This is a genomic window from Pseudalkalibacillus sp. JSM 102089, from assembly GCF_041366475.1.
Classification (GTDB): Bacteria; Bacillota; Bacilli; order Bacillales; family Guptibacillaceae; genus Guptibacillus; species Guptibacillus hwajinpoensis_B.
The window spans coordinates 1-115,343 of the sequence record NZ_JBEWYW010000005.1 but is presented as its reverse complement, the minus strand read 5'-3'; the positions used below and the strand labels follow the sequence as shown (position 1 = coordinate 115,343).

97 protein-coding genes and 1 pseudogene (1 of these 98 running past the window's edge) are annotated in these 115,343 nt (G+C 39.4%); 35 read left to right on the top strand and 63 right to left on the bottom strand.

Annotated features, from left to right (window positions below; genetic code table 11):
* The 3 genes from ABVF21_RS13025 to ABVF21_RS13015 form a co-directional block, all read left to right on the top strand.
* Window positions 1–1,909: the 3' portion of a UvrD-helicase domain-containing protein gene (locus ABVF21_RS13025; RefSeq protein ID WP_371018326.1), read on the top strand. Its footprint begins 269 nt before the window's first position; 1,909 of the gene's 2,178 nt are visible here — the last part of the coding sequence; the start codon falls outside the window, past its left edge; it ends in the stop codon at window positions 1,907–1,909.
* A gap of 123 nt (window positions 1,910–2,032) precedes the next feature.
* Window positions 2,033–2,221, top strand: coding sequence for a hypothetical protein (locus ABVF21_RS13020; protein ID WP_194219190.1), 189 nt, complete (start codon window positions 2,033–2,035; stop codon window positions 2,219–2,221).
* Window positions 2,222–3,128: 907 nt separating this feature from the next.
* A complete protein-coding gene (locus ABVF21_RS13015; protein WP_303535337.1) occupies window positions 3,129–3,425 on the top strand; it encodes a DUF3817 domain-containing protein in 297 nt (98 codons plus the stop codon).
* Window positions 3,426–3,481: 56 nt separating this feature from the next.
* Here ABVF21_RS13015 and menC read toward each other — a convergent pair whose 3' ends face one another.
* The 6 genes from menC to ABVF21_RS12985 form a co-directional block, all read right to left on the bottom strand.
* Window positions 3,482–4,582 carry an o-succinylbenzoate synthase gene (menC, locus tag ABVF21_RS13010; RefSeq protein ID WP_303535427.1) on the bottom strand — a complete coding sequence of 367 codons (1,101 nt, stop codon included), beginning with the start codon at window positions 4,580–4,582 and terminating at the stop codon, window positions 3,482–3,484.
* Window positions 4,582–6,051 carry an o-succinylbenzoate--CoA ligase gene (locus ABVF21_RS13005; RefSeq protein ID WP_303535339.1) on the bottom strand — a complete coding sequence of 490 codons (1,470 nt, stop codon included), beginning with the start codon at window positions 6,049–6,051 and terminating at the stop codon, window positions 4,582–4,584. The genes menC and ABVF21_RS13005 overlap by 1 nt, the downstream gene beginning before the upstream one ends.
* An 87-nt stretch (window positions 6,052–6,138) precedes the next feature.
* Window positions 6,139–6,954 (bottom strand): 1,4-dihydroxy-2-naphthoyl-CoA synthase, encoded by an 816-nt coding sequence (menB, locus tag ABVF21_RS13000; RefSeq protein ID WP_303535341.1) that lies wholly within the window; start codon window positions 6,952–6,954, stop codon window positions 6,139–6,141.
* A gap of 31 nt (window positions 6,955–6,985) precedes the next feature.
* Entirely contained in the window at window positions 6,986–7,810 is an 825-nt protein-coding gene (gene menH, locus ABVF21_RS12995; protein ID WP_303535342.1) for a 2-succinyl-6-hydroxy-2,4-cyclohexadiene-1-carboxylate synthase, read from the bottom strand.
* The gene (gene menD / locus ABVF21_RS12990; RefSeq protein WP_303535344.1) at window positions 7,807–9,558 is read right to left on the bottom strand and encodes a 2-succinyl-5-enolpyruvyl-6-hydroxy-3-cyclohexene-1-carboxylic-acid synthase; all 1,752 of its coding nucleotides are present in this window, start codon (window positions 9,556–9,558) and stop codon (window positions 7,807–7,809) included. The genes menH and menD overlap by 4 nt, the downstream gene beginning before the upstream one ends.
* Complete coding sequence (locus ABVF21_RS12985) at window positions 9,551–10,954, bottom strand: isochorismate synthase (protein ID WP_303535345.1); 1,404 nt, start codon at window positions 10,952–10,954, stop codon at window positions 9,551–9,553. Before ABVF21_RS12985 ends, menD begins: the two co-directional genes overlap by 8 nt.
* Before the next feature lie 272 nt (window positions 10,955–11,226).
* On the opposite strand from ABVF21_RS12985, the gene ABVF21_RS12980 reads away from it, so the two are divergent.
* From ABVF21_RS12980 to ABVF21_RS12965, 4 genes are all read left to right on the top strand, one after another.
* The gene (locus ABVF21_RS12980) at window positions 11,227–11,514 is read left to right on the top strand and encodes a hypothetical protein (RefSeq protein WP_226614867.1); all 288 of its coding nucleotides are present in this window, start codon (window positions 11,227–11,229) and stop codon (window positions 11,512–11,514) included.
* Between the two features lie 260 nt (window positions 11,515–11,774).
* Complete coding sequence (locus ABVF21_RS12975; RefSeq protein WP_303535428.1) at window positions 11,775–12,707, top strand: 1,4-dihydroxy-2-naphthoate polyprenyltransferase; 933 nt, start codon at window positions 11,775–11,777, stop codon at window positions 12,705–12,707.
* A gap of 225 nt (window positions 12,708–12,932) precedes the next feature.
* Window positions 12,933–13,313, top strand: coding sequence for a hotdog fold thioesterase (locus ABVF21_RS12970; protein WP_194219182.1), 381 nt, complete (start codon window positions 12,933–12,935; stop codon window positions 13,311–13,313).
* 416 nt (window positions 13,314–13,729) lie between these two features.
* Window positions 13,730–13,924, top strand: a complete 195-nt coding sequence (locus ABVF21_RS12965) for a thermonuclease family protein (RefSeq protein WP_371018325.1) — start codon at window positions 13,730–13,732, stop codon at window positions 13,922–13,924.
* Between the two features lie 41 nt (window positions 13,925–13,965).
* On the opposite strand, the gene ABVF21_RS12960 is transcribed toward ABVF21_RS12965, so the two are convergent.
* The 5 genes from ABVF21_RS12960 to ABVF21_RS12940 all read right to left on the bottom strand — a co-directional run bounded on the left by ABVF21_RS12960 (window position 13,966) and on the right by ABVF21_RS12940 (window position 21,704).
* Entirely contained in the window at window positions 13,966–15,990 is a 2,025-nt protein-coding gene (locus ABVF21_RS12960; RefSeq protein ID WP_371018324.1) for an ABC transporter ATP-binding protein, read from the bottom strand.
* On the bottom strand, window positions 15,991–17,742 hold the full coding sequence (locus tag ABVF21_RS12955; RefSeq protein WP_303535350.1) for an ABC transporter ATP-binding protein: 1,752 nt from the start codon (window positions 17,740–17,742) through the stop codon (window positions 15,991–15,993).
* A 352-nt stretch (window positions 17,743–18,094) separates the two neighbouring features.
* Entirely contained in the window at window positions 18,095–19,141 is a 1,047-nt protein-coding gene (locus ABVF21_RS12950) for a M20/M25/M40 family metallo-hydrolase (protein WP_306558521.1), read from the bottom strand.
* 126 nt (window positions 19,142–19,267) lie between these two features.
* The gene (locus tag ABVF21_RS12945) at window positions 19,268–20,224 is read right to left on the bottom strand and encodes an aminoimidazole riboside kinase (protein ID WP_303535351.1); all 957 of its coding nucleotides are present in this window, start codon (window positions 20,222–20,224) and stop codon (window positions 19,268–19,270) included.
* Between the two features lie 109 nt (window positions 20,225–20,333).
* Window positions 20,334–21,704 (bottom strand): aldehyde dehydrogenase, encoded by a 1,371-nt coding sequence (locus tag ABVF21_RS12940; protein ID WP_303535352.1) that lies wholly within the window; start codon window positions 21,702–21,704, stop codon window positions 20,334–20,336.
* A gap of 176 nt (window positions 21,705–21,880) precedes the next feature.
* On the opposite strand from ABVF21_RS12940, the gene speD reads away from it, so the two are divergent.
* Window positions 21,881–22,273 carry an adenosylmethionine decarboxylase gene (gene speD, locus ABVF21_RS12935; RefSeq protein WP_194219625.1) on the top strand — a complete coding sequence of 131 codons (393 nt, stop codon included), beginning with the start codon at window positions 21,881–21,883 and terminating at the stop codon, window positions 22,271–22,273.
* A 41-nt stretch (window positions 22,274–22,314) separates the two neighbouring features.
* On the opposite strand, the gene ABVF21_RS12930 is transcribed toward speD, so the two are convergent.
* On the bottom strand, window positions 22,315–24,132 hold the full coding sequence (locus ABVF21_RS12930; RefSeq protein WP_303535353.1) for a terpene cyclase/mutase family protein: 1,818 nt from the start codon (window positions 24,130–24,132) through the stop codon (window positions 22,315–22,317).
* Between the two features lie 131 nt (window positions 24,133–24,263).
* Here ABVF21_RS12930 and ABVF21_RS12925 point away from each other — a divergent pair, with 131 nt between their 5' ends.
* Complete coding sequence (locus ABVF21_RS12925; RefSeq protein WP_303535354.1) at window positions 24,264–25,766, top strand: hypothetical protein; 1,503 nt, start codon at window positions 24,264–24,266, stop codon at window positions 25,764–25,766.
* A gap of 41 nt (window positions 25,767–25,807) precedes the next feature.
* On the opposite strand, the gene proC is transcribed toward ABVF21_RS12925, so the two are convergent.
* From proC to ABVF21_RS12900, 5 genes are all read right to left on the bottom strand, one after another.
* Window positions 25,808–26,602: a pyrroline-5-carboxylate reductase gene (proC, locus tag ABVF21_RS12920; protein ID WP_283153827.1), complete on the bottom strand. Its 795-nt coding sequence runs from the start codon at window positions 26,600–26,602 to the stop codon at window positions 25,808–25,810.
* A gap of 81 nt (window positions 26,603–26,683) precedes the next feature.
* On the bottom strand, window positions 26,684–28,327 hold the full coding sequence (locus ABVF21_RS12915; RefSeq protein WP_303535355.1) for a b(o/a)3-type cytochrome-c oxidase subunit 1: 1,644 nt from the start codon (window positions 28,325–28,327) through the stop codon (window positions 26,684–26,686).
* Window positions 28,324–28,797: a cytochrome c oxidase subunit II gene (locus tag ABVF21_RS12910; protein WP_303535356.1), complete on the bottom strand. Its 474-nt coding sequence runs from the start codon at window positions 28,795–28,797 to the stop codon at window positions 28,324–28,326. Before ABVF21_RS12910 ends, ABVF21_RS12915 begins: the two co-directional genes overlap by 4 nt.
* Before the next feature lie 15 nt (window positions 28,798–28,812).
* Complete coding sequence (locus ABVF21_RS12905) at window positions 28,813–28,971, bottom strand: cytochrome c oxidase subunit 2A (protein ID WP_303535357.1); 159 nt, start codon at window positions 28,969–28,971, stop codon at window positions 28,813–28,815.
* A 187-nt stretch (window positions 28,972–29,158) separates the two neighbouring features.
* Complete coding sequence (locus ABVF21_RS12900; RefSeq protein WP_303535358.1) at window positions 29,159–29,884, bottom strand: Crp/Fnr family transcriptional regulator; 726 nt, start codon at window positions 29,882–29,884, stop codon at window positions 29,159–29,161.
* Window positions 29,885–30,061: 177 nt separating this feature from the next.
* On the opposite strand from ABVF21_RS12900, the gene ABVF21_RS12895 reads away from it, so the two are divergent.
* Window positions 30,062–30,610: an NTP transferase domain-containing protein gene (locus tag ABVF21_RS12895; RefSeq protein ID WP_303535359.1), complete on the top strand. Its 549-nt coding sequence runs from the start codon at window positions 30,062–30,064 to the stop codon at window positions 30,608–30,610.
* A gap of 126 nt (window positions 30,611–30,736) precedes the next feature.
* On the top strand, window positions 30,737–31,873 hold the full coding sequence (locus ABVF21_RS12890; RefSeq protein WP_303535360.1) for a CapA family protein: 1,137 nt from the start codon (window positions 30,737–30,739) through the stop codon (window positions 31,871–31,873).
* Window positions 31,874–31,924: 51 nt separating this feature from the next.
* Here the strand turns inward: ABVF21_RS12890 and ABVF21_RS12885 are convergent, their stop codons facing one another.
* The 4 genes and pseudogenes from ABVF21_RS12885 to ABVF21_RS12870 all read right to left on the bottom strand — a co-directional run bounded on the left by ABVF21_RS12885 (window position 31,925) and on the right by ABVF21_RS12870 (window position 33,567).
* Window positions 31,925–32,257 carry an SDR family NAD(P)-dependent oxidoreductase gene (locus ABVF21_RS12885; protein ID WP_303535361.1) on the bottom strand — a complete coding sequence of 111 codons (333 nt, stop codon included), beginning with the start codon at window positions 32,255–32,257 and terminating at the stop codon, window positions 31,925–31,927.
* Window positions 32,239–32,694, bottom strand: coding sequence for a peptidoglycan-binding domain-containing protein (locus ABVF21_RS12880; RefSeq protein WP_303535432.1), 456 nt, complete (start codon window positions 32,692–32,694; stop codon window positions 32,239–32,241). The genes ABVF21_RS12885 and ABVF21_RS12880 overlap by 19 nt, the downstream gene beginning before the upstream one ends.
* A gap of 21 nt (window positions 32,695–32,715) precedes the next feature.
* Window positions 32,716–33,252 (bottom strand): annotated as a pseudogene (locus ABVF21_RS12875) (peptidoglycan recognition protein family protein); the annotation flags it as partial.
* A 126-nt stretch (window positions 33,253–33,378) separates the two neighbouring features.
* The gene (locus ABVF21_RS12870) at window positions 33,379–33,567 is read right to left on the bottom strand and encodes a hypothetical protein (RefSeq protein ID WP_194219165.1); all 189 of its coding nucleotides are present in this window, start codon (window positions 33,565–33,567) and stop codon (window positions 33,379–33,381) included.
* 94 nt (window positions 33,568–33,661) lie between these two features.
* Here ABVF21_RS12870 and ABVF21_RS12865 point away from each other — a divergent pair, with 94 nt between their 5' ends.
* Window positions 33,662–34,117 carry a divergent PAP2 family protein gene (locus tag ABVF21_RS12865; protein ID WP_303535363.1) on the top strand — a complete coding sequence of 152 codons (456 nt, stop codon included), beginning with the start codon at window positions 33,662–33,664 and terminating at the stop codon, window positions 34,115–34,117.
* A gap of 377 nt (window positions 34,118–34,494) precedes the next feature.
* On the opposite strand, the gene ABVF21_RS12860 is transcribed toward ABVF21_RS12865, so the two are convergent.
* Complete coding sequence (locus tag ABVF21_RS12860) at window positions 34,495–34,743, bottom strand: hypothetical protein (protein ID WP_226614886.1); 249 nt, start codon at window positions 34,741–34,743, stop codon at window positions 34,495–34,497.
* A 297-nt stretch (window positions 34,744–35,040) separates the two neighbouring features.
* On the opposite strand from ABVF21_RS12860, the gene ABVF21_RS12855 reads away from it, so the two are divergent.
* The gene (locus tag ABVF21_RS12855; RefSeq protein WP_303535365.1) at window positions 35,041–36,171 is read left to right on the top strand and encodes a DEAD/DEAH box helicase; all 1,131 of its coding nucleotides are present in this window, start codon (window positions 35,041–35,043) and stop codon (window positions 36,169–36,171) included.
* Window positions 36,172–36,233: 62 nt separating this feature from the next.
* Here ABVF21_RS12855 and ABVF21_RS12850 read toward each other — a convergent pair whose 3' ends face one another.
* Both ABVF21_RS12850 and ABVF21_RS12845 read right to left on the bottom strand, forming a co-directional pair.
* The gene (locus tag ABVF21_RS12850) at window positions 36,234–37,025 is read right to left on the bottom strand and encodes a TIGR00266 family protein (protein WP_194219161.1); all 792 of its coding nucleotides are present in this window, start codon (window positions 37,023–37,025) and stop codon (window positions 36,234–36,236) included.
* Between the two features lie 111 nt (window positions 37,026–37,136).
* Window positions 37,137–37,523, bottom strand: coding sequence for a response regulator (locus ABVF21_RS12845; protein WP_194219160.1), 387 nt, complete (start codon window positions 37,521–37,523; stop codon window positions 37,137–37,139).
* A gap of 284 nt (window positions 37,524–37,807) precedes the next feature.
* On the opposite strand from ABVF21_RS12845, the gene ABVF21_RS12840 reads away from it, so the two are divergent.
* Complete coding sequence (locus ABVF21_RS12840; RefSeq protein WP_255622845.1) at window positions 37,808–37,936, top strand: hypothetical protein; 129 nt, start codon at window positions 37,808–37,810, stop codon at window positions 37,934–37,936.
* Window positions 37,937–38,043: 107 nt separating this feature from the next.
* Here the strand turns inward: ABVF21_RS12840 and ABVF21_RS12835 are convergent, their stop codons facing one another.
* From ABVF21_RS12835 to ABVF21_RS12820, 4 genes are all read right to left on the bottom strand, one after another.
* Window positions 38,044–38,679: a YtxH domain-containing protein gene (locus tag ABVF21_RS12835; RefSeq protein ID WP_371018323.1), complete on the bottom strand. Its 636-nt coding sequence runs from the start codon at window positions 38,677–38,679 to the stop codon at window positions 38,044–38,046.
* 2 nt (window positions 38,680–38,681) lie between these two features.
* Window positions 38,682–39,122 carry a DUF948 domain-containing protein gene (locus ABVF21_RS12830; RefSeq protein ID WP_303535367.1) on the bottom strand — a complete coding sequence of 147 codons (441 nt, stop codon included), beginning with the start codon at window positions 39,120–39,122 and terminating at the stop codon, window positions 38,682–38,684.
* Window positions 39,123–39,211: 89 nt separating this feature from the next.
* Window positions 39,212–39,766 carry an HD domain-containing protein gene (locus tag ABVF21_RS12825; protein WP_303535368.1) on the bottom strand — a complete coding sequence of 185 codons (555 nt, stop codon included), beginning with the start codon at window positions 39,764–39,766 and terminating at the stop codon, window positions 39,212–39,214.
* Window positions 39,753–40,943, bottom strand: a complete 1,191-nt coding sequence (locus tag ABVF21_RS12820; RefSeq protein ID WP_371018322.1) for a DUF418 domain-containing protein — start codon at window positions 40,941–40,943, stop codon at window positions 39,753–39,755. The genes ABVF21_RS12825 and ABVF21_RS12820 overlap by 14 nt, the downstream gene beginning before the upstream one ends.
* A gap of 285 nt (window positions 40,944–41,228) precedes the next feature.
* Between ABVF21_RS12820 and ABVF21_RS12815 the strand changes: the two genes are divergently transcribed.
* Together ABVF21_RS12815 and ABVF21_RS12810 are read left to right on the top strand one after the other, a co-directional pair.
* A complete protein-coding gene (locus tag ABVF21_RS12815) occupies window positions 41,229–41,759 on the top strand; it encodes a sigma-70 family RNA polymerase sigma factor (RefSeq protein WP_303535370.1) in 531 nt (176 codons plus the stop codon).
* Between the two features lie 11 nt (window positions 41,760–41,770).
* The gene (locus ABVF21_RS12810; protein ID WP_371018321.1) at window positions 41,771–42,376 is read left to right on the top strand and encodes a hypothetical protein; all 606 of its coding nucleotides are present in this window, start codon (window positions 41,771–41,773) and stop codon (window positions 42,374–42,376) included.
* Window positions 42,377–42,409: 33 nt separating this feature from the next.
* On the opposite strand, the gene ABVF21_RS12805 is transcribed toward ABVF21_RS12810, so the two are convergent.
* Both ABVF21_RS12805 and ABVF21_RS12800 read right to left on the bottom strand, forming a co-directional pair.
* Complete coding sequence (locus ABVF21_RS12805) at window positions 42,410–43,702, bottom strand: DUF2254 domain-containing protein (protein WP_371018320.1); 1,293 nt, start codon at window positions 43,700–43,702, stop codon at window positions 42,410–42,412.
* 180 nt (window positions 43,703–43,882) lie between these two features.
* Window positions 43,883–44,443 (bottom strand): methyltransferase family protein, encoded by a 561-nt coding sequence (locus ABVF21_RS12800; protein WP_371018319.1) that lies wholly within the window; start codon window positions 44,441–44,443, stop codon window positions 43,883–43,885.
* 415 nt (window positions 44,444–44,858) lie between these two features.
* On the opposite strand from ABVF21_RS12800, the gene proB reads away from it, so the two are divergent.
* The 4 genes from proB (at window position 44,859) to ABVF21_RS12780 (ending at window position 50,300) form a co-directional block, all read left to right on the top strand.
* Window positions 44,859–46,001 carry a glutamate 5-kinase gene (gene proB, locus ABVF21_RS12795; RefSeq protein ID WP_194219151.1) on the top strand — a complete coding sequence of 381 codons (1,143 nt, stop codon included), beginning with the start codon at window positions 44,859–44,861 and terminating at the stop codon, window positions 45,999–46,001.
* A 172-nt stretch (window positions 46,002–46,173) separates the two neighbouring features.
* A complete protein-coding gene (locus ABVF21_RS12790; RefSeq protein WP_371018318.1) occupies window positions 46,174–47,439 on the top strand; it encodes a glutamate-5-semialdehyde dehydrogenase in 1,266 nt (421 codons plus the stop codon).
* A gap of 153 nt (window positions 47,440–47,592) precedes the next feature.
* Window positions 47,593–48,702, top strand: coding sequence for an NADH:flavin oxidoreductase (locus ABVF21_RS12785; protein ID WP_371018317.1), 1,110 nt, complete (start codon window positions 47,593–47,595; stop codon window positions 48,700–48,702).
* A gap of 260 nt (window positions 48,703–48,962) precedes the next feature.
* On the top strand, window positions 48,963–50,300 hold the full coding sequence (locus ABVF21_RS12780) for a DUF2252 domain-containing protein (protein WP_303535376.1): 1,338 nt from the start codon (window positions 48,963–48,965) through the stop codon (window positions 50,298–50,300).
* 79 nt (window positions 50,301–50,379) lie between these two features.
* Here ABVF21_RS12780 and ABVF21_RS12775 read toward each other — a convergent pair whose 3' ends face one another.
* The 6 genes from ABVF21_RS12775 to ABVF21_RS12750 form a co-directional block, all read right to left on the bottom strand.
* Window positions 50,380–51,021: a YczE/YyaS/YitT family protein gene (locus tag ABVF21_RS12775; protein ID WP_303535377.1), complete on the bottom strand. Its 642-nt coding sequence runs from the start codon at window positions 51,019–51,021 to the stop codon at window positions 50,380–50,382.
* A 182-nt stretch (window positions 51,022–51,203) separates the two neighbouring features.
* On the bottom strand, window positions 51,204–52,127 hold the full coding sequence (locus ABVF21_RS12770; RefSeq protein WP_303535378.1) for a peptidoglycan-binding protein: 924 nt from the start codon (window positions 52,125–52,127) through the stop codon (window positions 51,204–51,206).
* Window positions 52,128–52,440: 313 nt separating this feature from the next.
* The gene (gene cydC / locus ABVF21_RS12765) at window positions 52,441–54,195 is read right to left on the bottom strand and encodes a thiol reductant ABC exporter subunit CydC (RefSeq protein ID WP_371018316.1); all 1,755 of its coding nucleotides are present in this window, start codon (window positions 54,193–54,195) and stop codon (window positions 52,441–52,443) included.
* On the bottom strand, window positions 54,195–55,910 hold the full coding sequence (cydD, locus tag ABVF21_RS12760; protein ID WP_371018315.1) for a thiol reductant ABC exporter subunit CydD: 1,716 nt from the start codon (window positions 55,908–55,910) through the stop codon (window positions 54,195–54,197). Before cydD ends, cydC begins: the two co-directional genes overlap by 1 nt.
* Complete coding sequence (gene cydB / locus ABVF21_RS12755) at window positions 55,910–56,923, bottom strand: cytochrome d ubiquinol oxidase subunit II (RefSeq protein ID WP_371018314.1); 1,014 nt, start codon at window positions 56,921–56,923, stop codon at window positions 55,910–55,912. The genes cydD and cydB overlap by 1 nt, the downstream gene beginning before the upstream one ends.
* Entirely contained in the window at window positions 56,920–58,314 is a 1,395-nt protein-coding gene (locus ABVF21_RS12750; protein WP_371018313.1) for a cytochrome ubiquinol oxidase subunit I, read from the bottom strand. Before ABVF21_RS12750 ends, cydB begins: the two co-directional genes overlap by 4 nt.
* 461 nt (window positions 58,315–58,775) lie before the next feature.
* On the opposite strand from ABVF21_RS12750, the gene ABVF21_RS12745 reads away from it, so the two are divergent.
* Window positions 58,776–59,678 carry an EamA family transporter gene (locus tag ABVF21_RS12745; protein ID WP_371018374.1) on the top strand — a complete coding sequence of 301 codons (903 nt, stop codon included), beginning with the start codon at window positions 58,776–58,778 and terminating at the stop codon, window positions 59,676–59,678.
* A 54-nt stretch (window positions 59,679–59,732) separates the two neighbouring features.
* Here the strand turns inward: ABVF21_RS12745 and ABVF21_RS12740 are convergent, their stop codons facing one another.
* Complete coding sequence (locus tag ABVF21_RS12740) at window positions 59,733–60,893, bottom strand: TerD family protein (protein ID WP_371018312.1); 1,161 nt, start codon at window positions 60,891–60,893, stop codon at window positions 59,733–59,735.
* A gap of 448 nt (window positions 60,894–61,341) precedes the next feature.
* On the opposite strand from ABVF21_RS12740, the gene ABVF21_RS12735 reads away from it, so the two are divergent.
* The 8 genes from ABVF21_RS12735 (at window position 61,342) to ABVF21_RS12700 (ending at window position 73,508) form a co-directional block, all read left to right on the top strand.
* Window positions 61,342–61,635 (top strand): WXG100 family type VII secretion target, encoded by a 294-nt coding sequence (locus ABVF21_RS12735; RefSeq protein ID WP_159784093.1) that lies wholly within the window; start codon window positions 61,342–61,344, stop codon window positions 61,633–61,635.
* 56 nt (window positions 61,636–61,691) lie between these two features.
* Window positions 61,692–61,934, top strand: a complete 243-nt coding sequence (locus ABVF21_RS12730) for an EsaB/YukD family protein (protein ID WP_303535384.1) — start codon at window positions 61,692–61,694, stop codon at window positions 61,932–61,934.
* 14 nt (window positions 61,935–61,948) lie between these two features.
* Window positions 61,949–63,190, top strand: a complete 1,242-nt coding sequence (gene essB, locus ABVF21_RS12725; RefSeq protein WP_371018311.1) for a type VII secretion protein EssB — start codon at window positions 61,949–61,951, stop codon at window positions 63,188–63,190.
* A gap of 15 nt (window positions 63,191–63,205) precedes the next feature.
* Window positions 63,206–67,660: a type VII secretion protein EssC gene (essC, locus tag ABVF21_RS12720; RefSeq protein WP_371018310.1), complete on the top strand. Its 4,455-nt coding sequence runs from the start codon at window positions 63,206–63,208 to the stop codon at window positions 67,658–67,660.
* The gene (gene esaA / locus ABVF21_RS12715; RefSeq protein WP_371018309.1) at window positions 67,657–70,704 is read left to right on the top strand and encodes a type VII secretion protein EsaA; all 3,048 of its coding nucleotides are present in this window, start codon (window positions 67,657–67,659) and stop codon (window positions 70,702–70,704) included. The genes essC and esaA overlap by 4 nt, the downstream gene beginning before the upstream one ends.
* Complete coding sequence (essA, locus tag ABVF21_RS12710; RefSeq protein ID WP_303535388.1) at window positions 70,694–71,173, top strand: type VII secretion protein EssA; 480 nt, start codon at window positions 70,694–70,696, stop codon at window positions 71,171–71,173. Before esaA ends, essA begins: the two co-directional genes overlap by 11 nt.
* Before the next feature lie 534 nt (window positions 71,174–71,707).
* A complete protein-coding gene (locus tag ABVF21_RS12705) occupies window positions 71,708–72,130 on the top strand; it encodes a hypothetical protein (protein WP_303535389.1) in 423 nt (140 codons plus the stop codon).
* Window positions 72,131–72,308: 178 nt separating this feature from the next.
* Window positions 72,309–73,508, top strand: a complete 1,200-nt coding sequence (locus tag ABVF21_RS12700; RefSeq protein ID WP_371018308.1) for a PLP-dependent aminotransferase family protein — start codon at window positions 72,309–72,311, stop codon at window positions 73,506–73,508.
* A gap of 227 nt (window positions 73,509–73,735) precedes the next feature.
* On the opposite strand, the gene ABVF21_RS12695 is transcribed toward ABVF21_RS12700, so the two are convergent.
* Entirely contained in the window at window positions 73,736–74,230 is a 495-nt protein-coding gene (locus tag ABVF21_RS12695; RefSeq protein ID WP_303535391.1) for a lactoylglutathione lyase family protein, read from the bottom strand.
* A 130-nt stretch (window positions 74,231–74,360) separates the two neighbouring features.
* Between ABVF21_RS12695 and ABVF21_RS12690 the strand changes: the two genes are divergently transcribed.
* Window positions 74,361–74,690: a winged helix-turn-helix transcriptional regulator gene (locus ABVF21_RS12690; protein ID WP_303535392.1), complete on the top strand. Its 330-nt coding sequence runs from the start codon at window positions 74,361–74,363 to the stop codon at window positions 74,688–74,690.
* A 60-nt stretch (window positions 74,691–74,750) separates the two neighbouring features.
* On the opposite strand, the gene rpiA is transcribed toward ABVF21_RS12690, so the two are convergent.
* A complete protein-coding gene (gene rpiA, locus ABVF21_RS12685; protein WP_303535393.1) occupies window positions 74,751–75,410 on the bottom strand; it encodes a ribose 5-phosphate isomerase A in 660 nt (219 codons plus the stop codon).
* Window positions 75,411–75,670: 260 nt separating this feature from the next.
* Between rpiA and ABVF21_RS12680 the strand changes: the two genes are divergently transcribed.
* On the top strand, window positions 75,671–76,087 hold the full coding sequence (locus ABVF21_RS12680) for a cytochrome-c oxidase (RefSeq protein WP_303535394.1): 417 nt from the start codon (window positions 75,671–75,673) through the stop codon (window positions 76,085–76,087).
* Window positions 76,088–76,162: 75 nt separating this feature from the next.
* Here ABVF21_RS12680 and ABVF21_RS12675 read toward each other — a convergent pair whose 3' ends face one another.
* A complete protein-coding gene (locus ABVF21_RS12675; RefSeq protein WP_371018307.1) occupies window positions 76,163–77,032 on the bottom strand; it encodes an alpha/beta fold hydrolase in 870 nt (289 codons plus the stop codon).
* 292 nt (window positions 77,033–77,324) lie between these two features.
* Between ABVF21_RS12675 and ABVF21_RS12670 the strand changes: the two genes are divergently transcribed.
* A complete protein-coding gene (locus ABVF21_RS12670; protein WP_371018306.1) occupies window positions 77,325–78,683 on the top strand; it encodes a trypsin-like peptidase domain-containing protein in 1,359 nt (452 codons plus the stop codon).
* Window positions 78,684–78,963: 280 nt separating this feature from the next.
* Here the strand turns inward: ABVF21_RS12670 and ABVF21_RS12665 are convergent, their stop codons facing one another.
* A complete protein-coding gene (locus ABVF21_RS12665; RefSeq protein ID WP_371018305.1) occupies window positions 78,964–79,557 on the bottom strand; it encodes a TetR/AcrR family transcriptional regulator in 594 nt (197 codons plus the stop codon).
* A gap of 738 nt (window positions 79,558–80,295) precedes the next feature.
* Between ABVF21_RS12665 and ABVF21_RS12660 the strand changes: the two genes are divergently transcribed.
* On the top strand, window positions 80,296–81,864 hold the full coding sequence (locus ABVF21_RS12660; protein WP_371018373.1) for a sodium:solute symporter family protein: 1,569 nt from the start codon (window positions 80,296–80,298) through the stop codon (window positions 81,862–81,864).
* A gap of 766 nt (window positions 81,865–82,630) precedes the next feature.
* Here ABVF21_RS12660 and betA read toward each other — a convergent pair.
* Together betA and betB are read right to left on the bottom strand one after the other, a co-directional pair.
* A complete protein-coding gene (gene betA / locus ABVF21_RS12655; RefSeq protein ID WP_371018304.1) occupies window positions 82,631–84,313 on the bottom strand; it encodes a choline dehydrogenase in 1,683 nt (560 codons plus the stop codon).
* Between the two features lie 171 nt (window positions 84,314–84,484).
* The gene (betB, locus tag ABVF21_RS12650; RefSeq protein WP_371018303.1) at window positions 84,485–85,957 is read right to left on the bottom strand and encodes a betaine-aldehyde dehydrogenase; all 1,473 of its coding nucleotides are present in this window, start codon (window positions 85,955–85,957) and stop codon (window positions 84,485–84,487) included.
* A gap of 286 nt (window positions 85,958–86,243) precedes the next feature.
* Here betB and cudC point away from each other — a divergent pair, with 286 nt between their 5' ends.
* Together cudC and ABVF21_RS12640 are read left to right on the top strand one after the other, a co-directional pair.
* Complete coding sequence (gene cudC / locus ABVF21_RS12645; protein ID WP_194219114.1) at window positions 86,244–86,795, top strand: choline uptake/conversion transcriptional regulator CudC; 552 nt, start codon at window positions 86,244–86,246, stop codon at window positions 86,793–86,795.
* Between the two features lie 178 nt (window positions 86,796–86,973).
* Complete coding sequence (locus tag ABVF21_RS12640) at window positions 86,974–87,852, top strand: glycine betaine ABC transporter substrate-binding protein (RefSeq protein WP_371018302.1); 879 nt, start codon at window positions 86,974–86,976, stop codon at window positions 87,850–87,852.
* Between the two features lie 825 nt (window positions 87,853–88,677).
* Here the strand turns inward: ABVF21_RS12640 and ABVF21_RS12635 are convergent.
* The 20 genes from ABVF21_RS12635 to ABVF21_RS12540 form a co-directional block, all read right to left on the bottom strand.
* Window positions 88,678–90,057, bottom strand: a complete 1,380-nt coding sequence (locus ABVF21_RS12635) for an MFS transporter (protein ID WP_371018301.1) — start codon at window positions 90,055–90,057, stop codon at window positions 88,678–88,680.
* Between the two features lie 125 nt (window positions 90,058–90,182).
* Window positions 90,183–90,938: an N-acyl homoserine lactonase family protein gene (locus ABVF21_RS12630; protein ID WP_371018300.1), complete on the bottom strand. Its 756-nt coding sequence runs from the start codon at window positions 90,936–90,938 to the stop codon at window positions 90,183–90,185.
* Between the two features lie 155 nt (window positions 90,939–91,093).
* Entirely contained in the window at window positions 91,094–92,248 is a 1,155-nt protein-coding gene (locus ABVF21_RS12625; protein WP_371018299.1) for a glycerate kinase, read from the bottom strand.
* 23 nt (window positions 92,249–92,271) lie between these two features.
* A complete protein-coding gene (locus tag ABVF21_RS12620) occupies window positions 92,272–93,840 on the bottom strand; it encodes a class I adenylate-forming enzyme family protein (RefSeq protein ID WP_371018298.1) in 1,569 nt (522 codons plus the stop codon).
* A 27-nt stretch (window positions 93,841–93,867) separates the two neighbouring features.
* Complete coding sequence (locus ABVF21_RS12615; protein WP_371018297.1) at window positions 93,868–95,136, bottom strand: TRAP transporter large permease; 1,269 nt, start codon at window positions 95,134–95,136, stop codon at window positions 93,868–93,870.
* A 2-nt stretch (window positions 95,137–95,138) separates the two neighbouring features.
* Window positions 95,139–95,636 carry a TRAP transporter small permease gene (locus ABVF21_RS12610; RefSeq protein ID WP_371018296.1) on the bottom strand — a complete coding sequence of 166 codons (498 nt, stop codon included), beginning with the start codon at window positions 95,634–95,636 and terminating at the stop codon, window positions 95,139–95,141.
* 62 nt (window positions 95,637–95,698) lie between these two features.
* The gene (locus ABVF21_RS12605; protein WP_371018295.1) at window positions 95,699–96,718 is read right to left on the bottom strand and encodes a TRAP transporter substrate-binding protein; all 1,020 of its coding nucleotides are present in this window, start codon (window positions 96,716–96,718) and stop codon (window positions 95,699–95,701) included.
* Between the two features lie 55 nt (window positions 96,719–96,773).
* Window positions 96,774–98,372 (bottom strand): acyl CoA:acetate/3-ketoacid CoA transferase, encoded by a 1,599-nt coding sequence (locus tag ABVF21_RS12600; protein WP_371018294.1) that lies wholly within the window; start codon window positions 98,370–98,372, stop codon window positions 96,774–96,776.
* Window positions 98,373–98,394: 22 nt separating this feature from the next.
* Entirely contained in the window at window positions 98,395–99,270 is an 876-nt protein-coding gene (locus ABVF21_RS12595) for a 3-hydroxyacyl-CoA dehydrogenase family protein (RefSeq protein ID WP_371018293.1), read from the bottom strand.
* A gap of 19 nt (window positions 99,271–99,289) precedes the next feature.
* Window positions 99,290–100,030, bottom strand: coding sequence for a 3-oxoacyl-ACP reductase FabG (gene fabG, locus ABVF21_RS12590; protein WP_371018292.1), 741 nt, complete (start codon window positions 100,028–100,030; stop codon window positions 99,290–99,292).
* A 14-nt stretch (window positions 100,031–100,044) separates the two neighbouring features.
* Window positions 100,045–101,226 carry a thiolase family protein gene (locus ABVF21_RS12585; RefSeq protein ID WP_371018291.1) on the bottom strand — a complete coding sequence of 394 codons (1,182 nt, stop codon included), beginning with the start codon at window positions 101,224–101,226 and terminating at the stop codon, window positions 100,045–100,047.
* Window positions 101,227–101,255: 29 nt separating this feature from the next.
* Window positions 101,256–102,263 (bottom strand): LacI family DNA-binding transcriptional regulator, encoded by a 1,008-nt coding sequence (locus ABVF21_RS12580; RefSeq protein ID WP_371018290.1) that lies wholly within the window; start codon window positions 102,261–102,263, stop codon window positions 101,256–101,258.
* Between the two features lie 610 nt (window positions 102,264–102,873).
* Entirely contained in the window at window positions 102,874–105,036 is a 2,163-nt protein-coding gene (locus tag ABVF21_RS12575; RefSeq protein WP_371018289.1) for a GDYXXLXY domain-containing protein, read from the bottom strand.
* Window positions 105,037–105,278: 242 nt separating this feature from the next.
* Window positions 105,279–105,785: a pyridoxamine 5'-phosphate oxidase family protein gene (locus tag ABVF21_RS12570; protein ID WP_303535398.1), complete on the bottom strand. Its 507-nt coding sequence runs from the start codon at window positions 105,783–105,785 to the stop codon at window positions 105,279–105,281.
* Window positions 105,786–106,030: 245 nt separating this feature from the next.
* Window positions 106,031–107,509: an argininosuccinate lyase gene (gene argH, locus ABVF21_RS12565; protein ID WP_371018288.1), complete on the bottom strand. Its 1,479-nt coding sequence runs from the start codon at window positions 107,507–107,509 to the stop codon at window positions 106,031–106,033.
* 217 nt (window positions 107,510–107,726) lie between these two features.
* Window positions 107,727–108,578 (bottom strand): DegV family protein, encoded by an 852-nt coding sequence (locus tag ABVF21_RS12560; protein WP_371018287.1) that lies wholly within the window; start codon window positions 108,576–108,578, stop codon window positions 107,727–107,729.
* Between the two features lie 185 nt (window positions 108,579–108,763).
* Window positions 108,764–109,510, bottom strand: coding sequence for an SDR family oxidoreductase (locus ABVF21_RS12555; protein WP_371018286.1), 747 nt, complete (start codon window positions 109,508–109,510; stop codon window positions 108,764–108,766).
* Window positions 109,511–109,733: 223 nt separating this feature from the next.
* Window positions 109,734–112,805: an efflux RND transporter permease subunit gene (locus tag ABVF21_RS12550; protein WP_371018285.1), complete on the bottom strand. Its 3,072-nt coding sequence runs from the start codon at window positions 112,803–112,805 to the stop codon at window positions 109,734–109,736.
* Between the two features lie 267 nt (window positions 112,806–113,072).
* Window positions 113,073–114,440, bottom strand: coding sequence for a sensor histidine kinase (locus tag ABVF21_RS12545; RefSeq protein WP_371018284.1), 1,368 nt, complete (start codon window positions 114,438–114,440; stop codon window positions 113,073–113,075).
* Complete coding sequence (locus ABVF21_RS12540; protein ID WP_371018283.1) at window positions 114,437–115,111, bottom strand: response regulator transcription factor; 675 nt, start codon at window positions 115,109–115,111, stop codon at window positions 114,437–114,439. Before ABVF21_RS12540 ends, ABVF21_RS12545 begins: the two co-directional genes overlap by 4 nt.
* Between the last annotated feature and the right edge of the window lie 232 nt (window positions 115,112–115,343).

Sequence of the window (115,343 nt, the reverse complement as noted above, 5' to 3'; positions counted from 1 at the left end):
AGATCCTTCTAGTATTCTACTCATTACTTTCACTCGAAAGGCATCTGAAGAAATGCGACAGCGTATCAGTCACTTACCAGGTGTCTCTTCTCAAGACTCCGGAAGATTAACAGCAGGAACATTTCATTCTATCTTCTTGAGATTATTAAGGAGTCTCGGTTATAACCAAAAAATATTGAATAGTGATCGTCACAAACAAATTATAATGAAGAATATTCTAAAAAAAATGAAGAGTCCTGAAGCATCTTTACCAGAGATTATGCTTTCATCAATATCTGCTTGCAAAGTTAAAATGATGGAGCCTGCAGATATCCCTGACAGTAAAGAAACAGAAGAATTAAAGAAAGCCTACTCTGAATATGAAGAGTGGAAAACGGCTAATGGCTATATTGACTTTGATGACATTCTTGTCTATATGTATCGAGAATTCAATCAAAATCCCGCTCTACTTAAAAAAATGCAAAATCGATTTCAATATATTTTAGTAGATGAATTCCAGGATACGAATCCAATTCAATACGAATTAATTAAACAAATTGCAGCTCCTCAAAACAACTTATTTGTAGTGGGTGACGATGATCAAGTTATCTATTCTTTTAATGGCGCAAATAGCTCAATCATTTTAGAGTTCGATCGTGCTTATCCGGATGCAGCCGTCGTTACGCTGGATACAAACTATAGATCAGCTCCTCCCATTGTTGGACTCGGAAACCATGTAATTAAGCACAATACTTACCGAAGAATGAAAACGATGAACGCTACAGACAAAGACGGAAAGCAACCATACTATCTTCGTCCTGCTACAACAGAAGACGAAGCAGGTTATGTCCTCCGTCATATTCGAGAAAAAAAGCGAGAGTGGAAAGACATTGCCATTCTTACAAGAACTTATACGAATGCTAGAGCCATTTTCGAGCAGTTGATTGAACAGGACATTCCTTTCAACGCACAGGGAATGAAACAGGTCTTTTACGAGCAGTCGATTATTAAAGGAATGATGGAACACCTTCGACTTGCATACGAGCACCAAAATCTTGATGCGACAGCCGCCATACTCCCATCCCTTTTTATTAATCAAGAATCAGGTATGCGTCACATTGAAATGGAAAATTTTGTTGATCCAGTTGAATTTCCTTTGTTACATTTAAAATCTTGGAAAACACTACGTGATTTTCAAAAAAAATCAATAGATCGACGTGTCCGTCTTGTTCAAGAAGCTAAACGTCATCGACCCCAGAAAGCCATTCAATTGTTACGAGATGACTATATGAAACATCTGGACAGCGCAAATGACGAGGCATTAACTGTTCATAAGACTACTCTTAAAGAAATGATGGACGAGCTCGAGTTCTCAAGCTCACGATTTGAAACCATCCCAGAGTTCCTTGCCTACGTCGATCGAATCATTCAACGATTCAATGAGCATAAACAAAAAGCAAGCGCCTCTAACGCACTTTCACTACTGTCCATTCATCAGGCAAAAGGGCTTGAATTCCCTGTTGTTTACGTCATTGGTGCTTCAGAAACGATTCTACCCCACGTTTCTGCGCTCAATACGATGAAAGACAAAGAAGCCTCTCATAAGCAGCTCTATATGAAAAATCCGACTGCTGACCTTGAGGAAGAACGTCGCCTTTGTTACGTTGCCATTACACGTGCAAAGGAAGAGCTCTATATTTGCTCCCCTGAAAAACACCTTGGTAAACAAACACCCGTTTCTCGTTTCTTAACGGATGCCTTCAAGAAGAAGATTCAACAAGAAGGTAAAACGGTGAAAGCATGGGTTTGCAGTAGTGAATTTTGCAAAGGATGGATGAAAATAGAGGATAAGAAACAACCTGATCAAAAGCAATGCCCCTTATGTGATAAGCCAATGATCATTTCGCAAAAGCCTGTTCAAAAAGACTGAACTATGTCACTGTGTTAAGCTTTGTTGCGCTTTGATTACAAATCATTTAAGAGAAGTTTAACTTCAATAATTCTTTCTCCAAACGTGCTATAGTAGAAAAAAATGCGCAACAGGAGGGCTCCGATGAGCAGCATTCGTTACGAAACCATCTTTCAGAAGCAGCTTGGAAACGGTACGATTATCGGTATTATGGATTACCTTGAAGGCAAGCTGATCAGACTGAACTTAAATGATGAGGAGCCGGACTTACTTAACCCGGAGCTAAAAGAATTTTTCCAGCAAGAGCGGATGAAGGTACATCCTAAACAATAGTTACCCATTCACAAAAAATGTTTAAATAAACGAAGAAGCCTCCAAATAAAGGAAGGCTTCTTTTTATTTTCCAAGCATAAAAACCCAGATAACTGGAACGCTATTCATAAATCGCTTTGTAACTTGAAGTATTTTCTTCTGCAAGTAGTCATTTATAACTATTTATTTCAAAAAAAGGTTTGATATAAAAAATGAATAGGGTATATCAATAGTAGCAAAGGACATTGCTATATTAGAGGAGGAAGTCATTATGTTAAAACAAGTTCTCGTTATTATCGGTATTGTTGTTGTAGTAGCATTTGTTGTCAGCGCATTATTCTAGAAGGCAGCAAAAATATAGTTATGTATGAACTAAATTGACTTTATCAAGGAGGAATAGCAATGGTACGTACAATTCTTATGATCATTGGCGCAGTTGCTGTGATTGCAGCTATCATTTCATTTATTTAATATTGTAAAATTGAGCAATTGAAATTTATTAATTTATCATAAATAAAACAGTCGAGCCACTACGGTTCGACTGTTTTTTTATCGTCTATTAATCATTCTTCTTCATGTTTTTTTTGGCTTCATCAACTTTGGACTTTGGAATGTATATAAAGATTGCCTTTTTGTTATTATTCATACAAATCTCCTTCAGAGTTGATTTATTGTTACCCTCATTCATTCTACTCGATAAAGGCACGTATAAGCAATCATCACTTACAAAACATTTGAAAACAATGCCTTAGTACTAAATTTTCTGTGAATAAAAAATTGATTATGAGTATTTGCATTCAAACTGTCAAGAAATCGATAAAACTTCAACTTCTATTGTAGGACTAGTATTGATATACTATTTGTAAACTACCTGTAACTGTTTATGTGAAACAGATCACATCAACTAATGATAAAGGAGTGAAATACATTGTTTAAGCAACCATTGAAACTATTCCGAGGCGTCGGCTTTGCAGAAGGAATATCATTTTTATTATTACTAGGAATTGCGATGCCTCTTAAATACATGATGGATATTCCTATGGCCGTAACGATTGTTGGAGCGTTACATGGCGGACTGTTTGTTCTCTATCTTGCCGTAATTCTATATGTCACAATCGTTAAGCGCTGGTCTTTCATTAAAGCCGCGCTCGCAATTGTCTCCTCCGTTATCCCATTCGGACCGTTTATATTCGATGCGCGAATCGCAAAAAATTCTGAAGTATAAAGACAAGGCAGGACCTTAAGAAGGTTCTGCCTTTTGCTATCTTTTCCCTAGCTTTGTTAATAAACTTCTTTAGAAACCGTCACTCTCTCAAGTTCTTTCCAGTTTATTTCGTATCCGATCCCATTCTCTTTAGAAACAGTAATCAAACCGTTCTCCACTTCCACTTCAGGTTCAATAATGTCTTTTTCCCAGTACCGTGCTGATGCAGAGACATCTCCCGGTATTGTGAAATTAGCCAAACTAGAAAGCGCGATATTATGCGCCCTTCCTATTCCGGACTCTAGCATGCCACCACACCAAACAGGTATCCCCCTTTCGCTACATAAATCATGGATCCTCTTACTAACGGATAACCCTCCAACACGTCCGGGTTTAATATTAATAATCTTACAGCTATTTAAATCGAGTGCTCGACGGGCATCATCATAAGAATGTATACTTTCATCCAAACAGACCGGTGTTTCAATCTCTTTTTGTAAAATCGCATGATCTACGATATCGTCAGCTGCTAGAGGTTGTTCAATCATCAGCAAATGAAATGGATCAAGTGCTTTTAAACGATCGATGTCTTGCAGAGAATAAGCTGAGTTCGCATCTGCCATTAGCGATAAGTTTGGATAAGAATGACGTATCGCTTCTAGAATCGATATATCCTGCGAAGGTTTGATCTTCACTTTAATTCGTTCATATCCCTCTTCAATTCTTCTATGAATTTCTTCTAGCATAACTGAGGGATCCGAAGCGCCTACGGCAACTCCTGCCTTAATCTTCTGTAAAGAACCACCTAATGCTCTTGAGAGGCTAATTCCTTCTCTTTTAGCATATAAGTCCCAGATCGCACCCTCAATCGCAGATTTAGCCATTGGATTTCTTCGAATGCCCGCTAGTATTCCTTCCACATCGGACGGATGAGCAATCTGTTGGTTTTTGAGTTTAGGAATGATGAAGTCTCTTAGCATATGCCAGGAAGTTTGAAGCGTCTCTTCTGTATACCAGGGCGACGTAAAGGCAACTCCTTCTCCAAAACCTACTTCCCCTTCAGAATCTCTTACTTCGACGATAATTAAATCTCGAGCAGTGACTGTTTCCAAACTGTTACTAAAAGGGGATTTTAGGTTCATTCGAATATGACGTAGAGTAACACTCTCCAGTTGCATCATATCGTATCACTCATATCTACTAATAAATTTCGCTGTAGCTTATTTGCCCCATTCCTAGGAAGGCTATCCACATAAGTAATCGTTCTAGGTAGCTTGTAACGCGCAAGACGTTCTGAAAGATAATCGAGCAGCTGCTGTTCCGTCAAAGAGCGATTCTTACTAACAACAAATGCTGCAGGTACTTCTCCCCATTGCTCATCTTTAACCCCAGTTACGCCTGCATCCTCCACATCTACATGCTCAAGGATCGCCGCTTCAATTTCTGCGGGATACACATTTTCACCACCAGATATAATGAGGTCTTTCCTTCGATCCAATACAAAGAGAAAGCCATCTTCATCCAGATAACCAATATCGCCTGTATGAAGCCACCCGTCTTCAAATGCAGCTCTTGTTGCATCATCCCTTCGCCAATACCCCTTTGTAATCGTAGGTCCTTTCACGAGAATCTCTCCATGCTCTAAAGCAGAAAGGGATTTATGATCAAGACTAATCATAATCTCTGATGGGAAAAGCGCCTTTCCAGCTGACCCCTGTTTATCTAGCATATATTCAGGTGAAAGCGTCACAATTTGAGAGGCAGTTTCCGTCATACCAAATGTCTGGAAGACAGGAATATGCTTCTCCTCGCAAGTAGAGAGAAGCGGGTATGGAGCTGGACCACCTCCAAGAAGCATGCAGCGAAATGTTTCGGGATAATGATCGGTTCCAAGGTCATCGAGCATTTTTTTCAGCATAGCGCTTACTACCGATACAATTGTAATTCGTTCTTTTTGAATCGATTGATTAACGACACGCGGTTCAAACCGTTGTTGAATAACCATTGTGATTCCGTAAATAACACTTCGCAATAGAATAGAAAGTCCACTCATATGAAACATTGGAACCGCACACAGCCAGCGATCATTCATATCTAAACCAAGATTAAGACTAGAACCGATCGCACTCCACCAATGATTACCATATGAAAGCATAACACCCTTAGGTTTTCCAGTTGTGCCAGAAGTGTACATAATCGTATGAAGCTGATGTAACTCAATAGTTGTTTGTAACTCTTCTAACTGATAAGCACCTGGGTGAACATCTTCCCAGATGATTATATTTACCGGACTTTGTATTGCATCACTAGCTTTCTTCTCAAGTAAATTGTCAGTGATCACATAGGAAATCTCAGCATCGTTCATTTGGAAAGATAGCTCTGGTCCTGTTAATCGATGATTCAATGGAACAATGACAGCCCCAATGTACATCAGAGTATGTAAACAAACGGCAGCCTCTAATCCATTCTCCATATAAAAACCAACATGCTTTCCTTTTTCGATTCCTTTTGCTTTTAGAGCATTTGCCATCTTAACTGCCTTTTCTTGTAACTGTTTATAAGTTAACTGTTTGCCATTATCGATAAGCGCCACTCGCTCAGGCGTCATAGAAGCACGTTTATGTAGCCAATTTGGCATCGTATCCATCTCTTTAACATCCTTTCTTTCATTACCATAGACTATTTGAAAAAAACAGCTTGATGGGAATCCATCAAGCTGTTTCTAACAATCGATTTAAGGAAAACGCGGGAACTGTTTAAAGTCAGGTTTGCGTTTTTCTTTAAATGAATCGCGTCCTTCTTTTGCTTCGTCAGTTGTGTAATAAAGAAGCGTTGCGTCTCCACCCATTTGCTGGAGTCCTGCAAGACCGTCTGTATCGGCGTTAAGAGAAGCTTTAAGGAAGCGTAGGGCTGTTGGTGACTTATCAAGCATTTCCTGTGCCCACTGTACTGTTTCAGCTTCAAGCTGATCAAGAGGAACAACCGTATTAACAAGTCCCATATCAAGTGCTTCTTGTGCATTGTATTGACGACACAGGTACCAGATTTCACGAGCTTTCTTATGACCTACGATACGAGCAAGGTATCCTGCACCGTATCCAGCATCAAAGCTACCAACTTTAGGGCCAGTCTGACCAAAAATAGCATTATCTGCAGCAATTGTCAGGTCACATACCACGTGAAGGACGTGTCCCCCTCCAATCGCATAACCCGATACCATTGCAACAACCGGCTTAGGGATAACACGAATGAGGCGTTGAAGATCCAAGACATTTAGACGTGGAACCTCATCCTCACCTACATAACCACCATGACCACGAACACTTTGGTCACCGCCAGAACAGAAAGCTTTGTCTCCAGCTCCTGCTAGAACAATAACTCCAATATCTGAATTGTCTCTCGCAAATGAAAAAGCGGTAATTAATTCGTTAACCGTTCTTGGCGTAAATGCATTGCGCACCTCTGGACGGTTGATTGTAATCTTAGCAATACCATCATACGTTTCGTAAAGAATATCTTCAAATTCTCGTTCAGTCTTCCATTGAATCATTTAGAAATTCTCCTTCCTTATGTAACAAAATTTACAGATTAGAATCTGCATGCTTTTTTAGAAAAGCTACTACCATTTTATCAAAGATTTCAGGTTCTTCTACATGAATTGTATGCCCTGCGCCAATAATTTGCACAAAATCAGCCTGAGGAAGCTTTTTTTCCATCTGTTTCCCAATTGAAATGAACTTCTGATCGTACTCCCCAACTATTAGAAGGACTGGAACGGTTATCTCTTCTAACACACTCCAATAAGAAGCTTGTGCCCCCGTTCCCATTCCAATTAGACTATTTGCAAGTCCTATTTCAGTATTGCTCAAACGCTGCTTTCTTATTTCGCTTTGAATACTTGGCGAAAGTTTCTTCTGCGAAGAAAATAACGGAAGAGATTCCCAGAAAGTTACGAAATCTTCAATACCTTCCTTCTGAATTCGCCTGGCAAGTGCATGGTCTTTCTGCACTCGCTCTCTTCTTTGATCTTCCGTAAAGAGCCCAGGTGAACTGCTTTCCAGAATAAGCGTTTTAATGAGCGAAGGGTACTGGACAGCAAATGACAAAGCAAAACGTCCACCCATGGAATAGCCAAGCAAATGGAGTTGATCGATCCCGAGTAAATTTAATAGTTGTTTCAAGTAACTGCCCATAGATTCCATAGTATATTGAGAAGCATCGTTCGGTTTCGCGCTTTCGCCGTGACCGATAAAATCGATTGCAATCACTTTATATAGCCTGGACCACCTTTTCATAAAAGAAGACCAGTTCTCACTCGATCCTGTGAATCCATGCAATAATAGAAGAGGTTCTCCTTCTCCCACGATTTCGACATAAAAAGGTTGTCCACCAACGGTATAAATCATGATTTAAGACTCTCCTGCAGGACTATTGCTGTTTCCTTCGAAACCTTCGCGAACATCTCTCGATGAAGCCTAAGATTGGCATCACGATCAGTTGGCACTTCAATAATGCTTAGCCCATGGTGATTCTGACTTTTCTCATACGCATAACTAAACTCTTCCCAATTCCATACTCGTTCAAAACTTGCCTCATATAATGCGGCAGTGTGTTCATAATTTAGTCCATGTGGTGTACCAAAGAGTTTCTCAAAGTGCTTCTCCTGCTCACGCTGAGGTAGAAATGAGAAAATCCCTCCGCCATCATTGTTAACCACAATAACCGTCATATTGATCTCATATAGCTTAGCTAGAAGCAGACCATTCATATCATGGTAGAAAGAAAGGTCACCAATCACCAGCACGCTAGAAGAATAGGCTGTACTTGCTCCAAGAGCTGTTGAAATAATACCATCAATACCATTCGCTCCTCGATTCCCCATTACAGTAGGTCGAGGATTCTCTGGCAAGAAAAAGTTCTCCATATCGCGAATAGGCATGCTATTCCCTACAAACAGGAGATCATTCGCACTCATCAGTTTCCCTAATTCTCTAAACACATGGCCCTCGAATAGCTCGTCAGTTCCTAAATCTTCATGAAGTAAGGTGAGAGTTCTTTGGTTAATGGCCTTCCATTTATGTAACCACCGCTTCTCAATAGAGTTGATGCTTCGCACAGCAGGAAGAAGACTATTCACAAACGATACAGAGGAAACTGTAAGCATGTCAGAACTATAAAGAGTAGGGTCTCTCCATCCTCTCTCATCCACAACTATATGAATAGGACTTGCTACTCTCTTCATAAAGAGCATATAAGCTTTAGAAACTGGCATCGCCCCAAATCTAATCACTACTTCAGGGTATAGCTCTGAATCCACCTCACCCCTAAGAAAGGCGTCATACCCTTCTACAAGATTAGGAGAATCAATATGCCGACATTTTGAAAGTGGATCTGCTAAAACTGGATAACCTAATTCCTCAGCAAGAGCAAATAGCGGTTCAGCTAATTCGTCATTATCCTGAGGTCCGACCACAATAATACCTTTCTTGTCAGCTAATTTGTTTGCATAATCAGTGACTGCATCTTCGTTTAAAACACTTATGTGATCTGCCGCATTTACCCACGGCTCATAATTCTCCCTACCATCTGAAAAAAGACCTGAATAGGATAGATCTGGTATCAGGGGATCTCTAAATGGGAAATTAAGATGCACAGGTCCAGCAGGGAGACCGGAAGAAACGGCTGTCGCTCTAGAAGCCGCAGTTCTGATATACCGATTTAAATCTGGAGAGGAAGAAGGCATCGCCATTTCCATAAACCACTTCACATAGTCCCCATATAGTTTGATTTGATCAATCGCCTGTGGAGCTCCATTATCACGAAGCTCATGCGGGCGATCGCCAGTCAAAACAATCAACGGTAAATTGGATTGAGCAGCCTCAATAACAGCAGGATAGTAATTAGCGCCAGCCGTACCTGAAGAACATAGAAGTGCGACAGGTTCCTTATGCGATTTGGCCATGCCAAGCGCAAAAAAACCAGCAGATCGCTCATCGATGTGCACCCAGACGTTTAGTAACGGGTGTTCAGCCATGACCATTGCGAGCGGAGTAGAACGCGATCCTGGACTAATAACAGCATGTTTAACACCTGAACGCACAAGCTCATCAACAAATGATCCTACGTAACTTGCTAGTATTTCCTGGTCAGTCATATTTCTTACCTCCAAGAGCTGTTAGCATTGGTTTAAACTTCATTTTGGTTTCGTCATATTCACTATCAGGGTCAGAATCTCCAACTATACCGCATCCAGCGTATAGCGTTGCTTCTTCTCCTTTAAGTAGACCAGAGCGTATAGCTACAGCAAATTCTCCATTTCCCTGATAATCAACCCAACCAACAGGTCCTGCATACCAACCTCGATCAAGCTTCTCTATTCGCTTAATTTCATTTACGGCTTCCTTTTGAGGATAACCGCCAAGCGCAGGGGTAGGATGAAGCCGTTCAACCATACGAAAAAGGCTTGTCTCTCTACCAGCCCTTGCTACAACAGGAGTAAATAAATGTTGAATATGAGGCGTTTTAAGAATTTCCGGCCTTGACGGTACCTGAACAAATTCACACTCCTCTTCCATAGCTGATCGAATCATTTGAACGACAAGGTCATGCTCAATTCGATTCTTTTGATCATGAAGAAGTGCTTGTCCAAGTTCATCATCCATTTCCTTCGATTCACCTCGTTGAATAGAGCCCGCAAGACAAGTCGAATACACTTGTTGTCCATCTCTTTTGACTAACCGTTCAGGTGAAGCTCCAAGAAAGCATTTGTCCCCATATTCGAACGCGAAAACATAGCTATCACTTTGTTGTTTTTTTAAATTTGTAAGTGTTTTTGTTGATGAAAAGTTTTGAGTCGATTTGAGCTTAATTTCTCTCGCTAAAACGACTTTATCAAGATGGCCATTTCTAATATTAGAAGCAGCACTTCTGACCGTTTCTTTCCATTCCTGAGGTCGTATTTCTTCTATTGAAATAGCATCGACATCTGCATAGGCATGAGACGTAAGCTTCTCAAAAAGACGATCATGCTTATCTAAAAGCGCTTCAGATATAACTTCCACATTATCTCCTGCGCTAACAATTGCGTTGAGTGTGAGCCAAGCATGGTTTCCAGCTGAAGTTAACATTAATTCTGGAAGAACCATCCCGCCTTTAGGAAAGGAATCCCATTCACCGCTATCTGGGGCAGTAGGATCGAAGGAAAACCCACCTAACAGGACCGGTCCAACACCTGGTCTTGATGGAGCCCCCTCTATGATCGCTTGTTCTAAAAAAGTTTGCCAATCACTTTCAATTGAACGAAAACGATCGATTTGAGCCTCAAATTGTTTCACACAACCCTGGCCCACTATTGTCGTGTCATTCTCAGGGTCGGACCAGAATGTTCGATCATTCTCGTTAGTAACCGAACCTGCAGCATAAAAGGAGAGGGGATCGACAGCAGCTACTGATAGCACCTGACTAACAAGCACGGACGCTCCCCGCTTTTCTGCCTTACTTACACCTTGATGAAGCAGGCTAAATAATTCTTGATGTTGTATTGTAGACACCGTCTTCTCCCCCCAACTTTCTGTCCATGCAAAAGCAGACCGAGTTAGCCTCGGCCACAGTTAATTAAAGGATACACCTGTCTGGCTAAGACTGTCAACGAAGCTGTTTAACCGTATGAATGCTTCTTATGTATAGATTCCCCATCTCATAGAAAAAAACCATTTTAATGTTCCGCAAGTGCCCTTAGCAAAAATAATAATGAGCATACACTGATAAAAGTAGACGCTGCTTTGCAGTCGTTTATAAACTAATGCATAAGGGAGGGTCTATATTGTCCAGACACTATTACCATGGGGTTTGTCGTCAACACATAGGACAATGTGTTGAAATCAAGTGTCATGACGGTCAATTGCATAGAGGTTACGTTGAAGAAGTTGATAATGAATTTGTTTATATCCGCCCTTTAAATCGCAATTGTGACGGACCGCAACATCCCGAAGGACCAGGCATGTTTTTCTTCGGAGCACTTGCAGGAGGTTTTCTTGGCGGTCTTTTAGGAGTAGGACTAGGAAGTATTGCGTTCTTCAGACCATACCCATATCCTTACCCATATTATTAATCATTCAAAAACGATCCTTCAAACGAAGGATCGTTTTTGAATGGAAGAATAACTACTTTTATCCACCTCAAACATAGAATAAACTTCATTTCTCTTTCGTTTGAAGGGAAATTCGCTATTTTTCTCTATTGACAGAGACTTCTTGATATTGACAAAAGGATTGACACCCCTTATCCATTTTTTTAAACTATAATGGTTACAAGGGGAATTTATAAGAAGTTTACTACTAAAGGGAGAGACACAATTATATGGAAGAGCGTATGAATAACAGCAACGATAAGCTGAACAAAGTCACGCCTTCAAAACCAACATGGCAGGTATGGTGGCGTTTACTCAGGCCGCATACATTAACCGCTTCCTTCGTCCCGGTTTTTCTGGGCACAATGCTTGCCCTTCAAAGTCATACATTACATTTTGGATTGTTTATGGCGATGATGATCGCATCTATTCTTATTCAATCTGCAACAAACATGTTTAATGAATACTATGATTTCAAAAGGGGGCTCGATCACGCTGGGAGTGTAGGAATTGGGGGCGCTATCGTACGAGATGGTGTTAGTGCAAGAACAGTATTAAACCTTGCTTTTATTTTCTTCGGCATTGCGATTCTTTTAGGTGTTTATATCTGTATCCTTACAACATGGTGGATTGCGGTTATTGGAACAATCTGTATGGCAGCAGGGTACTTTTACACTGGCGGTCCGTATCCAATCGCCTACACACCATTTGGTGAAATTGCTGCTGGTGTATTTATGGGACTAATACTTGTATTACTTTCTTTCTTTATTCAAACAGGTGTCATTACGTTTGAAAGCATTCTCGTTTCAATTCCTATATCCATTCTAGTTGGCGGCATCCTCATGGCGAATAATATTCGTGACTTAGAAGGCGACAAGGAAAAAGGACGCAAAACACTTGCGATTCTTCTCGGACATGATAAGGCTGTAACATTTTTAGAAGGTATGTTTATCGTATCCTACCTCTGGGTGGTTGGACTTATTATTACAATTGATTCATCTTTATGGCTTTTGTTGATAATATTGAGCATCCCTAAAGCATTTAAAGCCATCCGCTTATTTGAAGGAAAAACAAAAGCAGCTCACATGATGCCTGCTATGCAAGCAACTGCTCAAATGCATACACAATTCGGACTGTTAATGGCCATTGGTTTATTATTAGCCTATTTCATTTAACACGGTGAAAAAGTCAGAGATCCATTTGATCTCTGACTTTTTTATATTTATGAACCACTCCCTCACTTTTACATAAATTCATGAAAATACTCCTCTATTCTCGGAATGAAAGAGTAAAGGAGTTTATTTAGAAATGCTACAGCCTATCGATCGCTAACTTTTCTCTTTTTCTCACGTTAGCCTCGTGTATACTGTAAATAAGTACATAAAAATGGGGGTAATACGATGGAATTTGCAAATACAATGTTAGAGGCACTCGGCATTAAAGCCATTACATTAACACCTGAAAAAGTTGTTCTCGAAATGCCAGTTGGACCAAGCACTCATCAACCACTAGGCTTTCTTCACGGTGGCGCATCAGTAGCCCTAGCAGAATCAGCAGCCAGCATAGGCGGCACGCTTAATCTAGATTCAGAAAACGAAGCAACTTTTGGGATGGAGATCAACGCTAATCACCTCCGAAGCAAAAAAGACGGCGTCGTCCGAGCCATCGCCGAACCAATCCACATCGGCAGAAGAACAATGGTCTGGGAAATCAACATCGTAGACGAACAAGAAGAACTAATCTGCATATCCCGCTGCACCCTAGCCGTTAAAAGGTATTAAGAAAAGCGAAGACGAGCGTTTAGAAACGGAGATATTGGAACGCTTGAACAAAAAAACACTCAAAGAAAAGCCCGTCATTAATGACGGGCTTTCTGTTCTATTTTTCTTTCACCAATTTCTCTATAATCTTCATGATAGGTGTCTGATATTGCATAATGACATTCATCGCAAACCAACCTTCGTCTTTCCCACGGGAAGAGCAATTCTTTCTCACAGTAAATACATCCGTGATTCAATTGGATCACCCCCCTTTTAGATTATGCCTAATATGGGCGTCTAAGACCTAAATGGAACGGAAAGGAGAGTAACAAATGATATGAATAAGACTGCCTTTTCTTTTTATCATCGTATTCTTATCTGCATGCGCTACACTCACATCTGATACAGAAATAAAAGAAAACACAATTCCGGCAACAGTGGATCGAGTTGTTGATGGCGATACATTGAAAGTAACTCTTGAAGATCGAGAAGAAACAATTAGACTCCTTCTCGTGGACACTCCGGAAACTAAGCATCCGAGTAAACCTGTACAACCCTATGGACCTGACGCCTCCCAGTTTGCAAAGGATCAACTAGAATGGGATTTTCCTCCTCCAACATCAAAGCCGTAGCTAAAGCTACGGCTTTGATTCATTTCATCTACTGATATCTACTAAACTGCCTGGTCAACCTTTTTCCCTTGTTGAAGCTGATACATTTGGAAGTACCTTCCCTTTTGCTTCATTAATTGATCATGATCGCCTCGTTCAACGATTTCACCTTGGTGAAGAACAAGGATTTGGTCAGCCTCCCGAATTGTTGAGAGTCTGTGAGCAATGATAAATGTGGTTCGACCCTTTTTTAAAATATCCAGCGCATTTTGAATAATCATTTCTGTTTCGGTATCAACATTCGAAGTCGCCTCATCAAGAATTAAGACAGCAGGGTCAAACGCTAGTGCCCTTGCAAAAGAGATCAGCTGTCTTTGCCCCGAAGAAAGCGTGCTTCCTTTTTCGATCACTGCCTCATCATACCCGTTTGGAAGAGACCGAAGCAGCTGCTCTGCTCCCACATCTTTTAAAGCCTTTTCAACTTTTTCTCTTGAGATCGAGGAGTCATTAAGACTTACATTCGAAGCAATCGTTCCAGTGAACAAGAATGGATCTTGGAGCACGATCGCCATATGCTGTCTTAACTGCTGCTTTGGAACATCTTGAATATTTTGACCATCGATAGAGATCGTTCCTTTTTGGTTATCGTAAAATCGGAATAATAAATTCATAATTGAACTTTTCCCTGAACCAGTATGCCCCACTAGGGCAACCGTCTGACCTTTTTTCGCTTCAAATGATAGTTCCTTTAACACATATTCTTCTGCTTTATATGCGAACGAAACATGATCAAAAGTGACATTCCCATCATAACGAGGGAATTCACCATCTGATACATCTTCCCCCTTTTCATCAAGAAGCTCAAAAACTCTGTCCGCCGCTACTAAAGCCTGTTCTAAATTAGCTAGCTGGTTCACCATATTTGTAACCGGTTGAAATAAGCGATTCAAATAATCCACAAAAGCATAAAGAACACCGAGACTCACAATAGACCCAGCCGTTAATGAAGCTCCCCCAAAGTACCAAATCAATACTACAAATGAAATATTCCGTAGAATGTTTACAAGGTTATGTGACATTAAGGAATTCAAATTCAATAGCTTATTTTGATAAGTAAAATGGCTGTCATTCAGCTCTTCAAATTCCGCTTCAGTCTTCTCTTGACGTTTGAAAGCTCTTATTATCGACATGCCCTGAATGGATTCATTGATCATTCCGTTAATATCACTAATCCTTGTTCGAATGACCTTATTGAATTTCGACGCATTTTTACGATAAACGAAAATCCAAATCAGAAGGAGTGGCACAATCGTTAATGTAATTAACGCAAGCTTTACATCAAGCAAGAATAAGGCAATAAATATCCCTGTCATATAAAAGATGCTTGTGAAGAACGTTGCGAGCACCGTCACATAAAGCTCTCTTATTGCCTCCGTATCATTCGTAATTCTTGCCACAACTTTACCGGCTGGTAAATTATCAAAATAGTTGATATGCAAACGCTGAATCTGGGAGTAAACATCCGTTCTCATTTTTTGAATAATACGGTTAGCAGAGGTTTGCAATAGAAGTCCCTGCCCATATTCAAAAAAGGATGCAAACAATAGAAGCCCAAAGTAAAGGGCTATTAACCAGACCATTGGTTCTATCTGCGGTTGATAAAAGGCAAGCAGTTCTTCATTGCTTATTTCTTTAGCTTGATAGGATTGTTGTTTCCCGTCCTTTCGAATCGTAATAAGGTCGTCGTCAACCGACCGTTCTCCATCGAATGCAATTGCTTCATCAACGAAATAGTAGTCGCGACCTACCTGAAGAATCCTTACTTCCTCTCCTTTAAATTCATCGTTCCCAAAATGATCACTTCGTTTATACCAGTCCCCATCATATTTAACAGCGTCTTCTCCCTGATCTGCTTCATACCAGGGGTACTCAATCCCCATAATATGGACATCAATCATACGTTTCGCAATGAAAGGGCCAGAGAGCTCTGCTGTAACAGCTACCATTAATAAGAGTAAAGCAATAAGAATATTTTTCTTAAAACCCAGTGCATACTTAACTAATCGCTTTCCTACCTGTCGATTCATTTACAGCACCTCCTTTAATGAATCCTCAAGCTGCTGTCTGTCAAATTGGTCACGATACCATCCCTTTTTAGAAAGAAGCTCTTTATGAGTTCCTTCCTCAATCACCTTGCCTTCATCAAGAACGATAATCCAATCAGCATGCTGAACACCCGACAAACGATGCGTGGCTATAAACGTCGTTTTCCCAGAACGTTCATTGCGAATATTGGATATAATTTGTGCTTCAGTTTTTCCATCAACGGCAGACATTGCATCGTCTAAAATTAATATTTCAGGATCAATCATTAGAGCTCGCGCAATGGATACCCTTTGTTTCTGTCCACCTGATAAAGCGACGCCTTTTTCTCCAACAAGCGTCTCAAGTCCTTCAGGGAGCACATGTATATCTTTTTTAAAGTCGGATAGCCGCAGCACTCGATCAATGTCTTGATCTGTTCCATTATTTTTACCAAACAGAAGATTTTCTCTCACCGACCTTGAGAAAAGCATCTGATCCTGAGGAACATAACCAATCCAGCTTTGCAGAGTTTCGAGAGAAATTTCTTCGATCGGCACATCAGAAATTTTGATTTTCCCTTTACCGACCGGATATTCTCTTAAAAGTTGCTTCAGTAATGTCGTTTTCCCACTACCTGTTCTCCCTACAACGCCTAATGTTTGGCCTTTCTTCAGAGTAAATGAAACATTTTGTAAATTCGTAACAGATGAAGAGGGATACGTAAAAGTAACAGCTTCAAAAACGATCGTACCAGGTGTATCCAGATATTGAGGAGAATGGTGTTCTTTCACATCCTCTTCATGAGACAGCGTCTCTAAGACACGGTTCAACGATGCATTTCCTCGCTGCATGACGTTGATCAACTCTCCAACCGCTATCATCGGCCATATGAGCATCCCCAGGTACACATTGAATGACACCAGTTCTCCGAGTGTTAGGACTTTATGAAAAACGAGATACGCTCCATACCCTAACCCAATTAAATAGCTAATCCCGACAAGAACTTTAATAGTTGGCTCAAATAAAACATCTACTTTTGCTACTTCAATGTTTTTCTTATATACATCTTCCGTTAAGTTCTGAAATTTCTGCTGATCTGCCCTTTCTTGTACATAAGCACGCGTTACCCGAACTCCTGCAATCGATTCTAGTACTTGATCATTCATATCTCCGAATGAATCTTGGGCAGCTGTAAAGCGCTTATGAATGATTTTTCCGTAACGGTTCATGGCAAGAGCCATAAGGGGTAGAGGAAGAATAGCCGCAAGCGTTAATTTCCAGCTAATAAGAACGCCCATTGTAATCAAAATAAGAAACATAAAGATCGTTGAATCTACTAATGTTAAAATACCAAATCCTGCGGTAAGGGAGACAGCTTTTAGATCATTTGTGGCCCTTGCCATCAGGTCTCCAGTTCGGTTTTTCTCGTAAAAGGATGGCGTCATTTTAAGGAGGTGCTTCATCAATTTAGATCTGAGCGCCCTCTCAACTAGAAAGGCACCACCAAATAATTGGTACATCCAAATATATGTGACGATATAGACGACGAGCAATAACCCTCCATAAAAAAATAAATAATTTCGTAAGCTTTCCCAGGTTAAGCTTCCTACGTTTATTTCATCAATGGCCATTCCGATTAATTTTGGTGGAATGACCTCGAGAATACCCCCAAAAATCAATAAAGCAATAGCAATGCTATACCGTTTCCAATGCTGTTTAAAAAACCAGCTCAATTTCCGTAAAATAGAGAACAACTTAATCCCTCCTAACTTTTTCCTACAGTTATTCTTTCTGATTGACTATTTCACCATCCTCCATGGATCACTTCATTTCCCCACTGTCACTTTTCTCAGAAACCAAAAAAGACATAACCGCATGCGGTTATGTCTAATGACTTCTTAAGACATAGAAAAGGGCACACGTCTAAGACGCGTGCCGATTCCTTTACTGTGACAAAGGGGTTACATCCCTGGCAAAGTGCGTCTATGAGTACATGAAGTTAGTTGTTGGATATCTTTCAAAATATGTCTCATCACACACACTCTCCTTTACCGTTATTTTTCACTCTGTTATCTTAGCACTATTGTCACAATTTTGTCAATATTATTATTTAATTAGTGGATTCACACTTTCTTCGCCTGTTAAATCCGCTATCATTTCCACGAGCAAATCAATTTCTTCCTGCATATCTTTTAAACTTACTGTTTCTACCGGCGCATGCATATAGCGAAGCGGAAGGGAAACAAGTGATACAGGAACACCGTATCCTGTTAAACGAAGCTTATCTGCATCCGTCCCTGTCATTCTTGGTGTTAACTCATACTGAAGTTTCAAATCAAGCTTTTTAGCAGCCTTTTCAAGGAGCTGATTGATTTTTATATTGATTGGAGCGCCTTTCGCAAGAACAGGTCCACCTCCAAGATCAACCTCTGTGTGCTTTCTTGCATCAATTCCAGGGTAGTCTGAAGAAAATGTAACATCACAAGCAATGGCCATTGTTGGTTGAATTCCTGCACCAGCGAAATAAGCACCACCCATGTTTGTTTCTTCATTCACTGTGCTAACAGCATAAACACCTACTTTAGGGTTACGCTTGGCTACTTCACGAAGAACTTCTGCTACGATAAATGCACCAGTCCGGTTGTCTAAGCCTCTTCCACTAATTCGGTCATTTAAGAGATGCTCAACTTCTCTTTTATAGACTGCGAGGTCCCCAATTTGGACGTACTTTTCGATCTCTTCTTTTGTAGTTGCACCACAGTCGATATAGAGGTCTTCGAAATGAAACTCTTTCGCCCCTCCGTGATGTTCTGCATTGACACCAAATACACCTGTTAACTTTCCATGTGTGCCTAGAATTGTTACTTTCATGCCAATAGCAGGCTTATGACTAATTCCACCTAATTTCTCTACGCGAATAAATCCATTTTGATCAATTTGCTTCACCATAAATCCAATTTCGTCACAGTGTCCTGCAAGAAGCACTTTAAATTCTGCTTCTGGATTAAGAATTCCGATCGCATTACCTGCGTTATCCGTTTTAATGTCATCTGCAAACTCTCTTACATAGTCCATCCATTTATGCTGGATTTCCATTTCAGCTCCTGATGGAGAAGCGGTTGATAACAATTCTAATAAAAAATCACGGTTCATACGATGCACCTCCGAATAGTTTATAAGTTCCTTTTTCATTGTATCTTACAGCAAGACTTCATTCTAGTTTTGTGTAATGGCGATCTTGTACACAAAAACACCCCGCACATTAGCGGGGGTGCTTCATTATTTCGACTCTTTTAATAAGATTTCATCCACTTCTGTTTTCGTTGGAAGAGCGGTCATTGCGCCCTTCGTTGCAGCTGCTAAAGCACCAGACACGCTAGCAAATTGCGTCATACGTTCAAGCTTCTCACGCGATAGATCACTAAGAGAGCCTTCATATTCATTGAAGCCGTGTAAAATGCCCGAAACAAATGCATCTCCTGCGCCTGTTGTATCAACGGCTTTAACTTTCATAGCAGGTACTCTAAGTGAGTAGTCTGGTGTGTAAACGAGACTACCTTCACCACCCATAGTAATAAAGATCACTGGAATACGATAATGAGCGAGCTTCTTAATTCCATCTTCGATCGCTTCTTCACCTGTAATGAATGTGAGCTCTTCTTCAGAAAGTTTTAGTATATCTGCCTCTGATAACATTGAGACGATCGTTTCTTTAGCTCTTTCTTCACTTTCCCAAAGGCCTAGTCGTAAGTTCGGGTCATAAGAAATGAGTAATCCATTTTCTTTTGCTTTTTCAACCGCTACCTTAGTTGCACTTCTAGAAGGTTCACTAATCATTGAAATTGATCCAAAATGAAGGATACGATGACGCTCGAATAATTCGTCACTTATTTCTTCTGCATGCAAAAAGCGATCGGCACTTGGGTTTATGTAAAAGTCAAAACTACGCTCTCCGTTTTCTGCATTTGTAACAAAGACAACTCCGGTTCGGGCTGACTCAGTTAAGATCATCGTTGATACATCAACACCATAATTCTTTAGCGTTTCTTGGAGAAATCGTCCGAGGACATCATCCCCAACTTTCCCTAGAAACGTGGAGTTAACACCGAGACGTGCAAGTCCAACGGATACGTTCGCAGGAGCACCACCAGGACTTTTTTGATACGTGAGATTGTCCTTGTCGAGAGGAATAAAGTCAATTAATGCTTCACCAAGACTAATAACACCTTTACTCATATCTACTTCCCCCTAAGTTAATCGAGAATAGAGCAGTGCTCAGAATCATTCAAGTACTGCTTTTCGTAATCATATCACGACACGGTAGATCACTAAAGAAAAAAACTTGTTATCCCATGATCCTTTTTATCATTTTTAGTCCGTTTTTAGCAGAGGGATAACGAAATGCAAAATCGAATTTCGTTGTTTGTTTCACAATGCTTTTCTGATGAGAAAATGCTTCAAAGCTCGCTTGACCATGATAGCTTCCAGTACCGCTTGAACCAACACCACCAAATGGTAGATAAGGTGAGACGATATGCATTAACGTGTCGTTCATACATCCGCCTCCAAAAGAAATAGAAGAAGTGATCAAATCTTGCATTTTTTCAGATTCTGAGAAAAAATAAAGAGCAAGTGGCTTTGGACGTCTGCGTACATCATCAATAACAGTATAAATATCTGTGAATTCAAGAACAGGAAGGATCGGACCAAAGATTTCTTCTTGCATGACAGGATCTTCCCAAGACACATTATCCATAATTGTTGGAGCAATGACACGGTCCTTTTCTTTATGTTGCCCACCTATTAATACGTCACCATCATTTAGGAATTCTTTTAATCTTTGGAAATGACGATCACTTACGATGTGACCGTATTTCTCATCAGACAATGGATCTTCTCCGTAGAATTCAACCAAAACTTGAGCCATTTGTTCTAACAATGCTTTCTTTACATCACGATGAACGTATAAATAGTCTGGAGCGATACACGTTTGTCCAGCATTTGTGAATTTACCCCACATGATTCGTTTAGCAGCCAAGTTTAAATTAGCATCTTTATTTACTATGGCCGGACTCTTTCCGCCAAGTTCAAGCGTTACCGGTATAAGTTGTTTAGCCGCAGCCTCCATCACAACTTTTCCGACTGGAACACTTCCTGTGAAGAAAATATGATCAAACGATTGCTTTAATAACTCCGTACTCGTATCTACGCCACCTTCAACGACAGCAATATACTTTCGCGGAAAGACTTCTCGAATCATTTTGGCAATCACAGCAGACACTGCGGGGGTTAGTTCCGATGGCTTTAAAACGGCACAGTTACCCGCTGCAATGGCACCAACAAGAGGGGCAATCTGCAGCTGGAATGGATAATTCCAAGGAGCAATAATTAATGTAACGCCATACGGCTCTCGATGAACATAACTTTTAGAACCAAGATGAGTGACAGGCGACTTCGCTCTCTCAGGACTCATCCACTCCTTTAAATGCTTTAGCGTAAACTTTATTTCTTCAAGCAGAAAACCAATTTCAGTTGTATAAGCTTCCCACTCTGATTTATGAAGATCTTCCTTAAGTGCTTTTAATACTTCAGGTTCATATTCTTTAATGACTTTTCTTAATGTCTCTAGCTTTTGTTTTCTGAAAGCATACGATTTCGTTTCCCCATTATAATAATACTCTCTTTGTGTTCTTACTATTTCTTCTATCACTTCCATCGTATCATCTCCTCAGGCAAGTCGCTTTATTGTTCTTAAGTTTAAACTTTTGAACATAAGGTGTCAAATCAAGACACTCCTAATGTTTAAATATCTCATTCATAGGGGAGAAAACTGTATAAAACGATTTACTAAAATCAAAACTATAGGATGCAACCAATAAGGAGGCTATTACCATCGAAACATTAGGTCACCATATTATCGCTGAAATGTGGAACTGTAACAAAGAGAAATTAAACGATTTAGTCTATATAGAAGAAACCTTTGCTAGTGCAGCACTTGAAGCTGGAGCCGAAATTAGAGACGTAGTCTTCCACCCGTTCGAGCCCCAGGGAATTAGTGGCGCCGTTATTATTGCTGAATCTCACCTTACCATTCATAGTTTTCCTGAACACGGATATGCTTCAGTAGATGTCTATACTTGCGGGGACAAAATTGACCCTTCAGACGCAACCAATGCTATTGCAAGAGCACTTGAAGCGAAGAAGATACACACAGTAAAAATTCCTCGTGGAACTGGAGAAATCACTGTGAATGAAGTTGAAAAAAGCGGCGTTGAAGCAAAGTAGAACGATCAAAGCGGATGCATATCGTGCATCCGCTCTGTCTTTCACTCCTGATTCAACAATTGTCTGTAATGGGCAAGGGCAAGGAGCGGCCAGATCATTTTATAACTGTGATAGTGAACGTAAAAGCCACCTGGTAATCCTGCTCCTGTTGGATAAGTGAGTTCTTTATTTTCAAAAGCACCTTTCGTAAGATACTCTACTCCTTTATGAAGTGCATCACATTTATCTCCACAAATTGTTAAAGCATCAACTGCCCAAGCGGTTTGGGAAGGTGTACTATAGCTAAGAGAAATATACTTTTTTTGTTCATCACTTTTACATGATTCTCCCCATCCACCATCTTCCTGCTGAATCTTTTTAAGAAATTCTAAACCCTTACTGATTGCAGGAAAAGACGAACTATACCCCGCTGCCTTCAGTCCAGTTACAGCTGCCCATGTACCGTAAACATAGCAAATCCCCCACCTTCCGCACCATGAACCATCACTCTCCTGGTTGCTAACAAGCCACTTTACTCCTCTTACTACTGATGGATGATTATGTTGTAACCCAGCGAAGTTACATAGAAATTCGACAGTTCTTCCGGTAAGATCAGCTGACGAATCATCAGGAAAAGAAGATTGCGCTCCATCGATCGGTAGCTCTTTCAATAGAAGAGCTTTACGGTCTGTTTCAAATGCGGGCCATCCCCCATCCTTATTTTGCATCGCAAGTATCCAGTTCACTCCTCGCTGCCAGCTGTATGAGGAAGAAGCATGTTTCATTGCTCTCAGGGCAGCTGTCGTATCATCTACATCTGGATGAATACTGTTTCCTTCACTAAATCCCCATCCCCCAGGTATAATATTCTGTTTTGCCATCGCCCAGTCTCCAAACTTTGTGTGTTGATTTCTTCCTAAATATTCACTTGCCTTCATAATGATAGGATCAACACTTGAAAGTCCTGCTTCTTGGAGCGTATGCGTTATTAGAGCAGTATCCCAAATCGTAGAGGGAGAGTTTTGAATATGATTCTCTGACAAACACAACATCCCCTTCAAACCATCTATAGCACGTAGAATAACCGGAGACTGTTTTTCATAACCAAGGGCGAGCATGGCATAAATCATGAAAAATGTGGCAGTAGCATAATTTAATAACGTTCCATCACTTTCAATTCGCTGTAACATATATTGTTCAGCTCTCTTTCTTGCTTTGAACAACTGATTATCTGGAAATTGAACTATGGAATCCCAAAATGATTTGATAGCGTCTGAAAAAACGCGTTCTTCATTTAATAAATGAGCGAGATCAGGTGTCCAGCTCGTCTTAATCGAATAGCGTAGATCCTGACATAAGATGATCGGCGCAAAATGAAGGCGGGCATAGGAGCTTAAATCAAAGAAAGAAACCGGGAAGGAACCAGGTATAAGCATAAATAACATCGGAAAATGGAAAAGCTGTGGCCATTCCAGATGACCATTTAATGCTAGAAAAACTTTAGTCATTGAATCCGTTTTCTCTATCCCTCCCCACTTTCGGATATACAACTCAGCTTTCTTCATCTGAGTATGCTCCCGCTCTATTTTCCCCGAATAAAGGAGGCTATGATACGCCTGAACTGTAGCCGAAAGATTCCCTTCATCATCTTCAAATAACTTCCAATACCCGCCCCTTGACTGATTCATCAGCAAACGATGAACAAGTTGATCCACTAATGTTTCTTCTTTCAATCCAAGTGTTCTTATGAGCACAATCATAACTGCATCAGTTAGAAGGCTATTCTCAAAACAGTAATGAAATGAGCCATTCTTCTCCTGGTGACTTACTGCTTCTTTTACTAATTCATCTATTCTCTCATTCACCCTCTTCATATCCATAACGGTACCTCCTGAATTTAGCTACCGTATTGTATTCACGAAATCTTTTGGCGATTCAAACCAAAAACTATTGTAAATTTTTTGAAACTTGTGTAAAATTCAAACGTATGTAAGGAATAAGGAGTGATTGAATGAAAAAATTTGGGCTTCCCATACTAACTGGCCTCGTTATTTTGTTATTAATTTTTCTCCATCAGCTGTCAATTCTTCAAGAAAAACCCGACGAAGAATGGAGTAGAACAATTGATTTAGACGTAGCGGCTGAGGATAGTGAAATGTTTGTGGAACATGAAGAAGAAAAAAGTACGTTATATTTCAGCGGCGATCCTGTGCGAAAAATCGTCGTTAACGAACAGCTTGAAACATCCTCAGAAAATCTCGAGTATGCTATTCCTGAAGGGTACTCTTTCTATGTTGATGATAAACAAGCCATTTACAAAAAAAAGGATAAAATTATCTATGCTCGAAATGGAGAAGAGCAATCCATCCTGAATAAGATTGAAGGTATAAATGCATCAAATGATGGGGTTATAGCCTGGTCACGCCACACGGTTTACTCCATTTCTCCAGAAGGAACAATTGATTCAGAAACGGAGTTACCTCAATACATAAAAGGTGGAACCTTTGCAGAAAATGGGCAGTTATTTCTTTATGTTCAATCAGAAGATACAAATCAATTTTTAACACTTGATCCAGGCAAAGAACCAGTTATTATTCACGAAACCCCTCTCTCGTCCGGAGAATTATACAGCAATCTCCAGATGATCCAAGTAGATGAAACCGTGACGTTTACATATACAGTTAGTGCAACAAGACAGGGAACAAGAGTGATTAACACTTACTTCGGCGAAAGTATTGGTGGAGAAGAGGCTACAGTTAACCTATTGAAAATCACTAATGTTGAAACAGGAGATAGCTTCCCAAGGCCTAACTATTTCTCATTAACTAAAGTAGATGGAAAACCTCATCTGTTGTTTAGTGCTGAGGGCGAAATATCTCCGAAGCGTTCAGTTATAAGTATTTATGAAGCATCGCGCCAAGATGGAGAATGGTTGGCTTCTAGAAGAAGTACAAGTGAGGAACTTTCAATACGGCCTGTTTCGATTACAGATCAATCACTAGTTTGGATGGACCAAGAAGACAATGGCCTGGTTTTACATGGGGCATCTACTGATTCAACCGTAATTGAGAGCAGTATTGAAACGTCAAAAGATGATCTGAAATTCGCTCTTTATTATACATTCACAGCAATTGTAGGTATGTTCGCAATGCTAGCTTTTTCCTTTGGTTTTCTGATTCTACCGGCAGTTGCTTTAATGTACTTATATTTTGCAAATACAACTGCAGTTGAGCAGGATAAGAGCTGGGTAGAATGGACAATTGTCCTACTTTGCGTTGGGTCCCAGATGATTTTCTTACCTTCGATTCTTGACGGCCCCTTTCAAAACCTTGCCCCTACCTATCTTACGTTTGAAGGAGCTCCATACGTCTGGCCAGTGATTATCTTCCTTGTCTCTTTCATCATCAGTCGAATAGGACAGGACCAAGAATGGACCATTCTTCAACGTACTTCTTATCAGCTAGGATTAAATCTTGGAATTCTCATTTTTTTGTTAGGACCTTATATTTTATAATAATCAAAAAGAGGATGCCCGCTATAATGGGCATCCTCTTTTTATTTCGCCTGTTCAGCCGCTTTGTCGTTTACAGCGAGAATCGCCTCATGCAGAAGCTGACTGAAATCTCCCTTCCTCAGAACATCTAGTCCTGCAGCAGTAGCCCCACCTGGTGTTGTCACTTGATCACGCAATTCTCCTGCGTCTCGCCCATCTTTAAGCATTGAAGCAGATCCATAGATCATTTGCACAACAAGCTTCCTAGCTACATCAGCAGTTAATCCATAAGACGCAGCCGTTTTTTCAAGTGACTCTGCTAAGTGATAAACAAATGCTGGGGCACTTCCCGTAATTGCAGTAAGATCATGAATTTGCTTCTCAGACAACTCTTCAGACTCTCCGATAGCATCCAGAATGACCTGAAGTGCTTCACGATGATCCTCTGTAACGTGATTTCCACACGTGAATAATGAAATAGACTCACCGATATCAGCCGCTGTATTCGGCATGATCCAGGCTGTTGGACGTCCTGGAAGTGATGCTTCTAAAATAGAAGGACCAATGCCTGCAGCAACTGTAATGATAAATTGATTTGTTACTCGATCAGCTAGCTCTTTAAGAACAGTTGGATGTGCTGCTGGGGGCATTGCTAGAATGACAATATCATGCTCGGAAATGACATCCTGCCATACTCCTGTTTCAACCTCATACGTTTTTCTCAAATCATCCAATTTCTTCTGATCAGATTGATTCGTTACCGTAATTGTCCCCATATTTCCAGACTGTTTAAGTCCTGAGAAAATAGCCTCAGCCATGCGCCCAGCACCAATAAACAAGATATTAGACTTTTTCAATGATACCCCTCCTCTTTTCCAACTTAACTATACCAAACTGATGTACAATAGAAAAACGCCGGATTATAACCGGCGCTTTGATTACCAAAATTTAAACCCAGGAGACCCGGGTGGTGCATGTTCAATCATATGAACGACTGGGACTGTATAAGCCACAAGTATGAGTATTATCGCAACGCTAAGCCATAGTCGCCAGTTTTCCAAAATAGCAGGCGTTTTCTCTGCATCTTCTGCCACTTCTCCAATCGGAAAATCTTCTTTTCCTTTTGGTGCCAAAAACGTGAGGTTCACAATAATGTAAACTAACAGCAATATGGCAAGAAACAGGATTGATCCACCAACGGCCATCGTCACTTCATATGGAATCCACCCTAATGCATCAGGATTATCCTGATAAGTCGTATAAGCTGTTCTCCTCGGTGCACCAAGTAAACCCACTGTATGCATGGCTCCTGACATAAAAAACATGCCAATTGCCCATAAAATTGTTTGGAAATTCGCAATGCTGTGCATTTTCCCCGTCAATACTCTTCCAGTAAGATGAGGAATTAGCCAGTAAGCAATGCCAAAGAAAGTAAGAGCCACACTTGAGGCAACGGTAAGGTGGAAATGCCCAGTTACCCAAAGCGTGTTATGCACAATCTGGTTCATTTGGTTACTTGCATTAATGATCCCACCAGCACCAGCTGGAATGAAAATCAACATTCCGACCATGGGCGCAAAGAACCGCGCATCTCTCCATGGTAAGACTCTGAACCATCCAAAGAGGCCCTTTGCCCCTTTGCGACGACCAGCGATTTCAAAAGAAGCGAATAGTGAGAAGGCCGTCATGAGTGAAGGAACAATAACCATAAACGTTAACACAACCTGTAGAAATTTCCAAAAAGGAGAAATGCCAGATTCGAGTAACTGATGATGAAATCCTACCGGTATCGAAAATAGCAAGAAAAGGACGAAAGACAAACGTGCTAAAGAATCACTGAAAATTTTACCACCTATAATTTCGGGTATAATAACGTACCAACAGACGTAGGCAGGTAATAACCAAAAATAAACGAGCGGATGACCAAAATACCAGAAAAGCGTACGACTTAGAAGAATATTTATTTCATCCACCCAACCGAATGACCAGGGAATAAACTGAAAGATAACTGAAACAGCAACACCAATCGTAGCGACAAACCACAGCACCATCGTCATCACAGCCATGAAGCTAAATAATGGAGATAGCTTCTCATGAGAAACTTTTTTCCAAATGTAGTACTGATGACACATCGCACCGCCCGCTAACCATGTTCCGATAATAAACAACGTTAATCCAATATAAAACCATGGAGACGCTTTTAACGGGGCATAGAAAGTATACAGAACCGTTCCCTCATTTAATAAAACCATAACAGTTGTAAGAACCGTTCCAATCGTCATTATGATATATCCCAGCCACGCCATACGGTATGGTTGGTCATAGAACTTCCCCATTGTTCTGCTCATGCCGGCATAAAAGAACCCAATAATAAAATATGTTGTAAAAATAAGTGCGAGTAAGATCCCGTGTGCAGTTAAAAGCTGATAATATCCTATTCCTGCTGGTAACTGAATTGTTCCACTTCTTACTAACGTTTGTAGTAATCCTGCAATACCACCTAATAAAACAGCTACAAAGGCAATTAACAAATGAGCCATACTGAGTTTTGCATCATTTCGATCTACTATAGAATGACTCATTTTGTCACCTCCAGAGGTACACCCATTGCCTGATGTCCTACACCGCAATATTCATTACATAAAATCAGGAATTGTCCTGCCTCATCAAATGTATGTGTAATGGTATTCACGTGCCCAGGTGTAATCATCATATTCACATTCGTCTTTGGGATTTGAAATCCATGAACAACGTCTTTACTAGTAACTTTAAAATGAACGGTAGCCCCTTCAGGTATTTTCAGCTCATCATTTGATTGAAAAGTGAAGGCTTGAGCAACTAAAACCGCTTCATATTCATTCTCACCTATTTTCTTTAAACCAGGTTGATCAAAGGGCGCGGTTACATCTACTTTTGTTGGATCAAGAATATCGTCTTCACTCGGTGGCGTATGCCCCATTGCGAAAGCGTTCACACCAATGACTAAAAGAAAAAGAATAAGTGTCCCGCTTCCAATCATAAGCCAAAGCCTTTCTAATTTGTGCATGTGCATCTCTTTTCCCCCTTTCTAAAGACGAATCATATATAGCCAGTAAACCCCAATCCAGGATAATAGAATAAAGCCACCAAGTAACATTACTGCGACCATCGTCCCTTTCAGGTTTGGTCCTCCCTTATTAATTACAACTTTTCTCGCTGTTTCTTTCTTCTCCTCAAGAGCCCTCATCACTCATCCCCCTTTATCCTTCACTATAGGTTTATTGTATGAGAATACAGATCCCTAATCTGTGACTAAACTCACTAAATGAGAGAACATTCACCAGTTAGCCAATATCCTCTTCCCTAATCTCCGCACGCCATCACGATCAAGTCAAAAAAAGAGTCCAGGATTAAACCCCCTGAACTCTCACGCCTTATAACCTGCATATGTTTTTTGGACAGCCTTCGCAATGACAAATGGCTTTCAATTTATCGAGATCTTCAATCAGGATTGCTCCCCCATCATAGGCTATAATCTCATCCTTCTTTAGCTGGTTGAGCATTCGATTAACCGTTTCTCGAGTTGCTCCAATCAAGTCTGCAAGCTCCGTATTTGTAAACTTCGTAGTCATACGAATACTTGGTCCTTCTTCAACCCCATAAGTATTGGCGATTCTAATCAAAGTTGAAGCGAGTGCTCCATGCTTTCCAAAAAACATCAAATCGCGTAATTTTGTTTGGGTAAAACGCTGCATATAGCCCATCCATTTCATAAATTCAATGGCAAGATCCCCATTTTGCCATAAAATTGTTTCAAGATCTTTCTGCTGAATGATACCTAGACTACAATCCGTCATGGCTTCTGCACTAAAGCTATTCTGCGCATGACTATCATCATAGAATTCTCCAAACAGATCTCCTGCTTGAAAATGATAAAGTACAAGATCTTTACCCTCATCAGAACTCTTCGTAAGTTTCACTGCTCCGCTTTTCAAGTAGTATATATGATTCGATTCATTGCCTTCCCAATAAATCGTTTCGCCACGCTTAACTTGCTGGTCATACATTAATTCCTCTAATTTAATAAAATTATCCTTTGAAAATGACTGTGTATTGTATCCCCCTTTATTCATAGTGGAGATGGGACAAGTAACTTTCATGATTTTCGCCTCCTATAATGTTTCTCTTAACATCATTATAAGAGTTACACTCCCTTCTAAGTGTGATATACATCACACCTTAATCATTTTTCTCTTAAAAATGTGACATTGTTTACAGCCTTATTTTCCTAAACCATATTACATTTAAGTTAACAAAAAAATTGGAAGGTGATGAGCATGCTAACAGGAATCATTTTAGCCGGAGGACCTAATGATTATGTAAAAGGTCATCATAGATCCCTTCTACTACATCATAATGAGCTAAGGATCTTATGTCAGATCAAAAAAATGAGTCAAATTGCAGATGAGATCATTATCGTTACAAATAATCCTAGAGAGTTACTACCACACGTGCCAACAAATATTCGCATCATTACGGACTTTTATCCAAATAGGGGACCTATAGGAGGATTGCATGCCGGACTATCTCTCGCTAGAACAGAAATAGCGTGGGTTATTGAAGTAGACACACTTTCCATTTCAGCATCTATGACAAGTAAACTAATTAAAAACGTATTGCGCTATCATGTAGATGGCGCAATTCCATTTGTGGATGGGACACTTAAACCTCTACAGGGCGTCTATAGGACAAGTACAAAAGCAACCTTAACGAAGTTACTTCAACAAGAAGATACCACTCTGTCTACTTTTCTAGAAAACATTCAGACCGTTTCAGTGAGCTCTAATTCAGACTATAAAATCCGATCACATCATACGCCCCAATAGACATGGTGAATTCACCATGTCTATCCTTTTGATAGGAACATGCTTTTCTCATCAAAAGGTGATAATATAACGGTGATGCAAACTAATGTCATATTAATCATATACATATGGATATGGGTGAACTTAATGAAAAAAACATCCGTTATTGTTGGAATACTTTTCTTTATTGTGGCTGGTCTCATAGTTGTGCTTTCTACACAAAATGAAACTGAACCTCAGCAGCCGTCTGAGCTGCTCACGACCTATCGGAACATCTCTCAACAAACTGAGGAGAATACAGCTATTAAGAATGCTTCCTTAACGCTTTCGGCGGTGGGAGATATACTCATTCACGACCGAGTTTATGAAAAGGCAGTAGTAGGCAATGGATTTAACTTTAATCCAATGCTTGAAGATGTTCAAAACCAATTAAAGAAATCTGATATTACGATCGCCAATCAAGAAACCGTCATCGGCGGGACATCAATCGGCCTTTCATCTTATCCTTCTTTTAATAGTCCAACAGAAGTTGGGGACACACTTAAAAATTCCGGAGTAGATATTGTATCGATGGCGAACAACCATACTTTAGACCGAGGAGAAAAAGCCATCCAAAATGCGATTAAACATTGGAACAAAATCGAAGTTCTTTATACAGGAAGTTATGTTTCAAAAAAAGATCGCACTATCATTAGAACGATTGAACATAATGGGATAACGCTGGCTTTTCTCTCCTATACTTACGGAACCAATGGCCTCCGCCCTCCTGGAAATAAACCTTATCTCGTGAACTATATTGATAAACAACTCATAACTCAAGATATTCAAAAAGCCAAAAAGGTAGCGGATGGGGTAGTTGTAAGCTTACACTTTGGAAATGAATATGAACGCTATCCAAACAATAACCAGCTAGAACTTAGTTCTTATGTAGCTGAAGCGGGAGCAAACCTGATTTTAGGTCATCACCCCCACGTTCTCCAGCCGTTAGAATGGATTGAAACAAAGGACAAACGCAATGTATTGGTTGCCTATTCACTAGGTAATTTTTGGTCAGGTCAAAAAGGGGATTACAAAGATATCGGAGGCATTCTTGAGGTTCAATTCATCAAAAAGAATTTCCGAGGAAACTCTATGCTCTCAATCACTTCCCCAGCATTTACACCAACTTATGTAGATAATGAGTATAAAGTCCACCTGCTAAGTGAAGTGAAACCTGATTTATTAAATGAAATGAATCTTCATATGAAGCAGTGGATGCCAGATTTACAGGTTCCAAAACCATAAGAAAAAAGCCCGTTGTCAACGATAACGGGCTTTTTTCTACGATAGGGTATATCAACCATCAACAACAAGATTATGACCATTAATATAACTTGCGTCCTCACTTGATAGAAAGTAAACCACTTTTGCGATTTCAAGAGGCGTTCCAAATGACCCTCTAGGATGTTGTTTATAGGCTTTCTGAAACCCATCCTCTGTGCCATATAACTTCCGAGCAAGAGGGGTATCAATTGGTCCTGGCGAAATAACGTTCACACGTATTTTCCGCTTCGCATAACGACTTGCCAATGATTTCGATAGTGAGACGATACCTGCCTCTGTTGCATTGTAAGCTGGAAGAGCTGCGATGGAGGTTCTCAATGCGTTACTTAAAAAAGCATATTCCATGTATCTGGACCAACAATCCCATCTACTGATAATCCTTTTCTTTTCTGATAAGCCCTTACAGCCTTTTCAGTTGCGGGTCCAAAGATACCATCTGGGTTCACATTAACCGCTCGTTGAACGGCTTCTACATCTTTGCCACGATCGCCATTCATCACATATCGACCAGGGTAAGGTCTTACTGGAGCATTCATAGAGAACCCACCTTTTGGAGCTCGCTTCAACGCACCAAGTGTTTTGGGACCAACAATCCCATCTTCCACTAGACCTGTTAATCGCTGAAACTTCTCAACTGCTTCCTGTGTTTCTCTTCCAAAAATACCGTCCGCCCCAAATTCACGCAGGTCCATTCCTACACGAATGAGAAGGTCTTGAATTCTCTCAACTTCTTTCCCACGATCACCTGCACTAACAATAAGTGTGCTAGTAGTAGATTTCACCTTCCCAGGGCTACTTATTTCTTTAAAGTTTTTCCAAACGCCTGTTACATCTTCAATAAAAGTCGACCATGTAATTCCATAGCGATTTAATGCATTCTCAGGGTCTGTTCTACGTGTTGGATCAAGTGTTGAGTGGGCAACTATATCTGATTCAGGATCGAGTTTATATTTATCACATAAATAAGCATGGTACCAAACATAGCGGTCATAGGCCTCTATAAAGGATATACCTCCTCCCCAACAAAGTTCCACACCGATCGCCTTATCGTTCGCATCTCCATTGTAAAGAAGATTGTCCTTTTCCGTTACATAACGTACATGCCATGCTTTTTCAGTTAATGGAATGATTTCAAGAATAATCGAATCATCAATAAACGTATGAGCAGACGCTGAGATAATATTTTTAGCAAAATAGGCTCGATTTACGTATGCCGTTGAACCTGGATTACCTGTATCATGAGCGACAATAAAGCTAATTCCATCATTTTTTTCTTTTGGTCTGGACTTGCCTTTATCGATATAGTCTCTAGTAATTGTATATTTTGAATTACTTGCCATTATTTCACTCTCCCTTTCTTTTCTTCCCCCCTCCTCTCTAATATCCATCATATGTAAACAAATCTTATCTGGCTCGCTTCTTTGTGTCTTATCAAATAAAATTAGTCAGGTGCTGAGTAGCCCTGACTAATTTATTGATTCTTCGTTATCAATTAGACGATCATTCATAAACCCTTCCCAATCACTAAATTGATAAAGAGTCGGAGTGAGCACCAATTTTTCTAATATCCCTGCATATGTTTCTTTGTTGTTATCATCAATTAACGTTGATAGAGCTGTTCGAATCATTTCTGCTTCTCTACGCGTTATGTTCATATGAAGTCCTCCTTTCCCCTTTTTACATAATTTCTCCGATAGACGTCATAATCATGTGCTTTTTTTGCCAGAATAACGATGAGGTGAACACAAAATGAATCAGGGAATGAATACAGCTTTATCAGCGATCCTGCTAGCACAAGGGTTAAAAATAGTAACACATAAAGCGAAATCGGGACATTGGGATTGGCACCCTTTCTTTCAAACGGGAGGAATGCCAAGTTCTCATTCTGCAGGTGTTTCTGCTTTAGCTACTTACACAGCATTAAAAACAGGAAAAAGCTCTGTCGAAACAGCACTGGCTGTCGTATTTGGAGTGATCGTCATGTATGATGCACAGGGTATTCGACGACATACGGGCGAGATCGCTCGATTGGTCAATGACCTAGATGAAGACTTCGAACTATTATCGGGGCACTATCCTGATTTATTTCACGCGAGACGAGATGTTGAACTCAATGAACTTCTAGGTCATCAGCCTGCTGAAGTGGCCGGTGGTGCTTTGCTAGGGATTGGCCTTGGGTTAATAGGTTATTTCTCGAGGAAATAATTAACAAATAAAAAGTTGACAATACTTCTCAAGCGTGTATAATGTGTAGTTGGGGTAACAAAAACCCGATATTAACAACTAGCTCCTTTAAAATAAGGAGAACTAAAATTCATAACTGGAAAGGTATGAACAGCATGATTCTAATTGGCTTGTATCAAGTTAATGGCCATACTACAATTGCTGTTGATCCTCCTCACTCACACTGGCGCGGCTTCGGAGCCGTAAGGATGGAAGAGAGGTAGGGCTTTCGTTGTTTGAGAGATCAACAGATCTCTATGGTATGTTTACCGCGGCAATGAAGGAGTTACTGTTAATAAATAACGATCGTTATATAAAACGTAGAAAGAGCGCATCTAAGCGATGCGCTCTTTATCAATTTATAGAGAGTTGCCTTCATCTTTTCTAACAATGATGTCGGCAATCACGCCTCCAGTATAGAGGATGGATGAAATAATTCCACTAACACCAAATGCACCTAATGCAATAATCCAGCGCATTGGATAAGGTTCTTCAATAGTTGAATAATTTGGTAAGTTTTCTCCAAGGGTAATACCAATGAATATAGCGGCCACAATACCTGCTAGTAATGTGTATACTGACATTTTTCTAAGTAAATATCCGTTCACGTTCATTACCTCCTTCTCTCCTAATCATTCCCTCTAAATAAGCAACAAAACATGAAAGGAATCTGATCAATAGTGAAATATTGCACTGGTCATTATTTATTCCCCGGTGTTTATTGTGGTAAAACCATAGAGCTAGGTAAAGAGAGAAAGTATTGAACTACGGCTACTATGTTAAAATAAGATGAAACACTACAAAAGTGCACCAATCATGATAGTGTTAACGACATAAAGTACTGATACGACATTTAACAGAAGCCCCCTGTGGCCAACTATATACGATAATAAAGGAGTAACGATATGACAATGTTTGATCAACACCCTTTTCTTTCTGAAAACTGGCAAGCTGCCGGCTTTAGTAATTTCTCAATGGTTCAAGAACAAGCCATCCCTCGGATTTTGAACGGAGAAGACTTACTAGTTGAAGCTCCAACCGGCACTGGAAAAACACTTGCTTATCTTTTACCGATAATGCAAATGCTTGATCCAGATAAAAAAAATACACAGGCTATTATTCTTGCTCCTACGCGAGAACTCGCCATGCAGGTTTTTGAAGTTTCTCAACAATTCCTAAAGGGCAGTAACATGACAGCTGCTTCAATGATTGGGGGAGCTGCTATTAAACGACAGTTAGACAAACTTAAGAAGCACCCCCAGCTCATTGTTGGTACACCCAATAGGATTGCTGAGCTAATTGATATGAAGAAATTGAAAATGAACGAAGTAAGAACCCTTGTAGCCGATGAAGCTGATCAAGTGCTACATCCGTCTACCTTTGAAGATGTCTCCTATATTTGTCAATCTGCACTTAGAGATTGTCAGCTCCTTTTCTTCTCTGCCACGCTCAGTGATAAAGTGCTATTGCAGGCAAAGAAACTATCTGATAATCCATCCGTCTTAAGCATCAAGGCTACAGCAGAAGACAAAAAAGCGATTGACCACAGTTACTATGTGACAAATCGACGAGAGAAGCCAGAATTACTGCGGAAGCTAGCTCGTAAAGACGGTGTAAAAGCGCTAGCCTTTGTTAACAACAGTAACTACCTCTCTCGATTGAAAGACATTCTTGCAACTAAGAAAATTTCATTCGATGTATTAGATAGTTCGACAAATAAAACGGAAAGAAAGAATGTATTAAATCGTTTCCGTAATGACCAAATCCAATTGCTTATAACAACTGACCTTGCTGCAAGAGGACTAGACATCGATAATATTACTCATGTTTTCCACTATGATTTATCTGAAGATGCAAGAACATACCTGCATCGCTCAGGACGAACAGGACGCATGGGGAAAGAGGGTTCAGTTGTCACGCTATTGCTCCCTGGTGAAGAAAAGTATCTTGAGAAAATTACCCAAAAGCTAGATCTTGAACTCACTAGAAAGAACGTGCCAAGACCATCTACTACTAAATCTCGTAAGCGTCATTAAGTAAAATACAAAAAGCGGTCTTTCATCGATAATTATCGATGAAAGACCGCTTTTTGGTTCTATTAATCCCCATTAAACATATCGAAAAGACCTCGTGCCATGCTTCCCTCGCCCTTACTTCCACCTGGCGTTTGAGGCATAGCTGCAAATACTCTGCTTGCAAGACGACTAAACGGAAGTGACTGCACCCATACGGTTCCAGGCCCTTTAAGCGTTACAAAAAACAGCCCTTCTCCTCCAAATAAAGCTGTCTTTACTCCTTTAACAAACTCGATATTGTAATCCACCTCTCCAGTCATCGCCACTAAACAACCCGTATCAAGACGAAGCGTTTCCCCCATTTGAAGCTCCTTTTTGTGGATCGTTCCTCCAGCATGGACAAAAGCCATACCATCTCCCTCTAGCTTCTGCATGATGAACCCTTCTCCTCCAAAGAAACCAGTGCCTAATTTCTTCTGAAGCTCGATACCTACTGATACGCCTTTTGCTGCAGCTAGAAAAGCATCCTTTTGACAAATAATCTTCTTATCCCATTCACTTAAATCCATGGGGATAATTTTCCCAGGATAAGGTGAAGCAAAAGATACATGCTTCTTCTCTTTTCCTTCATTTGTAAAAGCTGTCATAAACAAACTCTCGCCAGTTAAAACCCGCTTACCTGCACTAAATAATTTCCCCATTATCCCGCTTTGTTGACCACTTCCATCGCCAAAAATAGTCTCCATTTCAATATGATCTTCCATCATCATAAGGCTCCCTGCTTCAGCAATAACGGTTTCCCCTGGATCAAGTTCAACTTCTACAAACTGCATATCATCCCCATATAGTTTAAAATCTATTTCGTGGTTGTTCATTCACAGCTCTCCCTTTTATTATAGTGATAGCTATACGTTCTAACATAATGAAAGGTTTCGAATTCCTTACAGTAAAAAACCTGCTCCACAGGGAGACAGGCTTTTCACTCTTTACTTTGTACGGGCCATTTCTTTTTCATCCAGCGGGGATACGCGTTTTACTGTTCGGCAAACTTCTTCTATATCAAATGGTTTAGCAAAATGAGTAATTGCTCCTAGTTTCATAAATTCTTGCACGAGCTGTAATTCACCATATGCAGTCATAAAAATAACCTGAACTTTTTCATCAAACTTCTTTAACGCTTTAAAGACTTCTAATCCATCCATACCGGGCATTTTCAAATCGAGGATTACGAGATCAGGACATTCCTGCTTAAAAAGCTCAATTGCCGTCAAACCGTTCGCAGCTTGAAGTGTTTGATACCCTTCTTTCTTAAATAGTTCACCCAATAACACTCGAATGCCATACTGGTCGTCCACAATTAATATCTTCTTCATCGTATGCCCACCTTTTTTGCGATATAGTCTCAGATCATGTGACTTCCTATCATTATTGTGCATCATCTAAAGCCGATTGAAAATAACTTCGTCGAAACTAGTCACGAGATTACAAATCTCGCACATTTTCGCCCTATCAAACGTTCATTATCAAGAAATGTAAGCGCATTATAGAAGACAGACGTTCTTTTTTACCATTTTACAACTTTTTACTGATTTTTCGTTTTATTTTATGAGACAGGGGAAGAGTTTACTAGAACAAATTGAGGAGGGTATATCTAACCATGACTGGTCCTACAATCCAGACGATTAAAGAAATTGAGAACAAAGCTATGAAAGATCATCGAGAGGCATCAGAAGCAAGAAATGTTGTAAGAGAAGCTACAAAAGTGAATTCAATCCATCCCTCATAGACCATAATTTAACTATAAAGCTAGAAAAGCAGATAGGCGCATATGCGCCTATCTGCTTTTCTACATCAATGAAACAACCGCCGTTTGGCGGTTGTTCATTATTTATTTTATTTACGCTTGCGATAAGTTCTCTTCAGTTCCATTTCAGCTGCTTCGTCTAACGTTTCGGGATTGTCTGGATCTCTTTCAAGAGTTCTTTCTACATCACGTTCAATCACATCATCAAACGTTTCAGTACCTTCTGTTTCGACGATTATCTTTTCGATATCGCGATTAACGACTGTAGACATTGGAACTTCCGACTCGTCTAACTCTGCTGCTCGCTTGATTGAATAACCGCTTACTAATGCTTCTTCCTCTGCAGCAGGTGTTTCTTTCTCACCTTTGCGATTCTTCACTTTGTCCACAATGTCATTTGATTTAGTTTTGACGGATTGAGCAAAAGCGCTCGATTTATTTTTCATGTTACCTGATACTTCTACACTTTTATCTTTTGCCTTTGTCACACTATCACTAATATCATTTCTAAGCTCTTTTCCAGCCTTTGGTGCAAGCAGAACACCAGCTGCTGCTCCTACCATACTACCTGCTATGGCAGCTATTGCCGGACCTTTAAACTGACTTTCTGACTTCACTGGATCTGTTCGATCAATACGAATCACTTCTCTAGTTGAGGATGAATATCCTTCTGGTGCTGGCTCGCGTTCAACCTTCACCTCATGGTTTGATTTTGAATCTTTCATCGTTATCCTTCCTCCTTAACAGATTGAATGTTTGATTTCTTAAATCGATACTTTTCCCACATTGCCAGAGCAGTACTTCCCCAATTCGCCGCCTCTGCAGCTTTTCCCTGCTTCGACTCAACACCTTTTTCAACAGAGTGGCTTAGCTTAGAAAAAGAGCGTGATAAATTTTGAAGAGAATCTCCTGTTTCTTTAACTGACTCAAACACTGGTGAGAATTGACCGACCTTTGATTGAACTTCATCAGCAAGTACATTTGTTTTATGCAACATCATTGTGGTTTCTTTCGATAATCCATTGATCTGCCCTTGTAAAGAATCGATCATTTCTGCTGTGTTAGAAAGAGTTTTTTCAGTAGATTTCAACACTTTAATTAAAAATACGCTTAATACTGCGAACACGATTGCGATAATAGCTACCGCTACATAAAGAATAATTTCCATTACGATGCCTCCTACTTCTATTTGAATATAATTACCAATACCCTAGAGCAGGAAATATAATCATAAAATTAACGAGCCGTAAAATAACTTTATACTAAAAACACTTCTTCAATAGTTGTTTTCAGCCTACTAAATAAAGGAAATTGAGCCTCTTGAGGTGAGAGGCCTTCTAGTAAACTATTGTAAATCGACTCATAATACCACTTTTGCTTTTCTCGACCACGGTTAAACCTCTGCCAAATTTGTTCTCCTACTTGATCATAATCTTGTTTGATTGTCGTTAAGTTGTGAAGTTTATCAGCACAAGTGATTTGTTTTACTGAAAATGGCGCTTTCTTCATCTTTTCAATCGTATGTTCCTTTCTTTTTTCCCATTCTAATTGCTTATCAGTTTCAGAACACGCCGCTACTAAATTCGCCACAACTTGACCAAACTCTTCATTCAACATTTCATACGTCATTGACGTATCCTCTATCACATCGTGAAGAATTCCTGCTGCAATCGTTTCTTCACAAGCTCCTGATTCCATTAAATAGAATCCAACTGTTATTGGGTGGGAAAGATAAGGGAGTGTTGATACTTTCCTATATTGGCCATCATGAGCCAATGCTGCTATTTCGACTGCTTTCTCAATGATTTTCATATACAATTCCTTCTTTCTGATCACGTTTTAACGGGAATCGCCTTTGATAAGTCACCATTCTCCAAATCCATTCGATTGGTCCATACTTAAATTTAGATAGCCAGACTCTACTGAAGCCGATTTGTATAAGAAAAATACAAATTAATATAAGAACCCCCGTGCTTACTTCTGTTTCTCCATAAAAACCTAATCCATAATTGTAGAAAATAAGCGTACTAACAATAGATTGCATTAAATAATTCGTAAGAGCCATTTTCCCTACCCATTCAAGCGGTTTAAGACTTCTTCCTGAATAATAAATTAGGGAGATTGCCGCCATATAAAAGAGTGAAACAAGTGGTCCACCGAGACTATCCTGAAGATGCGTAAAGGCGTAAGATTCAAAAACAAAAGGCGTTAACTTCACCAAGAATCCTAGTGAGCCGATAACGAGTAACTTTTTCACTAATAATAACTGAATGCGATTCCCATTGAACCATCCTTCTTTCGCAAAAGCTGCCCCTATTAAAAAATAAGGAAAAATAGAAAATAGAAGAAAAACGCCACTTACTCCTCCATTTACGTAATACCAATCACTAACTCGTTCATTTAAAATCTCAATATAGCTTCCCGAACCATACACCAAAATCGAATTTCTTATCGCTTCCGAGTCATGCGATGTTAAGTCAGCCATATTAAACGGTAGCAACAAGAGAAAGAATATGACGGCATAAAACAACCATAATCCCAGACCTATTTGCAATAGTCGTTTCCCTTCCATTCGAATAAAGAAGAGTAGCAACAAGCCACATAGACTATACGTAAATAGAATATCTCCATGCCAAATGGCAACAAAATGAAAGATTCCAATGATAAATAGGAATAGCAAGCGTCTTAGCATTATAGGAAGAAATCTAGAGCCACGTGATGTTACTCGATTTTGTAGAATAATAAAACCATACCCAAACAAGAAAGAAAATAACGGGTAGAAACTGCCTTGTGCAAAAAAATCAATAAGGTTCATGACAAGCTGATTCCATTGATCACCCCAGTAGTTTATTTTATCAACGTACATCCATGGAGAATGAAAATCGACCATGTTAACAAAAAAAATACCAAGCAAAGCAAAACCACGCATGGCATCAATAGATTTAATTCGATCACTTGTACTTGTAGGATTTAGGGCTGCATTCTTCATTTCATTCATCCTTTACTTGAGTTCTTTTCCTTTCAGAAATCGTTCCACATCATCACAGCGTTCTCCTTCTTTTGACTCTTCTTATCAGATATTAGAAGGATGACCAGCATGAATTTCTATTCTCAAATAAGACATTTTGAATATATTTCAAGGAAAATCTACCCAGTTTACATCAAACTATTCTATAATAAACACACACACAAATTATGGAAACATTACTATATGAAACCCTTCGCGCATGCAGATCGTCTTTTGTTTGAAGGGCCGAAGGAGGAAGGCGCAACCTTGGGGAACAAAGAACCAACAGAATATCTTGACCTTACCAATAAGGAAGCGGTCCTTGAAATGATAATGGATGAATACGGTGAAAGTGTTGTTTGGCTTGCTTTCAGTTATTTAAAAGACAAAGAAAAAGCGGAAGATGTTGCACAAGAAGTCTTTATTGCTTGCTATACAAAATTAGATACTTTTAATATGGAAGCCTCACTCAAATCCTGGGTATTAACTATAACTGCGAATAAATGTAAAGACGTACTCAAAAGCTGGTCTTATCGAAATATTGTGTTTGCTCAATCCTTATTAAATACATTTAAACATAGCAGCTCTGAACCTGACATGGCCTTAATTGGGTCAGAAGAAAATAAAGAACTTACTACAAATGTTCTTAAACTTCCAGCCAAATATCGAGAAGTCATTTTTCTTCATTACTTTGAGGATTTAAAGGTTCAAGAAATCAGTGATTTGTTATCAATTAAAGAAAACTCGGTTAAAACAAGATTACGGCGTGCCAGGATGCTACTTAAAGAAATGTACTAAGGAGGGTGACAATGGACAAACGATTGAAAGACCTTCGTTCGCGAATGATCGATACAAAAGCTGTCACCTTCGATCATACTCATAAAGATCATATTCGAAGAAGAATTAAGGATACAACCATTTCTAGATTCAATCTGATAAAATCTCTACAAAACTTTTTTCCTATTGCACTAACTTACCTTACTCTTCTTTTCCTAGTAGTTAGCACTGGACTATTTGCAGCATCTGAAGTTGGCCTTTTACCTAAGAATAGTTCTGTTAGCGTTAGTGAACATTCTCTTACAAAAGAAATGTTATATGAAAATGTCCTTGCCTCTACAGAAATGATTGATATACAGAAGGATCAGGAAAAAGTTCGCTCTATTGCCCATTCGTACTTAGAAAATCAGCGTAACTGGAAGATCACCAATCATAGCGCTACCTATGGAACTCATTCCACTGTTCTTGTTCAAGGTAAAATCACAGAAGGATATTTTGACAAGATGACTTTCAGTATCTGGATTGAACCAGAAACCGGTCTTCCATTAAACTTTGTAATTCGCAATCAAGAAAGTAGTGTCCTTGAACAATTTAAACTACCTGACGAAACACTCGCCCATGTTGAGCGGCAAAATTAAAGGCTCCCGTTTTGAAACGGGAGCCTTTATTAACTATTTGCATGTGTCATCTAATACTCGGGAAGTATTTAATAGAAACTCCCGATCAAGATCAGGAAGTTCATCGAGATCAATACTTGTTAGTAAGTATTGATGGAATCTCTGAACATCTGCTTTAATTTCTTTGCGTTGACCATCCGCGGTTAAAATAAGTGCATCCAGTATACCATTTAACATGGATACATCGTCTTTACCGTAGTGTCTAATCTGATAAAAGGCCTTATAAAGATATTGAAAGAAAGGCTTAGGCGTAGTTAATACACGTAAATTTCTCTTCTCATCAAAAAACGCTTCCTTAGGTTCATACGTATGGCCAATTTTGGCGAGAATTGTACCAATTCGATTCGTGCAGTTCACAGCTGTGTGAGGATCATTAACAGAGGGAGAAATAGCCCTAAGAGCAATATCAACTAGTTTTTGAATTGAAAATTCTAAGTCTTGGTCATTTATTCTCTCTGTTCCAATTGCAATGATATTTAATATGTCACTTGATGAAACCGAAGAAGCATCTTTGGCCCAAATCGTGGCAATCCTAGACCCGTTTTGTACATAGTTTCCTACATCTGCATCTAGTCTTAGTACACTTTCATATTTAGTAGCCAAGTTAACTAGTTTAGCGTAAGGTATTCGCTGAATGTAGCCCATTTTCTTACTGTATATCGGTATACCAGCCTCTTCTTTTAGCTCTTCTTCTTCCCATCTATCCCACTTTTCAAAAGTTTCGCCTTCATGTAATTCATTTTTACTTTCTACAAGGTATAGCGATCTGCGCGTGATTTTTTCAATCAGATTGTTGACCTGAACGAAAGTAGCCGAATGATGAATAAACAATACAAAGAACAATAAACACGCAATCGCAAGGATCACTGTTAAGAGAGGTGATAAGATAATTCGACCTTCCTTACCAGTTAATAGAAGCATGTTCACAAGGGCAAAGATAAATCCTGCCACAAAAACACCTAGCACGTGCTGTGTAAAGCGGTCAGAAATAAAATCTTGTAACACCCTCGGTGAGAACTGTGAAGAATAGGTTGTCAGCACAACCATAATAGATGAAAATGAAATGGTTGTCATCGTTAATATAGCCGTAATTAACGGTGCATATAGTGCCTGAGCGATTTTCTCGGTAGCTAGAAATAGTTTTGGAATTGTTCCATCCAGTTGCGAAATGTACATAATGTCAATCCAAGTACTAAGAGCGACAACTACGATAGATATGATGCCATATACGACTGGAAGGAACCAGAAGCTGTTGCGTAAATTAATCGATGTCTTAGAAAAATTCATGTGCAAAATCCTCTTTCACTATTGTGTCATCTCTTTCTTGTTCCCTCATTCATTTGAGCTAATCCCAATATTTAATGATGGATTAATATCCCATGTGAGTAGCCGTGCTTTGTAATATACCTCATGCTCTTCTGATGATCCGAATGGTGGCAAAATGAACGCAAACCATGAACATAACTTTTAATAAATGAACGGTAGAATCCTATATCTATCTTTCCCCCATTCGTGATAAGTTTCCCCAACTGACATATAGAGCATTCTTTCTTCAATCCGGATACGGTATAAGAGAGCCGGGACAATGAGTAGAATGGATAGTAAAATGCCGCCCCACGTGCCTATGTATAATGGAAATCCTATCATGATCAATAGAAGTCCAGTATATAGTGGATGGCGTAATAAACGATAGGGACCAGAACTAACAAGATCTACTTTGCTTTCTACCACTACGTTTCTAGAAAAAAAGCGTCCTAGTTCTTGAATACCCCAATATCTTAATACAATCCCACTTCCATAAAGAAAGAGCCCAAAAACTTGATTAAATATGTTGTTTTGAAATGTGAATAGACCAACCCCACTAACATAGAGCGTTCCTATAATCACACCAGAGATCGCTAACAAAATAAAAACAAAGGACCGCTTCTCAGAAGAAGAGGTTTCTGTGTTTTTCTTTCCTCGTTTCATGATAAATTCACTCACCCATAAAACCGAAAGCAGAATGAATAATACATCAATTACACTCATGGCGCTCCCCCTTTATTATACCTTAATCAGCAGTATACCAGACTTCAATCCTTACTGTCTGACATAGATAGGGGCTTTGTATAAAACAGTCACTTTATACAATCCCACAAATGAAAACCCTTACATTAAGCAAAAGTTCTCCACTATACTTATACAACTTCGCGAATAAAATGGATATTATTGTAAACAATTCATGTTTTTCACTTCTTATATGGAGTGGTGAGCAAGCCTCTCATCTTCTAAGCGTATGTTAAACGAGTTTAGAGCAAACATCGTCCATATTCTTAGTTATTCTCCACTTATTCGGACTATTTGGGCAAGTCTTGTTGTCAGCACATAAGCGTTTGTTATACTCATAGAGTCAATTGATTAAAGCAATCACACATTTAACGGCAAGTTATATAGGAGTGAAATAATGAATCTAAACGACGAAAAGAAACGAATCGTAATTAAAATCGGAAGCAGCTCTTTAACGAGCAGACTCGGAGACATTAGCCGAAGAAAACTTGAACGACTAGTAGATGACATTGTAATGCTTAAAGATGAAGGACATGAAGTACTTCTTGTATCTTCTGGCGCAGTAGCTGCTGGATATCGCAGACTAGGATGCTTAGAACGTCCAACATCACTTTCAGAAAAACAGGCCGCTGCATCAATCGGTCAGGGACTGTTAATGGAAGCTTACTCAGAACGTTTCATATCTCACGGCTACACTGCTTCACAAATTCTGATTACGCGCAGTGACTTTTCTGATCGGAAAAGATACAACAACGCAAGAAACACTATTAATGTACTTTTAGAACGTGGAATCGTTCCAATTGTTAATGAGAATGATACTGTAACAGTTGAACGTCTAAAATTCGGAGATAATGATACCCTTTCAGCTAAAGTCGCTGCACTTGTGAGTGCCGATCAGCTTATTATTCTTTCTGATATAGATGGACTGTATAGTGAAGATCCGAGAAAGAACCCAGATGCTAAACTGTTAGAGCACGTAACTGAAATTACTCCAGAAATCGAAGAATCTGCCGGAGAACCTGGTAGCTCTGTCGGTACTGGTGGCATGAGATCGAAAATTGATGCAGTTAAGATTGCTATGGCATCAGGTACACCTTCTTTCCTTGGAAACGCAACAACTAAAGGAATTATTTATAATGCTGTGCATCAAACAGCAACTGGAACTTACTTTACCCCAGAAGGTCAAACCGAGCTTGATAACAAGAAACAATGGATAGCCTTCAATTCAGGTCCTGAAGGTGAAGTCATCGTGACTGATAAAGCAAGCTCTGAGATTTCTGAACATGAACGCAGTCTTCAACCTGTAGGCGTTCATTATGTACACGGGCACTTTAAGCCAGGGGCAGTTGTGAAACTGACGGACATGGATGGTGAAGAAATAGGTCTTGGTGTTACAAACTATTCTTCCAAGCATTTGAAAATGATTAAAGGACTTCCAACTGAAGAAATATCTGAGCTTATCGATATTTCAGTGAAAGAAGCCGTTCATATTAATGATTTTGTTTATCACGATCAGTTAGCTATTCCACTCGGTTCATAATAAAAAGAACGATGATTGTAAGGGGTTTTTCCCCCTTCATCGATCTTCATTAAAGCTTTAGGGTCAGTTAATTCTAATCTTGTCATTTAGATGAACCTATATTTTAAGATTAGCGTTTTACTGCCCAATACGTATGAGATAAAATAGAAGAAAAAAATATAGGAGGCGTTTGATGACTACTCTAGATCCGATTAAAGTAAATGTAAAAGAACAAGCAAAGCAAGCACAGGTGGCTTCCAAAGCCCTCTCCTTGCTTACAACTGAGGAAAAAAATCAGGCACTATTGATTATTGCTGATGAGCTCGAAAAAGAAACAGATTATATCCTAAATGAAAACAAGAAAGACCTTGAGCGCGGTAAAGATAAAGGATTTACAGAAGCGTTTATGGATCGTTTAAGCTTATCTAAAGAACGCGTAGCAGACTTTGCTAATGGTCTTCGCGAAGTGGCCGAGCTAGAAGATCCGGTTGGAGAAGTCATTTCTGATTGGTCACTTGATAACGGCATGCAAGTCGAACAAGTCCGCGTCCCGCTCGGCGTTATTGGTATGATTTATGAAGCACGTCCAAATGTAACCGTCGATGCGACGGGTCTTGCACTTAAATCAGGAAACGCTATCGTCCTCAAAGGTGGTTCTAACGCTCTTAATTCCAACAAAGGAATTGTTCGCGTGATTCATGAAGCACTTCCAAAAACAAAAATCCCTGTAGACGCGGTTCAACTAATCGCTACAACTGATCGCGAAGCAACGAGTCAACTCTTTACGATGAAAGAACACATTGATGTTCTAATTCCCCGTGGAGGCGGCGCCCTAATTAATACAGTCGTGAACAATGCAACTGTCCCAGTACTAGAGACAGGCGTAGGTAACTGTCATATTTATTTTGATCAGTCAGCTGAAGCTGAGAAGGCAATAAACATCTTGATTAATGCCAAAACAGATCGGCCAGCTGTATGTAATGCAGTTGAAACACTAATCGTTCACAAGAAATGGCTTGAAGAAAATCTGAACGTTCTTGAAAAATCACTAGCTGATCATAACATTAAAGTTCATGGTGATGAGCATATCGTAAATACGTTTAAAGATGCTGTACTTGCTGATGAAGATGACTGGAGTAACGAATACCTTGGTCTCGAAATTGCAATCAAAACAGTCGAAAACACTGAAGAGGCAATTGATCATATTGAAAAGTATGGCACGAAGCATTCTGAAGCGATTATTACAGAAGATGCCAAATCTGCATCCCTATTCCGCAGTCTTGTAGATGCAGCAGCAGTTTATCACAATGCATCTACTCGCTTTACAGACGGCTCTGCTCTAGGCTTTGGTGCGGAAATCGGTATTTCCACCCAAAAGCTACATGCCAGAGGACCTATGGGTCTCCCTGCTTTAACAACGATTAAATATTGCATGACAGGTACTGGACAAATCAGATAAACGTACTCTAGACCACCCTTTAAAGAAAAGGGTGGTTTTTTCTATGAAGTAGTAGCCATTGAAGATTCTACTATACTGAGCATAACTTTCGTGTAATCTTAAGCTTCCCCTTATAATAGCTCCATACACACGATAGAAGAGAGGATGATAATCATGACATATGAAAACTTATATACTTCAGAAATGCTAGGAAAGATTTCATTAAAAAATCGCTTTATCGTCGCTCCAATGACAAGAATAACGGCAACAAATGACGGAAGCGCAACAACAACAATGCGGGATTATTATAAGCGTTTTGCAAAAGGAGGTTTTGGTGCTATCATCACTGAAGGCATCTATACGGATGAAAGATATAGCCAGGGATATGTTAACCAGCCTGGGTTAACAAATAAAAACCACATTGAGACGTGGAGAAATATCACTTCTGCCGTTCACGAGTTCGGGACTCCAATTATTGCCCAACTGATGCATGCAGGTGGACAAAGTCAAGGGAATGAATATTATGATGTAACTGTTGCTCCTTCTAATATTCCTCCCAAAGGAGAACAGCTTGGCTTTTATGGAGGATCAGGTCACTTTGATACACCAACACCTCTTTCGATCGACGATATTAAGGAAGTGAGACACTCCTTTATCAGTGCTGCCCGTCATGCAAAAGAAGCTGGATTTGATGGTGTTGAAATTCACGGAGCCAACGGATATCTTCTTGACCAATTCTTAACAGACTATTTAAACCATCGAAACGATGAATATGGTGGATCACTTAAAAACAGGCTGAAACTTCTAGTTGAAGTGATTGAAGATGTTCGAAATGAAGTAGGAGAAGTCTTTACAGTTGGCATTCGTTTATCTCAAATCAAAGTTGCTGACCCGGCTTATAAATGGCCTGAAGGCGAAAAATCTGCCAAAACCATTTTCTCCATTCTAGAAAAAGAGCTTGATTACATCCACGTCACAGAACCTGATGCAACTCTATCTGCATTTGGAGAGGGAACGAAAACGTTAGCTGCGGCAGCGAAAGCCTTCAGTTCCATTCCAGTGATCGCAAATGGACAATTAGGTGATCCAGATAAAGCAAGTAACCTTATCGGAAGCAAAGAAGGTGATTTTGTTAGCCTTGGTACTAGCGCTCTCGCAAACCCTGACTATCCAAACCGTCTTTCAACCGGAAAAGAGTTAAAACCATTCGATTTCGAAAGTACTCTTCTTCCGCTTGCTTATATTAAAGAACATGAATTGAAAGAAGAGATCATCAGAAATTAACTCTATAGTCCTCCCTCTCCAAATTGGTGGAGAGGGATTTTTTTCATTTTTCCATTAATACCTCTCAGACTATCGATACCAACCATATTATATAAATCATTGAAATCATTTTTTTGCCTTTGATTCTCCATTTCATAGTCTTTGTCATTCAAAGTTCTTTCTTAACTAAACTAACTGGTCCCTACTATAATACCTTTTATTTTGCTCGTATCTTTTCTTCAAGTACACTGGGCATATAACAAAACTAAGGAGGAAGCAGCATGTCATCCATTTCTACAGAGCACATTAAAAACACAAGAAGCTACCTTCGGAAACAAACATTGCAAATGATTATTGAGCAATTTGATTCAACATTGATGAACCTTACAAAAGGAGAGCGCAAAACGAAATATCAAAAAATGAGCGAAAATCCTTTTAGTTTCTTTCGTGGCAGCGCCTATTTGTACTACTATGATGTAACACAAATTCCATTTCATTATCACACCCCAAGTGATAAACCTACCTGGTTAATGGGAGATCTTCATTTCGATAACTTTAGTGCTTTTCGAAATGAAGATGGTGAAAACGTCTTTGATGTAGATGATTTTGATGAAGGATACCTAGGTTCTTATTTGTACGATTTACTCAGAATGGCTGTAAGTATACGTTTGTATGCTGAAGATCTGGGTTATTCAGAAGAAGATCAAGATAATTTGGTTAGTGTCTATATAGAAAATTACGTAAAGCAACTTCAACAGTTCGAAGAAGCAAACGTAAATCCAGTTGAACTTCAATTTACCCAGCAAAATACAGAAGGTCCGATCAAGGGCACATTAGTAGAATTAGAAACCCACTCCTCTACTGATGCACTTGAGAAACAAACATTTATTAATAACGATGGAAATCGTCAATTTATCCGTAAGAAGGATAAAGTAAATGAACTTGAAGATTCGGAGAAAAATTTAATCATAACAGCATGGAGCTCCTATACCACCACTTTAAAAGATGAAGTGGACAATAATCTGAGACATTATGAAATAAAAGATATGGTAGAGATTGTTGGAGCAGGAGTGGGCTCTACTGGACTTAAACGTTATCTTATTCTGGTACAAGGTGTTAACACGGAAGATCATATGACTGACCTTATCCTTGAAGCAAAAGAAGCTCGTACTCCTATTCCTGCTTATTTCTTTCCATACGATCAAGCATTCTGGGATACAAATAAACATGAAGGGTTACGCGTAATTAAGACCCAAAAAGCGATGCATCATAAGCAAGATCCGCACCTTGGTTATATCACGATAAACGATAAAGAATTCTATGTACGAGAAAAATCACCTTACTCAGCTGAAATTGAACCAGATCATATTCGAAACTATCCTGAATTTAAACAAACTGTTACAACGATGGCAAAGATTTCTGCCAAAATTCATGCACGTGCTGATTCTGATATCGATCACCACTACTTAACATATCATAGCGAAACAGAAATCCTTAATGTTATCGATACTTGGGAAAATCTTCGTAATGAAGTGAACCACTGGGCCTCTTTTTATCAGAATCGCGTAAAAAAAGATTTTACTATTTTCAAAGAATGGCTTAAAGAGAAAAATGAATAGAAAAAAGCCTACCAAATATTATTGGTAGGCTTTTTTGTTATGATTATTGTTCTTTGATCTTTTTGAATCATTGATCAGCTCAATAAGAGGATTCATTAGATGACACAGGATGTTGATAATGCAATATGGCTGTTAGTAACGCTTTACACTGAGGTAGCGCAAATTGAATGATCTTACCAAGCATAAAAGCAATGATAATACTGCCAATACCAACTGGTCCTCCCAGCATCCAACCGAGGAGTAACACAGTAATTTCGATACCATTTCTAACCCAATCAATGCGCCAACCTGTCTTTTCAACAATGAGTAACATAATACCATCGCGGGGTCCAGCACCGAGACCAGACGTTACATATAAACCAATACCGTAACCTAGCACAACAACACCGACAATGAATATGACGGCTTGTGCCAGCAATGTTTCAGGATCTGGTAAAACATATAAGAAGAAATCAATAAATAATCCCAGTAACAGCATATTTAGAAAGGCTCCCACTTTCGGAAGTGACCTTGTATAAAGTGAAGTGAAGCTTAGTATAATAAAGCCAGTTAGGATAGACCAGCTTCCGATCGTTAATCCAAACTGCTTAAATAATCCATAGTGAAAAACATCCCAGGGACCAATTCCAAATGTTTTCCCCTTAATGGTCATTGCAATCCCTAGACCAAGAACAGCGAGACCTACGAAAAAGAAACTCCACCGAATGATTTTATTTCGCATTGAAAAGCCCCTCTCAAACAATACAATTTCAAACCTTTGAAACTATATCATAAGAAAGAAAACATAAAAACCACTCGGGAAACTAGGTTATAAAGTTGAAGATCATCTTCTATTTTATGTATCTTTCATTAAGGATAAAAAAACTGCCTGATTTTTTAACCAGGCAGTCATCTTTTATTTAATTAGTCCATTACCGTTACAGTAACTGTTTTACGACCAAAGTCTAGTGCATCTTGTTGGTCGGCCATGAATAGATCAACTCGATTACCTTGGATTGCGCCGCCAGTATCACCAGCAACTGCTTCTCCGTAACCTTCTACATATACTTTAGAACCTAGTGGGATTACATCAGGGTCAACAGCGATCACTTTTTGATTTGGATTAGCTCTCAAATCAATACCAGTTGCTGTTACACCAGAGCATCCTGTACAGAAAGCAGTGTAAGCTGTTGCTTCCATCTGAATTTCTTGTCCACTTGCCTGTGAAGACTTACTTTCAGTGTTTGATTCTTTTGCAGGCGTGGAATTAGAAGTAGTAGATGTTTGTACTGCTTCTTTATTAGCTGTTTCTTTCGGTGCTGGAGCACTACCACCGTTTAGTACAGACCACGTGTTCTTACCTGCAATACCATCTACTGATAGACCATTGTCAGCTTGGAACGCACGAACTGCTTGTTCAGTGATAGGACCATAAATTCCGTCTACTGTATAGTTATAATAACCGCCAAGCTCTTCTTGTAGTGCTTGTACCTGGTGACCGTGATCACCTTGAACGAGCGTACGCATAGCTTGTCCATTATTTACGCTTTGCATTGCTGAAAATGTATTTGGACCTGCGATACCATCAACTGAAAGACCGTGCTCTTTTTGGAATTGCTTTACAGCACCTTCAGTAATAGATCCGTAGTATCCTGTAGATTCATCATAGTTGAAATACCCCTTGGCAGACAGTACATCCTGTAACTCGACAACGTCGCCGTGTTTTTCACCATAAGAAAGTGTTTGATCTCCTAGTGCCGCTTCTGAAACTACTGGACTAGCAAACATCATTCCAGCTAGTGCTGTGGATGTAACCACGTTTCTTACAATGTTTTTACGAGCTACCATGTATACATTCCTCCTGAGAGTTTTTAATATTGGTGTTGGTTTGTTTATCTCTCAATCACCCATGTTCCACATGATAACAGGCAAATATAACACAGTGATTTTAGTCCAATAACAAGTCAGTTACATAAATATGACAGATTAATACGGTTTTTATAAACTTTGCACAATATAGTACTTAATACCTATTTACGTTATGTGATTATGACAATTATGTCAACAAACTAGTAAAAACCCCTTTTTTAGGTTCTTCAAAAAGAACAAAATTAAATGAATTCTTTTCAAATATGCTATTGCATTCCCTTCACAAGGTCTTTTATCCTATTATTTTCATTTCATTATTAACTTTCTTTACTTGAAATGGCGTATCTAATTCATAAAGCCTTCTGTAGCGGTCACTCGACACGAGCAGCTCATCATGCTTTCCTTCCATTACAATTTCACCTTCATCCATGAACAGAATTTGGTCCATTCTTTTCATTCCAACAAGGTGGTGTGTAACCCAAACAACGGTTTTTCCCTCAAGAACTTGAAAAATAGTAGAGAGTAATTCCTGTTCCGTTCGAGGATCAAGAGCAACAGTAGGTTCATCCAGGAGGACGATCGGTGCTTCTTGCAACAAAATACGAGCTAGCGCAATTCTTTGACGCTCTCCTCCCGAGAATCTCGTTCCCGCTTCTTCCATAGAAGTTTGATAACCTTCAGGTAATGCAACAATAAAATCATGAAGTTGGACGCTTTTCGCCGCTTCATATACCTCTTCATCTGTAGCAGATGGCTTCCCGAGTCGAAGATTATTCAATACCGATGTATCAAAAAGATAAGGCTGTTGATTAAGTACACTTAACTGTTGTTTATTCCCATTAGACAGAGCTGTCTCTAAACCGTTTATAGACACACTACCTTCAGAAGGAGAATAGATTCCTTTCATAAGCTTAAGAAGACTCGTTTTACCAGAACCACTCGGACCAAGAATAGCAAGCTTTGTTCCCTGAGGTATTTCTAGATTGATATTTTTAAGTATCAATTGCCCTTCTTTCGTTTGATAACTAACCTTATCAAAGTTAAGATGACTGTTCTTCCAAACGCTCATATCATCATATTCTTCCTCAGAAGACTTCTCCAATGACAATCCTTTCAATCGATTAATCGAATCTTCATATCCTGGAAGTTCACTCACAGCATCAGAGAGTGGAAGAAAGGCCTCTGTTAATGGAAAGAGAATAAGAACAAATGCGGCAATTAGCGTATGGGAAATCTGTCCATCCATACTCTGATTACCTGTCCAAACAAGCATAGATAAAACAATGATTGCAACCACACACTGAGCAGCAAAATTTCGATAAGAAACAAAAGCAGACCGCCGTCTCTCTTCCCTATAAATCTCCGCATCATCCTTTTCCACATTTTCAATAAACGTTTTCTGGTGACCGCTAAAGACCCAGTCTCCAATTCCAACCACACCATCTGTTAGCGTGCTGTATTGAGAGCTACGACGACTTTTTAGCATTGCTACATTTTTACGGGTAACTAATAAGGACACTAAAGGAAAGAGAAAGACGAGAATAAAGCCATAGATGGCCATTAATCCCGCAAATACCCAGGAGAAAGTCCCAAGCATTCCTATCGCGACTGCATATAAAAAGATAGCGATCACAGAAGGGAAGATCGTCTTTACGTAAGCATCTTGTAAATATTCAATGTCCTCGGCCATCACACCAAGGAGATCTCCTGTTTTTATACTGCCTCCTTCTTTTAAAACTCTCGGCTCAATGGTTTCGTATAATCGAGAGCGCATATGTGAAAGAATCTTTAGAATAATATGGTGACCTAGCAACTTCTCACTATACCTTGAAACAGCACGCAATATACCAAATGTCCTTACCGCAACAATTGGCACATAGATTAATAGAAGGTTTTCCGGTCTAGTGGCAGCTTTAGAAATGAGAAATCCGGATGTAAACATAAGAAAGGCTGCTGAGATAGCTGTGACTAAACCAAGCAGAATGACAAGCGAGAAGAGCTTTGCATTCTCTTTTAAATAGGGAAGGATCCATCCTTTTTTCTCCATTATGAGACCCCCTCTATTTGCAAACACACCATTTGATAGTAGCTACCTCTTCTAGACATGAGATCTTCATGAGTACCAAACTCAACCACTTTACCCTTTTCAAGCATAAGAATCAGATCCATCTCTCTCATCCAATGCAGACGGTGCGTGGCCATGAAAACAAGTTTATCTTCTAATAAGGGAAGGATCTTTTTCTTTATCTCGTATTCTGTTTCAACATCAAGCTGGGCTGTTGGCTCATCTAGAAGTAGAATGGAGCGATCTTCAAGAAATGCGCGAGCTAACGCAATTCTCTGAGCCTGACCACCACTTAATTCTCTTCCGCCCTCCCCGATCTTTTCGTTTAAACCATTAGGAAGATGATCAAGGACTTTCCTCAAACCAGCTGCCTCTGCTGCGCGTTCGACCGCTTCTAATGAAGCATTTTGATTATAGAAACGGATATTATTTGCTAAAGTATCATGAAAAAGATGAGGGTGCTGCGGGATATAGAATAACTGCTTCTGCCATTCATCATGCTTTAGATGGTTCAATTCCTCCCCATTTATCTCAATAGACCCCTCACTTCCTTCAAGAAATCCTCCCAATATGTCAATCAAGGTCGATTTACCAGAACCACTTTCTCCAATGATCCCTATTTTCTGCTTTCCTTTTACTGAAAAAGAGACGTTTTGAATAGCATTTCTTTCATTTCCATAATCTACGGAAAGATTTTGAATCGTTAAAAGATCTTTATCAGACCAATAAGGAATCGCTCCATTCTCTTCTTTAAAACCTGGTGTTTGCATCAAATCCAATAACCTTCTTCCTGCTTCTTGTCCATCCAACGTTGCATGATAATCATTTCCTAGTTCACGAACTGGAAGAAAAAATTCAGGAGAAAGAATTGAAATCGTAAGAGCGGGCATTAAAGATATCTCTCCTTCTACAAGGCGCAATCCAAGAAATACAGCTACTGTAGCGATTCCTAACATTGTAAAAAAGTCGAGAGCAAACGAAGAGAGAAAAGCTACTCGCAGCGTACTCATCGTCGATTTTCGATACTTCTCACTCACTTCTTGAATGCTTCTGGCGTGTTTTCCACTTAATCCAAGATACTTCAACGTTTCAAGTCCACGAAGGGAATCAACAAAATGATTGGATAAAATACGATGTGTGCTCCACTGCTTATCCGCCTTCTTCTTCGCAGCTAATCCAAGTAAGATCAGAAAGCCAATCAATATTGGTAGAGTGAGACTTAAAGTAATAGCTGATGTCACATCAAGAGTCCAAATATAGATAAGAACAAGCGGAGCGACAATAAGCATGGCCGTTAATTTAGGAATAAATAACTCTAAATAAAGACGGAATTGTTTTGCCCCGTCAATTAATAACGTAACAAGGTTGCCAGTTCCCCATTTCGCTGCATAGCGTGGACCTAACGCAAACAATTTTGCAATGGCATCTTTCTTTAAAGAAGCAGCCGTTTGAGCAGCATAACGATCGATTACTTTGGTCATAATCACCTTAACAAGATGCCTGATGATAAAAGCAGCGAGAAAGAGCGACACAACGAATAAAATTCGTTGCAGTGCTTCTCCATCAAAGAGACTTGTAACTGCTTTTGCAAGCCATTTCGCCTGCAGGATAATCATGGTCCCTTGAATAACGGTTAATAGTGTTAGGATAAACAACACCTTTTTGATGTTATTTAATTGAAATAGAATTTTCCCCATTAGTAAACCATATCCTTACCATCTACACGCTTCCTGAAAACATAATAGCTCCAGATTTGATAACCAAGGACAAATGGAAGTAGCGTGAGCGCCACGATGGTCATCACCTTTAATGAATAGTTTCCAGAAGAAGCATTATAAACGGTTAAATTATAAGCGGCATCGATTGAGCTAATCATTACGCGTGGGAATAACGCTGTAAATATGGTGGAAATCGTTAATGCGATCCCTGCGCCAGTCATTCCAAATGCCCACCCATCACGCTGCTTTTTCAAAAATACGATCGCCAAAAAATAACTGAGTACTATCAGTGCAATAAGCGTTACACTTACAACACCGCGATTGCTGAATAAATCTGTTTCGAAATAAGAAAGTCCAACAAAAGCAACTAATGAAGCCAGTACACCATAAATCACTTTGCTCGCTAATTCTCGCGCACGCTTCTGAAGATCCCCAATAGTTTTCAGAGTGAGAAAGACAAGTCCATGTAAGAAACAAAGCATGGTCACTGTTATCCCACCCAATACCGTGTATACATTGACATAATCACTGAAACCCGCATGGATATTCATTTGTTCATCAATTGGCATTCCCCTTAAAATACTTGTAAAAAGAACCCCAAACAGAAATGGCGGCATGATACTTCCAACGAATACAACCCAGTCCCATGACTTGATCCACTTAGGGGTATCCACCTTTCCACGAAATTCAAAGGCAACTCCACGGCCGATAAGCGCAAGAAGGACAAACACAAACGGTATATAATAACCGCTGAACATCGTTGCATACCAATGTGGAAACGCCGCAAAGATGGCGCCTCCTCCTGTTAATAACCATACTTCATTCGCATCCCAGAATGGTCCAATCGTGTTCACCATTATTCGCCGCTCTAGCTCATTTCTTCCGAGGAAACGACTGGCCATACCCACACCGAAGTCAAACCCTTCGAGAAAGAAAAACCCAACAAACAAAACAGCAACGAGTATAAACCACAGTTCATTAAGTGCGATCATAAATAGGCCCCCTGATCAAACGGATCAACTGCCACTTCTTTGTCCTCATGAGCAGTATGTTCTGATCCCTTTTTAATTTCACGAACGAATAAGTAAACGAGTAAGATAGCGAGAATCGTATAAATCGCAGTAAACGATAGGAATGAGAAAAGCAATGACGCCTTTGATACGTTTGGAGAGACAGACGCAGAAGTCGTCATCAACCCAAATACCGTCCACGGTTGACGTCCGATTTCCGTCATAATCCATCCAGCTGAGTTCGCAATAAATGGAAACGAAATGAGCCATACCATTCCTTTTAAGTAAAATTGGCTACCCTCAAGCTTTTTGTAGAAATTTAGTAACAACCCGAGGAATGAAGTGAAAATCATTAGCATTCCAGCACCCACCATAATGCGAAAGCTCCAGAAAGTCGTTTTAACTGGAGGAATATAATTCCCCTCTCCGTATTTTTCTTCATATTCTTTTTGCAAGGTCTTCATACCCGGTACTTCACCACTAAATTCTTCATAAGCAAGGTAACTGAGTGCATAAGGTATGTTGATTTCAAATGAATTTTCTTGATTTTTGGAGTCAACCAACGCGAAAGCCGTCCAGGCTGCTGGATCTCCACTGTCTTCCCATAGCGCTTCACTAGCCGCCATCTTCATTGGCTGTGATTCCATTAAATGCTTCGCCTGTGCATGGCCACTAAACGCAACACCCATACCTGAAACAAATGCGACAATCATGGCAATGTTAAATGACTTTCTAAAAAATTCGACTTCCTGTTTACGGAGAATTTTATACGCACTCACGCCTCCAATAAAAAAAGAACCGGTTGCAAGTGCACCAAAGATTACGTGTGGAAATTCGACGAATAGCTGGGGGTTCGTAAGGAGTGCGAAGAAATCATTCATCTCTGCTCTTCCGTTTCGAATCACAAAACCTACTGGTTCCTGCATAAATGAATTCGCTGCTAAAATCCACAACGCTGACATCAACGTTCCGAGTGAGACGAGCCAAATACACATTAAATGAAGTTTCTTCGATAACCGCTCCCATCCAAAAATCCATAAACCAATAAACGTTGATTCCATAAAGAAGGCCAGCAACGCTTCAATCGCAAGGGGAGCTCCAAACACATCTCCAACAAATCGAGAATACTCAGACCAGTTCATCCCAAACTGAAATTCCTGGATAATCCCCGTCACTACCCCAACAGCAAAGTTAATGAGAAACAAGTGTCCCCAAAACTTTGCCATCCGTTTATACACTTCTTCTCCTTTCACAACGTATAACGTCTCCATGACCGCCACTAGAAAGACAAGCCCAATAGACAACGGAACAAACAAAAAGTGAAAAATCGTTGTTGATCCGAATTGTAGTCTTGCTAAAAATAGTTCACTCATACTAAATTCCCCTCAATCCTCTCTAATGACTATTCACACATGCACAAAGTAACAAATACATAAATAATCATTATTTAGATAAATTCTCCTATGACCAAAGTCTCTTTTAACTTCTTCCTTAGATTACCTCAGACGCTAAAATGAGTGAGCAGATGAATTTGAACGGTTTTTGTCTGTCCTGTGTGCGAATTTCGACAGTTGAATCAGAAAGAAGAAGAAAAGTGAGGGATATCACAGACTGAAGAGAAAAGAGTTTACATTCGACAAAAAAGAACATTATTCGGGTGGTGACAGGCACTTTTCCTCAATTAACCATTGCTTTAAGCATCGCAAATACGATATATTTGATTTTGTGTTTTTAAAATCAAAAGCGCTTTCATAGATCACTTAAAGAAGTGAGATCCACGCCACGGTGGATACGATGAAGCTAGAGTTTAACTGGAGGCAAATGTTCAATGAAAATGTACTTATATCCATTGCTTGTCATTATCGGTGCAAGCAGTTACGGAGTTGTTTCAACTATTATTAAATTAGCGATGGGAAGCGGATTTACAGCATCTGAAGCCGTTACGAGCCAATTCTTTATCGGCTTTGTAATTGCAGTACTCATCTTTCTCATCACAAACCGACAAAAACTAAGTTTCGCTGGAATTAAAATTCTAATTTTCGCAGGGGTTTTTACAGGCTTAACTAATATTCTCTATGGGCAATCATTAAATTATTTACCAGCCTCTCTGGCTGTCGTACTGCTCTTTCAATTCACATGGATCGGCATGCTGATTTCAAGCATTACGAAACGTCAGCTTCCAACAAGGATGGAAATGCTATCACTTGTTATTTTAATCGGTGGAACGATACCGGCTGCGGGACTTATTGATGCAGATTTATCTAACATCCCTTTTCAAGGCTGGTTATGGGGACTTGGAGCTGCACTTTGTTATTCACTCTTCCTTTATTTTAATGGGAAAGCGAACGCCAAAATGAATACGTCAAATCGATTAGTCATTGTCTCGTTTTTTGCATTCCTGATGTCAGCAGTTTTTCAATCTCCAGAAATCGTTTGGAACGGTACACTTTTCGCAGAAGGACTATGGCTATACGGAATCGCACTAGGCTTATTTGGAATGATCATCCCGGTGTTCCTATTTTCGATCGCCATTCCCAAGGTGGGCTTAGGTAAGTCCTCGATTCTTAGTGCAATTGAACTGCCAATCGCTGTCATGGTTTCCGTCATCTTATTAAGTGAAACAGTATCTGTCCTGCAAATAACGGGTATTGTGATCATTATCATCGGAATGACGCTGCCCACTCTATTCAGCGAAAATATAAATCTTACTCGCAGAAAAATAGTCGAACAACAATAGCAAAAACACCTCGTCCAAAAAGGATGAGGTGTTTTCGTATAGTAGCTTAGTAATCTATTTAAACTCCATTGGTCCAACATTCATTTCAAACGAACCATTTTGGTACAAAAGCGGTGATCGCTCCGTACCGCTTTTCGAATATTTCTCAACATGACTAACGCTCATATCAAGCGGATCAGTAAAATCAATCTTAGCAATAGCCACCCAATAAGCAAAGTTATTCTTTTCAAATAGAGGAGAGGTCACTGTTTGCCCCATTTGATTATCAACAACTGCCTTTGCCTTCATAGACTTAAAACTTCCAATGCCATTTGATATCGCACTATACGCTGAAAACAGCACGTATTTTAGCTCAGACGGTTTATGTACAACCACCGTTTCCTTCCCTGCTCCCTGTGCATCACCATCTAACGTAATATACGGTTCTTTATGAGCATGCCCTGGTGTTCGATAATATACTTTTCCTTCTGTTCCGTCTTTAAGGACGTAAAAACAGTAAAGATCCAGATCTTTTTTACTTTTCCATTCTAGCGTAGCGACTACTTTCTCGGACTTACGAATGGAGATCGCTTCTTTTTTCTTCAAAGTGACTGTTAGAGGGACAACCGCTTCTTGTGAAGACTGAACGGGCTGGCTTTGAATAGGATCTGGCTGCTTATGGTTATCTTTGTTACTTTCAACCTCAATGCCAAAATTCTCACACAGCGCTGCGAGTCCGCCGAAGAAACCACTACCTACCGCATTAAACTTCCAATCTCCGTTATGTAAATATAACTCGCCTACAACGATGGCTGTCTCTTTCGTTAATTCTTCACCAAATGTAAATGAAACGAGGTTCTCTCCTGTAGATTTGTCTGCAATACGAAGTGATAATGAGGAAACTTGACCAAAATTCTGGGCTCGTTCTTCCCCCTCGTGGATCGTGAGTGTAAAAGCAACTTTCTGAATGTCAGACGACACCTTCTGTAAAGAGATGTGTGTTTCATTCTGATTATCCCCCTGTTTGAACTGCTTCACACTTTGGTCAATACTTACCGGCTGCCCATAAAATATGAAACTCTCATCGCCACTACATTTGCCTGTTTCATTTAATAGGAATGCAGCGGCGTCTACTTCAATTGATTGATGTTCGTTTTGCCATTCTATCATTATATTAAGATCCGATACGCTTCTCCCTTTTGTAATAGGTACTTTTTGACCTCTACTTATGTTCATTCATTCTCCCCCTGCTTGATTAACTGTTTAGTTACATCAATTTAAAATCTTTTTCATAATAAATGTCTAACTCTAAATACAACTTACCATTTACCGGTTCAATTTAATTCCAATCTGCTAATTTATACAAAAATGAGTATTTAGTCTGTATAGCAACTTGTGAAAGTCATAGCAATCAGGGGTTACAACACCTCCCTACATTTTTAAATTCATAGGATACACACTCAAAAATTCCATATCTTATATTATTCATCCATATTTTACATTTTAATGTTTATTAACTGGAAATTTAGGGGTATTATGTCATAGTATATAAGTTACATTTTTTGACGATGTGTGTATTAAACCTATCAAGTTATTACAAATTATGCTAATTATATATAAGAAAGACTGATGCAGTTCTGTAGGAATAATGCACACATTACTAATTTAAGAGGAGTGATTTTGAATGGCAGGTCAAATTCGCGTAACACCGGAAGAACTTATTACGATGTCTCAACGCTATCAAACAGAAGAAAGTAAAGTAGAAGAACAAATTGGTAATTTAGACAAAATGATTGCTGAGTTAGAAGGTATGTGGGAAGGTGCTGCAAGCCAAGCTTTTAGTGATCAATATCAGTCTCTACGTCCATCGTTCGTAGACATGCAGCGTCTCCTCGCTGATATTTCAACACAACTAGCAAGCACAGCTAGATCTCTTGAAGATGCTGACGCACAAATTGCTAATCAAATTCGCGGATAAGCGATAAAGAATTGATCGGGAGCGCTTAGGCGCTCCTTCCTTATGAGGTGAACTATATGTACATTGAAGTAACGGTCGATCTCCATCGTTACAAAAAAGGTCGCTTTATTGACCTCAGACTATCAAACTATCATTCAGTCAAGAAACTCATTGAAATAGTGTGCCAAACGGAACAAATCCAAACTCCTCCAGATCAAACGGGGTGGGTTAGGCTAGTGAATAAGCATAAGGTAGTAGCCGCTAATGAGAGATTAATTGATGCTGGGATTATGACTGGAGATCGAATTGAAATACTTTGAAGGAGATCACAACCATGTCGAATCAAGTGAAACCCTATCTTGAAACACAAATAGATGCAAAGATTATTAGCGAAAAAGATGTCATTATCTTTCTGTTTCAGAAAGAGAAAATCAAATTCGATGAATTGTCAGAAGTTCATTTCCTAAGCGATATCCATACCGGAATCCCGAAAACAATTGATATGAATGAGGATGAGGTAAGCATCCAGCACAAACTTTCACCTTCCATTATCGCTCTTCCAGCGAAGCTTAAGGAAATGACTGAAAGCGATCGCCTCACAAGTGCCTATCAACTGGTGCAAAAAGTAAAGGACCACCGCTACAAGCGTCTTAACTTAATTATTTGTCCAGATAATCTTGTGCTGGATCAGGGATTGACGCCACATTTTTTACATTTCGGCGTAAAGGAAAGTCTTCCCCCTTATGAGGAAGATCCTGAACGTATTCTTGATGAAACACGAGCAACAGTTGCAGCTATGATGAATCCAGAGCAATCATTTGAACAATACCTACATTATTCTGACACGCTCACACTGTCATCTGAACTAAAACAAGTGCTTCAAGCCAAAACACTTCATGAGCTTCAGCCAATCATTCATTCACAAATTGAACAAATACATAAGAAAGAATCTGAATTCATTAAAGTGAATAAAAAGAAGTGGAAAACAAGTCGTTATTTCCTTCTTGGCGTATCTATTTGCTTACTACCAGCTTTACTCTACTCTCTTTACTCTTTATTTCTTCTCCAACCAAAGCAGGAGAATATCGTCCAGGCACAGGAGAACTTTTTAACGAATGAGTATAGTGAGGTTGTGAACTCACTTCAATCTTATGACATTGACGACATTCCAAAAGTGACGCAATATCAGCTAGCCCTCTCCTATATCATCAATGAATCTCTAACAGATGAACAAAAAGAAAGTGTGCGTAATACGATCTCCCTTCAATCTGACCCAAGGTATTATGAGTATTGGATTCATATTGGACGCGGAGAAGCGGAACAAGCACTTGAAATCGCACGTTATTTAGAAGATCGCGACTTATTAATGTATGGCATATTGAAGCGCAAGGAACAGGTTAAAGCTGATTCAGATCTGGAGAGCGAGAAGAAGCAGCGGATGATCAATGAGTTAGAGCAAGAATTTGAAGAATACGAAAAAGAAATAGAAGAGCAGCAGCAAGAAGAGGAAGAAGCCCAGCAGGAAACAACAAATGAAGAGAATCAACAAGATGACCAGAAAAAAGAAGAGAAATAGATCGGAGGTGAAATAATGGAGCAATTATGGGTATTCTTTCGTGGTACGTATCAAATGATTGAACTTGATAAGCAGTCAAACAACCCTATCACAATTGGCACTAGTATCAATCACACTTTTACTATACCCTCGTCCAATTCAGACGAGCATGTCTACTCGGTACAGCTTCATAACGAGAACTTTCATTTGCAAAAAGATGATGAAGAGAGTATTCCATTGTCTCTCAATAAGCGCTCTACTTTTGAATTAGGTTCTGAAGAAGTTGCCATCATGATAACTCCTAAAGCGAAGAAGCACGTTTACTACATTGATGATCAGCAGGAAGTAACCATTTCGAGGTCCTCATCAGAGATTCAAATGAGGGCTCTTCCTGAAAAAGTTAGCCTTGTTTTAACCCGTGAGAAGAAACATTGGACAATTACAGCTACTAGTCAAACAACCGTTTATCATAATGGTTCGCTCTTACATAGTAAATCACCACTTCAAATCGGTGACATGGTTTTCCTGCCGATGATGACATTGACACTAATAGCTGAGGATATGCTTGAGGTAACAAGTCCAGAGACGTTTGAAACCTCTCTCCCAGAGGCCACGATTCCGTCATCTGAAATGAAGAAGAAATACCCAAACTATCGTCGTACGCCGAGGATGATGTATGAATTACCTGAGGATAAGATTGATCTATCCTTCCCTACTCAAGAATCTGATCGGAATAATCGAAGCCTTTGGATTATTATCCTTCCTCCATTAATGATGCTTATCGTTATGGGGTTAGTAGCGATTCTTATTCCAAGAGGCATTTTTATTCTTATTTCTGTTGTTATGTTTACGACAACACTCGTTACATCGACAGTGCAATATTTTAAAGATAAAAGTCATCAAAAGAAATCAAAAGCACGTAAGAAACGGATATATAAAAGATACCTTGAGGATAAGCGACACGAACTTCATGAATTGGCTCAAAAGCAGAGAAAAGTTCTTACGTTCCACTACCCTAGCTTTGAGCGAATGAAATACTTAACCGAGCAGGTTTCTGACCGTTTATGGGAACGTAGCCTAGAGAGTCCTGACTTCCTTCAATTTCGCTTAGGAACGGGAACGGTACCAGCAAGCTATAAAATATCCGTTAATTCAGCTGACATGTCGACACGAGAAATGGATGAACTATTAGAAGAATCCCAGAACCTGAAGCGAGTATACAATGAACTGCACTCCCTTCCTATTACCGCAGACTTATTCCAGGGAGCAATTGGCCTTATCGGAAAAGAAGCAGTTGTTAAAAATGAACTGCATCAAATCATTGGACAGCTGGCCTTCTTCCATAGCTATCATGACATCCGATTTGTCTTCATCTTTAATGAAGAGGAATACGCCGAATGGGAATGGATGAAATGGTTACCGCACTTGCAAATGCCGGGATCATTTGCAAAAGGGTTTATTTATAATGAGCAAACGCGAGATCAGCTCCTCTCTTCGATCTATGAAATGATTCGAGAACGGGATCTAGAAGAAGATAAAGAAAAGCTACGATTCGCACCACATTATGTGTTTATTATTTCGAATCACAACTTAATCTCGGACCATGTCATTTTGGAGTACTTAGAAAGTGAACATACACATCTTGGTCTTTCAACTATTTTCGTTGCAGAGGCTAAAGAGAGCCTATCAGACAATATCCATACGCTGGTTCGCTATATTAACAAGAGTGAAGGCGATATTCTCATTCAAGAGAAAAAAGCAGCCGAAATTTCATTCGAACTTGATCAGCACAAGCAAAGTGATAATGAACAGTTTTCCCGAATGCTCCGCACGCTGAATCACCAGCGCGGCATAACAAATTCCATTCCTGAGAAAGTATCCTTCCTGCAAATGTTGAATATGGAAGATATTGATGAATTACCAGTTTCACATAATTGGGTGACGAATCAATCATCGAAATCACTTGCAGCACCAGTGGGACTTAAAGGGCGCCAGGATGTTGTGGAATTAAATCTTCATGAGAAAGCTCATGGTCCCCACGGATTACTTGCTGGTACAACTGGATCCGGAAAGAGTGAATTTTTACAAACATATATTCTTTCGCTAGCCGTCCACTACCATCCACATGAAGTGGCATTTCTGTTAATTGACTATAAAGGTGGAGGTATGGCACAGCCATTTAAACAAATCCCTCACTTGTTAGGGACAATTACAAATATAGAAGGTAGCGAAAATTTCAGTACGCGAGCACTCGCTTCCATAAAAAGTGAGTTAAAGAAACGACAAACCATCTTTGATCAGTATGAAGTGAGTCATATTAATGACTATACGGTGCTTTATAAAAATGGCGTAGCGGCTGAACCTATGCCTCATCTCTTTTTAATTTCTGATGAATTTGCTGAGTTAAAAACAGAAGAGCCAGAATTTATTAAAGAGCTTGTCAGTGCTGCACGAATTGGTCGAAGTCTAGGTGTGCATCTCATTCTTGCCACGCAAAAACCTGGTGGCGTAATTGATAATCAGATCTGGAGTAACGCTCGTTTCCGCGTCGCTCTAAAAGTACAAAACGTAGAGGATAGTCGCGAAATTTTAAAGAACGGTGATGCTGCATCACTAACCGTGACAGGTCGGGCATACTTACAGGTTGGGAATAATGAGGTGTACGATTTATTTCAATCGGCCTATAGCCGAGCGACATATATGGAAGACACTTCCGATATGGAAGATGAGGTTGCCTTAGTTACTGATCTTGGTCTCGTTCCTCTGTCAGAGCTATCATCATCAAAAGAAAGTAAGAAAAAGAAGCAAAGTGAAATCGAAGTAATTGTAGATAAAATCGTAGATGTCCAGCAGGAACTTGGACTCAGTAGATTGCCGAGTCCATGGCTTCCACCACTCGAAAAGCGATTGTATCGTCATGATTTTGAATCAGATAAGAAGAAAATCGCCTTTGCCCTGCTGGATGAACCTGAAAAACAAGCACAATCTCCATACGATTATGAATTAATTAAGGATGGCAATGTTGGCATATTTGGCTCATCAGGTTTTGGGAAGACGCAAACCATCTTAACGTTACTTATGAGCATCGCATCAACAAACACGCCGGAAGAAGCGCAATTTTATATACTTGATTTCGGTAACGGTGGTTTATTATCCATTAAGAACTTGCCTCATACAGGAGATTATTTCTTAATAGATGAGGAACGCAAACTAAACAAATTGTTGAAGTTCATTCAGGAAGAATTTACGAAGCGTAAACGACTCTTTCAGCGTGAAGAAGTGAGCTCCATTACGATGTACAATCGTCTAAATGACAAACCTCTTCCTCTTCTCTTTATTACGATCGATAACTATGATCTCGTAAAAGAAGAACTGATGGACCTTGATCCGATCTTCACTCAGTTTGCGCGAGACGGACAGTCGCTCGGTATTTATATGATCTTGAGCGCTACGCGTTTGAACTCAGTTCGTCAGGCACTGATGAATAACCTTAAAACAAAAATTGTCCATTATTTATTAGATAACTCAGAAGCTTACACCGTTCTTGGAAGAATCCCCTTTGCTCCCGAAGCAGTACCGGGTAGAGCCATTATGAAGAAGGAGAAAACACACTTCGGTCAAATAGTGCTACCAACTAGAGGGGAAGATGACTATGAACAGCTAGCTTCATTGAAAGGAGAAGTCCAAATGCTACAAGACAAATACCGTGATGTGAGCAAGCCTGAAGCTATTCCAATGCTACCGACTGATCTTACGTTAAAGACGTTCCATACGTACATTCCAGCTTCGGAATCAAAGAACACTTATCCTATTGGATTGCATGAAGAAACAGTTAAGCCTGTTTCCCTTTCCTTTGCGCAGACTTCCCATTGTCTTGTACTTGGACAGGCCCAGAAAGGTAAAACCAATATCATGCGTCTTCTTACGCAGCAAGCGTTACAGCAAGAAGGTGATCATATTGCCATATTTGATTCAATCGATCGCGGACTTTTTCATCTAAAAGAAGAGGAAAACACGACTTATTTAGAAACAAAAGAACAAATCGAAGAATGGATTGAACAAGTGACAACTGAATTCAAGTCACGTGCAATCACCTATCATGAGAGTATGAATAATGGCCAAACGCTTCCTGAATTCTCAAGAGTTTTCCTCTTTATTGATGGATATGGACGATTTTCCCAAACTCTCGGAAACCTCCTTCAGGATCGAATGACCGCATTAATGAAAAACTATAGCCACCTCGGCTTAAGTATTATCGCATCTGGCAGTAGCAATGAACTAACGAAAGGATACGATCCACTTACGGTCGAATTAAAGCAAATTCGTCAAATTATACTATTAATGAAGAAATCCGATCAAACGCTCATTAATCTACCTTTTGACCGGAAAGAACCCGATATTAAAGCCGGATTTGCTTATTATGTTCAAAGCGAAAAAGCGCAAAAAATCCAGGTTCCACTTGTCCAAATAGAAAGGAAGGTACATGCGTGAAAGAGAAGAAAAGCATCCTTAAACTCATTCTCGTAACAGCGATCATTTTAGTTCTTCCACTCATATACTTTACTTCCATTGGAGAAAATCCAATGAAGAAGAAAGAGAGCGCAACGAAAACCATCGCTGTTATTAATGAAGATACGGGAACAGAAGAAGACGAGGAAGTCGTGAAATTCGGAAATGACGTCCCTCCTATTCTTAAATCAGAATCACAATACAATTGGGAAGTCGTTGGACGTAGTGCCGGAGAAAATGGACTAAACAATCAAAAGTATGATGCCATAGTGTACATCCCGTCAACATTCTCTGAGAAGATTCTAACTTATGATGAAAACCAACCTGAACAAACAAAACTAGAATACACGGTTCAGAATCAACTAAATGCCATCAATAAAGAGAAAGTGTTGCTTGAACTTGAGCAAGCAACAAATCGCGTTAATACGAAGATGTCTTCTCTTTATTGGAACTATGTTTCAAACGATCTCGTCAACATCCAACAAGAGTTTGATCAAATTGTAGAGAAAGAGAAAGCATTCCAGCAAACAATGCTCTCCTTCTATACACCAAGCTCCAAAGACCTTGCTGAGCAAATGGAGCAGCAAGTGTCGATGCTTGCCAATCTTCAATCAACGTCAGAAAATGCTGAGGAACGAGCAGCAGATCAAACAAATACGATGGAAGATTTTCAAGAAAATCTAGCAAACTTTGTTACTTATACGAATGACTATCGTGAGTATCAGCAGAAACAACAAGAAGTTCTTGAACAAATTCAAGCTGATTCAGTCGATTCGATTTCACAGGCAACTGAAATGCCTCAACCGATGTTTATGAACAACAAAGAATTGTTCGAAGGTAAATCTGAGAGCGTTCTTGAAAACATGTCTCAGGTAGAAAATCAGATGATGCAGCAGCAAGAAATGTTTGCTGGTTTAAAAGAACTTCGGTATGACCAGGTTGAGCGCCAGGTTAACGATTTCTATACGCTACAAGAGCGAATTCTTAATTACTATCAGCAGCTAAAAGACTCCATGGTTTTAAATGAACTAGAAGGAGATATCGCCACGCTTAGTAATAAGCTCGGTGATGGAGATGAGATTGTCATTCCCGATGACCCTGAACTACCTGAGGTCCCTGAAGATCCAGAAGAACCCGTTGATCCGGAAGAGCCAGGTGAAGAAGAAGATCCAATGGAAGACCTTACGAAACTTCTAAAGAGCTTACAGGATGAAGAGCCTCCTGTGATCGATGAAGATGGAGAAACAAATGGTCCAACTCCAGTTGATTTAAGTGCAGAACGCAATGAGTTGTTAGCCATCGCACAGGAAATTGTGACGCTACAGGAAACGTTGATTGCGCTCGAGGAACCAAAAGTAGAAGATCTTCAAACCGCATCGACAAAGTTATTAACGCTCAACGATCGGATAAAGCAAACCGAGCAGCAACTTCTAGCCAAAGAAGGCGGCGACAACCCACTTGACGGCGAATTGGAAGAGCTAAAGAAGCTTATCGATACGCTAACTGAAGAGAATAAAAGTTTACTTGTACAAATTGAAGAGTTAACAAAGAAAGTTGAAAAGCTAACAAAAGAAAACGAAACGCTCTCTTCTCAAAAAGAAACGTTAATGGAACAGGTTGATGTATTAAAAGAATCAAATACCGAGTTAAAAGACTTGCTAGTAATGGTATCTGATAAGATTTATCGTATTTCATCCGGCATTCATGAAAAAGAAAATGCGATTCTAGCATCACCTGCTCTATCACAAGCTAGAAAAGATACGCTTTCCGTCTATTTCCAACGTCCGATTAAAGGGGCGAATTTGACGGATGTTCTTCAGTACTATGCATCCCTGGATCGATATGAAGCAACGCTAAGTAGTATGCTTTCTAAAAACAACGTGAAAGACACCGTTCTACAAGACAATGACCTTCGTGAAGAAGTAAATAGCATGTTAGAACTAACCAACAAAGAAGAAGGCCAATGGGACGCGGTTGGAACTCAAGTACCGAAAACGAGCGACGCCCTGACGACGTTACAAGATGATTTCACTGTCTTTTTAGCGGACTACAAAAACGTTCTCGACACACAGCAAGCGAAGTTACTCGAAAGCTTGAATGGGATTGAAGAAGAAGCAGATAACGTTCTAAACCAGATGCAACAAGCTCAGCAACAAACCCCTGATGAAACTACGCAGGGTACGCAAGTCATAAGTAAACATGATCAAGTTAAAAGTCAGATGGGTTCTCTGTATGATTGGGTGGATTCAATTGAAGATAGTCAATCCGAAATTCTTACCTACACAGATGAACTCCAGTCTCGAGTGGCTGAAGTGCAAACAGACGCGAACACACTGAATAATAAGTGGGAGACGAATGTCGCTTCAACCCTTATGATTCGTGATGATGTCTTTAACGTCATGGGGAATGCCTTTGTAGATGGTCGATCAAATGATTACGTCTATGATTTCCTTGCTACCCCAATTGACGTCACCGGTAGCGTCTTTACAGATAAGAAAGATACGAATCTTCCACCTGTTGTGATTTTATTCATTATTCTCTTAAGCAGCTTGTTGATTGGTTATGCAAGCTACTACTTCCAACATGGTCCGTGGTGGTTACAAAGTATCTTATTCTTAATGCTGACAAGTATCGTTGGTCTCGTTATAAGTCTCTACAGCTTATCGATTTACCCTTTAGGAAACGATCGTTCAATGGAATGGACAATCTTTACGATCTTACTTTTATTAAGCTGTGCAGCGTTAATTCGCGTTGCCTTTATGGGACATCATTTATTAGGATGGCTAGTCACAGTTGGCCTCGTTGCCCTGTTTGTGACACCTTTACTTGCACTTTCGACACCGAACTTTAGCTTTACTGATCCAATGTCTCGCGTGTATATGTCTATACAGAACAGTACACAAACGCTCTTTACAGAAGGTGCGATGATTTTAACCGCTATTTTAATTGTCCTGATTAGTATTCAATATGCTTTAAACAAACGGTCATGGACACAAACTAAAGAGGATGAGGCTCATGAAGCCTAAAATTTTCTGTCTTATTACAATGATCTTTCTCTGCTGTCACCTTGTTCCAGTTGCAGTAGAAGCAAATACGGACATAAACGAGTTATTACCGAATGAATATCAAAAAAACAAGTTCAAGAAAAACACTGACTTGATCCATGATTCTTCAAACTCGAAGGAAATGGAAGAGATTTCTGAAGATCAGAAGACGATTTCATTTAACGGGAAAAAAGTTTTTAACCCTGAGAATACCCTAAGTGAATTATTTCTTTCTATGAGTAAAGAAAATAGTACGATTAAAGATAAAGCGGAGAATTTAAACCTTTTCTCTGAGACGGAGACAGCAGCTTTTAAATCGATTAACGAAGAAGATACAGAAACAACGTCATCCTCTTTTCAACTACTGATTGGTATTTTAATTGGTGTGTGCCTCATCGTTCTAATCATGGTGTTAGTGATCTATAATCGATTGTCGTCTTCGAAAAGCTAATCGCTCATCAAAAAAGCTACGGTCTATTTTCTGGACCGTAGCTTTTTAATTTCAAGTATCTACTAGATGTAACCTCTCTTCAATTTCTTTCATCACATAAAATGCTCCATTACTATGGTTAGATCTAACCGCCATGTTATATCCACTCTCTGGGTAATAGGTTGAGTGGAAACTCATTCCCAGATCATGTCCCATTACATGGTATTTTACGATACAGCAGCTCCGAGCGTTTATCCAAACGCCATAACCATAACTTACCCCGTCTTTCAACTCTACATGAGGGCTTAGCGATTGTACGAAATTTTTTATAGTAACAAGGGATTGTGTTTGCCAGAATAATTTCAATAACTAGTACTCAATAAGTGAACTATTATAATAATAAGTTCCTTAACACAACTCATTAGAATAAGTTAGAGTTTGTGAAGTAACTAGTACTTATGAAATAATTTAATAGATAAGCATGTAAAAAGTAATCATGGAACCTCGTTCGTTATTCGTTAGGAATTGAAAACGACACTTAGGAGACTTACACTTATGACCATTATCTTTAGGATTTTATCATCCTTTCTTTCAGCCTTTACTGTGTCACTTATCATAAACACTTTATTGTATCTATTTGACAATACTAGTGCGAGTGCATTCCATTTCTCAGATGCGATGCTTAATGCCTATCTAATGCTTCCATTTTTCCTTTTGATTGGTGTACCGATCTCTATCTTTATTGATTGGTATTTAACTAGAAAGGAACGGAGCCTTTATCGGTATCATTTTCTCGCTTATACACTCGCAGGAATAGTACTTTCTTCTATTTTGCCTATTATTTTCGATAGTGGCAGAGTAGTTGAGTGGCTTGCTACCTTTAGTATTCTCATTGGATGTTCCCTGATTTATTTTCATTACCTGTTACTACTAAAGAAATGGCTTAAGTTCTATAAGAGTATACCGCTCAAATCCTAACTCAATTTCTGAAGTCAGAACTTGAGTTTTTTATTTTAATTTAATTTGGTATTTCACCTTTGTTTTATTGAATCTAACCATATTGCTAGCATTAAACAAAACACACTAGCCTTTCAACGCATTAAAATGCTATAATGACAATATTTTAAATATTAAAACAAAGGAAGGCGTTTTGGTCATGAGGTACGGATTTGCTAAGAGAGTGCAGCATCTTCAATCATCTGCAGTGCGCGATATTTTAAAAATCACGAATAAAGGAGATGTCATTTCGTTTGCGGGAGGTTTACCAGACGACGAACTTTTTCCTGTAGAGGCAGTACAAGATGCATTTTCGAAAACATTTCAATCAGGAGGAAAGGCTTTTCAATACGATGCCACAGAGGGATATGCTCTACTTCGAGAGGTACTTGTTGATCGCATGGACAAGAAAAGCATCGCTTCACGCGTGGATGATATTATGCTTACCACTGGTTCACAACAAGCAATCGACTTATTTGCGCGGGTAATGTTTAACCCCGGAGATATTGTTCTAACAGAAAACCCAACTTATCTTGCAGCAGTACAGGTTTTTCAATCGTATGAAGTGAAAATTATCCCTGTTGATTCGGATGAGCATGGAATGGTACCAGAGGATCTTGATTATAAAATGAAAAAGTATATGCCGAAGTGCGTGTACGTTGTCCCAACCTTCTCAAATCCGATGGGAAAAGTTTGGTCACTTGAACGACGACAACACCTACTTGATACAGCAATAAAAAAGAAAGTGATTATTTTTGAAGATGATCCGTATGGAGAAATCAAGTTCGATGGAACAAAAACATATACTCCTATATCTGCGTTAGACGATGGATCGCACACAGTCTATACGAGTACCTTTTCTAAAACCGTTGTTCCTGCGTTACGAACAGGTTGGATCAAAGGACCTCATCAAATCATCCGCATTATGGCACAAGCAAAGCAAGCGGCTGATTTGCATTCAAACTCTCTTGCTCACCAAGCACTCTATCACCTTTGCACCGACTTTGATTTGAACGGTCACATTCAAAACCTCAGGAGTACATATTTTGAACGAATGAAAGTCATGCAACGATTGCTTGATCAAGCTGATCTACCTGGACTTTCTTATACGGTTCCTAAAGGCGGCATGTTCTTTTGGGTAGAACTACCAGAAGGCATTGATACGACGCTTTTATTAAATACGGCTGTAAAAAAAGGTGCGGCTTATGTACCAGGAGCTCCTTTCTATGTTTCAGATCCGAAGAAAAATACAATGCGTCTCAATTTCACTCATTCCACTCAGGATAAAATAGAGAAAGGAATGGAAATTCTAGTAGACGTCTTTCAAGAGGCTACTCCTATAGAGTACGAAAATATTTAGGGTTAATTCATATGCTAAACGATTGATGAACTCTTTAAATAGTTGAAAACAAGCCTTACCCGAAAACAGTTAAGCGGAAAATCTCCTTTATATTTGAAGTATGTGAAAGGAAATTTATTTCTAAGTTGAAGGTATATAGTATTCACCTCATCTCTAACTACATAAATAATCCAAAAAGAAGTGAACCTGGAGTCTCCCTTCCAGTTCACTTCTTTTTGGCCTAATCATTAATAAGCACCATCAGAATAAGTCAGTTCATAGCTATGAGAATAGATCTCGAAAATATTGCCGAATGGATCTTCCACATAGACCATGCGGTATGGTTTTTCGCCAGGATAGTACTCGCGGATCGGCATACGTTGCTTCCCACCGTGCTCTACGATTTTTTCAACCATTCCTTCGACATCAGGATCCTGAATACAGAAATGGAAAATGCCTGTCTTCCAGTATTCAAAGTTGTTTTCGGGCTTTTCATTTTCTGGAAACTCAAACATTTCAACTCCAATTTTATCTCCTGTTGAGAGATGAGCAATTCGGAACGTATCCCAATTATCTCCAAAGACGTCACGGCACATTTGTCCGATCGGAGAATCATCATTGTGCACATCAGATGGCTCCATCAAAATATACCATCCGAATACTTCCTTATAAAATTTAATAGCTTCTTCAAGATTTGGAACAGATAGTCCGATATGAGAAAAACTTCTTGGATATGGTAACATAGTTTTGAACTCCTCCTTAGTGATTATGTTCTGTCAACACACGTTTATTATACTGAGAACAAAATGATCATGTAAGAACGCACTTTTTTGTGCGATACTAACCAAAAGGTAAGAAAGGAGTCGATCCAACATGACTTCTCCAGTGGATGAAAACGGAAAACTAAAATGCTCGATTGAATACACGTTAAAGAAAATCGGCGGTAAATGGAAAACGGTGATTTTGTGGCACCTTTGTGTGGATGGGAGTTTTCGCTACAATGAATTACGCCAGTTACTACCAGGCGTCACACATAAAGTAATGAGTCAGCAGTTAAAAGAGCTAGAAGAAGAAGGCTTCATCAATCGTAAGCAAGAAAATACCGTTCCACCAAAAGTGGAATATTCGATTACGGAAAAAGGCAAAACGTTGATGCCGATTTTAGAGCAGATGCACTTGTGGGGGACTGAGAATCAAAAATAAAGAGTGCCTGTCACTCCTTACTAACTAGTAAGGAGTGACAGGCACTAGCAATAGATCACCTTATTTTGAAATCTCGTAAATACCTTCTCCACTTGCCACTAATGCTTTTGTAACAACACTCGCAAAAAGGGAGACGTCAATTACACCAGGTATTTCTTTCAGGCGTTTTTCAAGTTGAACACTCTCCTGCCCTTTCTCAAACCAAACATCAATTAAAAAGTTTCCATAATCGGTAACTGTATATCCATCCTTCGCAGAACTTGAACGCACTTCTGCCTTTCCATCCATCTCTCCTACTTTCTTTAGTACAAATGCAAGTGAATCTTGCAAAACCTCCAGTACGACTGGATGCTGATAACTTAATTCCGGAACAACTTTAGAATCATCAACAAGCAAGATATAGTCCTTCGCCATTTGAGCAATGAGCTTTTCGTGCGTGTGAATACCACCGCCGCTCTTTAGTGCATGTAACTTTTCATCAACCTCATCACAACCATCAAATGCAACATCTACTTCCTCAACGGTAATTGTTGGTAGCACTTCCAGGCCCTGATTTACGCATAGATGCTTTGTTTTTAGAGATGGGGTTACGACTTTTACATTTAACTTTTCTTCCTTAATAAAGTCAATTAAATATCCAATTGTACTTCCGCCACCAAGACCGGTGATGGTTTCATCTGTTATGTATTCTAGAGCTGCTTTGGCACATTTCTGTTTCATGTTCATTTTGACACCTTACCTTTTTAGCAGAGTTTAAGCAAAATATAAGCAAGCTTCCTTCGGTTGATTTTATTTTAACAAAGATAAGAAGTGAAAAGTTTAGAAGGACAAGGAAAATAGGAATAATTGACGGGGAACGTCTTTACTCATTCTAATTGCTAGACTAGTTTTTTAACAAAACCCTTATACTCGTCATAATTTTCTTCATAGCGTTATATACTTAAACGGTTTATATAACATTTGAGGAGAGAGGTACTGCAATGAGAATGGGATTATTGTTTCTTAAGTTGGCGGCTCTTTACTTTCTAATCGGAGTTAGTATGGGATTAATTATGGAGATTATAGAGGATCACAGTTTGGCAGGCGCCCACGCTCATATTAATCTGTTAGGTTGGGCTTCCATGGGCTTATTCGGTTTTATCTATATTCTATTCCCCAAAGCTAGTGAAACGCTCTTAGCAAAACTGCATTTCTGGCTTTATAATGTATCACTTCCCTTATTCATGCTTGGACTATCTTTCTTCCTTGTAGGGAATACTTCCCTAACCGTCCTTCTAATGATATTCCCTAACATGCTAGTATTAAGTGTCATCCTGTTTGTTATCAACTTATTTTTGAATGTAAAAGTAGAAGATGTTACTCACCATCTTAAGAAAAGCGAAAATAAAACATTCTAAATTAACATAGCCTTTTTCACACGTCTATGAAAGAAAGCAAAGAAGGCTGCCCCTTATCAGGGACAGCCTTCTTCATCATTTCGTGCTTTTTAAAAAGTCGCGCATATAGTGGTTAACCACTTCCGGTTTCTCGTGATGCGGGGCATGGCTTACGCCTTCCATTCGATGAATTGTAAGATCACTAACATACTCTTCTAACCCGTCCAGATTACTGTTTTCAAAAGCGGGATCTGCATCGCCCCAAATGATTAACGTTGGGGAGTCAAACATTTGATACGGAAGTTCCACTGGCTTTTGTACGTGCTCTTCGAACGGATAAAAAGAAATAGCACGGTAATAATTAAGCATGGACTTCATTGCATCCGGCTGCGTCCACGCCTCTATGTATTTCTCCTCATCCTCTTCGGTTAAATAACCTTTTTTCTTTCCAGGAATCGTCATCATCTTTCTTAATCGCTCTGCATTATTTTCAACCAGCGCTTCATGAGAATCAGGCCGCTGGAAAAATGCCATATAACTACTATCTTCTCTCTGCCCTGGGTTCTCTGCTAGCTCTCGTCTAAATGTATACGGGTGAGGCGCATCGAACATGATTAGTTTGTTCACATATTCAGGTGAGGTATAAGCTAACGTCCAAGCTACCGCTCCGCCCCAGTCATGGGCGACTAAAACGCAGTCCTTCTCCCCAAACGCTTCAATCAACTGTTTTACATCCTCGACTAAAATGGACATATCATATGAAGAAACCCCTTCAGGTTTGTCAGATACGTTGTACCCTCTCATATCAACAGCTACGACGCGATAATCCTTCGAAAACTCTTCCATTTGATGATGCCAGTTGTACCAGAAATAAGGGAAACCATGGAGAAACAGCATCAGTTCGCCTTCTCCTTCTGTTACGTAATGAAGGTTGACATCATTCACTTTCACAAAGCCATCTTTCATCATTTCATCCACCCTTTCTTATAAAGACTTCTAACATCGAGACACTTTACTCCTCTTCTATTTGATGCGCAATTAGGATGTCTCGTTTTCTGGATAAATAGGAAATATAACCTAATAAGAGTGGGATAAAAGTGTGATGAAATTCCTACTAAACAGAGGGAGTACAAATTCAAGGGATCATCGGTCTCTTTCGCTATAACTACCTTACTTCCTAAATATTCTATTTTTGACCCCTCTCATACTTTTAATTGAGGTATAATATTCAACAAAGAATATGAAGGAGGAGATGATTATGTTTTGTCCAAAGTGCGGGACGAAAAACATAGAGAATGCTCGGTTTTGCAGCCAGTGTGGCCACTCTTATACGAGATATCAGCAGAGAAACCGATGGTGGTTGACCGGAATCATCCTTACCTTTTTATTAATGAGCGGTATCTTTATTTATGCTTTCGTTCTTGATAAAGAACAAACGAAAGAAACGATTCAAACCCCAGTCGAAAAAATCGCTGAGTCTACGAAACTAGAAGATGAAAAAGAAGCAAGCGCAACTACCTCACCAAACGTTACTCAGAAAAAAAGTACGACAGAACAGAAAGTTCCTTCCCCTCAAACATCCACAGAAAAAGATAAGAAAGAAATCATACGTGAAACACAAACAAAAGTGTATACCATTTTAACGGAGGATAGTCTCGGGTCTGGCTTCTTGTTTCAGGATAATGGAGCAGTTGTAACCAATGCCCATGTGGTGGCAGGCTATATTGATGTCATCTTGCGCGATCAGGATGGACGAGAAATGAATGGCAAGGTGATTGGCATCTCTAATCAGTATGATGTCGCTCTAATTGAAGTACAGAATTTAAAAGGTACTTCTCCTTTGGAAATGGAAATGAAAGAATCAGAAGTTGGAACAGAAGTAATCGCACTTGGAAGCCCCCAAGGGTTAGAAAACACAGCATCAATCGGATATCTCACCGGGCTTGACCGTTCATTTGAATCCGAATTTCAATACGAAAACGTCTATCAAATCGATGCCCAAGTTTCACCCGGAAGCAGCGGAGGTCCATTGTTAGATGGAAAGACAGGAAAAGTGATCGGCATTAACTCCGCCCTGTTAACGAGCGATGAATCCATCGCCTTCTCAATCCCAATATACACAATGACGGATCTCTTAACGAACTGGTCGCAATCGCCAATGGATGAAAATGAAGTCGCCAGCACCTTTAACTACTACAATGAGGCTTCAGTGTATGATGAATATGCAGAAGAGGAAGAAGACACGTACGATGTTCCATATGATGAAGCAAGCCTCGCTAACTTCATCATCAATTTTAGAGGGAACTATGAAACGGCATTGCGAGATGAAGACTTTGGTTATATTGAAGACCAGCTTTTGTATGACAGTCAGGCATATTATGAAATGGCTAACTACCTTGACGAGATAAGCGGTCAGGGAATGGTCTTTAAATTCACGTTAAATGATGTAACCCATATTGACATGCAGACTGATCAAGCGATCGTGAGCACCTATGAAGTTTTTGATTTTATGAATGCGGCTGGGGAATGGAGCATGTATGAACGAATCAAGGACTATTATGTTGTGACAGATGAATATGGGGATTATAAAATTAAGCATATTGAGATATATCAATGAATTGATGAGGGGTGAGTTGCGCCACACTTCTACTTTTTTCTCGTCTTGCTTACCCCTCCATTAATCGCCCGAGAAATGCATACCTGACAGGGAATAGAGAAACCGATCGGACTAATTTATAGACCGATCGGTTTCATAAGAACATTTTTACTTCGTCGGCTATTTATTATTATTTACTTAGTCATTAAACCAGCAAATGTTAAAGTTTCTTTTCTCTCTAAGCATATAGAGACAAGCAACCTCTTAATTGATTTTGAACCGTTCTCCTAGTAAATAATTTCTAACACCCTTGAATTCCTCTCCAGAAAATTCGCCAGGCGTTTTGAAGACGCTCCTCATGTTCCACTTTCGAATAATAAAAAAGCTGTTCAAACGTGCCATCAAGGAGGCATATATAAGCATCGATTACCTCATCTTGTTCCGCCTGAATGTCTCCTTTTTGCTTCCCTTCTTTTACGATAGCAATCAATACATCCCTTAGTGCTTCCTCTGATTTAATAAATTGTTCATTAAGTGTATCTGTTAATACTAGTGGTGGGAAAAGCATGAACCTCTTAAATAGAAGTCCAAGATCTTCACTTTCAAGATAAGTTGAATGGTCTTTCAACAAGCAATATAACTGCCGATCCGTGGTCATGTTTCGATAATTATGTACTTGCAGTTCTAGAAAATCCCGATAATCTCGATTCACTTTTTGGAGGATAGCAAGAAATAGATCTTCCTTACTATCAAAATGAGCATATAAGGAAGGTTTTTTAATCCCGACACTTTTAGCAATTTTGCTCAATGATGTTCCTTCAAAACCTTTTCTCGCAAACATGGGCAGAGCTGCTCGTTCTATACGTTCACTCATAGGCGACTTGGTAGATGGCATTTACGATCCCTCCTTACATATTTCAGACTTATAAGCTCATTTGTAGCACCATTTACCCCTATTATCTTCTCTTTCATATATAAGATGTAACTTTCATGAATTGCTTCATCACTAGCCCTATACCCACTACTCACTGTGCTCTCGAGCCAACAGAAAAAAATTCCTTATCAAATAAAAATTTACTTTGTTAAATATTTTCTTAACACTTCCAACAACCTTAAATGCTATCATTTAAGGTTTTATCTGTCAAAAGGGTTCAAATGCTTCTTCTAAAACTAGGTTTTCAGTATGGATAATAAGAATGAATAAGATGGTCAGGAAGGTGAATCTGTCGAGGAAATCAAACGCATATATCCACTAAACTGGTTGATCATTCTATTAGGAAATGAAGTAATATTAGCCACTTTCTATATTTATGTACATTTGACAAGGAAATCTAATCATGTAATATTTATTATTAAATACGTTAAGAAAATATTTAACATAATTAATTTTGAATGGAAGGTGAAACAGGAAAGTGAAAGAAGTAAACGATAAAACAACGGATCAACTCCCTTAAGTTTGAGAATTAAATAATCAATATTAAAGAAGAAAGTAAAAAGGAAGCGGGGAGCGAATACGATTTGAATCGAAGCTTAAAAAAGGTTTTAACTTAAAATTTTCTTGAGGTGAAGGTATTTGAGTGAAAAAAAAGGAAATCTACTAAAAATCGGTACATTTGTAGCAGCCATATTGGTGATGTTTATTTATTTAGGAACGACTAGTTCTAATATTAACTGGGGATCATTTATTGCTATGTTAGTATTTTACGGAGTAATCTATTATATTGGGGCATTCATGGCTAGTGGTAAATCTGAGTCTGCATCAGATATGATGGTAGCGAAACGCTCTTTACCACTATGGATTTCAATGTTTACAATGGCTGCAACCTGGGTTGGCGGCGGTTACATATCTGGTACAGCAGAATCAACATATTCACTTGGTTTAGCATGGGCTCAGGCCCCGTGGGGTTATGCGCTAAGTTTAATTATCGGTGGTATCTTCTATGCTAGAAAAATGCGTCGATACGAATTTATGACAATGATTGATCCACTTGAACAGCGATTCGGAAAAAAAGTTGCTGGTGTCTTATATATCCCCGCTCTATTAGGTGAAGTTTTTTGGAGTGGTGCGATCTTAACAGCTTTAGGAACAACTTTTGGAACGATTCTAGGATTAGACTTTCAAACATCTATTATTCTATCAGCTATTATTGCAGTTGCGTATACAGTCGTAGGAGGCATGTGGTCAGTAGCGTTTACAGATGTTTTTCAAATGCTCGCTGTCATGATAGGGCTGTTCTTAGTACTTCCTTTTGCCCTGTCAGAAGTAGGCGGATTAAGTTCGGTTTGGAACCACTATCAATCAGATATGGGGAGCTATGCAAGTCTCTTCCCTCCATTAGACGGGTGGAAAGATCCTGAGTGGGGGAACTATTATTGGAATTGGTGGGACTTTGCTTTGCTACTTATATTCGGTGGTATACCATGGCAGGTCTATTTCCAACGCGTTCTTTCAGCTAAATCGGAGAACACTGCCATGTGGCTTTCAATCATAGCAGGGTTTATCTGTATTATCGCAGCGATACCTGCCGTTATTATCGGTGCTATCGGATTGGATACAGATTGGGCAAGTCTCGGTGTAAACGCACCTGATAATCCATCTATGATCCTTCCTTTTGTCTTACAATATTTAACGCCTGATATTATCGGCGCAATTGGATTGGGAGCTCTTGCCGCAGCCGTAATGTCATCAATGGATTCTTCCATTCTTTCAGCATCTTCCATGGCAGCTTGGAATGTGTATCGACCACTTTTCAAACCTAATGCATCAAGCGATCAACTTAAGAAAATGATTAAGCGCTCGATCATCATGGTTGGAATTGCAGCCACCATCATTGCACTAAATGTTCAAAGTGTTTACGCTTTATGGTATCTTGCTGCAGACCTTGTTTATGTTATTTTATTCCCTCAATTGACAACCGCTTTATTCTTTAAAGATGCGAATAAATATGGTTCGATTGCAGGTTTTATCGTTTCTTTCATACTTCGAATAGGTGGCGGAGAACCAATAATTGGACTCCCAGTCTTCCTGCCATATCCTATGATCGAAGATGGTGTGGTACTGTTCCCATTTCGAACACTTGCAATGGTTGCAGGTTTAGTAACGATTATCGTTGTATCTAAAATAACCAAGAAAATGTGTCCACCTAAACCTCTCTTGATGCCAGCAGAGAGAGAGAACGGTAATGAGAAGATTGCTTCATAGGTCTTAGAATCAGATGATGGTTATGATTTATATCGACTCAATTGTCATTCATAATCTTGATTTAGGATAGTACATTAAGTAGCAAACGGCTTACTTCATTAACTTTAATGAAGTAAGCCGTTTTTTTGTTATTATTCTTCCATTAGTTATTAAATTAGCGATATAAGAGAAGAGTGAATCATCAATAAGGATTAGCACTGGACTTCTAAACAACACATGGTGGCATACAAGATACTTTTCCACTAATTAGGGATAATTCTTCTACTTACAATATTGTTCCTTGAGAGGACCGCTGAAGTGTTGATGCACCTTAAGAGTTACAGACATTTGATTAACTAGAATCGCTAAGTATTCTTCAGATGAACACATCTTAATCAATAGGTGTCTGCTACTACCCACATAACTGGATGACTATCCCTCTCTTTATAGCGTTATTCTGCTTGAAGAATACCCCGCACTCCCAACTTAATGCTTCTTAAATTCAGAGGCATTTCTTTCTAGATGAACGAATTTCAAAAAAACCTTTACTCCCCTTTACCTTTAACTTTTCAAATCATCTACATCCGCCTATTAACCACTTAAGATTGCGGACGAGGTATTAGGAAAACGAAAAAATCTTAAACCTTTCTAGCTGAATCGGATTTATAACTGACCTATTTTCTTGAAAACTTGTGTTTATTTAAAAAGATAAAAAAGAAGGCACTCTCTCATAAATGTATGCTTCACGAGCACATACACTTTGAAAGAGGCCTTCTCATAGAAAGTGTTATTTAGTTACTGTTCCAGCATCTGCCGGATGAACGCCATGACGATAGAAATCAGCATCAATTGGATTAAGCGGTTTACGACCAAGGATGAGGTCTGCTGCCTTTTCCGCTAACATCAATACAGGTGCATGGATGTTGCCGTTTGTAACGTAAGGCATGGCAGATGCATCGACCACTCGTAGGTTTTCCACTCCGTGAACCTTCATCGTTTCCGGGTCCACAACAGCCATAGGATCTGACTTCGGCCCCATTTTACAAGTACATGATGGGTGAAGTGCCGTCTCAGCATCTTCTTTCACCCATTCAAGGATTTCCTCGTCTGTTTTAACAGAAGGTCCAGGGGAAATTTCACCGCCATTATATTTCTTTAAGGCTGGTTGAGACATAATATTACGAGTAACTCTTATCGCTTCCACCCACTCGCGTTTGTCCTGTTCAGTAGAAAGGTAGTTGTAAACCATGCTAGGATGCTCTTTAGGATCTTTCGAGCGAATCTTTAATGATCCGCGTGCATCAGAGTACATAGGTCCGATGTGTACCTGGAAGCCATGTTTTGTAGCTGCTTTTTGACCATCGTAACGTACGGCTACAGGAAGGAAGTGGAACATCAAGTTCGGATAGTCAACATCCTCGTTAGAACGAACGAATCCCCCACCTTCAAAGTGGTTTGTCGCCGCAGGGCCCGTACGGTTTAGCATCCACTGCAAGCCAATCCAAGGCATACGCGCTTTACTTAGGTTAGGCTGTTCAGAAACAGGCTCTGGACATGTGTGTTGCACATAGACTTCGAGGTGATCCTGAAGGTTTTCGCCTACACCAGGAAGGTCTACGATCGGTTCGATGTCAAGAGAGCGAAGATGTTTAGCATCCCCAATACCTGCTAGTTGAAGCATTTGCGGCGTTGCGATCGCACCGCCTGAAAGAATTACTTCACCTGCTTCAACTTGATGGGTTTTTCCGTTTCGACGATACGTCAATCCTTTGGCACGGGTACCATCGAAGTCGATTCTCGAAACAAAAGCACGCGTTCTAACCGTTAAGTTCTCACGATCCATAAATGGATGTAGGTAGGCACGTGAAGCGGACAAACGTTGACCTTTGTACACATGCTTATCAAATGGTCCGAAGCCTTCCTGACGAAAGCCGTTCACATCAGGAGTGCGTGAATAACCAGCTTCTACACCTGCATTGAAGAATGCCTGGAATAATGGATTTTTGGCAGGTCCGCGTTCTAATTTGATCGGACCGTCGTGACCGCGAAGATCATCATCCGGTGATGCCAGAGCATTTTCCAAACGCTTGAAATATGGAAGGCAGTGCGCAAAATTCCACGCTTCCATGCCAGTGTCAGCTCCCCATCGTTCATAGTCCATCGGATTTCCGCGTTGATAGATCATACCGTTAATAGAACTAGAACCGCCGAGCACCTTTCCTCTAGCATGTGGGATATTCCGTCCCTTCATGTATGGCTCAGGGTCCGTCTCGTATTGCCAATCGTAGAGATCTTTTCCAGATGGAAAAGGTAGAGCTGCTGGCATTTGAATCAGGAGATCCCATGAATAATCACTTCGTCCCGCCTCTAATACAAGCACACTTTTCTTTCCATCTTCACTTAGACGGTTGCCGAGTACAGAACCCGCACTACCGCCACCAACGATTACATAATCATATGATTCAGTCATACTCTGTTCCTCCTTGATGTTGATATAGGAAAAAAGGTATTCAGACAATAAACGCAATGCCCGGTATCTTTTCATCCCTATTACATGTATTTTCTAGTTTGCTATTCTTTATGTTTAGCTGATTTATCAGCTTGATTTCATCTTATAGAATGGTAAGAAGAGATCGTTCTCTTAGAACCAGTTCAACGTTTCAGGCTTAAGGTTTTGGAAGATATGCTTTGTTTCTGTATATTCTTCCATACCTAATTTACCTAGTTCGCGCCCAATACCAGATTGCTTATATCCACCCCATGGTGCGTGTGGGAAATAAAGGTTGAATTCATTGATCCACACAGTACCCATGCGCATTTTCGCTGCACAGCGTTCAGCTTTTGCAATATCGTTTGTAAAGACGCCGCCAGCAAGTCCGTAGATCGAGTCATTCGATAGGTTGACCGCTTCTTCTTCTGTACGGAATTTCTCAACCGTAATAATCGGACCAAAGCCTTCATCTTGTACAACACTCATGTCTGTTGTGCAATCTGTGAAGATCGTAGGCAAGTAGAAGAAGCCTTTTTGCAATTCAGGATCTTCTGGGCGTTTGCCGCCGACTGCTACTGTAGCACCTTCTTGAACCCCTGCTTCTACATACTTTTCTACTTTCGCAAGGTGTTCTGCTGAAATAAGAGGACCCATTTGAGTATCTTCATTAAATCCGCTTCCTAGTTTGAATTTCTTCACTCGCTCAACAAGCGCGTTAACGAACTCATCGTGAATGCTTTCTTCTACAATCAGTCTTGTACCAGCGGAACAAATTTGTCCTGCGTGGAAGAATACTCCGTTTAACGCTTGATCCACTGCAATATCAAAATCAGCATCAGCGAAAATAACATTCGGGTTTTTCCCGCCAAGCTCAAGTGCAAGTTTCTTCACATTCACGCTTGCAGCTTGCATAATTTTCTTTCCTGTCACAATACCGCCTGTGAATGAAATAAGGTCTACATCCGTGTTACTGGACAGCTCTGCGCCAATTGTATCGCCAGCTCCAAGAACCAGGTTTGCAACACCGGCAGGCACTCCCGCCTCTTCCATCAGTTCAAATACTTTTATATGAGTAAGCGGTGTAATTTCACTTGGCTTTATGATCAACGTATTACCAGTCGCAAGCGCAGGAGCTAGTTTCCAGGACGCTTGAAGGAGAGGATAATTCCAAGGAGTAATTTGGCCACAAACACCAACTGGTTCACGGACCACTTTACTGATCGAGTTAGGTACTGGAGAATCGATTAGCTCTCCGCCATCTTTATCTGCTAGTTCAGCAAAATAACGAAATACTCCAGCGATATCATCCATGTCTCCACGGCTTTCTTCTACTGTTTTACCTGTATCCAACGATTCTAAGTGAGCTAGTTCTTCTTTGTCTCTTTCAATAAATTCAGCAATTTTCCTTACGATAGCCCCTCGCTCAGTTGCTGGTGTAGAAGCCCATTCTCCGTTATCAAACGCTTCTCTTGCTGCAGCGATCGCTGCTTTTGCATCTGATTCATCGCCTTCCGGAACACTAGCAATCACTTCCTGATTAAATGGATTAATAATTGTACGTGTATTCCCCGAGTTCGCTTCTACCCATTTACCATTTATGTATTGTTGTAGTTTTAGATTCATATCTATCAACTCCAATTTTTGAATTAAGTTAAGTTTGTTAAGAATTTATTTAACACACTTAACGTTAACACGTCATTTTAAGGCTGTCAAAATAAATTCACATGTAAAGTTTAGAAAGAATAAGGCTGAAATGGAAAGGCTATAATTAATAATGTAGTAATCATTTATAATAGATAAAGTGAGAATCTTATATTTGACATTTCATCTGAACAAGTTAACATTAAGTTCGTAAAGAAAATTTGATAAATACTTAACACGATTTACTTTATATCGAAGGAGCGACCTAATGAGTGAATCTACTGAAAGACCCAAAGTGAAAATAGAAGAAGCCAAAGATAAAGTAATTGGCGCGATTGCGGAAACGATGGATTTATATGGGGTAACACCAGCTGCCGCTAATTTATACGCGACGATGTACTTTAAAGATCAAATGACACTTGATGAAATGCGTACGGAACTCGGTATGAGTAAACCAAGTATGAGTACGAGTGTCCGCAAGCTTCAAGAAATCGAAATGGTTAAAAAAACATTTACGCGAGGTTCTCGAAAACATACTTATGTAGCTGAGAAAAATTTCTTTCGTTCCTTTATGGCGTTCTATTGTCAAATGTGGGAACGCGAAGTGAAAATGAATTTGGAAGCAATTGAAGAAGCACAAGAAGATTTCATAGACGTTATAAAAGATTCCACCAGCACACCAGAAATCGTGGCAACAGCAAAAAAACACTATGATCAATTAGAAGAATCTAAAAAATACTATCATTGGTTGGATGACTTAGTTGAAAGTATAAAAAGCGGAAAGATATTCGAATTCTTACCAAAAGATCAACAAAGCTAATAATAAGTGATCAGGTAGCCTATAACTGAGCTACTATAGACTACCTGGTAATATCACTTTTCCACAATTACATATAAAAGTAGGCTTTGGTTTGTATTTGAGTTAAATAAATTCTTAACACATTTAACACAAAGGGTGTTGGAGTTAATAGACATAATAAATAGAGGAGTTTTTCAACATGATTAAGGGGAAAAAGGGACTTAGTTTTATACTAGCCATTCTAATGGTTGCTGCACTGACTGCATGCGGAAATAGTAGCCAGGGTAAAGAATCTGAGGAAAAAGATAAAGATATAGCAATTGGTCAAATTAGCTGGGCTGAAAACATCGCCGTAACGAATATGTGGAAAGTCATCTTAGAAGATAAAGGATATAATGTGAAGTTTAACTATCTGAACATGGGTTCTACGATGACGGCTTTAGAAAGCGGCGATCTCGATGTTAGTTTAGAAGTATGGTTACCCGTTCAAGATGCGAATTATTTGGAGGAATATCAAGATACGGTTAACTTCTCAGATGAGACTTGGTTTGACGAGGCAAAAGTAGGACTTGTTGTTCCAACCTATTTAGAAGGCATTAATAGCGTGGAAGATTTAAATGAACATAAAGAACTGTTCAATAGCAAAATCGTTGGTTTTGACCCTGGCGCCGGTACAATGGAAGTTACCGAACAATTAATTAAAGATTATGATCTCGATTTTGAACTAGTACCTAGTTCTGAAGCCGCCATGTTAGCCGAAATTAAAAAAGCAGTAAACGAAAAAGAACCTATCGTAGCACCACTTTGGAGTCCACACTGGGTATTCTCCAAATATGACTTAAAATTTCTTGAAGATCCACAAAATACATTCGGTGGTGTTGAAAAAATTCATCATGCAACAAGACAAGGTTTTGAAGAAGATTATCCAGAAGTAAGCAAGTGGTTCAAAAATTGGAAGATGAATAATCAACAAATCAGCGAGCTTATTGACTACGTAGAAAGTAGCGAAGAACCTGCTGATGGAGCTGAGAAATGGGTTGAAGAAAATCAAGATTTGATTGATGAATGGGTAAACTAAAGTTATAAATAAAAGAAATAAAGAAGCTGCTCTCTCATTATTTTGGAGATCGGCTTTTTTTTCTTTGAAATATTGTCACAGGAAGGAAGTTTCTTAACAGTTCTTGCGAATCATAGCTCGGTTATTTTTCATTAATGAATTCAGCATGTTAAATGCCCCAGATTCCTTTTTTCTAGACTAATATAAAGACAGGAGAGCCATCCCCGTGACTCAAAGATGAGAATAAAAGTATTAAAATATGAGTAAAAAGGTGTCGTCTTAAATAAAATTTCATTCTAACCGTTGAATATATTAATGCCAAATCTGCGAAACGCTTCTGACTGGTTCTGAATCTGAGATTAAGAATCACCTTAATAAACTGTGCTCTCTATTAAAGCCTCTTTTCATAAACATAGTTTCTATAAGAGTGTGGGGATCAATTGAGGATGCTCGCTTTCCGTTGGGCGGACCCTGAGCCTCCTCGACGCAGCTCCAAGGAGGCCTCTCACCTGTCCTGCTAGTCCCGCAGGAGTCTAGCACATTCCGCTCCAATCAGCTAAGTGTGGGTTTCATATACAAATTCTTTCAAAAGCAACGATCTTTGAGAAAAGAAACCTATTAAAAGTTTAGAAATGGTGTCATAACGAAGTACGTCGCTCTCATTTTGGAGTAAAGCTATAACTGCCCTTGATTGTATCCATAGTCCCTAAGTATGAAGAATATCATTCAACATGAAAAGTCCCCACTAATTTGATAATTCTTTTTCTACCACAGAAAAAAAGCCCCTTTTAGGAGCTTATCAAACCCATTATATGAAATATTGGTAGAGATTATATTTTAAAATGATTATTCAATTCCACATGATTCCTTTTTAACTAATGCCCAATCTTTTCCTCTTTTTTCTCCCACAGTTTCTCTGGTAAATAGTAACGTTAATAAAAGTGCTATAATCATGCAGCTTGCTAAGAAATATAAACCTGTTATATACCCCGAATAAGAACTCCAACCTCCACCTTGATTAATCAAATACCCAAGAACTAATGGAGAAGCTGCCCCCAAGTACATCCCAGTCATTGCAATTCCCATTGCTGTTCCCGTGGAACCACTTTTTGCAGAATCAGTTATTAAAGAAAACACAACAGGGAAGATAGCGTTTGTACACATTCCAGCAAACAGCTGTATACCTATCAACCACATTAAATTTTCAGCGCTAAATTGAAATAATATTAAGGCCACTGACAACCATGAAAATGAAATTAGTAATGTTTTCTTTCGACCAATTTTATCAGAAATATTCCCCCAAAAAATTTGACCAATTCCTCCTGTAATCGTAAAAATCACTGACCATCCAGCTGCAGCTGCATAATCAAACTCACCAACAAATGCCAGGTATGGTGCTAACCAAAAATTTAATCCAGTAAACGCTGCTTGACCTAGAAGTACGCATAGCGTTCCTATTAAGATATTTGGATTTTTTAACAACAATAATATATCACCTTTTTTGTTCTTTTTAACCTCTTTTTCATCCAGTGTAGGTGTATAATTCATATTTATTGCTGTTTTTTCATATTTTTTGAAATTTTCCGCTGTTGAAAACAACCAATAGGCTATATATATGGGGATCATTATTAAAGGTATTAATAGAAACGGCATTCTCCAACTTCCCTCAAAAACTACGAGAACAGCAGAAATTAACAACCCACTTAATAATGTACCCCAAGGGTATGCAGAGTGATGTGCTCCAAGAGCAAATCCTCTTCTTTCTCTTGGCCACCATTCAGCAACGGTGCTTACTTCAATAGATTCACCAATTCCCCCAAACATATTTTTAATCATTTGAAGAACCACAAAGCCTACTACTACAGAAGTCAGAGCAGAAATTCCTGTTAATATAGAAAAAAGTGTATATCCTATAACTATCCAAACTCCACTATACTTCCGAGCCCAACCTAATCCTTTTTTATCAGACCACGAAGCACCAAAAATAGATAAAATTCCTGTAGATACCATAATTAAGGAAACCATTTGTCCAACAACATCTGCTGATAGATTAAAGTCATCCACAATAGCAGGCATGACACGAAACATTATTTCTCTACTGGTTGCATTCATGGCAAAAATAAGCCACAAAAATCCTAAAGCAACCCAAGATAATGAGGGTGCAAATGCCAAAGGTTTTGAATCCGGGTTACGATTTCCTTCAATCTTCTCAGCTGTATTTTTCATTACTTCCTCCTTTTAACATCCACATGGTGTTTGCACTTTAAGTAAATCTCTAAACGTTTAAGTCAACATGTATAAATGCATTCTGAATTGGTGTTAGGTATAAGAAAAATCGATTCGACATTACTCTATTTATTAATAATCGGAAAGTTATTATTCTGATATTTTTTTATAGTATAATCATGTCCAGGGATAATGAATTTCCCTCTTTTCCGAACCTCTTCCATTCCCTCATACATTTCCTTCGTACTTGTCACAATCCCAGCTGGTATATTCTCTTGAATATTGCAGAGTAAATTAGCAATATCTCCCGCTACACACACAGAACCTTCTTCCGTATCAACAATTACAGATTGATGACCTTCTGAGTGTCCTGTAGTTAAAAACACCTTTACACCAGGGACTATTTCTTCTTCACCATCAACAAACCGCCAGTTAAGATAATTAACTGCACTAGAATCAAATAATTCCTTAAAATAAATCGATTCTTGACACGGAATTGGGTTATGGGAAGCTGCCCATTCTTTCTTCTGTACAACAAAGCGTGCATTTTTAAATAGGTTATTGTTTCCGCAATGATCATAATGGAGATGAGTATTTATAACAATGTCCACATCCTCCGGTCCCCAACCCACCCCTTCTTCTAAAGCCTTAATAATTGTTTCATCTTCCAGTTGACGACAAACCCCAATATGTTTATTCACCCACTCCAAATCATGGATGCCAGTATCTATTAGAATATTAACTCCGTTCCCTTCAAGAGCGGTAGACCATATCGGAATCCATAAATACTCCCCTACATCTTTTTGATAAGTTAAAGAGGATTTTTCTACATATAACTCTCCCATTTTCAAAGTAGTGATTTTCCATTTACTATCAATCATTTTTTTCCTCCTTTTAATTAGTTAGAGTAATTTCACATATAAATTCAGGTTATCAGTTGATAGCAGATACAAATATTTTCAGTAAATCAAAAGATAGTAACAGTCGAAGAGTATGGGGAGTCGAATACTTTACTTTAGAGATTTATAGCGATTTATTAAGTACATTTCAATTCGGTTAACTGCTTGTAGAAAAAAGAGCGGACTATTTGCTCCGTGCTTGCTTCTAATAATTCTTTAACGCCCTCCACCGCTTCATTTAAGGTCATTGGTTTATTAACGATGCTGTTTATACTTACAACACCAAACTTATACAACTCTTCAATTCCAGCTCCCAAGGACCCTGCTATAATAATAGTTGGTACACCTTTTACGGAAGCAGTTTGTGCAACTCCCATCGGCGTTTTGCCGGAAGTTGTCTGTTCATCCACCTGACCTTCTCCCGTTAATACTAAATCAGAATCGATTAATGCATCACTAAATCGTATTTGTTCAAGGACCACGTCAATTCCTCGCTTCATGGTTGCTGGGAAAAAGGCTTGGAATGCTCCACCGATGCCTCCAGCAGCTCCTGCCCCAGAACGATTATGTAGATGAATGCCAGTTACTTTCTCTATTTCGTCAGCCCAATGAGTCATATTCTGATCCAACATTTCTACCATGTTATTGTCTGCACCTTTTTGAGGTCCAAATACCCGAGAGGCACCCATTTCCCCCACCAATGGATTTTGCACATCAGAAGCAATGATGAAATCACAATTTTTTATCCTACTATCAAATGAGCTCACATCGATCCTATGAACCTTTCCTATTTCTCCACCCCCATATGAAATATCTTCACCTTTTTCATCTTGAACTTTCATACCTAGTGCTTGTAGCATCCCCACTCCACCATCATTCGTAGCAGATCCTCCTAATGCTAAAATAAAAGAAGTGAAACCATCATCTAATGCTTGCCTTATAAGTTGTCCTGTACCATATGTAGTTGTTTTCGAAGCAGAAAGTTCACCTTCCGAAACATATGAAAGTCCAGATGCTAGCGCCATCTCTATTACACATGTTACTCCATCACCTAAAACACCATACGAACCTGCAACCATTTCCCCTAAGGGGCCAACCACCGATACATCAACCACTCTTCCATTTGTTGAGGCGACAAGTGTGTCTAATGTGCCTTCTCCACCATCAGCAACTGGTAATAAAACTGTTTTAGCATTTGGGAATACCTTTAACACGCCATTATTAATAGCCCTTGCTGCTTGAACAGCATCCAGACTACCTTTAAAAGAATCCGGAGAAATGATAATTTTCATTATATACACCTCTATTTTAATTTCTATTTCAACTGAGCTTTTAGTAGTTTCCCACCAAGGTTTCTGGGTAATTCTTTGACAAACTCAACCTGTGCAGGTACTTTATAATCAGCCAGGCGTTCATTTACAAAACGTTTTATTTCTTGTTCCGTGAGGGGAGAGTGTTTTGGAACTATGACCGCCTTCACTATCTCTCCGAACGTAACATCAGGTATTCCTACAACAGCTACTTCTTTAACATTCGGATGATCATATAATAAATTCTCGATTTCTAAAGAATAAATATTTTCACCGCCGCGGTTGATCATATCTTTCTTCCTATCCAAAATGTATAAAAAGCCGTCATGATCTATTCGCGCTATATCTCCCGAGCACCAATATCCATCTTTAAAAGAATCTCTATTTCCGACTACATTATTCCAATATCCCTCAACGACATGAGAACCTTTGATGTAAAGTTCGCCAATCTCCTCCACTCCACACTCTCTGCCATCTTGATCTATTAACTTAATGTCTGCCCCGAGGATTGGAAGCCCCACGGACTTTTGTTTAGAGTGAGGATAATATAAAGGCATGATGCTCGTAGGCGAGGATGTTTCAGTAGCACCATATGTATTATGAAAATTCGCATCTGGAAAATGACTTTGAAGCTTACTTATAACTTCATAAGGCATAGCTGCCCCACCATATGCAACTGTTCTTACACTCTCATATTGATCAATGGAAAATTTCTTTTCAGATAATAATTTCACATAGATCGTAGGCACATTGAACAAGAAAGTTATTTTCTCTTTTTTGAGTAATTCTAAAAATGGTTCTATCTTGAACCTTCTCATTAACACACATGTTCCGCCTACACTTAATACATGTAGCAACTGTCCAATAAGGCCGGTTACATGAAACAGCGGTACTGCAATAAGTGTCCTGGTTTTTTCATCCGTTTTCATACGGATTCTATAATTCATGGCTGCGTGAATAAACCCTAAATGACTTCCAATCGCCCCTTTTGGTACTCCGGTTGTTCCTGATGTATAGATAAGGGTAATAGGATCTGATTCAAACACAACTGTCTGATCGTATTCATTATCTCCCATCAGGAGGTCGTTAAAAGGTATGTAATCCTTATGAGGTTCAGATGACACTAAAATGGTGTGCATCTGCGAATGATCAACGAGAACCTCACGAAGTCTTTCGGCTTTAGGCAGAAACTCTTCATCAGTTACAATTACCTTCGATCTTGATTGTGAGATCATATAATGTATTTCTTTTTCTTTTAACCTTGTATTCAATGGTACTAATATCGCTCCTATATGAGCACAAGCAAAAAATAATAGAGAGAATTCAATTCCATTACCTAATAAAATGGAAATTCGCTCTCCTTTTTTCACCCCTAACTTCTTAACGAAGTATGTAGCGACCTGTCGAGATTGCCTCCAGAGTTCAAGATAAGTTATACACTGCCCGTTACTTATGATGGCTTTTTTATCAGGATATTTTTGTACACTTAAATAAAGCATCTTAGAAATGGTTTGGGGTCTATCTTTAAAAACCTGTAGTCTTCTATTGAAAAAATTTGCGGATTGTAATTCCATACTTTCACCCCCTGACTCTCTAAATAATTAAATCGATGGCAACCACGTTGATAAGAATGGAAATACACTTAAGATCAAAACATCTGCAAATAAAATCAAGACAAATGGGATAATCGCTTTTGAAAGGACATTAATCTTTATTTTTGATATTTGCGATGCGACAAATAAGTTTATACCTACTGGAGGTGTGATCATACCAATCGCTAAATTTACGACCATAATGATTCCGAAATGAACAGGGTCCATCCCGAGCTGAATCGCAATCGGTAAAAGAATTGGTACGAAGATCAGAATAGCAGCGGCTGCTTCGATAAACATCCCTACTACTAATAACAATAGATTCACTAGTATTATAAAAATGATCGTATTTGTAGTTACACTTAAGAAAGCCTGGGAGATCAGAGTCGGTACGTTCAACCGATTCAATAGAAAACCAAATAATCCAGCAGTTCCGATAATGATCAAGACGATAGAAGTTGTCACAGCAGATTGTCTAAAAATATTGGCTAGATCCTTTATTTTAATTTCTCGATAAATAATAAACCCAACGATAAACGAATACGCTACAGCAATTACTGCTGCTTCAGTAGGTGTGAAAACCCCGCCATATATTCCACCCAATACAATAACTGGCATCATGATCGATAGAATTGCACGTTTAAAGGAGAGAAAGGTTTCATTTAGACTAGATTTTTCAACTCCCATATACCCTCTTTTTTTTGCGACAAAATAAGCAGCTAAGAGCAACGTCATAGTCACGAAAACACCTGGAAGAATTCCGGCAAGGAACATATCTCCTACTGATTGTTTTGCTGCTATGCCATATAGAATCAACGGAATGCTCGGTGGGATTATTATTCCAAGTGCTCCTGAAACGGATTGGTTTGCACTTGCATAAGAGTCCGAATAGCCATGGGCGATCATCGCTGGAATCAAAATCGAACCTATTGCAGCCGTGGTTGCAGCTCCTGAGCCTGATATCGCGGCAAAAAACATCGACGTAACAATCGCTACCATTGCTAATCCGCCAGTAATATGACCAACTATATTCCCTGCGAAATCAATCAATCTCTTTGATATGCCACCGTGCTGCATTAAATATCCAGATAGTATAAAAAACGGAATCGCCATCAAAGGAAATGAGTTAATCGAGTTGAATGTTTGCTGAACAACTAGCTTTAATGAAGTAATATCACCCCACCAAATTACTACCGAGGCAGATAAACCAAGAGAAACGGCTATCGGCACAGCAAGTGCAAAAAATGCTATTAAAGAAACGAAAAGTAACAAAATCATTGTTATCTCCCCCCTTTCTCAATTAAAAATTGTTTACTGATTACTCCGAGACTGTTAAGTAACATAAATATCCCCCCAACTGGCAATGCGAGCATTGGCCAGAACATCGAGATACGCGTACTTGGAGCAGTCTGCATTTGAACCGCTTCAGCCATCTGCCATCCGTAAATAATGAGAACAATATAAAAGATGGTTGCTACGACTTCACTTATCACTCTCAGAATGCGTTTCCCTTTTCCTTTTAACACTTCTGGAAGTATCTCGATCGCAATAAGTGAACCTTCACGGATGGCATAAGCCGTCCCGAGCATCGTCATCCAAATCATCAGGAATCGGGAAATTTCTTCTGAAAAGGTTAATGATTCACCGACTACGAACCTAGCGAACACTTGCCAAAATATTAAAATACTCATAACTGCTAACATAATGCCTATCGCATAACCCACCAAACGATTCAAATACGTAAGCATGGTTGAGTAACCCCGTAAGATCGACTGCATAATATCCACCTCCTATATATGAAGGCAGCAATAAAGTTTTCTTAATCACTGCCCAATCCTTTTTAATATTCTGTGTTACGAGCTTTTTTGATCAATTCCTCTCCAATTTCAGGAGCCCACTTTTCATATACTGGTTCTACTGCCTTTTTGAACTTCTCTAAATTCGGTTCAGTCACGGTCATTCCTTTTTCCTCCAGTTGTTTTTTAACATCTTCTTCCATATCCTGACTTGCTTTTCTTTGATGTTTAGTCGCTACTTCAGCAGCTTGCATAATCGCCTCTTGTTCTTCATCTGTAAAAGAATTAAAGAGTTGTTTACTCATCAATAAAGGGGCCGGTGAATATACATGCTTCGTTAAATTCAAGTAATCTTGAACTTCATAGAAACGAACATCTAATATAGTGGCTAAAGGATTTTCTTGACTTTCCATCACTTTTTGTTGAAGAGCAGTATATACTTCTGGCCAAGCCATCGGTGTTGCATTTGTACCGAACGCTTCCCAAGTATCGATTTGAACTTTACTTTCTTGCGTACGATGTTTTATTCCTTTTAAATCTTCAGGAGTTTCTACCGGACGAACTGAATTCGTTTCATTTCGAAATCCGTTTTCCATCCAACCCAATACAACGACATTTGCCTGTTTTTCAATCTTTTCAGCTAGCTCATCACCAATGTCTCCATCTAAGATCGCATATGCTTGCTCTGCTTCGTCAACTAAATAGGGCATGTCCCACATCATGACTTCTTGGACAAATCCACCAATAGGTCCGGTAGAAGAAATCCCTGCATCTATCGTACCAATTCCCATACCTTCAACGACTTCTCTCTCTCCACCTAATTCGTTATTATAATGTGGAACAACCGTTAAGCTTCCATCCGTATTCTTTTCTAATTCCTCTTTGAATTTTTGAACTCCAGCATCATGATGTGATTCTGGACCAAGTGGCAAGCTGACATTGATCGTTTTTGCGCCTTCCCCTGCTGATGCGTTTCCCCCTGTATTATCAGCAGAGCACCCAGTAACTAGGACACCAATACTCAATAACATCGTTAATGTTAACCACTTTAGAATTTTGTTCATAATCCGCCTCCTTACAATATGTAATTAATCGCAAACGCGTACTTGTTTGTTATTTTCAAACAACTGTTAACTGCTCTGTTCCTTGCATGAATTCATTTTTAAAAACCATTTTTTCTTCCTTGAAAATTTCTTGATCCATTTCTTTTAATTCCTCAGAAATGATTGGAGTAAAATCCATTTGCTCTAGAATATCTCTTCCGATATTGATTCCAGGAGCATATTCAATTAAGACAACTCCAGCTTCTGATAGTTCAAAAACGGCCCGTTCAGTTACAATGAGAACTTTCTGATTTTTACTCCTTGCAAGTGGACCGCTAAAGGTGATTTGTTGAACTTGATTTACGAATTTCTTGATTTTTCCTTCCTTGACGATTTCTAACTTTCCGTTACTAATTTTTGTTTCTAATCCACCCGCCGTAAATGTTGAGCAGAAAACCACCTTTTTTGCATTTTGTGTAATGTCAATAAACCCACCACATCCAACGGTTTTAGGACCGAATTTACTAACATTAATGTCACCTTTAGAATCAACTTCTGCAGCACCCATATACGTAATATCTACGCCCTGTCCATTGTAATAATCAAATTGATAGGGATGCTCAATGATGGCATCAGCATTGATCCCAACTCCGAAATCTGTGCCTCCTAATGGGATTCCTCCGATCACGCCTGACTCAACAGTAAGAGTGATATCTTCTAAAATCCCCTCTTCACTGGCAACAGGTCCTATAGTATCTCCAGGTATTCCAGTGCCTAGGTTCACCACTGCTTCATGATAAAGTTCTTTTACACCTCGTCTACCTATTACCTTACGAATCGTTAATGGTAATCTCGATAACTCTTCCACTGGGCTCTGGTATTTACCAGATAATGCTGGATTGGAAAAATAACCCGTTGTTTGTCTATGTGTTTGATCCACTTCATCGGCAACAATGATATGATCCACGAAGATGCCAGGCAATTCGACCGAACGAGGATTTAGCTGACCTCGTTTTACATAATTTTTCACTTGGACAATAACTTTTCCACCATACCGTTTAGTCGCTTGCGCTAATGATAGCGCTTCAAGTTTTATCGCTTCATCTTCCATCGTAACGTTGCCAAATTCGTCTGCTGTCGTTCCTCTGATCACGCATAAATCGATCGGAATCTGCTTATAAAACAAATACTTCTCCCCATAAAAGTCCACTACATCTACGAAACTATCTTTTTCCCTTGCAAGGTCATTGATTTTTCCACCTTCTACCCTCGGATCAATAAATGTACCCAAGCCAACTTGTGAAAGGTTTCCAGGTTTACCTGAAGCCATTGCTCGCATCAAATGTGTGATTTGACCTTGAGGTAGGCAATGAGCTTCAATCGCATTATGATTAATCAACTCTCCCCATTTCGGGGCAAGACCCCAGTGAGATCCAATAATACGTTTTACTAATCCTCGATGAGCTAAGTGTTCGATTCCGTTCACCCGATCACTGTGCCCTGCAGCATGAAGGAGTGTTAAATTTTTGGGCTCACCAGTCTTTAGAAACGTTTCTTCTAATTGGCTTAGAAATGCTTCACAAGCTCCCATCATAGTAAACCCACAAACCGCAAATGTATTTTCACTATTCAGAAAATTAATGGCGTTTTTAGGACTTATCAATTTTTCAGTCATACCATGACCACCTTTCTATTTCTTATTCAGTGACAGACATTTGAGTACGATTCGTATAATCATAGAAACCCCTTCCTGTTTTCCTGCCTAACTTACCTGTCTCTACCATTTTTTTCAATAAAGGGCAAGGACGATATTTTGAATCATCAAATCCTTCACATAACCCTTCCATCGTAGCAAGAAGGACATCTAGACCCACAAAATCTGCTAGAGTTATTGGGCCCATCTTATGATTAGCACCTAATTTCATCGCGCTATCGACATCTTCTGGAGAAGCACCCTCCATTACACAATAAATCGCTTCGTTTACCATTGGTATTAATATTCGATTAACTAAAAAACCTGGGTAATCAGGACATTTTACAGGTTCCTTCCCTAAAGTCCCAACAAATTCGAGCATCGTGTTCAAGGTTTGTTCGGAAGTCATCAATGACGGGATAACTTCTACTAGGTCCATTAACGGAACTGGATAAAAAAAGTGAAGGCCAATGACATTAGATGGTTTCGAAGTGGCTGCTCCGATAGCTGCAATAGAAAGACCTGAAGTATTAGAAGCAAGGATTTGCTTACTACCTGTTACTTCACTTATCTCCTCGAACACTTTTTTCTTCAGTTCGAGATCTTCTGTAACAGCTTCGATAACCAAATCCGCATCTTTACAGCAATGAACCGTGATTTCTCCAGAAATTTGTGCCAATGACTCCTGCATATCTAAGCTTGAAATCCTGCCTTCTTTGAATGAACGGTCAAAATTTTTCTGGATGAGCGCCATGCTTTTTTCGAGTTGATTCTCATTTGCCTCGATCAACACAACTTCACATCCTGATTTTGCTACTACTTGAGCAATGCCAGCCCCCATTAAACCTCCACCAACGATCGCTACTTTTTTTATGACCAAGGTACCGCCCCCTTCACTTTTAAAGTACCATTCCTCCACCAACATTGATAACCTCACCATTAATATATGATGCCTGATCGGATGCAAGGAAGGAAATACAATTGGCTACATCCTCCGGTTTACCAGCTCTTCCTGCTGGGATTTTCGACACCATCATATCCCATACTTTCTCCGGTACGCCTCTCGTCATGTCTGTATCAATAAACCCTGGACATATCGCATTCGCTGTCACATCATACCTAGCAAGTTCACGAGCGGCAGTTTTTGTTAGGCCCACTACCCCCGCTTTTGCAGCTGCATAGTTGGCTTGTCCAACGTTCCCAAGCCAACTAGCAGAAGAAATATTTATAATTCTTCCTCCATTTTGTTCTCTCATAATTTTCGAAATAGGTTGTGTCATATGGAATACTCCTGTGAGGTTTACGTCTAATACAGTCTTCCACTGTTCGCTCGTCATTTTGTGAAGCATACCATCGCGATTGATACCCGCGTTATTAACCAGGATATCAATCCGCTCATTTTCAGTAAGAACCTGATCAACGAATTCATTCACCTGTTGTTCATTCGCCACATTACAGACGTAACCAAACACTTTTCCGTCGTTTTGTTCGAGTGTCTTTACAGCCGCATCTACTCCTGCTTTGTCAATGTCATTGATAATAACCGTCGCGTTTAAGTTCACTAACTTCTCTGCGATCCCAAACCCTAAACCTCTTGCTGCACCTGTTACTATTGCTACTTTTCCTGTAAGATTAATCATTTTTTCTCCTCCAATTATTCGATTTCAAAAATTGTTGCGATTCCTTGCCCTCCACCGATACACATTGTAGAAATGCCTCTTTTAAGTCCTCTTCTCTTCAACTCATGTATTAGCTTGACGGTGATGATTCCTCCGGATGCTCCGATTGGATGACCAAGTGCGATGGCTCCTCCATTGACATTTACTTTGTCAGGATCGATATCAAGTTCTTTAATGACAGCAAGCGATTGTGCCGCGAATGCTTCATTCAGTTCCATTAGATCGATCTCTTCCAAAGTCAGTCCACTTTTGTTTAGCAATTGCTTTACTGCTGGCGCGGGTGCTATCCCCATTACCTCAGGATCAACACCTGCTACCGCTTGTTCTTTAATAGAAGCAATAGGCTTAAGTCCTAGGGAATTCGCTTTATCGCGAGACATTAGTACTAGTGCTGCAGCCCCATTATTGATACCTGAAGAATTTCCTGGTGTAACTGTTCCATTTTCTTTGAATGCGGGTCTTAATGAAGAGAGTTTCTCGAGAGTGGTATTTCTTCTTGGGTGTTCATCCACATTAAAAACGCTTACATTTCCTTTCCTATCTTTTCTTTCGATAGGTGAAATTTGACTTTCAAAATACCCGTTATCGATCGCATTCAACGCTTTCTTGGTGCTTTGGTAAGCGAATTCATCCTGCTCTTCACGACTTACGTTATATCTGTTCGCTACATTTTCGGCAGTTACTCCCATCTGATAATTGCCGAAAGGATCCGTAAGCGCTGTCAAAAGACCGTCCTCTAATTGATCGTGGCCAAATTTATTTCCGTATCTACCTTTCCTTACGTAATAAGGAAAGGCGTCCATGCTTTCTGTTCCGCCAGCAATAATTACTTCGGCATTGTTTGTTTGAATCTGTTGAACTGCATTGTTTATTGCTTGTAATCCTGATCCACACAGTCGATTAACTGTATATGCGCCGCTACCATTAGCAGGGATCCCAGCACGCAGAGCACACATTCTAGCAATAAACGCATTCTCAGCATATTGTCCTACACTCCCCATGACTACCTCATCGACTACTTCTTTATCGATCCCACTTTGTTCTAATACTCCCTTAATCGCTGTTGCGCCAAGATCCGCAGGGTGTACGTCTTTTATCTCTCCTCCAAACGTACCGACTGCAGTTCTAGTTAACCCAACAATTACTACATCTTTCATGAATAACCATCCTTTCTATTTTAGGAAAACTACAATTCTCTCGATTGTCCTGTGCTATCTCTGACTATTAATTCTGGTTTAAGCATCAGTTGTTCATGCTTGAAATTGTCTTTCTCTTCTATTTGCTTCAAAATCGATTCGCAACCGAATTTACCAATATTCAACTTCTGAACATCTACAGTTGTAAGAGGTATACGGAAATCTTCGGAAAAAGGAATATTATCAGAACCTATAATCGACACATCATCAGGAATTCGATAGCCTTCTTCAAGGAAGGCTTTAGCAATTCCAAACGCCATCGTATCATTCGCTGCAAACAATGCTGTTGGTAATTCACCATTACGGATTAGTTCGAGTGTACGCAATCTAGCGTCCTCAGAATTATAGCCCCCTTGTAGAAGCCAACCACTTTCGATAGGAAGACCGTTTGCAGTCATTCGATCTTTAAAACCTCTTTCTCGTTCGAGACTATTTTGTCTTTCACCACCCATAAAAGCTATCTTCTTATGTCCTAACTGGATGAGATGGTCTGTTGCTACACAGCCTACTTCGTAACTGTTTGCACAGACCAAACTACCATTGAACTCTCTTGGGGCACGGTTTATCAATACATATTTAATATCTTCTTTCTCCAATAAGTCTAAGACTTTGGAATCCACATTATCTACAGTAGCTAAAATCAGACCATCTATCCCTTGCTCGATCATCGATTCGATGACTTGATATTCTCTATCTTCATTATCTTCAGTTGTAGACAATAAAACGTTGTATCCAGCATTAATGGCTGTCTGTTCTAACCCTCTAAGCATCAAAGGATAAAATGGGTTGGTAATTTCTGTTACTGTAACACCTATTAGTTTACTTTGTTTCCGCTTCAAACTCCTCGCAATCCGATTCGGGCGATAATGTAAATCATCAATCGCCTTCACAACCTTGCGTTCTAAATCTTCACTTACGAACTTTGTCTTATTCACAACAGCTGAAACAGTTGCAGTGGAAACTCCTGCTTTCTTTGCTACATCCTTAATCGTAACCATTGGTTTACTAATTTGAATCACCTCGAGGTGGAATAATTAAATTTCCAGCTAAACGTTTAGCTAAACGATTAACTGAAGTATAACGAATATATTTTCACATGTCTAGGGTCAATTGAAAGAAAATTCTCGCACTTTTTCTTGATTTAAAATGGATATTTTTTCAAGGTAACATAATAATCGATTAAAGAAAATTTTCCCGCAAGATTTCCCATCAATGGAATGATCATAGAAACGATTATCATGATGCACCATAAATAAGTTTAATTTCTTTTACCCAACATTTAATCAGGTTAATGTTCCAGATCTTCTCTATTCTCTATACTAATATAGAGTTACAAGAACAGCTCTATCTGATTCTAATAAGAAATAAAAAAATAGGTAGGTATATAAAGAATTCCTAATTTACTATAAGTAGTACTAAGATGCCTTAGAAAGAGTTCATCAATTTTCAATTCATTTATATAATCTTTCAATCGATAACTACTTAAGATTTGTTCTTTTTCTATACTAATGTAGATTCAACATCCCATCTAGAAAAATCACACTTAAAGTATCCAACGTAAATATACATTAAGAAAAGCCACCAAAAATGGCGACTTTTCTTCTCTTTTTAATCTAATCCTATGAGTAAAGCATCCCCATTTTCACTAACTTTAATGATTGCCATCGTTTTATCCTCGAATATTTCCCCCGTTCCTTCCGAAATAAAGAAACTCTCTATACCGTATTGGACATCATGATCAGAATAGGTGGTGCCATTCAAGATAACATCGTCATCAGAAGGTTCATATGGTTTATTCCAATCACCTTCGATTTTGTAATACCCTCCATACTCATAACTTCCATTCGCAGTAGAAGCGAGAACAACTTTTATCTTCTTATTAGCTGGAAGAACGGGCCCTGGCAACGTTGAGATATCGTAGCGAAGCGTCACATAATCCCCTTGTAACATCGAGCGGGGATCAACAGGCGCAAGAGCAAGACGAATCTCTTTCCCAGATTGAAGCGCTACCTCATTTTTGACGCCATTATAGGTGACGATCGAAATCATCAGAATGACAACCAACCAGATTAAATTCCATCTACTTGCGACGAAAGTGGGTTCTTCATCAGTCGTTTGTGTGTACTTTCGTGATACCGTTCGCGTAATGACTAATACAAGAAGACCAGCTACCAGTAGCGTGATCGATTTATGAACGAGTGACCATGCGATGTCATAGTATTTGTAGAACAGAAACGCATACCATAACACGAGCCCTATCCAATAGCGAAATGAATTCGACTGCCATGGTTTGTAAAAGACAAGCAGCGTGGATAGAAGAAGAAACACACTATTTAAAAGCCAATATAACCACTGTCCTTCAAAGAAGAACGTTAAGATAAACAGTGGCACGATACTATAAACGAGAGCGTTGCGATTGAACCATCCATCACGTCCGAGAATATGAATCAATCCGTTACCAACGATAAGAACGAGCAACAGTAGCGGTTCGTAGGAATCCAACGCAATAAGTGATTCTTCCATTTTAAAGAGAAATAAAAGAAGTACTCCGTTTGCGAGCAGATAGGCATACGAACCAATCCAGGGGTTCGCAATGAGTTTAAGTACGGCTCCAATCATACCGAAAGAGATGAGCATCACAACGACCGTTTCAGTCTGAAAACGATTTGAAAAGGCATCTATTAAGTTAGCTAATGCTAAGATTGATAACCCAGACAGCAGGAGAATATTTGATAAAAACGGAATTTTCCCTTTTAATGCGAGACCTGGTAATAACAATAAAAAAAGAGATGAAAACATAAATGCAAGGCCATTGTCCCAGCTGAAAATAAGAAATATGATTCCTGAAAAAGCGAAAATTAACATTACTGTACTCACGACAGTCACCACAAAGAGTAAGGCTGATTTAAACACGCGCTTCCGAGTTTCGGAACCCTGTTCACTTCGTTCTAATCTAGGAAGATACTTCACAGTCAGAAATACAATTAAGCCAACAACAATTAGTAACAAAAACGGCAGAAGATCGCCCAACGCATCGCCTAACCCTTCTAACATTTTCCCGAATAGAAATAATCCTAGTGCAATCCCCGATAAGATAAACAGTTCCTTTTCTTCACGATGTTTCCAAAGAAATACGCTGATCAATCCGTAGCCGACATAAAGCCATGCCATAATCGTACTGTATTCCCAATAACCAAAACTAGAAGCGATGAAGACATATTGAATGAAACAAAAGCTACCGAACATGATCCAATTAGATCGGAGCCATGAGGATCGCGACAGAAAAAACCAAGCATGAGTGAATAGCAAATAGATGAAAACTAGAATCAACGCTGTCTCCGGCTTCCAATCTGGAAAATAGGACGATGGAAACACATAGAAATAAAAAGCGAGCTGACTTAATAAAAAACCTAAGACATAAAACGCTTTATATCCCGTAAGTGCACCAAATACGAGCGCTGGAAGCAGCCAGATCAGATACAGGAGATACGAATCGGCATGGGAATTATACGTTTGACCAATAAGCGCCACGCTAACTCCAAACGCAATTGTTCCAGTCAGCCAGAGCCACCTTTCTAGAAATCGGTGTGAATGCTGAAGACGACTAAGGATTGTCGCTACGACAAAGAACAACAACATTAGTCCAATCGCGAGCCCGATCTTTTCCACCCGCTCGATTCCTTGCCAATTCGATGCGAAGAAATAGATGATGCTACTGATAAGCAGTGATAATCCAAGCAAATATCCTGTATGAATCTGCTTTATATTCATCAGCTCTTCCCCCTTTAACTTACGTTTTGTCAGTAAGACCATTTTATATGGAGTATATGATATCTAATTTGTTACTAACTCAAGTATACTAAAAATCTCACAGTCTTTATCCTTATATTACGAAAGAGACAAAATGGATCATCTGGATTTCTCTATTAATAGTGGAACCTCTTCCATTATCTGCATGAAAAACCCTCTTGCTTCTGCAAGAGGGTTTCCGTCAATTTTATATACTCAGTCGTTCAATTTTTAAAGTGGACTGTATCTTTTAAATCATTGCCTTCTTCTAATGAATGACTACTTGTCACCTTTTTTACAAACTCTTTGACCGTCTTAACGTTCACTCCCGACTCCCAATATTCGGCGATTTCAGGGGTAACTTTAACCAGTACAACATCCGGATCATCAGCAGAAGTATTTAGTAGTTTTTCAACAATTTTATTCATGTACTCATTCTTCTTCTCATTGTCCTGAACCAATTCAGCAGTTCCGCTAATCGATACATAAGATGAACCTGCGTATGCTAAGTTTACGGCAGGATTAAGCTTAATATCCTCATATTTGTCTGTATCTTTTTTCGTAATAAACCAGACCTCTTCCCGATCCAATTCCACTTCCTGCGTTTGCATTGGACGGGACATTAGCTTGCCACCTGAAGATATAGTGGTCAACATGGCCACCTTCTCATCTTTAATTAAATCTTTTATGTTCTTAATGGTTTCCTGATTTTCTGAATTTTGGTTAGTCATTTGTGATTCCTCCTTCGGTTACTCCTCAGCTACAGAACTCTTTCTCAAAAGAATAAAATAGCCAATTACATATACTCTCTTTTCCCGCTTAGCCATGAAATTACACTTTTCTCAAACAGTGGTATTCTGAATACTGCCTCTGCACTAAAAAAGCCCTTGTTTCCAAGGACTTCGTTACAATTACTTAGCTATTATTTATCATGTACTCAGGATTAGAAGTAAATGCTTCAGATCCTTTCATTCACTTACAATTTCATTAAATCATCTTTAATGGAATCGATCTGTGCAGCATACTTTTCTACCTTCTCACCCAACTCTTCCCAACGCACTTCACGATCCCGTACCATCCGCTCAACAACTTGTGGGTTCGGTCCACCTGTGATGTTTCTTCTCTCAATAAATTTAGATGGGTCAACTATGTGCTCCCAATCTTTTTCTGAAAGCTGTAACACGCCGATCCACTCATTTACTTCAGAAAGGCTCACTTCATATAATTCCTTCTTTGCATCACTTGCTTTCTTACTAACATAGCTCGAAATCTGGTGAGCCTTTCGAAAAGGTACATTATAATCTCTAGCAAGAACGTCAGCTAACTCAGTAATCGTAATCATGTTCGTTTTAGCTTGCTGGAGTGCTCGTTCCTTATTGAATTTCATGGTTGTAATGACAGCTGTTAATAGCTTTGTGACACGATTCGTTTTATGAAATCCGCTATAAAGGTGCGGTTGTAAATCATCTTCTGTATCCACAATATCTCCATATGGTGTGTTGTGAATCATTTGGATGACGCTTAGTCCTTCGCCAACTGCGCTGCTAGCGAGTGCTCTTGAATGTTCCAATGATACAGGATTTCTTTTCTGCGGCATAATGCTACTCACCTGGACATAAGCATCAGAAACTTTAAGTAATCCTACTTCATTAGACGCCATGCGGAGAAGCTCTTGAATCCACCTGCCCATGTTTGTCATCAAACTAACTAATGTAAGAGCTGTTTCTAGTAAATAGTCTCCTGTCCCAATCGCATCATAGGAATTTTCCATCACATCATCAAACCCTAGTAGCTCAACCATTCGTTCTCGACTGATCGGAAATCCAGTTGTTGTAATAGCAGCCGCCCCCATCGGAGAACGATTGACTGTATGATACGCTTGCCATAAACGGTCCACGTCTCTTGATAAGTTATCAGATATGGCGAGTAGATAGTGACCAAATGTGGTTGGCTGTGCAGGCTGCGTATGCGTGTGGGCTGGCATGACCGTATAAATATGGTCTTCTGCTTGTATAACAAGCGATTGCCCTAGCTTTTTAACGTTTCCCAACAAGTCGAGGATATGATCTCGAATCACGATCCGATACATCGCTTCACCCATATCATTTCGACTCTTCGCGATATGCATCTTGCCTGCTAAATCATGACCAATCAACTTCGCCACTTCGGCTTCAACAAGGAAAAAGAAATCTTCGTGCTCTGGGACATAGTTTAGTAACTTCTTCTCCATCTTTGCTACTTCATTGACTCCGTCCAAAATCTCCTTTGCTTCCCCAGCAGTAATAATTTTTTGTTCTTTTAGCATCGTCGTATGTGCGCGATGAATCATAAACATTGCGTCAAATAAATAGTCACGCTGATCTTTGAAAACCGGTTTAAGCAGTTCGTCTACGTAGGTTTTCCCGGGAAAACAAGCGCCATCTTCTAGCTCAAAATCTTCCTTTCTTTTATTCATGGTTTCACCTCATTGTACTAGAGCGTATTTTCTGATTTAACTCCGAAGAATGGTATCATTCTTTATCAATGGTAAAATATTAAAAAGAGCATAACCCAGTGTGGTTATACTCATTAATAATTATATGTTGTTGCAGCTGAATAGCAGCTTGAACAAGGTCGACCTCACTTAAGACATTGAGCTCGCTAAGAATCGTCCCAGTTTATCCTAGCTCGTACTATTTCTCTAATCCCGCTATCCCGAAGCCCCCGGCTCCAGAATGAGTCGAAATCATACCGCCCGCTTGGATCCATCTTATATTTTGGAATCCATGTTCTTTCGCAACCTCATCCATCCGCTGCTTGATCCTTTCATCGAGTCCGATGGAGTAGATAAAATAAAGCTGCTCTCGATCGATGTTGAATTCATTTAAGTAATCCCTCAAAAGTTTTTCACTAGCTCCACTCATTTTCCCGCGGTACTTCTTTGTAGACATTAGCTTTCCATCCTTCAACTCGATGCATGGTTTTATTTTCAACAGGGCTCCAATCAGTGAAGCCATATTGCTTACCCGTCCTCCTGCTTTAAGAAAATCAAGGCTGCCTGGGATGAAAGCGAGTCTTGATTTAGGAACGATTGACTCTATTTTTTCAACTAATCGTTCCGCTTCAATGCTAGGTTCCTTTTCTAAAACCTTAGCGGCGGACAATACGATCGCAGCTAATCCTCCAGTAACGTTCAAAGCATCAATGAGAAAAACGTCTTCAAATTCTTCCGCTGCAATGACGGCATTTTGAAAAGAAGAAGATGCTTTTGATGTATAACCAATATGTACAATAATGCAATCTGGGGAATTTTCTCTTATCGTCGCAAAAAACTCCTGATACTCATGAGCATTTGTAGAGGTAGTAGAAGGGATTTTCTTCGTGCGGTCGTAATAGTCATAAATATCCTGGACCGGCAATGAACCGTCTAAATAATCCTTACCATCCATAATAATGTGCATGGGAACGACTTGAATATCGTACTTTTCAGCTAAATCACCCGGTACGTCGGCACCGCTTTCAGTGGATAAGATAATCCTTCGCATTCGATTTCCCCCTTGGTTATGTTTAGGTCCGTCTTCACTTTCCCTGCATCATGCTTTAACTATACATGATAAAACCGTTATGCATTGAGATAACTTTTCTTCGCTGTACTTATAGCGCCTATTTCTAAATCGTGAATTGCAGGAAGGGCTCTCTTAGTTAGCTCAGCAGCTTGCAAGAAAAGTCATCACCCGAAAGTATTACCACCATTTATATTCATATTTTGTCCTGTGATAAAGTTAGCCTCGTCACTTGCTAAAAAACGGACCATATAGGCGATATCTTCTGGCTTTCCCAATCGATTCAAAGGAACACCTTTAATATAACTGTGTGCACTTGTCTCTGTACCTTCCCCATGACGTTCAACCGGAGTAAAACCTGGATGCACAGCATTTACAGTGATGTCATACTTACCCAGCTCATTTGCCCAAGAACGAGTCATTCCAATCATTGCTGACTTTGCAGTTACATCATTAGAAAAATCGCTATTTCCTATTTCCACAACTTCGCTCCCAATATTAATAATACGCTCCCACTGGTTTTCTTTCATGGGTTGGATAACCTCTTTCAAAAGCAATAAAGGAGCTTTCACTGTAAACTGCAGCTGATCCAGATATTCTTCCCAAGTTACTTCTTCCAATGAAAGTTCTGGCTGTGGATCTGTTGCGTTATTCACTAGAATATCAATCGGTTGCTCGAAAGTCTCTCGTGAAGCATCGATCAATCTTTCTACATCGTTTTGATCTGTAATGTCTGCTTGAAGCGCGATAGCCTCTCCTCCGTGTTCTTGAATATCACGAAGAACAGCTTCTGCTTTATCATAATTACTCCTGTAATTAAGGATTACCTTGATTACAGATTCAGCAAGTTTTTGTATAATCACTTTCCCAAGTCCTTTTGAACTCCCTGTTACTAGGGCAACTTTTTTACTCATCATCTCTCCTCCTATAACCATGCTTTTTCATAATACTTTCAAACATCATCCATTCTAGACACATATTTTTTTCCGCTTAGCCACCAAGTCACACGTATCTGAACCATCAGTAACTTAATGAATTAATAAACGTATTGACAGTTACTCTCCCTGGATAGTTGAATCATTCTATTTTCTATTACAAAACCCATTGTGCACAGGAGCACAATGGGTTTTGGTCATTTTAAAACGTTTCTTTTTTCATTCGACGATATTTTCCGATCATCGCATAAAAGACGGGGACGAAAACGAGTGTTAATAAGGTAGAAGTAGTCAGTCCACCTATGACCGTAATCGCAAGCCCCTTTGAAATGAGACCTGATGCAGAATTTGAAAGCGCGAGAGGAATGAGCGCAAAAATCGTTGCAAGAGCCGTCATGATGATTGGACGCAATCTCACTTTCGCCGCTTCAACTAAAGCCTCTGTCAGTTCTAAACCGCTCATTCGGTTCGTTTCTACGCGATCTAGTAACACTACTGCGTTCGTGACTACAATACCGATTAACATAAGCATCCCAATCATCGCACTCATGGAGAGCGTTTGACCTGCAATCAGGAGCCCTGCTAATGAGCCGATCGGAACAAAGATTAATGAGGATAGAATGACAATCGGTGTAATAATTCCTCTAAATGTGAGACTTAATACGAAAAACACGAGAAGAACTGCTGCCACCATCGCAAGTCCAAGATCAGCAAAGCCATCCGTAATCATCTCCTGACCACCGCCAACTTCCATCTCAACACCTTCTGGTAAAGAAAGCACCTGAAGATCTTCTTCAACAGATTGTGAAATTTGTGCTGTATTATCTGATTTGATATCAGCTGAAATTGAAGCGGACGTTCTGCCTTCATCATGATAAAGCGTTACTGGTGCCGTCGTTTCCTCAATTGAGGTGACATCGGATAATAATTTCATTCCATTTGCAGTTGGGAGCTGAAGTTCTTCCAACTCCTGCTTCGATGATACTTTATCATCATAGGAGAGATACATTTCCCACTTCTGATTATCGATTTGAATTGTTCCACCATCCAGTGGTTGCAAACGACTGTTTACAAGCTGCATAACCTGGAAAGGACTAACATTCGCTTCTTCTCCTTCATCCGTCAGCGACATCGTCCATTTCGGTTGAACTTCTTCGAGGTTGTTCGATACGTTCGTTAACTCACTATCTTGAGTTAGGAGTTCCTCTACTTGAGTGGCTGCTTTTGTCAGCTTTTCCTGGTCATCTCCATACAAGCTAACATCAATCGTGTTGCCACTCGGTGGGCCTTCCTGTTGTACTTCTGTTGCTTTAACGGTTCCTTCTTCATAAGCTTCTTTTACAATGTTCTGGACATCTTCTTCATATGTCTCCATCGTGCTTTGAAGATCGTCACTGTTTAATACCTTTACAAAAACAGTCGTTTCATTTTCTCTTGATTGTCCTGATCCTTCACCTGGAATTGGGCTACTTGATAGTCCAATTGATACCTGACTATAGTCAATCTCTTCTTTTTCTTCCAGATAGTCTTCAATTTGACTTGCAACCTCATTCGTTTCATCAAGCTGTGTGGTAGCAGGTAACGATACATTCAGTTCAAAAGAATCACTTTCGCCAGCTGGTAGGAAGGAAACGCCCAGTGCCGGTATCATAGCAAGTGAACCTACTAGTAATAGAAAAGATGTCACGAGAACGAGCGCTTTTTTCTTAAGGGCCCCTCTTATAAAACGTTCATATAAATGGTTTAATTTTGATTCCTTCTCTTGATGTTTTACTTTTTTAAAGAAAGCACTCCCGAGAACTGGAATCAACATCAGGGCAACTAAGAGTGAGATTGAAATTGAAAAAACGACAGCCAAACTAAATGGTCTGAAGAATTCACCAAGTATCCCTCCAACAAATGCGAGAGGCAAGAATACAACCAGTGTCGCTATGGTAGAAGAGGCAATAGCTCCTAGTACCTCTTTAGTTGCATAGTAAGTTAGTGCTTTGTTGGACAACTCCTCTTTATTCTCCTGACGCCACCTATATATATTTTCAATGACGACAATACTATCATCTACAATCCGCCCAACAGCAACTGCTAAACCACCTAACGTCATTATGTTCAACGTGTAGCCAAACTGATCAAGCAGGGTAATTGTTCCTAGAATCGAAATTGGAAGAGAAATAATAGCAATTATGGTTGCACGAAAATTTCTCAGGAACAAGAGAATGACAATGACTGTGAACAGTGCGCCGAATCCACCTTCTTTAAGAAGAGAAGAAATTGATTTCTCTACTTCTTCACCTTGATCAAGGATGGTGAATAGTTCCACGTCATCCGTTTCATATTCCCCAAGAACTTCTTTCACATGATCGACAACTTCCTTCGTATTTTCATCCTGGCTTTTCGTTACCTGAATGAGAAAACTTTCCTGTCCATTAAACCGAGAGATTTCATTCTTCTCTGATGCTTCTGTTACTTCAGCAAAATCCTTAAGAACGACTTCCTTACTTTCTTGTGGCAAGCTCTGCTGTGCCCCTTGTGGTGACGGACTGCTTTCAATCACAAATTTTGTGTTTTTCAGTTTATCAAGTGAGTCAATAGAGCCTTGTAGTTTAACTGGAATCGTCGTGTCTTCCTCTTCCACTGCCCCAAGTGGTAGGCTATACTCGCTCTGTGTTAACTTATCCTTTATATCATTTAACGTTAGCCCATACTCACTTGCCTTCTCTTCATCCACTTCAATAGAAAGTGTTGTTTCCTTTGTTCCTCTTAAACTTACACTATTCACACCAGCAAGTCCTTCAAGCTCAGGAACGATCACATCTTCAAGCTTTTGTTGAAGAGCATCAGCATCTTTAGATGAAAGCGCAGCTTCATATACCGGCCTTGCCCCAGCGGACATGCTTATAACCTCAACTTCCGCTTCCTCCGGGAGATCGGCTTTCGAAACGATATCTTCTAGTTCTCGTTTCGTTTCTTCAATATTCGTTCCAAACGGATACATAAGAGAGATTACACTAACATTTTCAGAAGATGTACTCGTTAAATCATCATATTTCGTACTATTTTCAAGTAGATCTTCAATGGGTATCGACACTTCCTGCTCAACAGCTTCTGTTGAAGCACCTGGATAGACCCCTTGAATAATAAGCGCAGGGAATGTGACATCTGGATAAGTCTCAACTTTGATCTGATTGGTAGAAATAATTCCTGCTGCCAGTACGAGCATTGTTAACAGTAATACACCAATCGAATTCTTCAAACTAAATCTAGTAAGAATTTTCATCTTATTCACTCCTTCTTCATCTGGCATCATTATACGACGTGAAAATGAACGCATTATGAACAAACTCATGTCATTTTTTTCAGTGCGATTTATTATCTCCATCTCCCGCCCAGCTAGTCACAGATAGTTACTGTGAATCATAGCGAGTGAATTTCCGCTCCATGAGGCTCGCTTTCCACGGGGAGGGCGAGCATTCTTTTGAAACTAAATCAATCAAAAGCAACAATCTTTTAGAAAAGAGCCAATTGAAAAAGCGAAAAGAAACATTTACGTTTCTTTTCGCCTTTTCATTTTAGGGAGTGTAATTGTAATTGTGGTACCAATGCCTACTTTACTTTCAAGCAAAACATTTCCTTGATGAAGATGAACGATTCGTTGAACAATCGCAAGTCCAAGTCCACTCCCCCCATTACTCGACCTTGCTTTATCCGCTTTATAAAACCGGCCAAATACATGTACTTGGTCTTCTTCAGGAATGCCACAACCTGTATCTCTCACTTCAACAATTACTTCTCCTGCTTTCTCTTTCAGTTGAATAGAGATAATACCATTTGATTCCGTATACCGAATACTATTTGATAGAAGATTTATCCACACTTGGCTGAGTTGATCATAATCCGCTTCGATTTGAACTTCCTTTAATTCAAGCTGGACCTCGATATCTTTTTCCGCCCACATTGCTTCAAGAGATAAAATTACTTCCCTTAACTGTTCATCAAGTGAATAGATTCGTAAGTGAAACATCGGATCGTCTGCATCAAGTGTCGTCATCTTCAAAAGATTTCCGCTTAATTTGGATAAGCGCTCTGTTTCTTTTTGAATAATCCCAAGGTATTTTTTTCTCTCAATCTCATCTAAAGAATTATCCTGTAAAACTCTGGCATAGCCACCAATCGACGTAAGTGGTGATTGAATTTCATGGGAAACATTCGCAACAAATTCCTGACGCATTTCATCTAAATGACTTAAATCTTGCGCCATATGATCAAAACTTCTCGAAAGGTCCCCTATTTCATCCTGCCGTTTACTATTGATTCGAACAGCAAAATCGCCTACCGCTACTTTTTTTGTCGCTTCGGTTAGGCGCTGAATGGGGCGAACAACGTATCTCATTAATATGACAAAAATGGTGCTACCTATAATAAGAACAAGGAGTAAAGTCGTTAGCATCACTCGTCTAATCGTATTCTCTTCAAACGAAAGGTCAGGTCTAATAAAAAGGGCGTAACGACTATCGCTGTTTTGAAATGGTAAGCCGACATTTAATTGGGATGGAGGGGAAGCTTTCCGATTATTCACACGAACAACACCTCCGTTTAATACTTTTTCGATGTGTTCTGAGGAAATTCGCCACTTCCCATTATCGATAGGCGTGACTGCTTTTCCAGATTCATTATAAAGGATAAGATTGTAATTAAAAGTTGGGATATTCGCAATGAATTCTGAAGGATCGGCGTAGCTCGAATTTTCATATAGATCTATCGTTTGACGACCTACTTCTGTAATATCTTTTTCGAGACGTTCTCGGACCGTATCAATATAAAAAACATTCATAATCCAGAATGAAAGTATGATACTGATTAAAACGACCCCGATATAAATGACGACACTTCTGAGATAAATCGACCGCTTCATTCTACTAACTCCAGACGATATCCAAGTCCACGCATAGTTTTAATAACAAAAGGAATTTCCTTACTATTAAACCTTTCTCTGATACGTTTAATATGAACATCTACCGTTCGATCATCTCCCTGGAAATCATAACCCCATATTGATTCAATTAACTGATTTCGTGTGAAAACCTTACCTGGGGTGCTGGCTAATTTAAATAGAAGCTCAAACTCCTTTTTAGGCAAAGAAATAGTATTTCCTCCAAGCGCTACGTCATGTGATTCAGCATTCATTTCAAATAACCCTATCGCTAATTTCTTCGCACTTTGAATCTGATATCTTCGTAACAATGCCTTTACCCGCATAACGAGCTCTATAGGGTCAAATGGTTTGACGACATAATCATCCGTTCCGAGTTTAAACCCTTTCACTTTATCTGAGGCCTGTCCCCTTGCCGAAACCATGAGAACAGGGAGATCGTAGTACGTTCTAATCTCTTCGCATAGTTGCCACCCATCTAAATGCGGCATCATAATATCGATAATGGCTAAATCAACTTTATTAGCCTCAAGGATCTTTATTGCCTCTTTTCCGTTTGAGGCTTTCTTAACTAAATATCCCTCTTTTTCTATGTATAACGCCATTAAATCGATAATGTGTTGATCATCATCTGCAAGTAATATCGTAATCATTATCACTAGCTCCTTTTCTATAGTGATAGTGTAATGGTGAAGTATGAATAGAATATGAACGGATAAAGAAAATCCAGCTCCGAATCTTCAATAATCATTAACGGTTGTTAGTAACGGTGATAAAATCCCTTATAACAACGGTACCAAATTCCCCACTAATAACGGATAATCATTCTATATAACTTTTAGACATGGAGTGTAGAGTGATGGTCCAGACTGGGGAATTTTTTAT

Coding starts and splice junctions, on each gene's coding strand:
- ABVF21_RS12670 (WP_371018306.1), top strand. CDS start 77,325: ATGTTTTGTCCAAAGTGCGGGACGAAAAACATAGAGAATGCTCGGTTT.
- ABVF21_RS12570 (WP_303535398.1), bottom strand. CDS start 105,785: ATGACTAACCAAAATTCAGAAAATCAGGAAACCATTAAGAACATAAAA.
- cudC (WP_194219114.1), top strand. CDS start 86,244: ATGAGTGAATCTACTGAAAGACCCAAAGTGAAAATAGAAGAAGCCAAA.
- ABVF21_RS12895 (WP_303535359.1), top strand. CDS start 30,062: ATGCTAACAGGAATCATTTTAGCCGGAGGACCTAATGATTATGTAAAA.
- ABVF21_RS12730 (WP_303535384.1), top strand. CDS start 61,692: ATGTACATTGAAGTAACGGTCGATCTCCATCGTTACAAAAAAGGTCGC.
- ABVF21_RS12600 (WP_371018294.1), bottom strand. CDS start 98,372: ATGACTGAAAAATTGATAAGTCCTAAAAACGCCATTAATTTTCTGAAT.
- ABVF21_RS12790 (WP_371018318.1), top strand. CDS start 46,174: ATGACTACTCTAGATCCGATTAAAGTAAATGTAAAAGAACAAGCAAAG.
- ABVF21_RS12675 (WP_371018307.1), bottom strand. CDS start 77,032: ATGAAAGATGGCTTTGTGAAAGTGAATGATGTCAACCTTCATTACGTA.
- proB (WP_194219151.1), top strand. CDS start 44,859: ATGAATCTAAACGACGAAAAGAAACGAATCGTAATTAAAATCGGAAGC.
- ABVF21_RS12970 (WP_194219182.1), top strand. CDS start 12,933: ATGGAATTTGCAAATACAATGTTAGAGGCACTCGGCATTAAAGCCATT.
- ABVF21_RS12890 (WP_303535360.1), top strand. CDS start 30,737: ATGAAAAAAACATCCGTTATTGTTGGAATACTTTTCTTTATTGTGGCT.
- ABVF21_RS12805 (WP_371018320.1), bottom strand. CDS start 43,702: ATGAATTTTTCTAAGACATCGATTAATTTACGCAACAGCTTCTGGTTC.
- ABVF21_RS12960 (WP_371018324.1), bottom strand. CDS start 15,990: ATGAATCGACAGGTAGGAAAGCGATTAGTTAAGTATGCACTGGGTTTT.
- rpiA (WP_303535393.1), bottom strand. CDS start 75,410: ATGAAACAGAAATGTGCCAAAGCAGCTCTAGAATACATAACAGATGAA.
- ABVF21_RS12940 (WP_303535352.1), bottom strand. CDS start 21,704: ATGGAAGTGATAGAAGAAATAGTAAGAACACAAAGAGAGTATTATTAT.
- ABVF21_RS12680 (WP_303535394.1), top strand. CDS start 75,671: ATGAGAATGGGATTATTGTTTCTTAAGTTGGCGGCTCTTTACTTTCTA.
- ABVF21_RS12625 (WP_371018299.1), bottom strand. CDS start 92,248: ATGAAAATTATCATTTCTCCGGATTCTTTTAAAGGTAGTCTGGATGCT.
- ABVF21_RS12900 (WP_303535358.1), bottom strand. CDS start 29,884: ATGAAAGTTACTTGTCCCATCTCCACTATGAATAAAGGGGGATACAAT.
- ABVF21_RS12580 (WP_371018290.1), bottom strand. CDS start 102,263: ATGGTTACGATTAAGGATGTAGCAAAGAAAGCAGGAGTTTCCACTGCA.
- ABVF21_RS12820 (WP_371018322.1), bottom strand. CDS start 40,943: ATGAAGAATGCAGCCCTAAATCCTACAAGTACAAGTGATCGAATTAAA.
- essA (WP_303535388.1), top strand. CDS start 70,694: ATGAAGCCTAAAATTTTCTGTCTTATTACAATGATCTTTCTCTGCTGT.
- ABVF21_RS12745 (WP_371018374.1), top strand. CDS start 58,776: ATGTACTTATATCCATTGCTTGTCATTATCGGTGCAAGCAGTTACGGA.
- ABVF21_RS12540 (WP_371018283.1), bottom strand. CDS start 115,111: ATGATTACGATATTACTTGCAGATGATGATCAACACATTATCGATTTA.
- ABVF21_RS12770 (WP_303535378.1), bottom strand. CDS start 52,127: ATGGTAGCTCGTAAAAACATTGTAAGAAACGTGGTTACATCCACAGCA.
- ABVF21_RS12830 (WP_303535367.1), bottom strand. CDS start 39,122: ATGGAAATTATTCTTTATGTAGCGGTAGCTATTATCGCAATCGTGTTC.
- ABVF21_RS12910 (WP_303535356.1), bottom strand. CDS start 28,797: ATGCACATGCACAAATTAGAAAGGCTTTGGCTTATGATTGGAAGCGGG.
- ABVF21_RS12855 (WP_303535365.1), top strand. CDS start 35,041: ATGACAATGTTTGATCAACACCCTTTTCTTTCTGAAAACTGGCAAGCT.
- menH (WP_303535342.1), bottom strand. CDS start 7,810: ATGATTTATACCGTTGGTGGACAACCTTTTTATGTCGAAATCGTGGGA.
- cydB (WP_371018314.1), bottom strand. CDS start 56,923: ATGATCGCACTTAATGAACTGTGGTTTATACTCGTTGCTGTTTTGTTT.
- ABVF21_RS12700 (WP_371018308.1), top strand. CDS start 72,309: ATGAGGTACGGATTTGCTAAGAGAGTGCAGCATCTTCAATCATCTGCA.
- ABVF21_RS12560 (WP_371018287.1), bottom strand. CDS start 108,578: ATGCGAAGGATTATCTTATCCACTGAAAGCGGTGCCGACGTACCGGGT.
- ABVF21_RS12605 (WP_371018295.1), bottom strand. CDS start 96,718: ATGAACAAAATTCTAAAGTGGTTAACATTAACGATGTTATTGAGTATT.
- ABVF21_RS12825 (WP_303535368.1), bottom strand. CDS start 39,766: ATGAAAATCATTGAGAAAGCAGTCGAAATAGCAGCATTGGCTCATGAT.
- ABVF21_RS12705 (WP_303535389.1), top strand. CDS start 71,708: ATGACCATTATCTTTAGGATTTTATCATCCTTTCTTTCAGCCTTTACT.
- cydD (WP_371018315.1), bottom strand. CDS start 55,910: ATGGGGAAAATTCTATTTCAATTAAATAACATCAAAAAGGTGTTGTTT.
- ABVF21_RS12615 (WP_371018297.1), bottom strand. CDS start 95,136: ATGATTTTGTTACTTTTCGTTTCTTTAATAGCATTTTTTGCACTTGCT.
- essB (WP_371018311.1), top strand. CDS start 61,949: ATGTCGAATCAAGTGAAACCCTATCTTGAAACACAAATAGATGCAAAG.
- menB (WP_303535341.1), bottom strand. CDS start 6,954: ATGATTCAATGGAAGACTGAACGAGAATTTGAAGATATTCTTTACGAA.
- ABVF21_RS12930 (WP_303535353.1), bottom strand. CDS start 24,132: ATGGATATGAAGAGGGTGAATGAGAGAATAGATGAATTAGTAAAAGAA.
- essC (WP_371018310.1), top strand. CDS start 63,206: ATGGAGCAATTATGGGTATTCTTTCGTGGTACGTATCAAATGATTGAA.
- cydC (WP_371018316.1), bottom strand. CDS start 54,195: ATGGAGAAAAAAGGATGGATCCTTCCCTATTTAAAAGAGAATGCAAAG.
- ABVF21_RS12735 (WP_159784093.1), top strand. CDS start 61,342: ATGGCAGGTCAAATTCGCGTAACACCGGAAGAACTTATTACGATGTCT.
- ABVF21_RS12865 (WP_303535363.1), top strand. CDS start 33,662: ATGAATCAGGGAATGAATACAGCTTTATCAGCGATCCTGCTAGCACAA.
- ABVF21_RS12660 (WP_371018373.1), top strand. CDS start 80,296: ATGTTTATTTATTTAGGAACGACTAGTTCTAATATTAACTGGGGATCA.
- argH (WP_371018288.1), bottom strand. CDS start 107,509: ATGAATAAAAGAAAGGAAGATTTTGAGCTAGAAGATGGCGCTTGTTTT.
- ABVF21_RS12915 (WP_303535355.1), bottom strand. CDS start 28,327: ATGAGTCATTCTATAGTAGATCGAAATGATGCAAAACTCAGTATGGCT.
- ABVF21_RS12850 (WP_194219161.1), bottom strand. CDS start 37,025: ATGAACAACCACGAAATAGATTTTAAACTATATGGGGATGATATGCAG.
- ABVF21_RS12665 (WP_371018305.1), bottom strand. CDS start 79,557: ATGCCATCTACCAAGTCGCCTATGAGTGAACGTATAGAACGAGCAGCT.
- ABVF21_RS12835 (WP_371018323.1), bottom strand. CDS start 38,679: ATGAAAGATTCAAAATCAAACCATGAGGTGAAGGTTGAACGCGAGCCA.
- ABVF21_RS12630 (WP_371018300.1), bottom strand. CDS start 90,938: ATGATTGATAGTAAATGGAAAATCACTACTTTGAAAATGGGAGAGTTA.
- ABVF21_RS12545 (WP_371018284.1), bottom strand. CDS start 114,440: ATGAAGCGGTCGATTTATCTCAGAAGTGTCGTCATTTATATCGGGGTC.
- ABVF21_RS12810 (WP_371018321.1), top strand. CDS start 41,771: ATGGACAAACGATTGAAAGACCTTCGTTCGCGAATGATCGATACAAAA.
- ABVF21_RS12945 (WP_303535351.1), bottom strand. CDS start 20,224: ATGAGTAAAGGTGTTATTAGTCTTGGTGAAGCATTAATTGACTTTATT.
- ABVF21_RS13020 (WP_194219190.1), top strand. CDS start 2,033: ATGAGCAGCATTCGTTACGAAACCATCTTTCAGAAGCAGCTTGGAAAC.
- ABVF21_RS12620 (WP_371018298.1), bottom strand. CDS start 93,840: ATGGAATTACAATCCGCAAATTTTTTCAATAGAAGACTACAGGTTTTT.
- ABVF21_RS12575 (WP_371018289.1), bottom strand. CDS start 105,036: ATGAATATAAAGCAGATTCATACAGGATATTTGCTTGGATTATCACTG.
- ABVF21_RS12905 (WP_303535357.1), bottom strand. CDS start 28,971: ATGAGGGCTCTTGAGGAGAAGAAAGAAACAGCGAGAAAAGTTGTAATT.
- ABVF21_RS12690 (WP_303535392.1), top strand. CDS start 74,361: ATGACTTCTCCAGTGGATGAAAACGGAAAACTAAAATGCTCGATTGAA.
- ABVF21_RS13005 (WP_303535339.1), bottom strand. CDS start 6,051: ATGGATACGATGCCAAATTGGCTACATAAACGTGCTTCTATGACGCCT.
- ABVF21_RS12800 (WP_371018319.1), bottom strand. CDS start 44,443: ATGAGTGTAATTGATGTATTATTCATTCTGCTTTCGGTTTTATGGGTG.
- ABVF21_RS12555 (WP_371018286.1), bottom strand. CDS start 109,510: ATGAGTAAAAAAGTTGCCCTAGTAACAGGGAGTTCAAAAGGACTTGGG.
- betA (WP_371018304.1), bottom strand. CDS start 84,313: ATGACTGAATCATATGATTATGTAATCGTTGGTGGCGGTAGTGCGGGT.
- ABVF21_RS12695 (WP_303535391.1), bottom strand. CDS start 74,230: ATGTTACCATATCCAAGAAGTTTTTCTCATATCGGACTATCTGTTCCA.
- ABVF21_RS12740 (WP_371018312.1), bottom strand. CDS start 60,893: ATGAACATAAGTAGAGGTCAAAAAGTACCTATTACAAAAGGGAGAAGC.
- ABVF21_RS12870 (WP_194219165.1), bottom strand. CDS start 33,567: ATGAACATAACGCGTAGAGAAGCAGAAATGATTCGAACAGCTCTATCA.
- ABVF21_RS12775 (WP_303535377.1), bottom strand. CDS start 51,021: ATGCGAAATAAAATCATTCGGTGGAGTTTCTTTTTCGTAGGTCTCGCT.
- ABVF21_RS12785 (WP_371018317.1), top strand. CDS start 47,593: ATGACATATGAAAACTTATATACTTCAGAAATGCTAGGAAAGATTTCA.
- menC (WP_303535427.1), bottom strand. CDS start 4,582: ATGCAACTGGAGAGTGTTACTCTACGTCATATTCGAATGAACCTAAAA.
- betB (WP_371018303.1), bottom strand. CDS start 85,957: ATGAATCTAAAACTACAACAATACATAAATGGTAAATGGGTAGAAGCG.
- ABVF21_RS12610 (WP_371018296.1), bottom strand. CDS start 95,636: ATGCAGTCGATCTTACGGGGTTACTCAACCATGCTTACGTATTTGAAT.
- ABVF21_RS12780 (WP_303535376.1), top strand. CDS start 48,963: ATGTCATCCATTTCTACAGAGCACATTAAAAACACAAGAAGCTACCTT.
- ABVF21_RS12925 (WP_303535354.1), top strand. CDS start 24,264: ATGAAAAAATTTGGGCTTCCCATACTAACTGGCCTCGTTATTTTGTTA.
- ABVF21_RS12550 (WP_371018285.1), bottom strand. CDS start 112,805: ATGAAAATTCTTACTAGATTTAGTTTGAAGAATTCGATTGGTGTATTA.
- ABVF21_RS12640 (WP_371018302.1), top strand. CDS start 86,974: ATGATTAAGGGGAAAAAGGGACTTAGTTTTATACTAGCCATTCTAATG.
- ABVF21_RS12885 (WP_303535361.1), bottom strand. CDS start 32,257: ATGGAATATGCTTTTTTAAGTAACGCATTGAGAACCTCCATCGCAGCT.
- ABVF21_RS12585 (WP_371018291.1), bottom strand. CDS start 101,226: ATGAAAGATGTAGTAATTGTTGGGTTAACTAGAACTGCAGTCGGTACG.
- ABVF21_RS12840 (WP_255622845.1), top strand. CDS start 37,808: ATGACTGGTCCTACAATCCAGACGATTAAAGAAATTGAGAACAAAGCT.
- ABVF21_RS12950 (WP_306558521.1), bottom strand. CDS start 19,141: ATGAACCGTGATTTTTTATTAGAATTGTTATCAACCGCTTCTCCATCA.
- fabG (WP_371018292.1), bottom strand. CDS start 100,030: ATGATTAATCTTACAGGAAAAGTAGCAATAGTAACAGGTGCAGCAAGA.
- menD (WP_303535344.1), bottom strand. CDS start 9,558: ATGACTGACCAGGAAATACTAGCAAGTTACGTAGGATCATTTGTTGAT.
- ABVF21_RS12750 (WP_371018313.1), bottom strand. CDS start 58,314: ATGAGTGAACTATTTTTAGCAAGACTACAATTCGGATCAACAACGATT.
- ABVF21_RS12975 (WP_303535428.1), top strand. CDS start 11,775: ATGAATAACAGCAACGATAAGCTGAACAAAGTCACGCCTTCAAAACCA.
- ABVF21_RS12635 (WP_371018301.1), bottom strand. CDS start 90,057: ATGAAAAATACAGCTGAGAAGATTGAAGGAAATCGTAACCCGGATTCA.
- ABVF21_RS12845 (WP_194219160.1), bottom strand. CDS start 37,523: ATGAAGAAGATATTAATTGTGGACGACCAGTATGGCATTCGAGTGTTA.